The sequence below is a fragment of the Lysobacter korlensis genome, assembly GCF_042434515.1.
On the sequence record NZ_JBHLTG010000006.1, the window covers coordinates 1 to 115,343 of the forward strand.

Genomic DNA, 115,343 nt, shown 5'->3' on the forward strand with positions numbered 1-115,343 from the left:
TCGCCGAACTCGTGCTCGAAGCCGGACTGCTGACCCCCGACGAGGTCGAACGCATCCTCAGACCGGAACGGCTGAGCAACATGGTCCCGTTCACCGGCGCCTTGGAGCTCGCACTCCCGTCCCAGCCCCCGCCACTCGACGAAGACCGCGCATGACGGCGCTCGATTCGTCGTATTCGGTGCATACGGATTCGCTCAGGGACGTCGAGCCGGCCAGAGAGCCGCTCGATCAGAGGAAAGAGTAGGTCATGGCAGAACTTCTCGAGTACGCCACCGCACCGGAGGTCGCCCGGGCGGCCGCGAAAGATGCAATCGATACGCTGAGAGCGGCGATCGCCCGCCACGGCGCAGCGGTCTGGGTGCTGGCCGGCGGGAGTTCGCCCATGGCGGCGTATCGGGTGATCGCGGAAGAGATGAACGACGCGCTCGACTGGGGTCGTGTCACGGTGCTCATCGGCGATGAGCGACTCGTTCCCGTCAGCGACCCGAGCTCGAACTGGGGGTCGATCGCGCCGGTCCTCTTCGCGGGCAGCAGGACGGCGAGGATCCAACAGGTGGCGCCTCCGATAGGGCCGGATCCTGACGAGACGGCAGCCGGCTATGCCCGCGCCGTGTCGGCCCTCCCCTCGGGGGCGCGCGGCGCCCCACGAGTGGATCTGCTTTGGCTCGGGGTCGGTGAAGACGGGCATACGCTCTCGCTGTTCCCGGATCATCCCGGCATGGCGGCCACGGAATCCCTGGTGATCGCCGTGCGGGACTCGCCGAAGCCACCCCCGACCAGGATCACCCTCACCTTGCACGCGCTGCGGGACGTCGGGCGTGCGGTCATCCTGGCAGCCGGGTCGGGCAAGCGGAACGCGGTGAGGATCGCACGGCAGACCGGCACGCTGCCGATCGGAGCGGTCGCCTCGCACATCGAATCCACCGGGGGTGCCGTCGTATGGCTCGTCGATCACGCTGCGTCGTCGTAGCATCGCGGGGATCGGCGAGCGACCGGGCCTCGATCACGATCGTCCGGAAGGCGGCGCGCTGATGGGCGCATCGTCCGAGTTCAGCGTCTTCGCCATCGACGGCATTCCGGAGATCGCCGCGGGTGACGACCTTGCGGCCATCCTCGGCGACGCGGCCGACGGCCGGGTGCGGGCCGGCGACATCGTCGTCGTCACGTCCAAGATCGTCAGCAAGGCGGAAGGCCGGCAGATCGCTGCGTTGGACCGCGAGAAGGCGATCACGGCAGAGACGGTGCGCGTGGTCGCGACCCGGACCCATGCGGGCGGAGTGACACGGATCGTGGAGAACCGGCAGGGGCTGGTGCTCGCCGCCGCCGGTGTCGACTCCAGTAACGCTCCGGACGGGACGGTGCTGCTTCTGCCGAATGATCCGGACGCCTCCGCCCTGGCATTGTGCAGCGCACTGCGGAAGCGGTTCAGCGTGCCGCTCGGAGTCGTGCTCAGCGACACCTTGGGAAGGCCGTGGAGGATCGGGCAGACGGACGTCGCAATCGGAGCCGCCGGCATCCGCGTGGTCGACGACCTCCGCGGATCGCGCGACTCGGGAGGGAAGAGACTTGAGGCTACCGTCGTGGCCGTTGCCGATGAGCTGGCGGCGGCCGCCGAGCTGGTGAAGGGCAAGTCTGATGGTCGACCCGTGGCGGTGATCCGCGGGCTCGACCACTTGGTCGCCCCACTCGAAGGACCGGGTGCCCGAAGCCTTGTTCGTCCCTCGACCGAGGACATGTTCCGGCAGGGCAGCGATGAGGCATGGAAAGCCGGCTTCGAGGCAGGCGTCAGGTCACAGCGCCCCGGCGGCTGAATCGCGCGTCCCGCCAGACGCCCGTCTCGAGGATGTCCTCAAGCACGGCGACCGCGTCCCACACATCCGTGTGCGACACATAGAGCGGAGTGAACCCGAACCGCACCAGGTCGGGTGCGCGGAAGTCGCCGATGACACCTCGTTCGATGAGCGCCTGCATGATGGCGTACCCATCGGCGAGTCGCAGCGAGACCTGGCTCCCCCGCTTCGATGACTCGCGCGGGGTGACGACCTCGACGCCCCAGCGGGCTAGCCGGGTGTCCACCAGCGAGATGAACAGCTCCGTGAGCCGGAGGCTCTTCTCGCGCACCTGCGCCATGTCCACCTCGCTCCAGATCTGCAGGCTCGTCTCGAGCGCCGACATCGAAAGCAGCTGGGGAGTGCCCACGCGGAAGCGGCCGATGCCGGCCGCCGGCGCATAGTCGACTTCGAAGTCGAACGGGCTGGCGTGTCCGTGCCAGCCGGTCAGCGCGGGCCGTGCCGACGACTGGTGCCGCTCGGCCACCCAGATGAACGACGGCGAGCCCGGGCCGCCATTGAGGTACTTGTACGTGCAGCCGACCGCGAAGTCGGCTCCGGCCCCGTTCAGGTCGACGGGGACGGCCCCGACGCTGTGGCACAGGTCCCACACCATGAGGGCCCCGGCCGCATGGACCCGCCGGGTCACGTCTGCCATGTCGTACATCCGGCCCGTGCGGTAGTCGACATGCGTGAGCACGACGACCGCCACATCGTCGTCGAGCACGTCGTCGAGGGTCGGGCCGTCGTCCGCGATCAGCCTGCGCCCGAGGGGTTCCTCCCCGCCGAGCAGGGTCTGAACGCTTTCGAGAACATAGAGGTCGGTCGGGAAGTTGCCCCGCTCCGAGACCACGACGCGTCGCCCGGGGCGCAGCCGGACGGCGGCGACCGCCGCCTGGAAGACGCTTGCAGAGGTCGAGTCGCCGAGGACCACCTCCCCGGGGGCCGCCCCGATGAGCGGAGCGATGCGGTCACCGATGACCCGAGGCTTGTCGAACCACCCGGCGTCGTTCCAGCTCCGGATCAGCCCGGTTCCCCACTCCTCGGTGATCACGCGCTGCATATGCGCGGGCGTGTCCCGCGGGAGTGCGCCGAGTGAGTTGCCGTCGAGGTAGATGACCCCTTCTGGGAGCGTGAACCGGTCCCGGAAACGGCCGAGTGGGTCCGCGTCGTCGACGGCGGTGCACGTCGCGCGGTCGATCGAGAAGAGGCGACCCGGTGCGGTGGTGCTCATGTGGTCAGCGTCCCTTCGCTTGTCAGGAGGACCGACCGGGGCGCTAAGAATCGTTCGGCGTTCCCGGAGCGGATGGCGGACTTCTGCGCGGTGGTGAGGAAATCAGCGCCCTCGAGGACGTTTCCGACGGGTCGTTCGCCCAACGGATAAGGGTAGTCGCTGCCGAGCATCACCTGCTCGGCGCCGAGGGTGTCGACGAGCAGGCGCAGCGCGGCGGGATCGAACACGACCGTGTCGACGCTGAACCGGTCGACGTAGGCGGTGGGCGGCTGGTCACTCACCCCGATGACGTCGGGCCGCTGGTGCCACGCATTCTCGAACCGGCCCAGCCAGAATGCGAAGGACCCGCCGCCGTGGGCGAACGCGATGCGCAGCGACGAGGGGACACGGTCGAAGACGCCGCCGAGGATCATCGCGAGAATCGAGAGGTGCGTCTCGGCGGGCATTCCGGTGAGCCATCGGGCCATCCAGCGGTCGAGCCGTGGCGATCCGGGCATGTCCCACGGGTGCACGAACACCGGGACCTCCCGTGCGGCGCAATGCTGCAGGAACGTGACGATGCCCTCGGAGTCGAGATCGCGGTCGCCCACGTGGTTGCCGATCTCGACACCGACGTGCCCGGCATCGATGGCACGGTCGAGCTCCGCGCACGCGGCGTCGGTGTCCTGCAGCGGCACCTGGGCGAACGGCACGAGCCGGTCCCGGGCCGGCGCGCAGATCTCCAGCGCGAGGTCGTTGAAGATCTGCGCAACCTTGGCGGCCTCCGCGCCGGGCTTCTCATACGAGAAGAACACCGGCGTCGGGGAGACCACCTGGATGTCGACGCCGTCGGCGTCCATGTCTGCCACACGGGCCTCGGCGTCCCAGCAGTTCGCGGAGATGCGGCGGAACTCCTTCGAGCCGACCATGATCATGGCATCGCGCTCGGAGTCCAGACGCAGCGATGGCCACACACCGGGCCCGCCCGCCGTGGACAGGTCTGGCCAGCCCTTCGGCACGAAATGCGTATGGACGTCGATTGCCCGCACGGGGCTTCAGCCCTTGCCGGGGTGGACTGCCCCGCAGCTCGGGCAGGTGCGGCCCTCTTCGCTCTCGTAGAACTCGCGGAACACCGGCGGCAGGTCCTGAACGATGTCGCGGACCTGCAGCTCGACCTCGTGCACCTTCGTGTTGCAGTTCGGACAGAACCACATGAACTTCTCGAGGGTGCCCTCCTCGCGGATGCGCTCGATGACGATGCCAATCGAGCCGGCCTCGGGGCGCTGCGGGGAGTGCGGGATGTCGCGCGGCAGCATCCACATCTCACCCTCACGGATGTCGATGCGCTTCGGGCCGTCCTCGGTCATGAGGTTGACGTGCATGTTTCCGCGGTACTGGTAGAACCACTCCTCGTAGGGGTCCAGGTGGAAGTCGGTGCGCTGGTTGGGGCCGCCGACGACCTGGACGATGAAGTCGCCCATCGGCTCCCAGGCCTGCTTGTTGTTCACCGGCGGCTGCAGAAGGTGCTCATGCTCCTTGATCCATGCGGCGAAGTCGATCACGGGTGGGATGGTGCTCACGGTTCCTCCTTGATTGTGGCGTCGGATATCGGGCTCGAGCGCCTCGCGATCGCCTGGATCTCGATGCGCAGGTGGGGGTGCGGCAGATCGTGCACCGCGACGGTGGTCCGGGCCGGACCCGTCTCGTCGAAGTAGTCCGCCCAGACGGCGTTGTAGCCGCCGAAGTCGTTCATGTCGACGAGGAAGGTGGTCGTCTGCACGAGGTCGTCGAGTGTGCAGCCGCATGCGGCGAGCACCCTCCGGATGTTCTCGAGCACGGCGCGGGTCTGCACCGCGATGTCGAGGTTCGTGGTGCCGAACTCGTCGACTTCGGCGCCCTCGATCGTGTTGTCCGGGCGCCGGCTCGACGTGCCCGACACGAACACCAGGTCGCCGGACACCTTCGCGTGCGGGAACCGGCCGCGCGGGGTGGCGCCTCCCGCGACGGTGACGCCGTCTGAGCCGCTCATCGTGCCTCACCCGCGTCGATCCGCACGGAGACCCGGCCGAGTCCCGTGATGCTCGCTTCGACCACTCCGCGCTGCGGCACGGGCACGGCGACCGTCGCCGCGCCGGCGAGCAGCACCATGCCGGCGCGCAGCGCGAACCCGTAAGTCCTCGCGAGGCGGCTCGCCGCGACGAGCGCGCGCCCCGGATCCCCGAGGATCGCGGCGGTCGATCCGGTCTGCGCCAGCCGGCCGTCGATCTCCAGGTGGACCGCGCGATTCTCCACCCGGCCGGCATCGGCGGGGCGCACCCACGGTCCGATGGCGAACGCCGCGGCGGAGGTGTTGTCGGCGACCACATCGCCGAGGTCGAAACGGAAGTCCCGGTACCGCGAGTCGATGACCTCCAGTGCCGGGGCGATCCCGACGACGGCCGACGGGTCGGGGGAGCTCTCGGCGTCCACGTCCGCGCCCAGCAGGTACGCGACCTCGGGCTCGATCCGCGGATGGATGCAGGATCGCAACTCGAGCCGCCCGCCGTCATCGATCCGCATGCCGTCCGTCACCGTGCCGAGGATGACGTCGTGGACGCCCATCTGCCGAGCCTTCGCCTGGCTGGTGAACCCGAGCTTCAACCCGGCGATCCGGTCACCCCGATCGATGCGGTGCGCGAGGAGCGCGTGCTGCACCGCGTACGCGGCGTCGAGCCCGATCGGCTGCCGCGCGGAAGGCTGCTCGACCGGCGTCGCCGTCAGCCTGGCATCGTCCAGGATCGCCGCCAGCGTCACCGGATCGTTCGCGATGCCGTTCATGCGCTGCCCCCGCTCGCCGGGGCGGCGTCGCGGGCGCCGACGAGATCGAGTGCGACGTCGACGATCATGTCCTCCTGGCCGCCCACCATCTGGCGGCGTCCCAGTTCGATGAGGATGGCGCGGGCATCGACTCCGTGCCGTTCCGCGGCGCGCTCGGCGTGAAGCAGGAAGCTCGAGTACACGCCGGCGTAGCCGAGGGTGAGGGTCTCGCGGTCGACGCGCACCGGACGCCGCTGCAGCGGGCGGATCAGCTCTTCGGCGGCATCCTGCAGTGCGAACAGGTCGCAGCCGTGATGCCAGCCGAGCAGGCTCGCCACCGCGATGAACGCCTCGATCGGCGTGTTCCCAGCGCCGGCGCCCTGCCCGGCGAGCGAGGCGTCGACGCGGTATGCGCCGTGCTCGACGGCGGTGATGCTGTTCGCGACGCTGAGCGAGAGGTTCTCGTGCGCGTGTATGCCGATCTGGGTCTCCGGCGCGAGCGTGTCCCGGTAGGCGTCGACCCGCTCAGCGACGTCGCGCATGGTCAGCCTGCCGCCCGAGTCGGTGACGTAGACGCAGTGCGCACCGTACGACTCCATGAGCTTCGCCTGCTCGGCCAGTCCCCGCGGGTCGTTCATATGGCTCATCATGAGGAAGCCCGAGACGTCCATGCCGTGGTCGCGGGCCCAGCCGATGTGCTGCGCGGCGACGTCGGCCTCGGTGCAGTGAGTCGCCACGCGCACGCTCTGCACACCGAGGTCGCGGGCTTTGGCCAGCTGGTCGATCGTCCCGATTCCGGGGAGGATGAGGGTCGTCAGCTTCGCTCGCTTGAGCACCGAGGCGGCGGCTTCGATCCAGCGCTCGTCGGTGCTGGCGCCGTGTCCGTACGCGACGCTCGACCCGCCGAGTCCGTCGCCGTGCGCGACCTCGATCGCATCGACGCCGGCGGCGTCGAGGGCGGCCGCGATCTCGCGGACCTCGTCCTCCGAATAGCGGTGCGCGACGGCGTGCATCCCGTCGCGGAGCGTGACGTCCTGCACGTACACCCGGGGGCCGGTGGTCGACGTCATGCGCGGGCTCCAAGCCGGTCGGCGACAAGGCGCTCGGCGACGCGCAGCGCGGCGCTCGTCATGATGTCGAGGTTGCCGGCGTACTCCGGCAGGTAATGCCCGGCGCCGGCGACCTCGAGCAGGATGGTGACTCTCGTGCCGCGGAACGGGCGATCCAACGCCGGAACGTAGGCGTGGTCGGCCGTGTCGAACTGCACCTCCTGCTTGAGCCGGAAGCCGCCCACATAGCCCTGCACGTCGGCGACCATCGCGTCCACGGAGGCGCGCACGGCGGCCTCGTCGACCTCGCCCTCGACGAGGCAGTAGATCGTGTCGCGCATGATGAGCGGCGGGTCCGCCGGGTTCAGCACGATGATCGCCTTGCCGCGTTCAGCGCCGCCGATATGCTCGATCGCGCGCGAGGTCGTCTCGGTGAACTCGTCGATGTTCGCCCGGGTGCCCGGACCGGCCGACTTGGACGCGATCGAGGCGACGATCTCGGCATAGGCGACGGGCGCGACGCGCGAGACCGCGGCGACCATCGGCACGGTCGCCTGACCGCCGCACGTGACCATGTTGACGTTCGTCGCCCCGAGGTGCGCTTCGAGGTTGACGACGGGCACGACGTACGGTCCGATCGCCGCGGGCGTGAGGTCCACCATGATGCGCCCATGCGAGCGGATGAGCGCATCGTTGTGGGCGTGCGCACCGGCCGAGGTGGCGTCGAACACGAGCTCGACGTCGTCGAACTCGGGCATGCGGATGAGGCCGTCGACGCCTTCGTGGGTCGTCGCGACCCCGAGCCGCCGGGCGCGGGCCAGTCCGTCGGACCGCTCGTCGATCCCGACCATCGCAGCGACGTGGAGGGTGCTCGAGAGGCGCTTGACCTTGATGAGGAGGTCCGTGCCGATGTTGCCCGAGCCGATGATGGCGACGCCTGTAGTCATGCGGCTGCTCCTTGCGCAGGGGATTCGACGAAGTCGGCGGAGACCTCGCCGAGGCCGTCCAGACGGGCGCGGAACACCCCGGTGGTCGCGGCGATCATCGGCCCGAGGGCTCCGGAGAGGATCACTTCTCCGGCGCGCAGCGGTCGGCCGTGCCGGGCGACCGCCCTGGCAAGCCACGCCACCGCGATGACGGGGCTGCCGAGACACGCGGCGCCCGATCCGGTCGAAACCGGTTCGCCGTCGAAGTCGAGGCTCATGCCGACGGCGGCCAAGTCCAGCCTGTTCAGCGAGCGCGGCGTCGTGCCGAGCACGATGGCACCGCTCGAGGCGTTGTCGGCGATGGTGTCCGTGATGGAAATGTTCCAGCCGGCGATCCTCGAGTCGACCACCTCGATCGCGGGAAGCACGAACTCGGTGGCGCGCAGCACGTCGGCGACGTGCGTGGTGGGGGAGTCGAGATCGCGGCCGAGCACGAAGGCCACCTCCGCCTCGACCCGCGGCTGGAGAAAGCGGGAGAGGTCGAGCGGCTCACGGTCTGCCACGACCATGTCGTCGAGGAGCACACCGTAGTCGGGCGTGTACACCCCGAACTGTGCCTGCACCGACGCCGAAGTGAGACCGATCTTGCGGCCGACCACGCGACGGCCGGCGGCGATGCGCCGGCCGATGCCGAGCGACTGCACGGCGTATGCCTCGTCCTGGTCGGCGCCGAGCAGGTCGCGCACCGGCGCGCAGGCGGTGCCGGTCTCGGACGCGAGCCGGAGTCGTTCGTCCGCTGCCTGCACCCCCGCGCTCACGTCCCCACCCGTGGTGCTTCCCGGCGTCAGGTCGTTCACAGCTGCACGCACACGTTCGTCGCCTCGGTGTAGAACTCGAGCGAGTGGTTGCCGCCCTCGCGCCCGATGCCGGAAAGGCCGACGCCGCCGAACGGGCTGCGCAGGTCGCGCAGGTACCAGCTGTTCACCCACGACATGCCGACGCGCATGCGCTGAGCGACGCGGTGGCCACGCGTGAGGTCGCTCGTCCAGGTCACCGCCGCGAGCCCATAATCGGTGTCGTTGGCCAGAGCGATCGCCTCCTCCTCGGAGTCGAACGGGATCAGCGCCGCGACGGGACCGAAGATCTCCTCGCGGACGGTGCGGTGCAGATTGTCGAGTCCGGTCCAGAGGGTCGGTTCGATCCATGATCCCGTGTCGAGGCCGTCACCCAGCGACGGGATCCCGCCCCCGGCGAGGACTGTGGCGCCGCCCTCACGTGCGAGCTCGAAGTAGGAGAGCACCTTCTCGCGGTGCTTCTGGGAGATGAGCGGTCCGGTGGTCGTCGCGGGGTTCGCCGGCCGGCCGAGACGCAGGCGTGACGCCGCCTCGGCAAGGCCGGCGGCGACGTCGTCGAAGATCGGTCGCTCGACGTAGATCCGCTCGGTGCACAGGCACACCTGACCGGTGTTCAGGTACGTCGAACGGGCGAGCCCCGCGATCGCCGCGTCGAGGTCCGCGTCGGCGAAGACGACGGCGGCGTTCTTGCCCCCGAGCTCGAAGGAGACGGGGCGCACCAGCGGAGACACGGCGCGCATGATCGCCGACCCGGTCGAGGTCTCGCCGGTGAAGGTGACGCCGTCGATGCCGGGGTGCCTCGTGAGGGACTCGCCCGCGGAATCCTGGCCGAAGCCGTGCACCACGTTGACGACGCCCGGTGGCAGGCCCGCCTCGAGAAGGAGCTCGGCGAGCAGGGTCGCCGATGAGGGGGTCTCCTCGGAGGGCTTCACGACGACCGTGTTGCCGGCGGCGAGCGCGGGAGCGAGTTTCCACGTGAGCAGGAGGAGCGGCAGGTTCCAGGGGACGATCACGGCGACCACGCCGAGCGGCTGCCGCACGGCGTAGTTCAGCGCCCGACGACCGTCGGGCAGCTCCGTGAGGTACGAGTCCAGACCCGCGGCCGCGATGACGTCGGCGAACGCGCGGAAGTTCGCGGCGGCGCGGGCGACGTCGAGCTCCCGGGCGAGCGCCTCGGGTTTGCCGGTGTCGCCGACTTCGGCGACGACGAGATCGTCGAAGCGGCGTTCGATGGTGTCGGCGATGCGACGCAGGATCGTCGCGCGCTCGTTGACCGTCATGCGCCCCCACGGCCCGTCGAGGGCTGCGCGCGCCGCGGTGACGGCTCGGTCGACCTCGACCGGGCCGGCTTCGTGGACTTCCGCGATCAGGGAGCCATCGACCGGGTTTGACTTGTCGAAGCCCCGCACCCCGTCCACCTGCTCGCCGCCGATGAAGTTGCGCAGCTGCCGAGGTTTCCCCGCGATCGGATCGGTCACGCGAGCCACGTCTTCTCGGGGGTCATGCAGTCGACGCTAGGAACTGGAGGCGATACCCACAAATGCTCTCTTGTGGCGGTGCCATGTCCGTTCGGCTATAGTTCCCGGCGTGGTCGCAGATCGCCTTCTCGACGGTCGGCTGAAGATCCGGCACTTGGTCCTCGTCACCACCATCGCTGACGAGGGCACGCTGCTGCGCACCGCGGAGTCGCTGCATGTCACCCAGCCGGTCGTGACGCGGGGGCTGCGCGAGGTTGAGGACGTCCTCGGGGTGTCCCTCTTCGAGCGCCTGCCCCGCGGTGTGACGCCGACGGAGTACGGCCGGCCGTTCATCGAGCGCGCCCGTTCCATCCTCGCCGAGCTGCGCACCGCAGGGGAGGAGGTGCGGCTGCTCAAGTCGGGCCAGCTCGGCACGGTCACCGTGGGCACACACCTCGCAGGCTCGAACCTGCTGCTGCCGCGGGCGATCGCCGCCCTCAAGGCCGAACACCCGCAGCTGACCGTGATCGTGCGCGAGGCGACGCCCGACACCCTTCAGCAACTGCTGCTGGCGGGCGACCTCGACCTGACGGTAGGCCGGCTCTCGCCCGCAGTGCCGGTGCGTCTGGAGCAGGAGCGACTCCATCAGGAGCCCATCCGGCTCGTGGCGCGGACCGGGCACCCCGTGCACGGTCGGTCCAAGGTGTCGCTCGCGGACCTCGTCAGCTTCCCCTGGATCTTCCCCGTCGCCCAAACCGCCCTGCGCGCCGAGCTCGAGGCTGTCTTCTTCCAGGAGGGGCTCCCGCTGCCGACCGACCGCGTCGAGTGCACCTCGATGCTGACCCTGCGGCATCTGCTCGTGAACAGCGACGTGGTCGCGGCGCTCCCGATGTTCATCGCCGTCGACGACGGTGCGCTGCGCATCCTCGACACACCGCTGAACTCGATCCGCCGTTCGGTGGGCGTGACGGTGCGCAAGGACCGAACGCTGTCCGGGGGTGCCGCGGCCCTGCTGACCCACCTGCGCGCTGAAGGGTCCCGGCTCTCAGCGCTGGAACGCGAACATGCGCGGACTCAGTAGGGGGCGGCCCGGGTAAGGCGCCCGGCAGGCCGCGCCCAGCGGTCAGCCGAACCAGAGTCCCGGGCGGCCGCCCGCGTGCATTCTCAGTGAGTGCACGATCGCGTCGGGCATCTCTGACCCGGACACCCCGATCAGCGGCTGGTTCTTGGTCACGTGCAGCGTGCCGCCATCCTTCCCGGTCACCGTGAAGTCAAGGGTGGCGAACGACTGCGACGGGTCGCTGACCAGCACCGCACGGGCTTCGTCGAGGCCGACCGTCGCCAGAGCGAACGTGACCATCGCGTTGACGTTGCGGGGGTATCTGGCGGCGACGCCGCGCACCGGGCCGTCGTAGAGGACCGACGAGTTCCGGACGTCCGACGGGGCCGGTTCGAAGGCTTGTGGCGGTTTGACGAAGGTGATGGTCGCGGATCGCCAGGCGGACGGGCGACCTGCGAGCGACTCCAGACCGGTCAGTGCGCCGTACGGGACCACGATGCGCCTGCCGTGCTTCCGGGCCGACGCGACGAGCTGTTCCCTTCGGACGTCGTCGACGAGGCCGCCGGCAGACACGACCATGAGGTCGGCATGCGAAAGGATCTGTTCGCCGTATGTGGCGATGATGTCTGGATGAGCCGCCTCGATCACGAGATCGGTGCCGTCCAGGAGCTCTTCGGTGAGCTCCGACGTGGCGGGCCAGGGCACGTCGGCGACCGGGGTACGGGTGAGGACGAACGAGAGTTCGAGGCCGTCGGTGGACACGATGTGATCGACCAGATAGCTGCCGATGGCCCCATGGCCGATGACACCAACTCGCATCGACGCCTCCCGTTCTCGCTTGTCGTGCGTCCGCGTCGAGAGTACGGCAGAGATTCGCGGGGCCCGCGCGCGGCGGTCTCCGACGGTATGTCCTCCCGGTCATGCCGGCGAGCAGTTTAGATATTGGCCGGCATTGCGCCATGCGGCAACACTGTCAAGGACGGTGCGCCGCTGTGTCGTGGCCGTCAGTACCACTCTTTGTTCCCCCAGCCTGGAGGCGAAATGGCCGGCTCTCCCTACGTGCCCGATGCGAAGAAGTACGACCCGAAGGATTTCGAGCGGGTCGCCGGCGAGCCGCTCGATCCCGATGCGGCCAGCTGGGGCATGCAGCCGGATGGGTCGTTCCTGCCGCCCGCGGAGACGCCATCGGTTCCCCGCGACGTCTTCATCGACTGGCCGGGACAGCTTCCCTACCGCGATCCCGAGACGTACAGCCTGAACGCGACGGCCGAGGCGTTCTACCCGATCGTCGTCAACACGAGCCACTCGTGGCAGGCGATCTACAACTGGGAGGGTCGCCGCTACATGCTTCACTACGGCGGAGGGAACCGCTGGAACGTGTACGACATCACCGACCCCCGCGACCTGGTCGTCGTCGCGGAGGAGACGCTGCCGTGGACCGGCCCGGGGTTCGGCGCGGTCACCATCCAATGGAATGAGAAGCTCGGCAAGCACATCGCCATCCAGGCCAGCGAGACCCCGAGGTACTTCCTCAAGGGCCGTGTCGCCAACAAGTGGACTGACCCGACCGTCGAGGGCCAGCTGCTGGAGTGGGAGGGCCTGCGCGGTTTCCGGGTGTTCGAGGTCAACGGTCCGACGCCGCACGACTGGACACTGCTGACGGAGGTCTCGACCGACCCGAACCATGGCCCAGACGAGGTGCAGGAGGGAAACGGTGTCCTGGACCTTCCCGTGTACTACGGCGACCAGTACCTCTTCGTCGCGACCGCACCGGACAACACCTTCATCAATCAGCCGTACCGCACCACGCTCTGGACCGCCGGCCACGCAGCCTACGACGTGTCCGATCCCGCGAACCCGGTCCACTTGTCGACGTGGTGGGTGCCTGGCTCGCGCAAGGGCGAAGAGGAGGACTCGCCGTATCTTGCGGAGAACGCGCGCTGGAACAACAAGACATCCTGGTTCGGCTCGCGGATGGGCATCTTCATGCCGCGCGCTGTCGAGTCCGGGTGGCGGTACGGCTACGCGGCGCAGGGCGGGCAGGGCTTCTTCGTCCTGGACGTCTCGGATCCCGCGAACATCCACCATGTCGGATGGTGCGATCTTCCGGTGAGTGTCGCCGGCACGGAGGGCGACAACGTCGACACGACCCAGGTCGAGGAGACCGGCTACGTGTACGTGTCGGGCTATCCGATGAACACCGACTGCTATGAGCCGGCAAAGGAGATCTACCAGATCGATGTGAGCGACCCGACCCAGCCCCGGGTGGTGCGCACGATGCCGCGGCCCATGCCGCCGGCCGAGGCGGCGTTCACCGACTGGGCGCAGCGGCGCGGTTCGTTCGGCCCGAAGCGTTCCGGCTACTTCATCAACACCGGCACTCCGCACGGCAAGATCATCCCGTACGCGTTCTACGCCGCGGGGCTGCAGATCTTCGATGTCCGCGACCCGGAAGATCCCAAGGTCGGGGCGTACTTCGTTCCTCCCATGGGGCTCAAAGACGACGACGATCTCGCCGCGCCGGTCCACGGCATCTTCGTGGAGTGGGACCGCAACCTGATCTGGCTGTTTGCCAACCACGGGATCTACGCCGTCTCGACTCCGCTGCTCGGTGAGCCGGTCATCGGACTGGCGGAGGCCGGGGCGTCCGCTACCGGCTGATCCGCATCGAACCCGCCCGGGCCTATGGTCGGCCCGCGCGGGAGGCCGGTTCGCTTGCTCGCGTGCTCCTGCCGTAATATTCCGACCGGAACAATTCCCGACGAAGAAGGGACAGGCGCGACCATGACAGGCCTCAGCCCGCTCGCCATCTCCGCGTTGGCCCTGCTCGCCGAGGCCGAGATGCATCCCTACGAGATGTACCAGCTGATGCTCCGGCGGCGGGAGGACCGGGTGCTGAAAGTGAGTGCCGGCTCGCTCTACCGCGCGGTCGAGCGGCTCGCGGCCGACGGGCTGATCGAATCCTGCGGTGTGGAGCGCTCGGGCCACCGGCCCGAGCGGACGGTCTACGCCATCACGGATGCCGGTCGGCAGGCGCTTCGCCAGTCCCTCGCGGAGATGCTCGGCGAGTACGTCAACGAATACCCCCGTTTCCCCGTCGCCATCCGAGAGGCGCGCAATCTCCCCGCCCCGATCGTCGCGCGCCTGCTTCGCGAGCGGCTCGCGAAGGTCGACGCCGCGATCCGGATGCTCGACACATCGCTCGAGCGCATCGCGGCGAAAGAGCTCGCCCGGCACTTCGTGCTCGACGTGCATTACACCCGGGCGATGCTCGAGGCGGAGTCTTCGTGGATCGGGCAGACGATCGGGCAGCTCGAGGCAGGCGAGCTGACCTGGCCCGCTCCCACCGCCTCGGGCGCTCCGGCCGGGCTGCACTCCGCTGGTGCGGCGTTCCCGGATCCCGACGCCTCACCTCCGCCGACAGACGGCCGCTGACCGCGCACGCGGCCGCGCCGATCACCCCTCCTCGAAGGCATTCCATGAACCAGACCGCCAAGCCGTGGCTCGCCCTGTGGGCGCTGCTCATCGGCTTCTTCATGATCCTCGTCGACACGACGATCGTCGCCATCGCGAATCCGGCGATCCTCAGCGACCTCGACGCGGACCTCACCGGGGTCATGTGGGTGACGAGCGCGTACCTGCTCGCCTACGCGGTGCCGCTGCTCATCACCGGCCGCCTCGGCGACCGCTTCGGTCAGAAGCGCATCTACCTCATCGGCCTGGTGGTCTTCACGCTCGCCTCACTGGCCTGCGGCTTCGCCGGGAACATCGAGATGCTCATCGCGACCCGCGCGGTGCAGGGCTTCGGGGCCGCCCTCATGAGTCCGCAGACGATGGCCGTCATCGCGCGTATCTTCCCGCCTCAGCGGCGCGGTGCCGCGATGGGGCTCTGGGGTGCGGTCGGCGGCGTCGCGACGCTGGTGGGCCCCATCCTCGGGGGCGTGCTCGTCGACTCGCTCGGCTGGGAGTGGATTTTCTTCGTCAACGTGCCCGTCGGCGCCATCGCGTTTGCAGCCGCCTGGCGTTTCGTGCCGAATCTCGACCGGCACGCACACTCGTTCGACTGGCTCGGCGTGCTGCTCTCCGGCGCTGGGATGTTCCTGCTCGTCTTCGGCATCCAGGAAGGCGAGACATACGAGTGGGGCACGATCGCCGGCCCGATCTCCGTGTGGGGCCTCATCACGTGCGGCGTCGTGCTGCTCGCCGCGTTCGTGATCTGGCAGCGCTTCAAGCGCACGGAGCCGCTTCTGCCGCTCAGCCTGTTCCGGGACCGCAACTTCTCGCTGTCGAACGCGACCATCTTCCTCGTGGGCCTCGCGATCACGGCGATGCCCATGCCGCTGGCCTTCTACTTCCAGGTCGCCCGAGGTCTGGAGCCCACGCAGGCGGCCCTCATGCTCACGCCCATGGCGGTCATCTCCACCGCACTCGCTCCCTTGGTCGGCAGGCTCAGCGACCGCGTCGGCCCGAAGTGGATCACGTTCGTCAGCTTTCTGGCCGCCGCACTCGCCCTGGCCTGCTACGGCGCGCTGCTCACCCCGGACATGCCGTTCTGGGTGCTGCTGCTGCCGTCGGCGCTGCTCGGGGTGGGCGTGGCCGGCATCTTCGCCCCGCTCGCCTCGACGGCGACCCGCAACCTGCCGCGGACACATGCCGGGGCCGGCTCGGGCGTCTACAACCTGACCCGTCAGGTCGGATCGGTGCTCGGCTCAGCTGCGATCACGGCGCTGCTCAGCGTCCGCCTGGCGGCCGAGCTCCCCGGGTTCGCCGGGGACGCAGCCGGCGGCGATGGCCGGTTGCCCGTCGAGCACGTCGAGGGGTACACGGCGGCGATGTCCCAGTCCCTCTGGCTCTCAGGAGCGGCATTCGCTCTCTGCGGCATCGTCGTGCTCTTCTTCGCGAAGCCCAGAATCACGGTCGCGTGGGGGGATGAGCCGAAACCTGGTGCGCCCGCCGTCGACCAGCCATCCGCAGCCGCCGCGGACGCATCGTGAACAAGGGACGCAGAGTGGACAAGGAGATCGGAGAAGCGAGGACCGGGCCCGCCCCGCTCGTCCGACGGGCGGTTGCGCGACGCGCCATCCGCCTGATCCGGGTGCCGGTGCCCACTCCGAGAGCCATAGCTTTCTTGACCGGAGCAATGCCGGTTCGATCCGTCTTCACGCGGTCGACCGCATCGGCGCATTCGGCGGTGCTGAGGAAAACCCTGGTGAGACGCGCATTTCCGTCGATCCCCACGGGGTGGGCCGAGTCCATTTCAGGGCTCAGCGCTGCGTTGCCGCCGCGCGGGATCCATGCTTTGCTGTCCGGCAGTCAGAGAACGAACTGGATCCAGAATACATCCCCGTTCAGAGGAGGCCGTCAGTGACGACGTCGCACCAGCCACGCCAGCGGACCGAGTCACGACCGTCGCCGTCTGCCCCGTCACCGAAGGTTGAGGATGCCATGCCGCTGAACACCGGCGGTGGTCGGCTCGTCGTGAACTCGCTGAAGAAGGACTACCAGCTCGACGGGGCGACGGTCCCCGTGGTCGAGGGCGTCACGTTCACCATCGAGCCGGGGATGTTCTATTCGCTGTTGGGTCCCTCCGGCTGCGGCAAGACCACCACGCTGCGTTGCGTCGCCGGGCTGGAGACCAGCAACGGCGGGGAGATCACGCTCGACGGGAGGGTGCTCTCCACCGGGGGCGTGCACGTGTCGCCGGACAAGCGCGACGTCGGCATGGTGTTCCAGAACTATGCGATCTGGCCGCACATGACGGTGTTCGCCAACGCGGTCTTCCCCCTCCAGGTGTCGGCGGGGAAGCTGCCGAAGAAAGAGGCCAAGAAGCGTGCGATGGAGGCTCTGGAGCTCGTGCAGCTCGACGGGTACGCTCATCGGCCGGCCACGGCGCTCTCCGGCGGGCAGCAGCAGCGTCTCGCCCTGGCCCGTGCACTCGCGCACCGCCCGAAGCTGCTGCTGCTCGACGAACCGCTGAGCAACCTCGACGCGAAGCTGCGCGACACGATGCGCAATGAGCTGCGCAGCCTCCAGCAGCGACTGGGAATCACCGCGCTCTACGTCACGCACGACCAGTCCGAGGCGCTGTCGATGTCGGATCGAGTGGCCGTGATGAACAAGGGCCGCATCGTGCAGGAGGCCACGCCTCGGGAGCTGTACTTCCAGCCGGCGGACCGGTTCGTGGCCGACTTCGTCGGCCGCGTGAACATGATCGCCGCCATCGTGCGCGACCGCAGCGAGGACGGCAGCGCCGTCGTCGAGGCGTTCCAGACGCGCATGGTCACGCCCTGCCCGAGCGGGGTCGCGAACGGCGACGAGGTCACCATCACCTTCCGCCCGGAGAGCGTTCGCTGGCACGAGTCCGCACCGGACCGCCCGAACGTGCTGCCTGCCCGCGTGGTGCGGGTGGAGTTCCTGGGCGAGATCGTCGAGTACGAGGTCGAGATCCTGAAGGGTCAGAACGTCGTCGGCAGTGTCGTCGCTCGCGGTGCCCCATCGGGATCACCGTCCGCGGGCAGCACCGTCTACGTCGAGCTCGCCCCGCAGGCCTGCCGCGTGCTCGCGGCATAGCAACACCCCTTCACACCAGCAGATCCGCATCAGAGAGGATACGTCGGATTATGAAAGCACTCAGGACGCGCCGAGCACCCATCGTGCTCGCGGCAGCAGGCACGCTGCTGCTGAGCTCATGCGCCGCTCAGCAGGAGGAAGCACCGGGCGCCGTCGCGCCGACCGGCGACAGCGCGCAGGCTACCTGCGACGCTGTCCAGGTCGGCGAGTTCACGCGGTGCGAGAACTTCTACGAGGACTTCTGGCCGGAGATCGACCGCCAGATGGACGCCCTGTACGAGCAGGCGAAGACGGTCGATGGCGGCCGTCTCGTGATCTGGGACTGGTATGAGCTGGCGCCGGAGGTGATCGCCGAGTTCAACAAGCGCTACCCCGACCTCGAGATCGAGACCCGCGGCCTCACCTACAACCTTCCGTCCGCGGTCATCTCGGCGAAGGCGACGGGCGCGCGCAACACGGACATCCTGTCCGGCTCGCTCGTCTCTGCGGCGGCGATGACCGACGAGGGCTACTGGGCCGACGTCGACTGGACGGAGTTCGGCGTTCCCGAGGAGTTCCTCACGATCGGCGCGCCCGAGATGCTGCCCGACAGCATCAACGGCTCGCTGATGCAATACAACACCGACAAGATCGAGGTGCCTTCGTCGCTCGAGGGGCTCGTAGACCCGACGTACGAGGGGAAGGCCTCCATCGCGAGCTACAACTCGATCGTCTTCGCCGCGTACGGCATGGCGAACGGTGAGGAGGCGATGGTCGACCTCATCGCCGACTTGAAGTCGTCCGGCACGCTGTCGGTGCTCGAAGACCAGAACTCGCCGCTGTCCAGCGGAGACGTGCCGATCGCGCTCGGCCAGACCCTGTTCAACCCGAACCCGAGCCTCGATGTCGAACCGTTCGAGCACTCAGGCGTGTTCGCGCAGTTCTCCGGGGTGAACGAGGCTGCATCGAACAAGCCGGGCGGCATGCTCTGGTCGCTGTGGAACGCGTACGACCCGGACTGGCTCGAGCTGCGGATGACCGATGAGCGGTTCGCAACGACGCAGGTGCCGTACCCGGGTCTGCCGGCTTCGGTGTTCGAGCAGGCCACCGGCCTGATGAAGACCAATGCCGATGCGCTGCTGCAGAGCCTCGAGGACGGGGCGATGATCGAGACCCAGGAAACCCGCGACGAGTGGATCGCCATGATCGGCGCCGCTGACGCAGCGCTGAACGGATAGCACATGTTCGAGGTAGGACGGGCCACGAAGGCCAGGCGCTCCCGGCCGACCACGATGTCGGTCGCGATGATGATCGCCGGGACGGTGATCGTGCTGCTCCTCTCGATCCCGCTCGTCGTGCAGGTCATCACCGCGTTTCGTGGCCCGTTCCTGCCGTTCGGTGTTTCATCTGCACGCTGGTCGACGGAGAACTTCGTCACCCTGTGGGGGCTGCGCGAGGACTTCTGGTCCGTGCTCGGCTCGACTGCCGTGTTCGTCGGCGGGTCCACACTGCTCTCGCTCGCGATGGCGTTCGGACTCGCGTGGCTGACCGTGCGAACGGACATCCCGTTCCGGCGGGTGATCTCCGTGCTCGTCATCGTGCCGTTCATCATCCCGCCCATCGTCAAGGCGCAGGCCTACCTGCTGATGCTCTCGCCGGAGTCGGGGGTGCTCAATCAGCTCCTGCGACTCCTGCCGGGGGAGGCGGTGGTCGACCCGTACGCGTTTTCGACGATGGTGGTGATCCAGTCGCTCACCAATGTGACGTTCCCGTATCTGATGATCGTGCCGATCCTCACGAACATGGACGGCTCGCTGGAGGAGTCGGCGCGGGTGTCTGGCGCGTCGTGGGCGGAGACGCTCCGGCGCGTCACCCTCCCGATGCTGTGGCCGGGCCTGCTCGGCGTTGCCGTGCTGACGTTCATCCTCGGGCTCGGCAGTCTTGAGGTGCCGCTGCTGTTCGGGCAGGAGTCAGGGAAGTCGATCTTCGCGCTCAAGCTCTGGACGCTCATGAGCGCCAACGCGGGAGAGCTGCCCCAGTACGGTCTGGCCGCGGCCTGGGGCTGCGTGTTCCTGGTCATCACGACGGTGGCCTTCATCGTCTACCTGCGGGCGACCCGGGACGCCGAGCGGCGCGCGTCCGTCTCGGGCAAGGGATTCCGGCCGACGATCATGACGCTCGGGCCCTGGCGCATCCCCGTGCTGATCGCGGTCCTCGTCTTCGTCCTGCTCACCGCAGTCCTGCCGCTGCTCGCACTGTTCTGGGCCGCCATCACGCCGTTCCCGATAGCGTTCTCGTTCTCGGCTCTGGCCGAGCAGACGCATTTCACGGCCTTCGGAGTGGTGCTGAGCGACCCGGAGTTCTGGGCCTCGCTCGGCCGAACGCTGATCATCGCGGGCGGAAGCGCCACGATCGCGTCGGTAGCGGCGACGGTGCTCGCATACGGCATCGCGCGGAGCCGGCCCACGATCCGGACGAAGGCGGTCGACCTGTTCGCCTCGTCGTCGGTCGCCATTCCCGCGGTGATCGCCGGCTTCGCGATGTTCCTGACCTTCATGGTGATCAATCCCGTGATCCCGCTGGCCGGCACCCTCGCCGCCCTCGTGCTCGCATACTCGTACCGGGTGTCCATCGCGTACCGCGCGGGGTTCAGCGCGACGCTGCAGATCCGGAAGGAGCTGGAGGAGGCCGCGGTGATCAGCGGCGCCAGCCGGCTCGAGGGGTTCCGCAGGATCGTCGCCCCGCTGCTGATGCCGACGGTCTTCGCCGTCTGGATCCAGATGTTCATCCTCGGCACCAATGAGTTCACGCTACCCGCCTTCCTGGCGACGCCGGAATCGCGGCCGCTGTCGGTCTATATGTACGCGATGATCAGCCCGCGATCGGCACAGATCTACGCCCCCGATCAGGGCGCGGCGATGGCGCTGATCTTCACCCTCCTCGTCTTCGCGATCGGGTACGGCCTGCAGTGGGCGCTGTCGCTCCGGGCGATCGGCCGAGCGAGGCGGCGCCCCGGAGGCATCGGCGTCGCGGCGCTGCCCGTGGCCGCGGTGCCCGAGGAGGAGAGAACGGACACCGTGTCGATCGCGCTGGAGGACCGGCGCACTCCGCGCGGGCGCTGAAGAGCCGGTCCTCCGCGCCGGTGTCCGGGAGATGCAGCCGCCGGAACCCGGATGCCCTCGACCCCGGCCCTTGGTCCGGCGATCGGGGTTTCGGGCGTTCGACCGCCGCGTCAGGAAGAGAGCAAGACCCGCTATGCGTGAAGCGATCATCGACACCGGTGCGATCACAGCGAACGTCCGACGGCTGAAGACGGTCGCGGGTGTTCCGGAGTTCATCGCGGTGGTCAAGGCCGACGGGTACGGGCACGGTGCGCTCCGGTCCGCGCGTGCGGCCATCGACGGCGGCGCAACACGAGTCGCGACGGCCGACCTCGAAGAGGCCATGGCACTGGTCCGGCAGGGGATTCGCGAGGTCCCCGTTCTCGCGTGGTCGCATCGTCCCGGTCCGACCTTGAGTGTCGCCGCAGCGCACGGCATCGAGATCGGTGTCGGCTCGAACGAACAGCTTGAAGCTGCCGCGGCGGCGGCCGGCGCTGGGCGTCCGACGCGGATCCACATCCAACTCGAGACGGGGCCCGGTCGCGGTGGGGCATCGCTGGAGGACTGGCCAACGCTGTTCACCAGGGCGCGACGGCTGCACGAGTCGGGCCGTATTGACGTCGTCGGACTCTTCAGCCACCTCTCCGGGGCCTCGCGTCAGGACGATCTCGGGCAAGTGAGGGCCTTCGACCAGGGTGTCGACATCGCAAATCTCGCCCGCCTCGATCCGCCGCTGCTTCACCTCGCGGCGACGAGCGCCGCCATCTGGTTGCCGGAGGCCAGATTCAACGCGGTCCGCGTCGGGCTCGGAATCTACGGTCTGTCGCCAACGCGTGACGAATCATCCGCTCCGATCGGCCTTCGGCCCGCGATGACGCTGCGCGCGCCGGTTGTGGCAGTGCGCCGAGTCGGGGCTCATCACGGCGTCTCGTACGACCACACCTATCGCACCTCACGGTCGACGACCCTCGCTCTGGTGCCGCTCGGCTACGCCGACGGAATTCCGCGAAGCGCCTCGTACGAGGGGGCCGTGACGCTCCACGGCCGCCGCTATCCGCTCGCCGGCCGTATCGCCATGGACCAGCTCGTCATCGACGTCGGGGATGATGCGGTTCGGGTCGGCGACGTGGTGACCGTCTTCGGCGACCCGGCGCGCGGTGCGGTGTCGGCGGACGAATGGGCGAGGGCGGCCGGCACGATCAACTACGAGATCGTGACCCGGATCGGCGCGCGGGTGACGCGTCGTTCGATCGGTGCTCTCCAAGATCCGGCGCGCGGACGGAACCGCGTGACACGGCCCCTCGCTCCCTCCGGAACACGGCGACGCGGCGGACCAGCCGTCATCTCCGCCTTTCCGGCCCGGCCGCCCGGGTGGTCGTGAAGCGGGCGTGGATTGTGTGTTCGGTCCGCCGCCCGAGGGTCGAGGCTCGGCGGTCGACGTTCCCTTCCGCGCTTGCCGCAGCGGCAAGAAACCGCGATCTTTGCGGTTGTAAACGGGATTTTGGATCCCGACTGCCGCCAGAATCGCAAGAGAGGGTCAACTGAGAAGGGGCGCACGTGACGTCGGAGAGTGATGCTGTGCGAGAGGCCACACCCATCAAGGTCTTCTTCCTCTCGGACAGCACAGGCATCTCTGCCGAGACCATGGGCAACGCCCTGCTGCTGCAGTTCCCCGACCTCCTTTTCGAACGCCGACTGCTTCCGTTCCTGACGACCGTCGACGAGGCAGAGCGCGTCGTCCGCCGCCTGGATGCGGCGGCCGCTTCGGGCCCGGCGATCGCCTTCTCCACCGCAGCGGTGGAGGAGGTGCGGCAGGCGCTCCTTCGCACGAGCTGTCCGTTCGTCGACTTCTTCGGCATCCACATGACGACGCTCGAAGAGGTGTTCGGCCGTCGCGGGGTCCGGGAGGCAGCCCGACTGCACGGTATGGGTGACGTGAAGCGGTACAACGCCCGGATGGCAGCGGTGGAGTACGCACTCGAGCACGACGACGGCCAGAGCCTGCGCGCGCTCGATAAGGCGGACGTCATTCTCCTCGGTCCTTCCCGTTGCGGGAAGACACCTACCGCCATGTACCTCGCGCTGCAGCACGGCGTGTTCGTGGCGAACTATCCCCTGCTCGATGAGGATCTGCGGACGGCCGAGCTGCCGCGGCCGGTGCGTGCTCTGAGCGAGCGCTGTTTCGGCATCACCACCACTGCCGCGCGACTCGCGCAAGTCCGCGAGCAGCGACGCCCTGGATCCAGCTACGCGTCCCTGGAGCGATGCAGAACCGAACTGCGCCAGGCGTCCCGGCTGTACGCCGCCCACGGCGTTCCCACGGTCGATTCCTCGGCACGGTCCGTCGAGGAGATGGCCACGCTGGTCCTTCAGTCCCGAGCCGCCGCCGGCGCCCAATAGAAAGCACCAGATGACCGAGAACATTCTTTGGTTCGACGAGATCGGCATGGCCGACGTCGACCGTGTCGGCGGCAAGAACGCCTCCCTGGGAGAGATGGTGAGCAGTCTCGCCCATCTCGGCGTCTCCGTCCCCTTCGGGTTCGCCACGACAGCCGCCGCGTTCGACTCTTTCCTGACGGACACCGGACTGGCGGATCGGATCGCCGCGATACTGCAGGGACTCGAGGTCGATGACATCGGCGCCCTGAGCTCGGCCGGCACTCGGATCAGGGAAGCGATCATGTCGGAACCGTTTCCGACGGCACTCGAGCGAGACATCCGGTCCGCATACGAGACACTGGCCGACGGCGACGAGCAGCGCTCGTTCGCGGTGCGGTCCTCGGCGACGGCAGAGGATCTGCCGGACGCGTCCTTCGCAGGTCAACAGGAGACCTTCCTCAACATCCGCGGGGCGGACGCCGTGATCCGCGCGACGCACGAAGTGTTCGCTTCTCTCTACAACGACCGTGCCATCGCCTATCGGGTGCACCATGGCTACCAGAACGCCGCCGTCGCCCTGTCCGCGGGCGTACAGCGTATGGTCCGCTCCGACCTCGCCTCGTCCGGTGTGCTCTTCACCATGGACACCGAGTCCGGATTTCAGGACGCCGTCTTCGTCACATCGTCCTACGGTCTCGGCGAGATGGTCGTTCAGGGTGCGGTGAACCCGGACGAGTTCTATGTCTACAAGCCGGCGTTGCGCGCCGGTCGCCCGGCGGTGCTGAAGCGCTCGGTCGGCTCCAAAGCCGTGAAGATGATCTACAGCCCGGACATGGCGGTCGGACGCACCACCTCGATCGTCCCGGTCGGTCCCGCCGAAGCGAACCGGCTCTCCCTCACCGACGGCGAGGTCTCCGAGCTCGCAGGCTTCGCGCTGCTGATCGAGGATCATTACGGCCGGCCCATGGATATCGAGTGGGCGAAGGACGGCATCGACGGCCGCCTGTACATCGTGCAGGCCCGGCCGGAGACGGTTCAGTCGCGTCGCGAGGCGGGCCGACTCACCCGGTATCGGCTTGAAGCCGGCGGGCGTGTGCTCATCGAGGGGCGCGCCATCGGGCAGAAGATCGGCGCTGGACGCGTCCGGGTCCTCGACTCCATCGAGCAGATGGAGGGGTTCATGGCCGGCGAGGTGCTGGTCGCCGACATGACGGATCCGGACTGGGAGCCGATCATGAAGCGTGCCTCCGCCATCGTCACCAACCGGGGCGGGCGCACCTGCCACGCCGCCATCATCGCTCGCGAGCTCGGAATCCCCGCCGTCGTCGGGACCGGTTCGGCGACGGAGCTGCTCGCCACCGGTCAGCCGGTCACGGTCTCGTGCGCGGAAGGCGATTCCGGTTTCGTCTACGAGGGGGTGCTGCCATACGTCGTCGAAGAAAGCGATCTCGGGAACATGCCGGATCTGCCGGTGCAGATCATGATGAACGTCGGCACACCCGACCAGGCGTTCACCTTCGCGCAGTTGCCGAACGCCGGGGTCGGTCTCGCCCGCTTGGAGTTCATCATCAATCGCCAGATCGGGGTTCATCCGAAGGCGCTGCTCGAGTTCGATCGACTCGAGGAGCCGCTCAAGTCCAAGGTCGCGTCCGTCGTGCAGTCGCACGCAAGCCCACGGCGGTTCTTCGTCGACCGGGTGGCGGAGGGCGTGGCAATGATCGCGGCCGCGTTCGCACCCCGGACCGTCATCGTGCGGATGTCCGACTTCAAATCGAATGAGTACGCGAACCTCCTCGGCGGCGAAGCTCACGAGCCGCAGGAGGAGAACCCCATGCTCGGCTGGCGCGGTGCTTCGCGCTACCTCTCCCCAGGCTTCGCAGAGTGCTTCGCGATGGAGTGTGAGGCGATCCGCTACGTCCGCGATGAGATGGGTCTCACCAACGTCAAGCTCATGGTGCCGTTCGTGCGCACCCTGGCCGAGGCGGAGGGAGTCATTGCGCTGCTTGCACGGAACGGCCTGGTCCGCGGCGAGAACGGTCTCGAGATCGTGATGATGTGCGAGCTGCCCTCGAACGCGATCCTGGCGAGCGAGTTCCTCGACCACTTCGACGGCTTCTCGATCGGGTCGAACGACATGACACAGCTGACGCTCGGTCTCGACCGCGATTCCGGGCTGGTCGCCGGTGCATTCGACGAGCGCGACCCCGCCGTGAAGCGTCTGCTCTCCCTTGCGATCCGGGCGGCGAAGGCACGCGGCAAGTACATCGGAATCTGCGGACAGGGACCGAGCGACTACCCGGACTTCGCGGAGTGGTTGCTCGGTGAGGGTATCGACTCGATCTCCCTCAACCCGGACACGGTCGTGGAGACCTGGCATCGGCTGGCGTCCGGCGTGCGACCCGGTGGGGGTGAGCCGGCCCGCTCTGTCCAGCCGGCGTGATTCCACCCGTTCTTGCGTCCCCGCTCTTCCCAACACGAGCAAAACGCGAGAAACTGTATCCAGAATCCAAAACTGACGGGAGAATCGGTGCTACCACTCAAGCTCGGCTACAAGGCGTCCGCAGAACAGTTCGATCCTCGGGAACTCGTGGAGATCGCCGTCGCGGCGGAGGGCCACGGGATGGAGAGCGTCGCGGTCAGCGATCACTTCCAGCCGTGGCGCCACACCGGTGGGCATGCGCCGTTCTCCCTCGCCTGGATGGCGGCCGTCGGCGAGCGCACCTCGACCATCCAGATCGGCACCTCCGTGATGACCCCGACCTTCCGGTACAACCCGGCGGTGATCGCGCAGGCGTTCGCCACGCTGGGCTGCCTGTACCCGGGGCGCATCATGCTCGGGGTCGGCACGGGGGAGGCGCTGAACGAGATCGCGACCGGGTTCCGGGGCGCCGGCCCGCAGGACTGGCCGGAATTCAAGGAGCGGTTCGCCCGCCTTCGTGAGTCCGTTCAGCTGATGCGTGCGCTGTGGGCGGACGACCGGGTCAGCTTCGAAGGTGAGTACTACAGCACACAGGACGCGAGCATCTACGACCGGCCGGAGGGGGGCATCCCCGTGTACATCGCCGCCGGCGGTCCCGTCGTGGCGAAGTATGCCGGCCGCGCCGGCGACGGCTTCATCTGCACTTCCGGCAAGGGGGCCGAGCTCTACGTGGACAAGCTGCTGCCTGCCGTCGCGGAAGGTGCGACCGTGGCAGGGAAGGACCCTGCGTCGGTCGACCGGATGATCGAAATCAAGATCTCGTACGACACCGACGCGGATGTGGCCCTGAACAACACGAGATTCTGGTCCCCGCTCTCGCTGAGCGCCGAGGAGAAGCACTCCATCGACGACCCCGTGGAGATGGAGCGAGCCGCCGACGCGCTGCCGATCGAGAAGATCGCCTCGCGCTGGATCGTCGGAAACGATCCCGAAGAGGTCGTCGCGGCGGTCGCCCGGTACGTCGAGTGGGGCTTCAACCACCTCGTCTTCCACGGGCCCGGCCACGACCAGCGCCGGTTCCTCGAGTTGTTCGAACGAGATCTGGCTCCGAGGCTCCGCGCGCTGGCGTGATCCGGGAAGTGGCGCGCCGGCCGGGGAGCGGCGCGCCACCGACCGGCCCGGCATGCCGGCGATCTGCGGACGGCTCCCGACGCTCAGACGGTCGGAATAGGCGAGCGGGCCGGCCCAGGGAGCCGGGACTGGAATTCGAACAGCGGCCGACCGCTGTCCGGAGAGCGCAGCACCGTGGCTGACACCCCATAGACGCCCTCGATCAGCTGCGCATCGAGCACGTCTTCGACGTCCCCTTCGGCGAGGACGCGTCCGGCGGCGAGAACCACCACGCGGTCGCAGAACGCGGCCACCAGATTGAGATCGTGCAGTGCGGCCAGCACGACGGTTCCGCCCGCGGCACGTGTCCTGAGCACTTCGAGGGCGCGCAGTTGGGCTGCGAGGTCCAGATGATTCGTCGGCTCGTCGAGCACCAGCAGCCGTGGCTCCTGTGCGAGCGCGCGGGCGAAATGCACACGTTGCCGCTCCCCGCCCGACAGTGTGTCGAACGACCGATCGGCGAACTTCTCCATGCCGACGATCTGCAGGCACTCGTCGACGATCGTCGCGTCCCGCGCGGAGCTCGATGTGAAGGCGGCTTCGTGCGGGATGCGGCCGAGGCCGACGACCGCGGCGACCGTCAAGGGGAGCACGGATGCGGCGTCCTGCTCGACGAGTGCCACCCGCCGGGCACGCTCACGACGTCGCATGCGAATCAGTGACGCGCCGTCCAGCTCCATCACGCCGGAGTCCGGACGCGTAGCACCGGTGATGGCCCGGATTGCGCTCGTCTTCCCGGCGCCGTTCGGACCGATCAGGGCGGTGACCTTTCCGGCCGGTGCTGCGAACGTCGCCTGATCGACGAGGGTGCGGCCGTTCACCGACACCGTGAGTCCATCTACGCGGAGGCCGGATGCCGCGGCGGGCGTACTGCTGGAAGCGGCTGTCGGTTGCGTCATGCTGTGCTCCTTCTGGAGAGGACCCATGCGAAGAACGGGGCGCCCAGCAGGGCGGTCACTATTCCCACCGGCAGCTCGCGCGGGTCGAACAGCGAGCGGGCCAGCGTGTCGGACCACACCAGCACGAGGGCCCCGGTGAGCGCCGACAGCGGCAGCACGGCCCGGTGAGATGAGCCGACAAGCAGGCGGACGGCGTGCGGCACGACCAGCCCGACGAACCCGATCGCGCCGCTCACCGACACCATCGCTCCCGTCAGGAGGGCGGAGACGCAGAGAAGTCCCCATCGCGTCGCCCCGACGCCCACGCCGAGGCTTGCTGCGATCGTGTCGCCGAATGCGAACGCGTCGAGCCGTCTGGACATCAGGAGCATCGGCACCCCGACGACCACCACAGCGCCGATCGCCAGGGCTGCGTGCGGCCACCGCGCGCCAGACAGGGAGCCGAGCAGCCAGCCCAATATCTCCCGGTACGAGTCACCGGTCGCTGTCCAGAAGATGACGAACGATGTGCCGGCGGAGCCGATGGCGCTCACAGCCACGCCCGCGAGCACGGTGCGCGACGGCGTCAGCGCACCGGCGATGGAGGCGAGCCCGAGCGTGGCGGCCAGCGCGAGCATCGCCCCGAGGAAGGCGGCGACCGGCAGCAGCATCGTGGCGCCGAGGAGAATGACCGCCACTGCGCCCAGCGAGGCGCCGGATGACAGTCCCAGCAGGTAGGGATCTGCAAGCGCGTTCCGAGTGACCGCCTGCATCACGACACCGCTGAGGCCGAGCCCCGCGCCGACTGCGGCCGATGTCAGCACCCGTGGGAACCGGAGTTCCCACACGATCCCGTCCCGGAGCGGCGAGAGCTCCGTTCCGCCGACGCCCACGTGAGCGAGAATGCTCGCCCAGACCTCATACGCACTGATCCCGGCGGCGCCGAACGTCACGGCGACTGTCACCGAGCCGACGAGCGCGGCCCCCAGCACCGCGCCGATTCCGGGCGCAGCCCCGATTCGCCTGCCGGTCGCACGGGGACGATTCCTCGCAGCGACCGCCGTCATCGGCCGAGAGTCTCGAGCTGTTGGATGAGGTCGGCAGTGGCGTCCACGGTCCGAACTCCGGCCTCGCTTGCGGGGAACGGCACGATCAGGAACCGGTCCTGCTGCACGGCAGGCAGGGCAGCCGTGACGGGGTCTGACTTGAGCATCGCGATCTTCATGTCGGCGGAGTTCCACGCGGCGTCGACCAGAACGATGACGTCGGGATTCGCGTCCACGATGGCTTCCCAGCTGTACGAGGTCCAAGCGCCGTCGGCCCCGGCGGCGATGTTCTCCAAGCCGACGGCGTCGAGCACCATCTGCGGCGCCCCCGAGCCTGCTCCGACGTAGGGGGTGTCCGTCCCGGACGAGTACCAGAGCGCGGTCAATCCGTCGCTCGACGGGACCAGGCTCTCCAGCGTGGTGCGCTGCTCCGCGACGAGCTGCTTCGCGGCGTCAGCCGCGCCGAACACCTCCCCGGCCTGCAGGATCTCGTCGAACAGCAGGTCGAACGTCATCGGGTCGGGCACGTACCCCTCGGTCCTGCACGCGGAGGGCGCTACATATGTGCGAATCCCGAACTCCCGCAGCGTCGCGCGCTCTCCGGCACCATCGGCGGTGAGATTGCTCTCCCAGCCGGCGAAGACGAAGTCCGGCTCCGCCTCGAGCACCGTCTCCTGACTCGGCACCTGCTCCGCCAGCAGGGGCACGTCAGACGCCCGGTCCTCCCACTCCGCCGGCACCGGGCCGTCGAGGAAGGCGCTGCCGACGATCCGGTCGTGGAGCCCCAGCGCCAGGAGCATCTCCAGGCTGGTCGACTTGATCGCGAGAATCCGCTCCGGGGCCTTGCCGAGCTCGACCTCGAAGCCGCAGTTGTCGATGGTCGCGGCGGCTCCACCGCCGGAAGTGGCGGGGGCGGCAGTGCTCGGGCCATCCGCGTGCGCGCCGGCGCATCCGGACAGCAAGAGGACGGCAACAGCGGACGGCAGGAGGGGATTGAGAGAATGCTGCATGGCAGAGCCTCCGAGAATGGTGAGACGGGATGGCCGCGATCGCGGACTCATGTGAACACTGCTCAAATCGGAGGCAGTCGCACCGGTAAGATCAACCGGCGGTTCGACAACAGCATTCTAACCAGACAAACCGTATTTTGGATCCAGAATCTACCGGGCGACGTTCGCTCGGGGGAAGCGGGGCACCGTTGAGCGATACCGACGTCGCGCTGGCCGGCTTGCGCGAGATCGCGCAGCGCGCGAACTCGGGGTACCGGTCGGTGGGAGTGATGGTGTACGAGGTGCTGCGGGATGCCATCCTCACGGGTCGCCTTTCGGGAGGCGCCAAGCTGCGCCAGGAGACGCTGGCGGAGGCGATCGGCGTCTCCCGCGAGCCCGTCCGCTCAGCGCTCATCCAGCTCGAGGCGGACGGCCTGGTGGAGCTCCGGGATCGCCGCGGGGCGGTCGTCAAGACGCTCTCGGTGGAGCGGGTACACGAGATCTATGAGCTCCGAGCACTCCTCGAGGGGCACGCACTCCGTCGGGCGATGAAGTCGATGACCCCTGAGCGTGCAGCGCGGCTTCGAGATCTGGCGATCGTGGCGGATGCGAAAACAGAGGGCACCGACTTCGTCTCGGCTCGCGTGGAGTTCTACCGCGAGCTGTACGGCGGCTCCCAGTCGACCCTCCTCGTCGAGCACATCGAGGATCTCCGGCTCCAGCTCGGGCGGTACATGCTCGGCTGGCGCGTCATCGGCGAGCATGCGCACTCGCACCAGGCGCTGGCAGAAGTCATCGCGGCCGGTGACTCGGCCGCGGCGCAGAAGCTGCTGAAGCAGCATCTCGAGGCCGTCCGTGACGGGGTGCTGCGCGTGCTCGCCGTCGAGTCGGGCCAGCAGTCGGGCGCTGAACCAGAGGCCTGACCTCCTCTGCCGGCCCGCGGAGAGTGTGCGACACCCCGGGGGCTCCGTCGGCACGCCCGGTGCACGTGCACCGCGGCACGTGCAGGACTGCGTCGTGGACCCGCCCCCACGCCGGTGGTCGTATCGCCGGCGTCATCGCTCAGGCGCCGGTCAATATGCGCAGAGGGGTGGCGCGGCGGCGGCAAATCGGTAGACTGCGTTCACGCACTGTATCCAGTATCCAAAAATGCCAGGAGCGCCATCTACATGATCAGCACCGACGTCAGTTTCTTCAGCGAGGGAGACCAGATCGCGGGCATCTGGCGCACCCCAGACGCTGCCGGGCCCTACCGGGCCATCGTCCAGGGACCCGGGTGGCTCGGGCTCAAAGACGCCAAGCTGTACGTGCGCTATCACGAAGCCCTGGTCGCCGCGGGCTTCGCGGTTCTGGTCTTCGACTACCGCGGGTTCGGCGACTCCGCCGGCGACCGAGGAGTGCTTTCGCCCAACCGGCAGCTCCAGGACCTGGTCAACGCGGTCACCTACCTGACGACTCGTGACGACGTGATCGCGGACGCGATCGGCGTGTTCGGCACCGGCGGCACGGGCGGGGGCAACGCGATCCTGCTGGCGGATGCCGATCCCCGGATCAAGGCTGCGGTCAGCCAGGTGCCGGTTTCCGACGGCACGGACTGGCTGCACCGGATGCGCCAGGAGCACGAGTGGCTCGCGTTCCTGAAGGCACTTGATGAGGATCGCAAGCTCAGGGTCACGACCGGCGAGGGGCGCCTGGTCCACCCTCGGGAAGAGATCATGGTGCCGACCCCGGAGCGTCGTGCGACCACCATCAAGGCCGACGTCGACGATCGGATCCCGAGCGCCATCTCGCTTGCCAACGCGGAGGAGATCCTCGCCTACCGTCCGATCGATGCCGCCGGACGTCTCGAGACTCCGCTGATGGTCATCGGTGTGGCGGGCGATGCCACGACCCCCACCGACCACGCCGTCGCCCTCTACGAGGCGGCCCGCGGCCCGAAGACGCTCATCATGCAGAACCACACGACGCACTACGCCGCGTACGACCGGTACTGGGAGCAGACGACGCCCCGGATCGTCGACTGGTTCGACCGCTACGTGCGCCCCGCCAACCTCGTCGTTCGCTCCAGCGGAGCGGCCGACGGCAACACCCTCGAGACCCAGGAGGCTTGAACATGACGTATGACTTGCGAATCGCCGGAGGCGAGGTCGTCACACCGGACGGCCGCAGAACCGCAGACGTGGTCGTGAAGGACGGCGTGATCGCCGGCGTGATCGAGCCCGGCGCCGCGGCGGACGCCATGCGGACCGTGGATGCGACGGGGAAACTCGTGCTGCCAGGGATGGTAGACGTGCACGTGCACACGCGCGAGCCCGGGTTCGAGCACAAGGAGGACATCCTCACGACGACGCGGCAGGCCGCGGTCGGCGGAGTGACGACGATCTTCGGCATGCCCAACCTGAACCCGCCGACCGTCGACACCGAAACCCTCGACGACGTGTTCGAACGGTATGCGCGCAGCTCGCTCGTCGACTGGAACCACAATCCCGCTCCCACCAAGCTCGACCAGGTCCCGCTGATGGCCGACATGGGGATCCGGGCGTACAAGATCTACATGGTCGTCGACACCGGCCGCACCTACCCGCATCCCGCGGGGACGGGGGAGCACGACCACGGCCGCCTGCTCGCGATGATGGACGAGATCGCGAAGACCGGTCTTCGGTTCATCATCCACCCCCACGATCAGGCGCTGATGGACTACATCGAAGGCGAGTACCTGGAGCGCGGGGAGAACACGCCACAGGGGTACGCGAGCGCCTATGCCGCCCGCAACGGCGTCATCTGGGACACCGCCGTCGACGTCGTCATCCGTCTCGCCGAGGCATCCGGATGCAAGATTCACATCGCCCACCTGCAGACCGCCCGGTCGATCGAGGCGGTCCGGCGTGCGAAGGCGCGGGGGATCGACGTGACCGGCGAGGTCAATCACTGGGCTCCCTTCCTCTCGCAGTGGAACGACGTCGAGACACTCGGGCCGTACGCGCTGTCGTACTGGGTTCCGGACGAGGGCCGCGACGCCGTATGGGAGGGCATGCGCGACGGCACGATCGACATGTGCTCGTCGGACCACGCCCCGCACACCCGTGAGGAGAAGGAGATCGGGTGGACGCAGATGTGGAGCTCCCACACCGGAACCCCGGGGATTCAGTACTACTACCCGCTTCTGCTGGACGCCGTCAATCGGGGTCAGCTCACGTTGGAGCGGGTGGTCGAGCTGGTCGCCGGCGCTCCTGCTCGGTCGTTCGGCCTCGAAGGCGTGAAGGGATCGATCGAGGTCGGCGCGGACGCGGATCTCGTCATCGCCGATCCCAACGCTGAGTGGACCATCACGAACGACGGCGTGCTCTCGAAGATCGGCTGGACGCCGTACGACGGGCGGGCGATGACCGCCGACATCGTCCGGACATTCGTCCGCGGTCAGGAAGTATTCGCCGACGGCGCCGTCGTCGGTGAGCCGGGTCACGGCAAGAAGGCGACCCCTCGGGTCCAGGAAGGAACCAAGTCATGAAGTTCGGTCTGCTGCTGCCCCATTTCGGTGAAGAGGCGAGCAAGGACAAGCTGCTCCGCGGCTCGCAGCTCGCCGAAGAGGCGGGTTTCCACTCCGTGTGGGTGCGTGATCATCTCGTATTCGAGCCGCACGGCGAGATGGAGAAGCCGAACCGCACCTTCTACGACGCGCTCACGACGCTGACCGCGATCGGTGCCGTGACCGAGAATCTCGAGTTGGGAACCGGCTCGCTCATCCCGTTCCGCCATCCGCTGGTGACCGCGCTCATGGCGGGTACCATGACCCAGCTGCTCGGGCCGCGCCTGATCCTCGGCTTCGGCGCCGGAACGTTCGACCACGAGTTCGAGGCGATCGGCTGGGGGGACTACGACCGAGTCGAGCTCGTCCGGTCGAACGCGGAGATTCTGAAGCGGGTCTTCGTCGAGAACGAAGTCGACTACGACGACGGCGTCTTCAGCTTCAAGGACGTCTCCATCGAGCCGAAGCCGGTGGGTGGGCGCGTTCCCTTCTGGTACTGCGGCGCCACGCCCCGCTCGGCCCGGCTCGCCGTCGACTTCTGCGACGGCTGGATGCCCGGACGCATCTCGCTGGCGACCCTGGAGAAGCGGATCGACACCATGCGCGCGCTCTCTGCGGAGCAGGAGAAGGCGATGCCGACCGTCGCCGTCATTCCCCCGACGAGCATCGAGCGCACCCGGGACGAGGCGCTGAAGCACGTCAACATCCCAGGCCTGCTTGCCTGGGCGAACAAGGCCAAGTTCGCGGTCAAGCCGCCGTCGGGCCAGTTCGAGACCGTCGAGGATCTCGAAGGGCAGCTCATCGTCGGCAACCCTGACGAGGCGGTGGAGGAGATCAAGAAGTTCGAGGCGCTCGGTGTCGAGCACCTGGTGTTCGACTTCCGCTTCAAGTTCGACCGCTACTTCGACCAGATCGAGCTGTTCGGCAGCGAGATCCTTCCCCGCTTCCGCTGAGGCGCGGGCGCCTGCCGGCGGCCCTCCGCCTCGGATGCGGGCGGAGCCGACGCGACGGTCGCGGTGCAGTACTGGGCGACCGCCCTCGCGGCGGTGCACGAGCGTTCGCCCAGTGACAGGCGGGCTGATCTCGGGACGGTCATGAGGGGTGCGGGGCTGGATGCGCGCCCCCTGCAGCCGCGTGAGAAAGGGCCGGCAGGTGCAGCGTCGCGTGGAGGTCACGGTCGTCGCGGCGAGCGTCGTGGTGCTCACTGGCGTGCAGGGCATATCTCCGGCGTTGCCGGGTCTGCAGGACTCTCTCGGGTTGGACGATGCCGGGGTCTCGCTGATCATGCTCGTGTACGTGGTCGCTGCTGCGGTGGCCTCGTTCCCCTCCGGCGTGCTGGCGAACCGCTTCGGCACCCGGGCGGTGCTGGCCTGGGCGCTGACGCTCTTCGGCACGGGAGGCGTGATGCTGGCGCTCGAGGGAAGCTTCCCCGTGCTGCTCGTCGTCCGCACCGTGCAGGGCGCCGCGTTCGGCGCCGTGCTGGCGCTCACCATCGCGGCGCTTGCGGACGCCAGCGGTAGGGCGGAGTTGGCCCGTACGCAGAGCCGCCGCGTAGTGGCGATGTCGCTGGGGGAGTCGGTGCTGCCGGTCGTGGCGGGCGTCCTCATCGTTCTGGCGGGTGAGTTCTCGGTCTTCTGGCTGCAGGCGCTGGCACTGCCTGCGGCAGTCGCCTGCGCCGCGGCGCTCCCGGCTCGGGGCGCGGTGCCGCGCGCGTCGGGCGCATCGGCGGGGTCTGCGCTCAAGGCCTTGCGAACACCGTTCGCCGGTGCCGTGCAGGCACCGGGCTTCGTGCGCTTTTTCCTGAAGTTCGCGGTCCTGACCTACTTCCCGCTTTTCGCCGGGCGGGATCATGGCATGTCGGCCGCCGCGGTTGGCCTTGTGGTGGGCGCGGCGGGCCTCCTTGCTACGGTCTCGGCGGCGGCGACACCTCGCATTCTCCGAAGGCTCTCCATTCCGGCTTGCACTGTGGTCGCGCTCCTCCTGTCCGGCGCACCGCTCGTCCTGGTGGTCGTGGCGCCCGGAGCCGGCTGGTTGACGGTGCTTCTGCTGCTGTGGGGTGTCGGCGACGGGATCATCGCTGTGCTGAACAACGTGACCGCAAGCCTGGCAGCGCCACCCGATGCGAGATCCGCGTTCATCGGCCTCACCGGCACCATCCGCAACGTCGGCAAGCTGACCGCCCCGGGCGTGGGCGCCCTCGCGTCCGGATTCCTCTCGGTTGGGGGAACGATCGCGATGATCGGCGGCGCGTCGCTTCTCGCGCTGGCGGCCGTGCCATTCATCGCGGCGGGATTGGCGGGCCGGCCAGGAGGCGACTCGGAGTCGCCCCCCGGACGAGAGGGCCGCTGAACGCGCACAGCTGCGGATCCACGGCAGCGGAAGGCTGCCTGGAGGACCATTCCGTTCCGGACTACCGCATCGATCGCGAAGACAAAATGTCGTATCCAGTATCCAAAATGTCTGGATCACGGTTCCGTGATCCGTTAGTGTCGTTGAAGTGGACGCGTCGACGAGGACGTTCCAGGCGAAGGAAGGTGCGGCACACGTGAACACGGCGCTCCAGGAGAAACAGCCGCTCATCCAGGTGTCAGGGCTGACCGTGCGTTATCCGACACGCGGGCGCATCATGACCGCGGTCGAGGACGTCAACCTCACGGTCCGGGAGGGTGAATTCATCACGGTGCTCGGCCCGAGCGGCTGCGGCAAGACCACAGTGATGAACGTCATCGCCGGACTCGTGCCCCCCACCGAAGGATCGGTGCTGATCGACGGGGAGCCGGTGGCGGGCCCGAGCCCCGACCGGGCGGTCGTCTTCCAGGACTACGCCCTCATGCCGTGGCGCACGGTGGAGGACAACGTCCGGTTCGGCTTCGAGATGCAGCGATCGCGGGCGTCCGACACGGCATCGAAGGTCGCCGGGGCGATCGAGATGGTGGGCCTCAGGGGATTCGAGAAGTCATACCCCCGTGAGCTTTCGGGTGGAATGCAGCAACGCGTCGGACTCGCTCGTGCGATCGTGGCGGAACCCAGGATCCTGCTCATGGACGAGCCTCTCGGCGCCGTCGACGCGCTGACCCGGGAGGTGATGCGCGAGGAGATCGAGCGGCTGTTCCTGGCGACCGGCAAGACGGTCGTGTTCATCACCCACTCGATCGAGGAGGCGATCCTCCTCGGCGACAGGATCGTCGTGTTCAAGAGCCGGCCGGGTGCCGTTCTGGAGATCGTGGAGACGAAGATGGAGCGACCGCGCTCGGAGCGCGGTGCTCAAGGGGACCGGCGGTACATCGAGTTGCGCGATCACCTTTGGGACGTGCTGCAGCAGGAGGCCAATGAGGCGGTGAAGTTGCGGTGACCTCCGTTCTCACGCGCGTCAGTGGGCCTCGCGCGACCCGCGGGGTCGGGGCATGGCTGGCGCGCCTCGACACCAAGGGAAAAGCGGCCGTCATCGCCGTCGAGGTTCTCACTGTGCTCATCCTCTGGGAGCTTGCGGTCGGCGTGTTCGGCTGGATCAATCCGGTGTTCCTGCCTTCGCCGCTCGACATAGCAACCGGCTTCGGTGAGCTGCTCCAAGCCGGAGCGCTTGCACCCAACGCCCTCGCCTCTCTGCAGGCGTGGCTCATCGGGTTCGGGCTCGCTATCGCAATCGGGCTGCCGCTCGGACTGCTCATGGGAACGTCGGTGCCGATGGACCGGGTCTTCGGTCCGATCGCCTGGACGATCTACGCGACCCCGGCGGTGGCATACCAGCCATTGAGCAAGGCCTGGTTCGGGTTCGGGGCGGGGCCGGTGATCTTCCTTGTCACGATCTCTGCTGTATTCCCCATCCTGTTGAACGTGGCGGCCGGCATACGGACCACCAACCCGTCGCTGCTGCGTGCTGCCCGTGTGTACGGGGCGTCCCGCCTGCAGCTCTACACCAGGGTCTACCTCCCATCGACGATCCCGTTCCTGTTCGCCGGGCTGCGGCAAGGAGCAGTCATGGCGACCATCGGTCTGATCGTTGCGGAGCTCACCGGGTCGTCGGTCGGGATGGGTGCGGTCATCATCCGTTCGGCGAACACATATCAGACCGATCAGTCATTCGCAGCGATCATCATCGTCGTCGCGTGGAGTGTGGGCATGACGCAGGCGATCACCGGTGTCCAGCGGCTGGTCGCACCTTGGACCCGGGCAGGAGCAGTACGGTGACCCTCGGAACGAAGCTCCCGGCGCCGCGCGCACGCGTGCAGCCAGACCGTCCATCGCTGACCGGGAACGGGCTCAAGTGGAATCTGCTCCTCGCAGCGGTCGTCGCCGCGATCCTGCTCGTCTGGGAGGCAGCCGTCTCCTGGCTGGCGCTGGTGCCATCTGTCTTCCTCCCGCCGCCGAGCGCGATCGGTGCCGCATTCGTGCAGCTCGTCCTCCGGGACGACTTCTGGGGGTCCTTCGCATTCAGCCTCGGGAACGTCCTGATCGGGTTGGTCATCGCGATCGTCGTGGGCCTCATCGTAGGACTGTCGGTCGGCTGGTTCCCCGTGCTGCGGTTCACCGTCGCTCCCTTCCTCTGGATCCTCTACTCGACCCCGAAGGTCGCGCTTGCACCGCTTTTCATTCTGATCCTCGGGTTGGGCAGCGAATCGAAGATCGCACTGGTGATCCTTCTCGCAGTGTTCCCCATCATTCTCAACACCATGGAGGGCGCGGTCACCGTCAGTGCTTCCCTCGTCAACGCCGGACGCGTGTTCGGATTCAACGGGTGGGCTCTGGGCACGAAGGTGATTCTCCCCGCGACGCTCCCGTACAGCCTCTCGGGCATCCAGCGAGGCGCTGCACTGGGCTTCACAGGAGAAGTGCTTGGAGAGTTCCTGGGCGGCTCCGGAGGGCTGGGACACCTGCTCGAACGGGCCGCCTTCGACTTCCGCATGGACGAAGCGATGGCGATGGTCCTCGTCATGGTGATCATCGCCAACGCCACTCTCCTATTGATCGGCGCACTGCGCCGCCGTCTCGCGCCGTGGTATGAACCGGGCGCTGTCGGGGCGGGGTGACGCCGCCAGTGGAGAAGCGAATCATCAACCCTTCCTCGATCTATGCGCCCACCGCCGACTTCAGCCAGGCGATCAAGGTCACCGGCGGCTCCTTGCTCTTTGTGAGCGGGATCGTCGGATACCGGTTGGACGGGACCATGCCGCAACAGGCGGTCGATCAGGCCGACGTGGCATTCCAGAACCTCGAGAAGGTTCTGAACGAGGCCGGCGGGTCGATGGCAGACGTCGTGAAGGTGACGGTGTACCTTCGCGAGGACTTCCGCCTTCACCGTGAGCAGCTGCGCGCGGTGCGAGCGCGCTATTTCAGCAGCGACTTCCCGGTGAGCACGCTCGTCCAGGTGGCAGGTTTCGCGAATCCGGACTACCTCTTCGAGATCGAGGCGATGGCCGTCCTGCCCGACTGACCGCGTCGATCGCTGGTCCGCTGCCAGTCGCTGGAGCGGGCAACCGGTGAGGGGACGACATGCGGCTGTTCGGCCAGTCGGAATTCTTCCCACTTCGGAAAGAACATGCAATCTTTCGGCCCACACTTGGATCCAAAATCCCGGATGGTCGTCACAATGAGAACTGGAATTCACCGAAGGAGTGTGTCGATGACCTGTATCGAAGACGACGCCGCGCCGGCCGACTCGCTGGCAGTCCTTGCCGAACCGTCGGTCGTGAGGTGGGTCGACGAGATCGCGGACCTCACTTCGCCCGACCGCGTCGTCTGGTGCACCGGGTCGGAGAGTGAGCGGAGGCTCCTTCTCGGCCACATGGTCGAGTCCGGCACCCTGGTGCAGCTCGATCCGGATTATCGTCCGAACAGCTTCCTCGCGCGAAGCCATCCGGATGATGTGGCGCGATCGGAGGACAGGACCTTCATCTGCACCCCGCACGAGGAGAACGCCGGCCCGACGAACAACTGGCGCGACCCGGCCGAGATGCGTGCCACGCTCCGGGGCGTGATGCAGGACAGCATGCGCGGCCGCACGATGTACGTCGTGCCATTCTCCATGGGGCCGCTCGGATCACCGCTCGCGAAGCTCGGCGTGCAGATCACCGATTCGCCGTACGTGGTCGTCAGCATCGGGATCATGACGCGGATGGGCGAGGCCGCGCTGCGCCGGATCGGCCCGGACACACAGTGGGTGCGCGCAGTCCACTCGGTGGGATGCCCACTTGAGCCGGGCCAGGTGGACACCGCGTGGCCCTGCAATGAAACCAAGTACATCTCCCACTTTCCCGAGACGAGAGAGATCTGGTCGTACGGCTCCGCATATGGAGGCAACGCGCTGCTGGCGAAGAAGTCATTCGCCCTTCGAATCGCGTCGGTGATGGCGCGCGACGAGTGCTGGCTCGCCGAGCACATGCTCATCGTGAAGCTGACCTCGCCCGCAGGCCGGGTCTTCCACCTGGCTGCCGCGTTCCCGAGCGCCTGTGGCAAGACCAATATGGCCATGATGAAGCCGGCGCTGCCAGGCTGGAAAGTGGAGACGATCGGCGACGACATCGCATGGATGCGCGTCGATGAGTACGGACGGCTCCGGGCCATCAACCCAGAGGCGGGTTTCTTCGGGGTGGCGCCCGGCACGAGTACCGCCACCAACCCGGTTGCGATGGAGACTCTCTGGGGTCACACGATCTTCACGAACGTGGCGCTCCGAGAGGACGGCGACGTCTGGTGGGAAGGAATGACGGAGGTCGCACCCGAGCGCCTCACCGACTGGCAGGGCGAACCGTGGACGCTCGACGCCGACCGTCCCGCCGCGCATCCCAATGCCCGCTTCACCGTCGCTGCCGCACAGTGCCCGAGCATGGCGAGTGGGTGGGATGACCCCGAGGGCGTTGTCATCGACGCGCTGATCTTCGGGGGTCGACGCGCAGACAATGTGCCGCTGGTGATGGAGGCCCGCGATTGGGAACACTCGGTGTTCCTCGGGGCCACGATCTCCTCAGAGCGTACTGCTGCAGCCGACGGCACGGTCGGCGAACTCGCGCGCGACCCGTTCGCCATGTCGCCTTTCTGTGGGTACAACATGGCGGACTACTTCAACCACTGGCTTCAGATGGGCAAGCTGCTCCGGTCCCGCGGCAAGGTGCCCAGAGTCTTCCAGGTCAACTGGTTCCGGAAGGATGCGGAGGGAAACTTCCTCTGGCCAGGCTTCGGCGACAACATCCGGGTGCTTGCGTGGATCTGCAACCGGATCGCCGGCGAGGTCGGCGCACGCGACACCCCACTCGGACTCCTTCCGCATCGCGGGGACGTGGACCTCAACGACACCGGTGTCGAGGCGGACGCCTGGGATGAGCTCAACGCAGTCGACCCCCACAGCTGGTTCGAGGAGGCGGACGAGATCCGCCGATTCTTCGAGCAGTTCGGAGACAGGCTTCCCCAACCCCTCGTCGCACAGCTGGGCCGGCTCGAGAACCGGTTGAGCGAGCTGGTGCCGTCCTCAGGGCGTGGTCAGGAGGCAGTCCGCCGGGTGACGAACAGCGGACCGGACGACACGTCGGTCGCTACGGGGGGCGGCGTGACCGCATCACGCCCCGACCACGTGCGGCACCTCGACGAATGGGCCGCCAAGCAGGCGATCGCGGAGCAGATGGTTCCCCTGATCGGGCTCTTGCATCGCGACCGGAACGTCGTCACGTCGCTGTACGGGCGCACTCTGGTGAACCAGTCCGCAATCGACCTGATCAAAGCCCACCGCTTCGGGCGGCACATCGAGGAAACCGAGTTGCCGGTGGCAGACACCGCAGTTGCGCTCAGAACGCTTGTCGATCTGGACGTTCGGGGAGCATCCATCGACCTGGCTGCACTGCTGGCGGGCTACCGCGCGCAGCGGCATGTGGACCCGGAGCTGTCGCTTCCCGATCACCTGAGACGCGCGCTCGTTTCCGCAGGCGAGGAGTCCGCCGCGCCGGAGCGGGGACCACGGGATGTCGTCCTGTACGGTTTCGGCCGCATCGGCCGCCTTGTCGCACGGATCCTCGTGAGTCATGCCGGGCGCGGGGCGGGGCTGCAGTTGCGGGCGATCGTCGTGCGGCGCAACGGACCGGGCGATCTGCGCAAGCGCGCCGGCCTTCTGCGGCGTGACTCGATTCACGGTCCGTTCGACGGCACCATCACCGTGGACGAGGAGCGGGAGACGATCCTCGCGAACGGCAACCTCATCCAGGTCATCTACAGTGACGATCCGGGCGCAATCGACTACACGCGGTACGGCATCGACGACGCGATCCTCGTTGACAGCACCGGCAGATGGCGCGATGAGGCGGGACTCAGTCAGCACCTCTCGTGCCCCGGGGTCGGCCGGGTGCTGCTGACGGCGCCTGGGAAGGGGGCCCTCAAGAACATCGTGCACGGCGTCAATCACACGGAGATCGCGGACGACGACCGCATTCTCTCGGCGGCATCCTGCACGACGAACGCCGTGACACCGGTGCTGAAAGCCGTTCACGACGAGTTCCAGGTGGTGCGTGGGCACATCGAAACGATCCACTCGTTCACGAATGACCAGAACCTCATCGACAACTATCACAAGGCGGACCGTCGTGGCCGGGCGGCGGGTCTCAACATGGTGCTCACCGAGACGGGCGCGGCGCGGGCCGTCGCGAAGGCACTCCCGCAGCTCGCCGGCCGGCTGACTGGCAACGCCATCCGCGTGCCGACCCCGGACGTATCCATCGCGGTGCTCAACCTGCAGCTGTCCCGCCCGACAACGGTCGACGAGCTCAATGGCATGCTTCGTGCCACTGCGCTGACCTCCCCGTTGCAGCGTCAGGTCGGTTTCGTCGAGTCACCGGACGTGGTGTCCACGGACTTCGTCGGGGCGCGGCAGACCGGCATCGTCGACGGCCTTGCCACGATCGCGGAAGGCGAGAACGTCGTCATCTACGTCTGGTATGACAACGAGTACGGCTACACCCATCAGGTGGTCCGGGTGCTGGAGGAGATGGCGGCTGTGCACCCGCCGGTGTTCCCGAGGTCTGCAGCTGCGACCGTCGCGAGGCAGCGACGCGGCCGCGCCCACCGCCCGAGCGCCAACCCGATCGAAGTGGTGAGCGTGTGACGCCCGACGCAGGAGACCTGTACCTCCATCCGGACCGCAACCTGGCGATGGAGTTGGTCCGCGCGACCGAGGCGGCTGCGATCCGGGCGACGCCGTACATCGGCAAGGGCGACAAGAACGCGGCCGACAAGGCGGCGGTCGACGCGATGCGGAAGTTCCTCGGCACCGTGTCGTTCGACGGAACGGTTGTGATCGGCGAGGGTGAGAAGGACCGGGCGCCGATGCTGTTCAACGGTGAGCGGGTGGGAACGGGAGTCGGGCCGGCGTGCGACATCGCGGTGGATCCGATCGACGGCACGTCGTTGACGGCGGCGGGTCGCCAGAACGCGTTGTCGATGATCGCGGTCGCAGACCGAGGATCGATGCTCGACGCCTCCTCCGTGTTCTACATGGACAAGCTCGTCGGCGGGCCGGAGGCTGTCGGCGTGATCGACATCCGCGAGCCGATCGGGGAGAACATCCGGGCTCTCGCCGCGGCAACAAAGCGGGATGTCGGCGAATTGCGCGTCGCCGTGCTTGACCGACCGCGTCACGCTCAACTGATCGACGACATCCGGGCGGCCGGTGCCGGCACTCGGCTGCTTCTTGACGGGGATGTCGCGGCCGGCATCAACGCCGCCATGTACGGGTCGCGCATCGACCTGTGCGTGGGGATCGGCGGCAGCCCGGAAGGTGTCGCGACCGCGTGCGCGATCAAGGCGCTCGGCGGTTTCATGCAAGGCAGACTGGCGCCGCTGACCGACGACGAGAAGCAACGGGGTCTCGACGCCGGCCTCAGATTCGAGCACGTCTATGAGGCAGACGATCTGGTTCGAAGCGACGACACCTTCTTCGTCGCGACCGGTGTCACCGACGGCGGGCTGGTGGCAGGCGTGAGGCGCAGGGGGCCGATCATTCGCACGGAGAGCATCGTGCTGCGCTCACGCTCCGGCACCGTCCGGCGTGTGAACGCCGAGCACCCCGCCAAGAAGTGGCTCGACGAGTAGGGGACCGTTGTGATCGCTGATCTCGCTCGCCTTCCCCATCTGCGGCTGGACGGTCACGTGCCGGCGCGTACCGCTGGGCGTGTCGCTCCTCGGTGCATGCGCGGGGGATGATCGGGCTATGGAGTTCGGCGAAGTCGTGCGGAAACGACGGATGGTGCGACGCTACTCGTCCGCGCCAGTGGACGGGACGTCAGTGGACCGGTTGCTGCGGAACGCGGTTCGAGCACCGAGCGCCGGTCATACCCAGGGTTGGGCGTTTCTCGTTCTCGAGCAGCGCGCCGATGTGGACCTCTTCTGGGAGGCGGCGACGCCGCCGTCCAGAGCCGCAGAGCCCGATCCCTGGCTCCGTGGCATGCGGAGCGCGCCGGTCGTGATCGTGCCGTTGTCGTCGAAAGGGGCGTACCTGGATCGGTATGCCGAGGCGGATAAGGGATGGACCGATCGAGATGAGACGCGCTGGCCCGTGCCCTACTGGCACGTCGATGCGGGTATGGCGTCGTTGCTGATCCTCCTGACGTCAGTCGATGAGGGACTCGGCGCCTGCTTCTTCGGAATTCCCGAGGGTCGCGTTGCGGCACTGCGCGCCGCGTTCGGTGTCCCCTCCCAGTACACTCCGGTCGGGGCGATCACCGTGGGTCACGCTGACGGGGCCGGGCAAGTGCGAGGATCGGCGGCCACGAGAAAGCGCCGCCTTGCCGATGACGTCATCCACCGCGGCCGGTGGTCGGGGTGACTGCCCGCAAGGCTTGCTCATCGGGGTCACGGCCGCGCCCGCCGGCGGTCCGGTCGGCGGCCGTCACGAACGCCACATCCGGCAGCGCCGATCAGTCGTCAGGCCGCTCACCGTGTTGAAGGGCGGCCCGGAACGCCGGGACGTTGATTCAGGCCCGGAGGGGCCGGAACGCACGTACGCTCGACGGGTGCGCAGCATCGTTGTCCTGGTAGGGGGTGTGGGCGGCTCGCGCTTCACGAGCGGTCTCGTCGCCGAACTGGAGCGGAGATACCCGGACGTCATCACGCGGCCGTCCGTGACCGCTGTCGTCAACACCGGCGACGACGCCTGGATTGCCGGGTTGCGGCTCTGCCCCGATCTCGACTCGATGATGTACACCCTCGCCGGCGTGAACGACACGACCCGCGGCTGGGGTCGCGCGGGCGAGACTGAGCGCGTCGCGGACGAGTTGAACGCCTACGGGGTCGGCTGGCCCTGGTTCACCCTTGGCGACCTCGACCTCGGCACGCTGATCGCGCGGTCCGCCTTGCTTCGCGACGGGCTGACCCTGACCGAGGCGACCGCGCAGCTCTCAGCACGATGGCGAGGCGGTGCCGGGCTGCCCGTGAGCCTGCTGCCCGCCTCCGACGACCCGGTCGAGACGCACGTTCGGGTGACCTTGCCCGGCGCATCCTCGGAATCCCTCATCCACTTCGAGGAGTGGTGGGTCAAGTACCGTGCCGGTCTGCGCGCCTCAGGCTTCGAACAGCTGGGCATCGAGTCCGCGCGGCCCACACCGCACGTGCTCAACGCCATCGCCGGTGCCGACGCCATCATCCTCGCCCCGTCAAACCCGGTGGTCTCCATCGGGACGATCCTCTCGATTCCCGGTTTGCGGGAGGCGGTGCGAGCCGCGACCGCCCCGGTGGTCGGGGTGTCGCCGATCATCGCGGGCGCAGCCGTGCGGGGTATGGCGGATGCCTGCTTGACCGCCATCGGTGTGGAGACGTCTGCACTCGCAGTAGCCGCCCACTATGGCGGTCGCGTGGACGGTGGACTCCTGGACTCGTGGTTGGTCGCCGAAGAGGACGCCGCCATACTCGGACGAATTCGAGCACTCGGCATCCGGGCGCTCGCGGTGCCCCTGTGGATGCGGGACCTCGACACTTCCGCCTGCCTCGCGGGCGCGGCACTGGACGCCGCGGCTGCCGAGTCGCAGAGCCGCATGGCGAAGCTGGGGCGACGGCATGGCCAGTGACACTTCTGGCGCGGAACGAGCGCGGCACCCGGGGTTCCGAAACACCAGTTGGCGCGTTGTCGTTCCCTTCAAAGGCGCCGCGAACGCGAAAAGCAGGCTTGCTGAACGCTACGATCCTTCGACGCGGGCAGCCATCGCGGTGGCAATGCTGCGTGACACACTCAATGCAGTAGCTGGGACGCCCTCCGTCGCTGGACTCGTCGTCGTCTCGAGCGATCCGGACCTGCTCTCCCTGCTCACCTACCCCGGAAGCAGCGAGGGACGGGTCGCGAGCGTGCCCGTCACGGTGCTCCCCGACCCGAAAGCGGGCTTGAACCCTGCGATCAGCGCGGGCATCGACCACGCACGAGCTGCGGATGCCGACACTCATGTCGCCGTCGTCCTCGGTGATCTGCCCGCGCTGCGGTCGGCCGACCTCGCCGCGACGTTGGACATGGCGCGAGCCCATCCCCGCGCATTCCTTCCGGATACGGCATCCACCGGCACCACGATGATCACCGTCTCACCGGGTTACCGGGCTGAGCCGCTGTTCGGCGAGGGCTCCGCCGCTGCACATGCCGCTGCGGGCTTCGTGGCGCTTGAGCTGCCCCGGAACTCGGGCTTGCGCCGTGATGTGGACGCACCGCGAGATCTTGACTCCCTTCTCCATCCGGGGCCGTTCACCCGGGTCGCGCTCGCTCGAATGCCCGTAGTGGATCGGCCCATCGGAGAGCCGGCGGGTTAAGGCGGTCACGCTGAAGTCTGAACGCGCCGGCGGCTCGGCGCCCGCTCGGGCAACGGTCACGCCCGCCGCGGGCGAACCGTGACGGCGTGAGGCGCGCAGCAGTTCGAGATCACCGAGACTCTGGGCAGTCCAAACGCTCACCGATTCGCTGAGCGGCAAACAGGAGGCCGCGCTGCTGGCAGGCCACTCGGTGCGGCTCCCTGCCCGATCGTAGAGCGAGAGTCGGTGGCTGGCCCGAGTGCTCTGAGCATCCCTTGACGCTGCAGGATGCAGAAAGGGTGGCGACCCAGCGGGTCGCCACCCTTCATGCTCCGAAGATCAGCCTCGAAGGCCCTGCAGCGTCACCTCCAGCTCTTCGCTGACGTTGCCCGCCGCGTCCGTGGCGCGGATCGTCACGACGCTCGCGGCGTCCGTCCGGATGGGACCGTCGAGCGTGATCCATCCGTCGGCCGGCTTGTTCTTCTTGTCGACCCGGTACTCGATGAGCGCGACACCGGCGATGTCGTCGGTCGCGTCGACCACGATCCGCTGCTGCTGATCCAGCGAAGCGGTCACCTCGGGCGCCGTGTCGTCGACGATCGTCTCGATTCGCCACTGCTGCGGCGGCCACTTCGCGGCCTGCGTGAGGTTGCCTGCCTGGTGGTCGCCGTCGCGGCGGTAGCTGCCGACGATCTCGGTGCCGACGACGCCGTTGGTGTTCTCGACCTCGAGCGACAGGTTGGAGCCCTTTCCGGTCAGGCGGTGGAACCCGTGGCCGGTGTCGTCGAAGTACCAGAGCTGGCGATCGCTGCCGTCGAGCGGCTCGAGGCCGACCGGCGTCCCGATGGTGCCGGAGAGGTTCTCCATCGTCAGATAGAGATCCCGGTCGCCTGCGAGGCTCCGCCAGCGGTAGAAGCCGTCGCCTTCCCGCTCCAACATCCAGTACTGCCCGATCGCGTCCGCGCAGGCGGCCAGCTGGACGTCGCCGTCGCCGGCCTCCAGGCAGCTGTTGCTGGCGGTGGGGTTCTGCAGGCTTCCAGGGCTGGCGATGCTGCCGCCCTGCATGCGGAGCTGGTAGATGCCGTTGTCGCGGATGTCATAGGGACCGCCGCCCGGCTCATAGAAGAACGGCCAGCCACCGTCCCAGTTGATCGGTCGGATCCCCATCACGGTGCCAGGGCGGTAGGAGTGGTACGACATGTACAGGGTGTCGCCCTCCCAGAAGTAGTCCGGAGCGCCCGGGGCCCTGTGGAGGCCCGACGGTGTCACGCCGGGCTGGGCCTGACGACTGTTGAGAATGATCGTGCCGCCGCCCTCAGCCAGGTCGACGCCGTTCTTGTCGACGTACGGGCCCTGGATGTTCTTCGACCGGCCCGCCACGATCTTGTACGTGTTGTCGTTGCCGTTTCCGCGGCAGCACCAGTCCCAGGCCGTCAGCAGGTAATACCAGTCGCCGTGCTTGAAGACGGACGGACCCTCGATCCGGTTGAAGTTCGGGTTGTCGATCGGGAACGCCTCGCTCTCACGGTCAGCGACCTTGTATCGCTCACCAACGAGCGTGACCATGTCGGAGTCGAGCTGCTGGATGAAGATCCCGTCGAAGTGGGAGCCCCACACCATCCACCAGTTGCCGTCCTCGTCCTGCTCGAGCGCCGGATCGATGGCGTTGAAGGTGGCGTTGTCTTCCGACAGCGTGCCGGACGCGACGATCGGCGCGCCGTGATCGACGTAGCTCGACGGGATGCCCGGCGTCTTCGTCGTCTTCAGCCCGATGGCGGAGTTGTTCGAGCCGAATCCGGAGATCGAGTAGTAGTAGTAGAACGTGTCGCCGATCTTCTGGACGTGCGGTGCCCACACCGAGTACCCGGCGACCGAGGTCCACGGTGCAGCCGTGACGCTCCCGATGTTGGTCCACGGTCCCTCAAGACTCGGTGACGACCAGATTCCACGATGGGTCGCCGCGGCGTAGTACGTGTCGCCGTCCTTGTAGATGGTCGGGTCGTGCAGGTTGAGGTTCCCGGTGAGTGGGAGCTGGCCCGCAGGGTCGATGTCGACCTCCTGCGCTCCCGACGGTGGCGCGGCTGACGCCGGGGTGATCAGCCCCGCGCCCAGCAGCATCGCTGCCGCGACCACGACGGCTCTGGTGATCCGTCTTTCGGTTTTCATGTGTGCCCTTCCTTCTCGAAGCGTGAGAGGAATGCTGCGCAGGCGCACGGAGCCGTGCGGCTCCGCAGCTGCCCAAAGCGGGCGAGACGACGAGTGTTTCCTTCGGTGGAAGAGGACTCCGTCGTCATTCCAATCAAGCCGTTGGGTATTTCCTATAGGATAGTGGAATGCGCTTCGGAGTCAACAGGCCCGCTCGCACCCGCCGGCAGTCGGCGGCTGTGCCACGGATCCCCGCGGGGTCTTTGCCGGCTTCCGCCATCCATCAGCGTTTCACCTCACCTCGATTCGGTATGGTGAGCGCCTTGGTTCTCTGCATCAGCGGCTCGTCTCGGCCGCTGCATGGTTCGACATGCGAGGTCTCTCAATGAATCTCCCGGACATCGGCCCCGCCGGTATCGAGCGCCGCGGGCTTCGCGAGCAGGTCTACGACTCCGTGCTCCGGATGCTTCTCGATGGCCGTATCGCCGCCGGCGAGCGGCTGTCGATCGACACCATGGCGCGGGTGCTCAATGTGTCCCCGACGCCCGTGCGGGAGGCGTTCGTCATGCTGGAGCGGACGGGGCTCGTTTCCCGGGAGGCTCTTCGCGGGTACCGGGTCGCCCCGCCCCTTGACGACGAGCAGCTTGCCGAGCTCTTCGATGCCCGCCTGCTGCTGGAGGTCGAGGCGGCCAGGCTGGCCTACGCGCAACGCGATGCTCTCATTCCGATGCTCCGGGATCTGACCGCCGTGCACGATGAGCGGGTCGCGCGGATCGCAGCTCACGCGCAGCACGAGCCGGTCCCGTTCGAGTTGACGGAAGCGTACTTCCAGAGCGACGCCGACTTCCACAATGCCGTCTTCGAAGTTGCGGGCAACCGGTTCCTTGTCGGCCTGTACGAATCGCTGGGCGCCCTGACGCACCGGATGCGTCAAGCCGTGCACCGCGGGCCGGAGGATGTGCTGGACGCAAGCCGGGAGCACCATCGGATTCTGGAGGCGTTCGAAAGCGCCGACGAGCTCGCCGCGGCGGCCGCCATGCGGGAGCACATCGAGAACGTGCGGGCCCGGTCGCTCGCAGATTCCTCTTCACACTGACCGGTCGCGTCCGCGCGCCACTTGCCATCGTTTCCAATAGGAAATATCCTATTGGAAACGCCCGACGAGATGGACCACCGTGCAGACCACCATTACCGCGGCCGATTGGCCCATTGCGACGTGTCTCCACGGCGTTCCCACCACCACCCCCGACGGAACGGCGCTTCATGACGCCCCGCTCGAAGAATGGGAGGCGGCGCTGGCGCTCGTCCGCTCGGTCGGCTTCGGGCTCATCGAGCTCGCGGACAGTCACGCGCGGATCGGGGACATGGATCCTCTCCGTCGTGACGACCTGAAGGCCGTGTTCGCCGAGAACGGCATCGCGGCTCCTTCCGTTCACATCCAGCGAAAAAGCGTGATCCAGCCGAAGGTCGGGGATGCGAACCTCGCATACGCTCACCGAACCATCGACGCGGCGGCGGAATGGGGCATGGCGGTGGTCTCGACGGGCCTTCACCAGCCGCTCACGGAGCATCAGCGGCGGGCGCTCTGGTTCTGGACACAGCCAGGAAGCAAAGACCCCGACCTGCCGGCGATGTGGACTCTGGCCGTCACACGACTGCGCGAGCTGGGCGCACACGCTGCGGAGCTGGGGCTGCAGCTGTCGCTCGAGATGTACGAGGACACGTACCTCGGAACAGCCGACAGTGCCGTGCGTCTCGTCGAGGAGATCGGGCTGCCGAACGTCGGCCTCAACCCCGACGTCGGGAACCTGGTGCGCCTTCACCGGCCAATCGAAGACTGGCGGGAGATGTACGCGAAGACGCTGCCTTTCGCGAATTACTGGCACCTCAAGAACTACCTGCGTGACGAGCCGCCGAGCGGCGGGTACTTCTCGGCGCCGACCACCCTGGAGCACGGCCTCATCAACTACCGACAGGTCGTCGCCGACGCGGTGGCGGGCGGATACCGAGGGATCCTGCTGATGGAGCATTACGGAGGCGACAGCCTCGGTGTGTGTGCCACCAATCGGGACTACGTCCGGAGTCTCCTCGAGCTGCCTGTCGCTCGCCTCGACGCGCAGGCCGCGCGCCGCGCCAGCACAGCGGCCCTGTGAGGACTGAAGATCAGCGAGAGATGGGACACATGGACACGTACGCCGTCGTAGGTTCGGGCTATATGGGGGGCGGCATCGCTCAGATGCTTGCGCTGTCGGGAGCCCGAGTGAAGATCGCCGATGTCGACGCGGAGACCGCCCGGCGAAGTCACGAGCGGCTGGTGACTGAAGCACGCGACTTCGAGCGGGACGGTCTGTTCCCTGCCGGTGCGGCCGACACCATCGCAGCGAACATCACCCCCGCCGAGTCGATCGAGACGGCGGTCCGCGATGCCTCGTTCATCGAGGAGGCGGTGCCTGAGCGGATCGACATCAAGCACGACATCCTGCGCCGCATCAGCGCCGCGTGCCCGCAAGAGGCCGTCATCGGCTCCAATACATCGACCATTCTCATCGAGAAGCTCGCGACCGCGGTTCACCACCCCGAGCGGTTCGTGGGGGTGCACTTCTCGAACCCGGCGCCGTTCATCCCCGGCGTGGAGGTCATTCCGCACCCGGGGACGGCCGAGTCGGCCATCGTGACCGCTGAGCGGGTCGTGGCGATGACCGGCAAGCAGCCGGCGCGGGTGAAGGACTCCACCGGGTTCGTGCTGAACCGGCTGCAGTATGCGCTGTTCCATGAGGCCAGTCAGATCGTCGAGGAGGGCATCGCCACCGCCGAAGATGTGGACACCATCGTCCGCACCACCTTCGGCATGCGGCTGCCGTTCTTCGGCCCGTTCGCCGTGGCCGACATGGCGGGACTCGATGTCTACGCCCTCTGCTACACGTCGCTGCAGACGCGATGGCCCGAGCGCTTCGCGACGCCGCGCTCGCTGCAGGAGCATGTCGAGGCCGGGCGATTCGGAACCAAGACCGGCGCCGGATATCTCGACATCCCCTCGGAGCGCATCGCCGCGCTCGTGGAGTACCGCAATCGGGCCTATGTGGAGGTCCAGCAGCTCCTCGAGCGGCTCGGACCGCCCCCCATCTCATGACGATCTCCGGGGTGGTGGACAAGGCCGCGGGAATTCCTCTATCCTATAGGAAACACGGCAGCGGCGCCGGCCGCAGAGCGCTCAGTGGCTCAGTCCACGTCGCGCGCAATGACGAAGATGTCCGTGCAGTCGGAAGGAAGAAGCAGCAGATGAGCAGCAAGCGGCTTATAACGGTAGCCACGGCGGCCACGGCAGCCCTGGCGCTCGCCGGATGTGCGGGTGGACAGGCTGGAGCCGGCGGAGGCGGGAACGGGGGAGGCGGCGCGAATGGCGGGGGAGACTCGGCCGCGTGCGCCAACACGGTCGTCCACCCGGACGCCGAACAGGTCACCGTCTGGGCTTGGTACCCGGCATTCGAGGGCGTGGTCGATGTCTTCAACGAGGCGAACGACGACGTGCAGGTGTGCTGGGTGAACGCCGGTGTCGGAAAGGACGTCTACCCGAAGTTCTCGACCGCGCTCGAGGCCGGCAGCGGTGCGCCCGACGTGATCCAGCTCGAGAACGAGGTCATTCCCAGCTTCACCATCCGGAACGGCCTTGTCGACCTCGTTGAGTACGGAATCGGCGACAAGGAGGACCAGTACGCTCCGGGCGCCTGGAAGGACGTCTCGAGCGGTGACGCGGTCTACGCAGTTCCGGTGGACCTCGGGCCGGTGGGCATGCTCTACCGTGCTGACATCCTCGAGGAGTTCGACATCGAGGTGCCGACCACCTGGGACGAGCTCGCCGACGCGGCCAAGGAGTTGAAGGACGCAGGCTCCGAGAGCTTCCTCGCGAACTACCCGACGAACGGTCGCGCATTCAGCCAGGCGCTGTTCGCACAGGCCGGCAACCAGCCGTTCGACTTCTCGACCGAGAACGTCGAGGAGATCGGCATCAACGTGAACGATGCCGCGACCAAGCAGGTGCTCGAATACTGGTTCGAACTCATCGACGCCGGCGTGGTCAGCGCCGATGACCGCTCCACGCCCGACTTCAACACCGCGGTGGTGAACGGACGGCACGCCACCTACCTGGCGGCGGCTTGGGGACCGGGGTACCTGATGGGCCTCGAGGAGGAAGCGGACCCGGATGCACGCTGGGCGGCCGCCCCGCTGCCGCAGTGGGATGCGGACAACCCGGTCTACGTGAACTGGGGTGGCTCTTCGTTCGGTGTGACGAGCCAGGCAGGCAACCCCGAACTGTCCGCTCGTGTGGCCTCGGAGCTGTTCGGCACCGATGAGGCATGGAAGGTCGGCATTGAGGAGGGTGCCCTGTTCCCGACGTACCTGCCGGTCCTGGAGTCGGACTACTTCGTGGAGCTGGAGTACCCCTTCTTCGGCGGTCAGAAGATCCAGAAGGACGTGTTCATCGAGGCCGCCAACGCCTACGAGGGATTCACCTTCAGCCCATTCCAGACCTTCGCCTATGACCAGCTGACCGAAGCGCAAGCGTCGATCCTGAACGGCAACGCGACCATCGACGAGGCGCTGGCGAGCTACCAGCAGAAGCTCGAGGAGTACGCGACCGCACAGGGCTTCACCCTGAAGTAGCCGATTCCACCCGCGACGCGGTCGGTCTTGCGATCAGCCACGCAAGACCGATCGCGTCGCTACCCACAGGAGCTCACCCTCATGACACAGACGTCGATCCCGCCGGTGGCGGCAGCGCAGACGGCGGTTCCGGCTCCAGGGCAGCGGCCCCGACGGCCGCGGCGGGGGACAGCGCGCATGTCGCTCGTCGGATGGTCCTTCGTCGGCCCGTTCGCGGTCGTCTTTGTCGCGTTCCTCGCGGCGCCGCTCGTCTACGCGTTCTGGCTCAGCCTCAATACGAGGACCCTCACCCGCGGCGTGGTGTTCACCGGGTTCGACAACTACGCACGAGCCTTCACCGACCCCGCGTTCCTCGACGGCGTCCTCTGGGTCTTCGGGTTCTCCGCGGTGCTCATCCCGGTGCAGATGCTCGTGTCGCTCGCGGCGGCACTCGTCATCGATGCATTGGCGACGCGGATCGCCGGCTTCTCCCGGCTGATGATCTTCATCCCGTATGCCATCCCGGTGGTCATCGGCGCGCTGATGTGGGGCTTCCTGTACAGCCCCCGATTCGGCCCGATCGCGGAGATCGGGGCGATGTTCGGCGTCGATGCGCCGTACCTCCTCGACTCCGAGTGGCTGTTCTTCGGCCTCATGAACATCGTCACCTGGCAATGGGCCGGCTACTACATGATCATCATCTACGCCGCGCTGCAGGGGATCGATCCGTCGTTGTACGAGGCGGCAAAGCTCGACGGTGCGAACGGCTGGCAGATCGCACTGCGCGTGAAGGTGCCGATGATCTCGTCCGCGATGGTGCTCATCCTGGTGTTCGCGCTGATCGGCACGCTGCAGTTCTTCACCGAGCCGCAAGTCCTGCGTTCGATCGCCCAGGGGTCGATCAACGCGTCGTTCACGCCGAACATGTACGCGTTCTCGCTCGCGTTCTCCTACGACCAGATCAACTATGCGTCCGCGATCTCCTTCGCGCTGGGGCTCTTCGTGGTCGTCGGCTCGTACCTGTTCATGTTCTTCAACCGCAAGAGGAGCGGCCTCGACTCATGACCGCAATCGACGAACGCACGTCGCGACGGCCCGGCCGGACTCGCAGGGGCGGCAAGGTGCTCCCCGGTCACATCTTCCTGCTGGTCCTCGTCGCCTACTTCTTCATGCCGCTGTGGTGGCTGATGGTCGCCAGCACGAAGTCGACCGCCGGGCTGTTCAACGGCAGCGGCGGACCGCTCTGGTTCGACGCGAACTTCAATCTCTGGGAGAACATCGCGGGCCTCGCCAGCTACAACGGCGGCGAGTACCTGCGGTGGATGGCCAATTCCGCGCTGTATGCCCTGGTCGGCGGTGTGGGCGCCACGATCCTCGCGGTGCTCGCGGGCTACGGCCTCGCCAAGTACCGGTTCCGCGGGCGTGACCTGTCCTTCGCGATCCTGCTCGGCTCGGTGATGATCCCGAGCACCGCGCTCGTGATTCCGACGTTCGTGCTGCTCAGTCAGGTCGGCATGGTGAACACGATCTGGGCCGTGATCCTCCCGTCGCTCCTCAACCCGTTCGGGGTCTATCTGATGCGCGTCTACACTCAGTCGGCCGTGCCGGACGAATTGCTCGACGCGGCTCGGGTGGACGGCTCCGGCGAGTACCGGACCTTCTTCCAGGTGTGCCTGCCGCTGCTGCGGCCGGCGATCGTGACGGTGCTCCTGCTCTCCGTCGTGTCGACGTGGAACAACTACTTCCTGCCGCTGGCCATGCTGAACGACTCGCGGCTGTTCCCCATCACGGTCGGGCTCGGTGTCTGGCAGGGCCAGGCCATCCAGAACTCCGGGGGTCAGCAGATCTGGAATCTGATGATCACCGGCGCCTTCCTGTCGATCATCCCGCTCATCATCGCCTTCCTCTCCCTCCAGAAGTACTGGCGCGGCGGGCTGGCAATCGGCAGCCTGAAGTAGAACGGAGATCCCCCGCATGCTCGATGCGCGAATCGTGCTCGATCCGGAACGGACCATCGGAACCGTCGATCGGAGACTCTTCGGCTCCTTCGTCGAGCACCTCGGCAGGGCGGTGTACAACGGGATATACGAGCCGGGGCACCCGACCGCCGACGAACGCGGCTTCCGCGCGGACGTGCTCGCCCTGGTGCGAGAGCTCGGAGTCACCACGGTGCGCTACCCCGGCGGCAACTTCGTATCGAGCTATCGCTGGGAGGACGGAATCGGCCCGCGGTCCGAGCGACCCCGCCGCATCGATCTCGCCTGGCACAGCGTCGAGACGAACGAGGTCGGAACGGACGAGTTCGCCGCGTGGGCGCGCGACGCTGAAGTCGAGCTCATGCTCGCCGTCAATCTCGGCACCCGCGGCATCGAGGCGGCGGTCGACCTCTTGGAGTACACCAATGTCCGGTCGGGGACCCATTTCTCCGACCTGCGCGCGGCGAACGGCAGTCCGGAGCCGTACGACGTCCGAATGTGGTGCCTGGGCAATGAGATGGACGGGCCATGGCAGGTCGGCTACACCGACGCGGATTCGTACGGCCGGCTCGCCGCCCAGACGGCTCGCGCCATGCGCCGTGTCGACGAAGAACTCGAGCTGGTCCTGTGCGGCAGTTCCAAGCCGACCATGCCGACCTTCGGACAGTGGGAGCGCGTGGCGCTGACGCACGCGTACGACGTGGTCGACTACATCTCCTGCCACGCCTACTACGAGGAGCTTGACGGCGACCGTCTCAGCTTCCTCGCATCCGGCGTCAGCATGGACCGCTTCATCGACGCCGTGGCCGCCACCGCCGATCAGGTTCGGGCGGAGTTGAGCTCTGCGAAGGTGATGCAGATCTCGTTCGATGAGTGGAACGTCTGGTACAACCGGCGCTTCCACCGCGAGGACAAGATCACCGATCCGCATGAGTGGCCGTACGCACCACGCCTGCTCGAGGACCAGTACTCAGTGGTCGACGCCGTAGTCGTCGGTGGACTGCTCATCTCGCTCCTGAACCACAGCGACCGCGTCCGCGCCGCAAGTCTCGCCCAGCTGGTGAACGTGATCGCGCCGATCATGACCGAGCCCGGCGGGCCGGCGTGGCGGCAGACCATCTTCTTCCCGTTCGCCGACGCGGCCCGCATGTCGGGGAGTGTGGCCCTGGACCTCCGGATCGATTCGCCGACGCACGGCACGGAGCTCTACGGGGAGGTGAATACCGTCGATGCCGCCGCGACCCTTGACGCAACCGGCGGGATCTCGCTCTTTCTGGTGAACCGGTCGGAGCATCCGGTCACGGTCGCCATCCAGTGCGGGGGGGACGGGATGACCGAGATCCTCGAGGCCACCGGCATCTGGGACGACGACCCCACCGCGTCGAACACCCTCGAAGCGCCCGAGCGGGTCGGGCCGCAGGTCAACCCGACCGTTCGCATCGAGAGCGGAGCGTTGCACGCCGTCCTTCCGCCGATCTCGTGGACGGCGGTTCGAGCCTCGTCTGGTTGAGGCTGTTCGGCTCGACGGCGAGCCGAGCGGTCGCGCCGGCGTGCTGTCGGGCGACATCCGGGCCGTCGCGTGACTGAGTGACCAGACGGGTGAAATCACGCTGCCCGGATTACCACGTTGCAGAATGGCACCGTGGTGCCTCTACTCTGTATGAAGTGACAAAGCGAGCGGGGGCAGCATGGCGGCGACGATGCGGGATGTCGCGCTCCTGGCGGGGGTGTCGACGAGGACCGTGTCCAACGTCGTCAGCGGGTACGAATTCGTTCGCGATTCGACCCGGGACCGAGTGAATGCGGCAATCGAGCAGCTCGGATATCAGCCGAACCTTGCAGCGCGCCACCTCCGCGCCGGACGAACCGGGACGATCGGCCTCGCCGTGCCGGAACTGCGGTTCAGCTACTTCGCAGACCTCGCCGACCTGGTGCTCGAGGCGTCGAAGCAGCGCGGCCTCGAGGTTCTGATCGAGCAGACGACCGGGGACCGGGACAGCGAGATCGCCCTCCTGAAGAGTCCGCGGACGTCGATGATGGACGGACTGTTGTTCAGTCCGCTCGGCATGGCGGATGACGACCGCGATCTGCTCGACGTCTCGTACCCGCTGGTGCTTCTCGGCGAACGCGTGTTCTCACCGCTGCATGACCACGTCACGATTCAGAACGTCGAAGCCGCAAGAGCCGCAACCGAATATCTCATCGATGCCGGCCGGCGCCGCATCGCGGTGGTCGGAGGACACCACGGGGAGACGATCGGCTCGGCGGGACTCCGTCTGGAGGGCTACCGCCAGGCGCTGAGCGGGCGCGGCATCGAGTTCGACGAGGAACTCGTCGTGTACTCGGAAGGGTGGCACCGGCCAGACGGCGCCGAGGCGGCGGATGAGCTCCTGCGCCGGGGCGTGGCCTTCGACGCGCTGTTCGGACTGAACGATGAGCTCGCACTCGGCGCGCTGCGCGTGCTCCGCCGTGCAGACGTGGATGTGCCGGGCGAGGTGATGGTTCACGGGTTCGACAACCTGGATGAGGGCAAGTACTCGCTCCCCAGCCTCTCCACCGTCGACCCGGGGCGCGCGATCATTGCCGAATCCGCGGTCGATGCCCTCGTCGAGCGAATCTCCGACCGCCATGGTCTGCTCGGCGCCGGACGACAGATCGACGCGCCATTCACTCTCGTCGAGCGGGAGTCGACCGGCAGGTAGGCGTCCTGCGATTCGCGGTTGACACGACACGGCGATCGGCATACCGTTGCGTTTGCAACGTCGAAATGCCACGTTGCAAACGCGGTCGGCATCGCAGCCGACGTCCAGAGAGGCGATCAATGAAGAAGTCTTGGGTTGGCGCGGCGGCGATGCTCGCTGCGACCGGAATGCTCGCCGGTTGTGCGAGCCAGTCCGGCTCGGGCACATCGGGGGGCACGGGATCGTCCGGCCCCGTCACCCTCACGTTCTGGCACGGCTACACCGAAGCCGACGGCGATGTCCTGCAAGAGATCATCGAGGAGTTCAACGACTCGCAGGACGAGGTCACGATCGAGACCGAGGTGAAGACCTGGGCTGTGATCGACGAGACGCTGCTCACCTCGCTCTCTGCGGGGAACGGCCCGCAGATCGTCGCCATGCCGGCGGAGCGGCTCCCGGTCTACGCAGACAAGAAGGCGCTCACCCCGCTCGACGAGTTCTACTCGGGGGATGAGAATGCGGCCAGCATTCCTGACGCCGCAGCGGAGATGGAGATCGTTGACGGGGTGCACTACGGAGTTCCTACCGGCTTCGTGCCCCTTTCGGTCTTCTACAACAAGGCACTCTTCGATGAGGCCGGTATCGAGGAGTTCCCGGCGACGTGGGACGAATGGGTCGCCGCAGCGAAGGAGTTGACCATCGACGAGGACGGCGACGGCACCCCGGAGCAGTACGGTCTCGCGCTGGCAGACCACGCGACCGTGGGCAACGGAGTATGGCCGAGCCTGTTCTTCGGCAACGGTGGCGACATCGTGCAGGACGGCACCAGCGTGATCAACTCACCGGAGAACGTCGAGACGCTCGAATACTGGGCGCAGGCTGTACGAGAGGACAAGATCAGCCCGACCGGCCTCTCGGGTATCGACACCGACGAGCTGTACTCGTCCGGCAAGGCGGCGATGACCATCGGCGGTCCGTGGATGTCGTTCATCTCCGCCGACAACAACATCGACTACGGCATCGCCGGAATCCCCGCGGGCCCGGCCGGTGAAGCGTCCGCAGCGATCGGTGTGTCTATGGCGGTGACGGCCCAGGCTGAGGAGAACGAGGCGGCAGCGGCCCAGGAGTTCTTCTCGTACTTCTTCTCGCCCGACGTCGCGGCGAAGTGGTCGCTCGGTTCCGGCTGGCCCCCGCTGTCAGATGAGGTGGCAGCAGAGCAGGTGGCTGAGAATCCGGTGGTCGCGTCGCTCACGGAGATCGCTCCGTCGAGCCGCCCGCTGCTCCCCGGCGTGGTCAACAGCAGCGACGTGCTGGCGGCGATGGACGAGGCGACGCAGAAGGCCCTGGCTGGAGAAGACCCGGGCCAGCTCCTCGAGCAGGCCGATCAGGCCATCTCCTCGGCCCTGCAGAACTGATCCGATCCACGACGGAGGGGCTGCGCCGGCGGCGCAGCCCCTCCCCATGAGGGGCACTCCATGACCACCCTGTCCTCTCGCGGCCGCCGCCCCAGCCGGCCGCCTGCGCAGCTTGGCGGCCGCGGCGGTATGTCGCCACGGCTTGAGCGCGGACTCACGGCTGCCGCGTTCCTGATCCCCGCGCTCACCATCCTGGTCCTCTTCGTCGCCTGGCCGATGATCTCGGCGCTCCGCCTCTCCTTCACGGACGCAAGCGGATTCGGGCAGGAGACACTCGTCGGATTCGACAACTACGTCCGCGTCTTCACGGACCCGCAGATCGTGCAAGCGCTCGGAAACACCGCACTCTACGCAATCCTCTTCACGCCCTCCGCGGTGGCGCTCGCACTTGCACTCGCCCTCGCGCTCAACAACTCGCGTCTCTTTGCGCGCGGGTTCTTCCGCACCGCGCTGTTCCTGCCGTTCGTCGTGTCGCTCGCTGTGGCGGCGTTCGCGTGGGAATACCTGCTCGACCCACAGATCGGACTGCTGAACTACTGGCTCCGCGGTGCAGGCGTCCAGCTCGGCAACGTGCTCCAGGATCCGTTGCTCGCCATGCCGACCGTCGTGCTCGTCGCAGTGTGGAAGAGCTTCGGCTTCTACATGGTGATCTTCCTGGCCGGCCTTCAGGACATCCCCGCCAGCCTCTACGAGGCGGCGAAGATGGACGGTGCAGGCCCCTGGCAGCGATTCACCAATGTCACACTTCCGCAGCTCGGCAACACCACAGTCTTCGTGCTCATCGTCGCCTTGATCGCCGCGCTTCAGGCGTTCGACCAGATCTACGTGCTCACCGGCGGCGGACCGTTCCGGACCACGCAGACGGTGGTGATGGAGATTTACACGTCCGGGTTCAAAGACCTGGAGCTGGGCTTCGCGTCCGCACTCTCCTATGTGCTGCTCCTGATCACTCTGGTGCTCAGCCTGGTGCAGTTCGGTGTCTTCGGACGGCGTGCGGAGGAGCAGAATTGAGCGTCGGCAACCGGCGCCGCTCGGACTTTGCGCTGCGCATCCTCTGGTCTGCAGCATTGGCGATCGGCACCGCCGCGCTGCTGCTGCCGATCCTGATCATCATCTTCACGGCGTTCAAGCCGACGGCCGAGGTCAACGCGTTCCCGCCGACTCTCCTGCCTGACAACTGGACGCTGGCCAACTTCGAGCGCATCTTCGCCGATCTCCCGTTCGCCCGGTTGATCCTCAACAGCTTCGTCTTCGCGGGCGGCGTCACCATCTGCGCGCTGATCTTCGACTCCCTCGCGGCGTACGCGCTGGCGAGGATCGACTTCCGCGGCAAGCGGGTGCTGCTCATCGCGATCATCGCCAGCCTGATGATCCCGTTCCAAGCAACGCTCATCCCGGTGTACCAGCTCGTCGCCGACCTCGGATGGGTGAACACCTTCGCCGGACTCATCGCCCCGAGAGCAGCCGACGCGTTCGGCATCTTCTTCCTGCGCCAGTTCTTCGTGTCCCTGCCACGGGACTTGGACAACGCGGCACGGATCGACGGAGCGTCCGAGTGGCGCGTCTTCACCAGCGTCATCCTGCCGAATGCCGTGCCGGCCCTCCTCACGCTCGCGATCTTCACCTTCGTCAACAACTGGAACGACCTGCTGTGGCCGTTGATCTTCACCAACGAGCAGGAGATGGGAACGATCACGTCTGGGCTGACGCTGCTCACCGGACCGGGCGGCATCATCCCCTACGGCGTCATGATGGCCGGCTCCTTGATCGCGGTGCTGCCCCTGGCCGTGATGTTCCTCCTCATTCAACGACGCTTCATCGAGAGCGTCGCAACGACGGGAATCAAATGACCGAGCCCAGATGGTTCGAAGACGGCAGACTCCGGTTCGGGCTCGGCATCGAGAACACCTTCGTCCCGCAGGCGCGCGACGGCGAGCGCGCGATCGACGAGTACGAGCTCACCGAGCATTACCGCTGGTTCGCCGAGGACTTCAGGAAGGCCGCCGCGGTCGGCTCGGAATTCCTGCGCTGGGGGGTGCCCTGGTACCGGATCGCACCGGCGCCCGGGCGATGGGACTGGGGCTGGGTGGACCAGGCGATGGAGTCGCTGGTCGAAGCGGGTCTCCGTCCGATCATCGACCTGCTGCATTACGGAACGCCGCTCTGGCTCGAAGGCGAGTTCTCCAACCGCGACTATCCCGACCGGGTGGCGGAATACGCTCACCGCTTCGCCGAGCGCTATGGCGAGGTGGCCGTCGACTACACCCCCGTCAATGAACCGATGATCCACGCGCTGTTCTCGGGGGAGTACGGCTACTGGCCGCCCTACGGTCGTGGGGAGCGCGGTGTGGTGGACATCTCCCTCGCGCTGGCGGAAGGCTTCGTGAAGACGCAGCACGCTGTGTCGTCCGTGCTCGGCGACCGTGCGATCTTCGTGCACGTCGACGCCGGCCTCCGCTACACCGGTGACCTCGAGGCGCACGAGCACCGAATCGACGCGAAGAGACTGGTCTCGCAGCGCTTTCTCGTCGAGGATCTCGCCACCGGGCGGGTCGGCGAAGGTCACGAGCTGCTGGACACTCTGCGAGCGAACGGCGCTCCAGACGACCTGCTCGCCTGGTTCCGCGACAACGCTGTGCAGCCCGACATCATGGGTGTCAACTACTACCCGCGGCACTCCACCGAGGTCTTCGAGCTCGGCATCCACCATGGAGGGGGCTTCGCGGATCCCCGTCCTTCCTTCGACGCGGGTGTCGAAGGCCTCAGCGACGTCCTCAATCTCTGGTGGGAACGATACGGCGCGCCCGTCATGCTCACGGAGACCTGCGTCACAGGCACGGTCGAAGAGCGCATCGAGTGGCTGGACGACTCCGTCGCCGAGATCGATCGCCTTCGTGCCGGGGGGATGCCGATCGTCGGCTACACCTGGTGGCCGCTGTTCGACATGTACGAGTGGACCTTCCGGCACAGCAGCGGCCCGAGGGCAGATCACCTTCTCACGATGGGTCTCTTCGACCTGGTGGAGACGGAGTCCGGGCTCGCTCGACGCCGGAACCCCACCGCCGACCGTTTCTCCCACCACGCCACGGCACATCGCCTCCACTCGAATGGAACCCAGGGAACACATGCTGCACGCGCGCCTCGCCCTTGATCCCGCCGCCACAGTCGGTGCGGTCAACCCACGCCTCTTCGGCAGTTTCGTCGAACACCTCGGTCGATCCGTCTATGACGGCATCTACGAACCCGCGCACCCGTCGGCGGACGAGAATGGCTTCCGGCGCGATGTGATCGAACTCGTCCGCGAGCTCGGCGTCACGACGATCAGATACCCCGGCGGAAACTTCGTCTCGGGCTTCCGGTGGGAGGACAGCGTCGGGCCGAAGGAGTCGCGACCGCGGAGGGTCGACCTCGCCTGGCACTCGACCGAGACGAACGAGGTCGGCATCCACGAGTTCTCCCAGTGGCTCGAGAACATCGGCAGCGAACTGATGCTCGCCGTGAACCTCGGTACCAGAGGCACGCTCGAGGCGCTCGATCTGCTCGAGTACGCGAACCTGCCGTCCGGCTCCGCGCTCGCCGACCAGCGTGCCGCGAACGGACGCAGCGCCCCCTTCGACGTGCGGATGTGGTGCCTCGGCAACGAGATGGACGGCCCGTGGCAGCTCGGTCACCGTTCCGCCGACGACTACGGCAAGCTCGCCGCCCAGACGGCTCGGGCGATGCGGTCGTTCGACCCGTCTGTGGAGCTCGTCGTCTGCGGCTCATCCAGCGCATCGATGCCGACGTTCGGCGAATGGGAGCGGACTGTCCTCAGCCACACCTACGACGTCGTGGACTACATCTCCTGTCACGCGTACTACGAGCTCAAGAACGGTGATGTCGGAAGCTTCCTGGCTTCAGGTGTCAACATGGATCACTTCATCGAGTCCGTCGTCGCAACCGCCGATCACGTCAAGGCGGTTCGGGGGAGCGACAAGACGATGGCGATCTCTTTCGACGAGTGGAACGTCTGGTACAACGAGCGCTTCGAGACCTTGGACAAGATCACCGGCGTCGACAATTGGCCGGTCGCTCCTCGTCTGCTCGAGGATGTGTACACGGTCGCGGACGCCGTGGTGTTCGGAAGCCTCCTCATCTCCCTCCTGAAGCACGCCGACCGCGTGACGAGCGCTTCGCTCGCACAGCTGGTGAACGTCATCGCGCCGATCATGACCGAACCGGGCGGCCCAGCGTGGAGGCAGACCACGTTCTTCCCGTTCGCCGCAGCCGCGAGCAACGCCCGGGGGACCGCCCTCCGGATCACCGTCGACACCGATCACTACGAAACCGACGTCTACGGGGCCGTTCCGGTCGTCGACGCGGTCGCCACGATCGACGAGGCGTCGAACGTGGCGCTGTACCTGGTCAACCGGTCTCAGGATGAAAGCGTGGAGGTGACCGCCGAGATCGGGCGCCTGAACGGTACCTACTCCCTTATCGCTCAGTCGCTCCACGACGACGACATCTTCGCCGCCAACACTCTGGCGAATCCGGAGCGCGTGGCGCCGAGGGACAATTCCACCGCTCGGATCGACGGCGAGCATTTCAGCGTCACACTTCCGCCGGTCTCATGGACAGAGGTGCTGTTCTCGCCGGGGGAGTGAGCTGTCATGGACGCCGATCCGTCCCTCACCTCGGCAGCCGCCGAACTGGCAGTTCCCGGGCACGGCCTGCTCACCGGGCGGCAGCGGGGAAGACTCGTCCTTGACCAGTGCGGCGTCGGGTTCCCCGACCAGCGGAAGGATGTCTCATGAAGTACCGGTATCTCGGCAACAGCGGTGTCAAAGTCTCGGCGGTGACGTACGGCAACTGGCTGACGCATGGGTCGCAGGTGGAGAACGATGCGGCGATCGCGTGTGTGCATGCGGCCCTCGATGCGGGAATCAGCACCTTCGACACCGCGGACGTCTACGCGAACACGGTCGCCGAGGAGGTGCTCGGCACCGCGCTGGATGGGCAGCGCCGGGAGTCCCTGGAGATCTGCACGAAGGTCTTCGGTCCCACCGGGCCGAAGGGGCACAACGATGTCGGGCTGTCCCGCAAGCACATCCTGGAATCGATCAACGGTTCCCTGCGGCGGCTGAAGACCGACTACGTCGACCTGTATCAGGCGCACCGCTACGACGTCGAGACGCCGATCGAGGAGACCATGCAGGCCTTCGCCGACATCGTGCGACAGGGGAAGGTCTTGTACATCGGAGTCAGCGAGTGGACCGCAGACCAGATCCGTGAGGGGCACGAGCTCGCCCAGGAGCTGGGCGTGCAACTGATCTCCAACCAGCCGCAGTACTCCCTCCTGTGGCGGGTGATCGACGCGGAGGTCGTGCCGACGTCCGCGGAGCTCGGCATCTCGCAGATCGTGTGGTCCCCGCTCGCCCAAGGTGTGCTGACGGGCAAATACGAGCCGGGCGCCGCACCGCCCGAGGGTAGCCGGGCGACCGACTCGAAGGGCGGAGCCGACATGATCGCCCGCTGGATGAAGGACGACATCCTCGAAGGCGTCCAGCGTCTCCGCCCGATCGCCGACGACCTCGGCATCAGTATGGGACAGCTCGCCCTCGCCTGGGTGCTCAAGAACGACAATGTCGCGTCGGCGATCATCGGCGCGTCGCGGCCGGAGCAGGTCGGCGAGAACGCGGCCGCAGTCGATGTGGAGCTCGACGATGAGGCGATGGGCCGTATCGAGCAGGCGGTTGGCGGCCTCGCAGAGCGAGACGCGGCGCTCACCGCGAAGTCGTCTCCTGCGCAACGGGAGGCCTGACCGCCACGAGGATGAGGGTGCGCCCCGCGATGCGGTGCCTCCCCGGCGGACGCTTCACCGGCCGCAGGCAGGACCCGCACCGGAGAGGCTGCGAGTGCCTCCGGGTCGAGTGCATGCCGCGAGAAGCTCGGCACCTCGCAGCCGACGCACGCCGGCGCACTGCGGGCAGGTTCGGACACGTCAGTCACACCGGGTCAATGCGCGAGGTGCGTGGCGCAGGCCGTCCTGCTGGCGCCATTCGTGGTGTCGAGGAACGGGGTGCCGCAGCGGCGGCAGCGCTTGATCCTTCGCCAGCCATCCACCGTCACCAGGCGCGCCAGCATGACGGCCGCCTGCAGCGCCTCGTCCGGCTCACCCGCGTCGGAGTACGGCGAGAGCCGCCATGCTCCGCCTTCCCGGCGGAGCTGCCAGCTGGCGCGCCCCTGCTGGAGGATGTCGTTGAGTGCGCCGGCGGCGCGGTCCTCGTGCGGGAGGGCGTCCGCCACGACCCTCCACCGCGCGTCCTCCGCGAGAAGGCTGTCGATCAGGCCGAAGACAGGCCGGAGCTCGCGCAGATGACGCGCGTCGTGTCTCGGCACCGGCGATGGTGCGGCTCTCACCCGTCGTTCGCTCAATCGCGCACCGCGACACCCATCGATCGCGCGGTTCCCTCGATCTGGCGCATCGCGGCATCGAGGTCGGCGGTGTTCAGGTCGGGGAGCTTGCGCTCAGCGATCGCCTTCAGCTGCGCCCGCGAGAGGGACCCGGCCGGCTCGTGCCCGGCCTTCGCGGAGCCGGAACGCCCGATCGCCCGCCTGATCAGGAACGAGGTCGGCGGCGTCTTGTAGCTGATCGACCAGGATCGGTCGTCGGCGATGGTCACGACGGCAGGAATCCGTTCGCCGCGATAACGCGCAGTGTCGTCGTCGTAACGCCGCTTCACCTCGTGCGGGGGTACACCGGTCGGGCCGAGCATCTTGCCCAGCTCGACCATTGCTGCATTTCCCGCGTCGAGCTCGATCGTCAGGACGCGGACAATTCGGGGAGCCATCGGTTCGCCTTCTTACTCGTGGAATGAGGACGAACAGCGACGGTAGTTCTTGACGCAACGTAAAGGTCAAGCCCCGTCTTCGAATCAGGTTCCGCAATGAATCAGCGCAGTGATCCGGCGGTGCGATGGATCGATGAGAGTCCGAGCCACATCGCCGAGGGTGTGGCGAACAGGGTCACGACGAGGAGCGCCGGGTTGATCCTGGCATCATTCGCGAGCAGCAGCATCACCGGCCCCTGGACCGCCGCGGTGCAGCACCCGACGAAGCCGAGCATCCATCGCACCCGGGGGCGCGGGCGCTCGCCGGCGGCCAACAGCACTCCACACCCGAGCAGGCTGAGGATCGCCACGACGACCAGCACGACCCGTTGCGCGAGCGACTCCCACCCGGCGAGGCCGGCCGACGTCGGCGCGACCGCCCAGAACAGCATCGCCGCGGAGAACGGAAGGATCCCGCCCGCCGTGACGACGCGTATCCACCGGGAGTGCGGGCGCCGCGGAGCCGCGTCCACCACCCTCGACCAGCGACGCTCGACGTAGTCGGCGAACAGCACGGCAAGCGCGATGCCGAACACGGCGAAGCCGCCGTAGACGAGGGCGAACACCCAGTCGGTCAGGTTGCCCTCGCCGCCGGATCGCACCGTGCCCGCCACGATCGCCTGCAGCACCGCGCCGACCGGCAGGCCGAGGGCGATCGGCGCGAGCGCACCGGTCGCGGCCGCCGCAGGGAGAACGACGGTCCACCATGGCAGGCGCTGCCCCCATCGCTGGCTGAGGGCGAGCGCCACGACGGCCCCGGTCACCGCCGCGACGACGGTGACGACGTTGCCGATCTCCATCCGGGTGTCGTGCATGAGGCCGGGCCCAGACCCGGGAACCATGCCGAATTCAGAGCCGCTCAGCCACAGCACCTTGAGGGCGGTGTACGGCAGGATGGCGATGACCGCGAGCGCGGCGAGCGCCCGACGGATCGGGATCGGCACCAGGCCGCGCGGTGCCGGCGCGGCGGGGCGGACGCCGGGCTCCCGGTGGTCGGTCGTCATTGCCGGTCTTCTCCCTGAGTCGAATCGTGCGCATCTGCGGGGCCGTGCCCAGGTGGGTCGGCGCCCAGGGCGGCCCACCGGAATGCGAGCCGCAGGACGTCCTCGTGTGTCCGGGGAGACAGGTCGTACCGCATCACATGGCTGGCCAGCCACACCCCGGCCGTCAGCGCGGCGCGGCACGGGCGGCCGCCTCGTCGGGGTCACCGGTCGCCTCGAGGAACAGGCGGTACAGGTACTCCATCCGCGCCCTGTCCACCCGGCGGATGCGCTCGGCGGCGCCGTCGTCACGGCGGGCCCAGTCCCGCACCGCGAGTTCGGTCTGCCGCAGGCCGATGCGCGCCTGCACACTGCGGGTCAACGCGTGCAGCCGATCGGCCGCATCCGGTCCACCCGCAGTCTCGGCCTCCTCGATCACCGCGTTCGCCGCCTCGCGCTCCCACGAGTCGAGCACCTCGGCGAGCAGTTGCTCCCGGCCATCGAAATAGCCGTAGAACCCGCCCTTGGTGACTCCGAGCCGGCGTGCGAGCTCCTCCACCCGGACCGCGGCCGGACCGCCGTCGCCGAGTGCCTCCATGCCGGCCTGTATCCACGCTTGGCGGGGCGTCCGCTGACGCGTCATGTGTGGTGCCCCTCGTTCGGACATCTCGCTCTATACGGAACCGTACATAACGGCGCCATTTCAGCTTATACGGAGGCGTACAATCGGCGGCACGGAGCCGGGCAGCCTGCGACGAACGTGCAATGAACCTTCAGGCGAGGAGCTGTTCCGGCCGGCTCAGCCGAGCCAGCGCCGCCACCGCGACGGCTCGGGATCCGGATCCTGCCCCTCGCCCAACGCGCGCGCGGCCTCCGCGATGTCGTCCGCGGTGAGCGTCGTCACGTCGTCAGGGTCGAGCGCATCGAGGCTGCGAGTCTGATCACGCGACAGCCGCAGCGCCTGGCGGTTGAGCGACTGCTCGAACAGCGTGCGGGTGAAGCGCGCATTGCCCGAGTCTTCACGGGCCTCGAGGCCGGCCAGGATGCGGCGCAGCGTCTGCTCGGCGCCGGGCTCCAACGTGTACTGATGCTGGGCCACGATGTTCCCGAAGATCGACTGGAGCTCCTCGACCGAATAGTCCGGGAAGGTGATCTCCCGCGCGAATCGTGAGCGCAGGCCAGGGTTCGAGCGCAGGAACGACTCCATGAGCCGCGGATAGCCGGCGACGATCACCACCAGCCGATGGCGGTGGTCCTCCATCCGCTTGAGCAGGACCTCGATCGCCTCAGGTCCGAAGTCGCCTCGGCCGTCCTCCGGGGCGAGCGCGTACGCCTCGTCGATGAAGAGGACCCCGTCGAGCGCCCGCCGGATCACCCGGTCGGTCTTGAGGGCGGTCGCGCCGACGTATTGCCCCACGAGGCCCGACCGGTCGACCTCGACCAGATGACCCTTCGGGAGCAGGCCGACGGCCCGGTACATCTCGGCGAGGAGCCGCGCCACCGTAGTCTTGCCTGTGCCCGGATTGCCGAGGAACACCAGGTGCTGCGACGTCGCCACCTCGGGGAGCCCGTGGGCCTTGCGGGCGGCCTGGACCTGCAGGAACGCGACGAGGCCACGCACCTGTTCCTTCACCGTCTCGAGCCCGATCAGCCCATCAAGCTCGGCCTGCACCTCCGAGAGCGGTCGGGCGGGCCCGGGCCGCCCGGCGAAGAGGTCGCCAGTCACCCCGTCGGCCCGCTGGAGATTCTGCTGCTTCAGTTGGTCGGCCACGTGCCCGACCGTGTCACGCAGAACCTCGAGCGGGGTGCGGCTGGCGACCATGCCGGGAGCCTAATACCGCAGGCTTCGCGGAAGCGGGGCGAAATGACCGAGTGATCCGGGAACAACGAGATCCTCCACACTCCAAGGACCAAGACATCGAGTCCTGTTGACCCACCGGCGCCCCTGGCACAGGCTCTGAAAGGAAAGAAAGAGGAACGTCATGGCGACAGCAAACTCCGATTATCGGGTCCGGCCCGCCGCTCACGGCGACGCAGAGACCATCGGCAGGCTCCTTCACGACTTCAATATGGAGTTCGAGTCGCCGACGCCGACGGCTCAGATGCTCGGCGATCGATTCCGTCGACTCCTGGCGTCGCCCGACGTCCTCGTGCCCCTCGCCGAGAACGACAGGAGGGAGCCGATCGGATTCGCGTTCCTCACGCTGCGCCCGACTCCGTATTACGACGGGCCGCTCGCGCAGCTGGAGGAGCTGTACGTCCGTCCAGCACTGCGCGATCGAGGGATCGGCACCGAGCTGCTGACCCAGGCGATCGAGCTCGTGCGCGCCCGCGGCGCCGGCGAGATGCACATCAACGTGGACGAGATCGACGCCGACACCAGGCGGTTCTACGAGCGCCACGGCTTCGTCAACATCGAACCCGGCGCCGACTACCGGATGCTCTGCTACATCCGTGAGCTGTGAGCTGACCCACGCAGCGGATACCGGTCCTCTCGCCGGAAAGCAGTGCGTTCGCCCGCCCGCGAATGGCCCGCCCGCGAATAGATTGGTTCCGCGCAGACCGAGCACGCGCAGAGCCGAGTCCTGATGACCGAACCTGAAGCCGGCTACACCCCCGCCCGCGCGCAGGTCATCGAAGCCAAGTGGCAACACCGCTGGCGCGAGAGCCGCATCTTCCACGCCGACAACCCCACCGGGGCCCTCGCTGGACCGAAGGCCGCACGCGAAGCTGAGTTCGTCCTCGACATGTTCCCATACCCGTCGGGGTCCGGTCTCCACGTCGGACATCCCCTCGGGTTCATCGCGACCGACGTCTACGCGCGGTATCAGCGCAGCGAAGGCAAGAACGTCCTGTACACCATGGGATTCGACGCGTTCGGGCTTCCGGCCGAGCAGTTCGCGGTGCAGACAGGCATCCACCCCGGGGTCGCCACTCGCGACAACATCGAGCGCTACCGGCGGCAGCTCGAACGGCTCGGGATGTCCCACGACGAGCGCCGCTCACTCGCGACGACCGAGCCGTCGTATTACAAGTGGACACAGTGGGTATTCCTCCAGCTCTATGGGTCCTGGTTCGACCCGGAGGTGAACCGTGCCCGGGCCATCGCCACGCTGATCCCACGGCTTCGGGCTCGGCTTGCGGAGGCGGGACTGGATTGGGACAACGTCGGCAGGGCGCGGCAAGAGGAACTGCTGGGCGAGTACCGGCTCGCCTACCGGAAGGAATCCGAGGTCAACTAGTGCCCGGGGCTGGGAACCGTGCTCGCGGACGAGGAGGTGACGAACGACAGCAGATCGGAGCGGGGCAACTATCCCGTCTTCCGCAAGACCCTCCGGCAGTGGCACCTTCGGATCACCGCATACGCTGAGCGCCTGGTGGCTGACCTGGAGCCGCTGGACTGGCCGGAGTCGATCAAGCTGCAGCAGCGGAACTGGATCGGCCAATCAGCCGGCGCCGCCATCGAATTCCCCATCGTGGGCGGCTCCGGCGGGCGCGTCACCGTCTACTCCACTCGCCCCGAGACGATTTTCGGCGCGACGTTCCTCGCGCTGAGCCCCAGTCACCCGCTGGCCAAGACGGCACCCGCCGCTCCCGCCGGCCAGGCGACGAGAAGCGAGCACCTGGTCAGCCACCCCGTGACCGGGCAGCAGCTGCCCGTCTACATCGCCGACTACGTGCTGAGCGACTACGGCACCGGAGCCGTCATGGGGGTGCCGGCACATGACGATCGGGACGCCGTGCTCGCCCGAGCCGAGCGCCTCCCGGTGCGGAGCATCTTCGACGGCGACGGCCTCCCTGGGGAGGACGAGCCGACACTCATCGACTCCGCCCATGGAAACCTGAACCTCAACGGGACCACCATCTCGCACGCGCGCGAGCTCGTCACCGAGTGGCTGGAGCGATCCGGCCTGGGCGGGAGGCAGTACCGATATCGTCTGCGCGACTGGCTGTTCAGCCGGCAGCGATACTGGGGCGAGCCGTTCCCAATCGTCTATGACGAGTTCGATGTGCCGCATGCCGTACCCATGTCGCAGCTCCCCGTGGAGCTGCCCGCGCTCGACGACTACAAGCCCTTCGCCTATGACCCGGATGATGCCGATTCGGTTCCCAAGGCTCCCCTCGGCAGGGCGCCGGAGTGGGTCCACGCGGAGCTGGACCTCGGTGACGGCCCGCGACGCTATCGCCGCGAAACGGACACCATGCCGAACTGGGCAGGGTCGTCCTGGTATGAGCTCCGGTATCTCGATCCGGGACTCGAAGCGTCCGCCTGGGATCCCGGCAACGAGCGCTATTGGCTCGGCCCCGACATCGGCAAGCCGAGCGGCGGCGCCGACCTCTACGTCGGCGGAGCAGAACACGCGGTCCTGCATCTGCTCTACGCGCGCTTCTGGCACAAGGTGCTGCACGACCTCGGGCACGTGTCCTCTTCAGAACCGTTCCACCGGCTGTACAACCAGGGGGTGATCCAGGCGTACGTCTACCGCGATCCTCGCGGTATCGCGGTCGAGGCGACGGAAGTCCAAGAACAGGACGGGGAGTTCGTCTGGCGCGGCGAGCGGGTGACCAGGCACCTCGGCAAGATGGGCAAGTCGCTGAAGAACTCCATCACCCCGGACGAGGTCTGTGAGCTGTACGGAGCCGACACCCTTCGGCTCTACGAGATGTCGATGGGACCGCTCGACACCTCCCGGCCATGGGATACGCGGGCGGTGGTCGGTGGACTGCGGTTCCTCCAGCGTGTCTGGCGAAACGTCGTGGCCGACGATGACGGCTCACGAGTCACGGACGACCCACCGTCCGAGTCGTTGACGAGGCAGCTGCACCGAGTGCTCCGCTCCTACCATCAGGACGTCCCGCAACTCCGGCTCAACACCGCCATCTCGAAACTCATCGAACTCAACAACAGCGTGACGCGAGCAGGAACAGCCCCTCGCGAGGTGCTGGTGCCACTCGTCCAGATGCTCGCCCCGTTCGCGCCGCATGTGGCCGAGGAGTTGTGGGAGCGGATGGGGGAGCGCGGCTCAGTGTCGCAGCACCCTGTTCCCAGAGCCGACCATCATCTGCTCGCCGATGAGCTGGTGACCTGCGTGATTCAGGTCAACGGCAAGGTCAGGGCCCGCATCTCGGTTCCGGACGGTATCGATGCGGAGAGCCTCGAGTCGCTGGCGCTGAAGAACGAGCGAGTCCAGCAGACGATCCGCAACGGGGCGTTGGTGCGCGTGATCGTCAAGCCGCCGAACGTGGTCAACGTGGTCGTCAGGATCGACCTGTAGGGCGCCGGCCAACGCCGCGGACGGCCCCGCAGACGTTGGCTGCGGGGCTCGTTCACGTCGGACCGGTCAGGCGCTGCGGCGCCACCGGTCCCCGGGCTCCTTCACGTAGCGCTTCCACACGTAATCCCACGGGGTGACGGCGATGATAATCACGACCCAGAGCACGCTCGAGAAGAGCTTCTCGGTCGGAGCATCCATGTCGTTCGCCAGCAGGTGCGGCACGGCCACGACAGCGAGCCAGAGCAGCTTCCACGCCACCTCGAACACCAGGACCGGCATCATCGCGATCGGGTACCTCAGGCCGAGGAAGGCGAGGAGCGAAAGCGCGACCATCAGGCAGACGACCGCCCCTTCCATCACCGAGAGCGAGGAGGCCTGCAGCAGAGACGGCCACCGGAAGACGACGAGGCCGACACCCATCACCAGATAGCCGAATCGCATGAGATTCAGGCGGTAGGCGGGCAGGCGGTATTCATCGGCAGCACGATGTTCCGTGGCGCTCCCGGCTTGAGTGGTCGGCATGGTGGTCTCCTGGGTTCGTGGGGTGGATGCGTCCGGCAACGCCGGGAAGCGGTGGATTTCGTGGAGGATGAACACGCGTGCGTGAGCATCGGCAGGGTGCTGTGGCCGGCCCGGTCGTGGCCGTCCGGCCCCTCGACGAGTAGAGTCCCACCCATACCGGGAGACGCCCATGACCCCAGGAATCAGATACTTGTCCTCAGGCGCCAATCTGAGCCCGACGCGTGGCTGACCCCACGGTCTCGGCGGGGAACGCCGCGAGTTTGATCGAGCTCGCGGTGAGCGAAGGCGCAAGTCGAGCGGCGCTGCACCGGCGCTCGGGCATCGACCCGGAGCGGCTGCGGGACCAGGACAACCGCGTCACGATGTCCGAGTACCACCGGCTTATGCTGGCGAGCAAAGAGCTGACCGGGGACCCGGCCTTCGGACTCCGATTCGGCAAGAGCGTGCATATGCAAGAGTTCTCGATCCTCGGGCTGATCTTCCATGCCTGCGAGACGGTGCGGGATGCGATCGTGCAGGCGAACCGCTACGGACAGCTGGTGATCGACGTGGATGTCGGGACGGCCGATCGCTTTCAATGGCAGCGCCGGAACGGGCAGCTGTGGCTCGTGGACACACGGCCCGACCCGAACGACTTTCCGGAGCTCACCGAGGTCACGTTCGGCAGGTTCATGCGCCTCACCCGGCCGTTCTGGGACACCCCGCTCGTCAGGGAAGTGAACGTCACGCATCCGGCGCCAGGCTACCAAGCGGAGTATGACCGGTACTTCGAGTCTCCGACGACGTTCTCGAGCGGGTGGAACGCCATGCGGGTGGAGGAGGCACGGCTGACCCAGCAGATCGCCGTTCAGCCGCGCTACGCCTTCGGCATCCTGAGCGAGCATGCCGACCACCTGCTCCAGTCGCTCGAGGGATCGAAGTCCACACGAGGCCGAGTCGAGAGCCTGCTCATGCCGATCCTGCACACAGGCACCGCATCCATGGAACTGATCGCCGACAAGCTGGCCGTGAGCCGCCAGACTCTCTACCGCCAACTCAAGGCGGAAGGGGTCACGTTCGAGACGGTGCTCGACGAGCTGCGTCACAAACTCGCCCTGCACTATCTCGGTGGCCAGAAGACATCCGTGAACGAGACGGCCTATCTCGTCGGGTTCTCGGAGCCGGCAGCATTCTCGCGGGCCTTCAAGCGATGGACCGGCAACAGCCCGCGAGCCGCATATCGGTTGCAGGCCGCCGCGCCTTCACCCGGGTCCGCAACGCCCGCCGGGAGCCGATCGGCATGAAGGCGGTCGTGTACGACCGCTACGGCGGACCGGAGGTGCTGGGGATCGAGGAGATCCCGGAGCCGTCGCCGGGCCACAAGCAGGTGCTCATCCAGATTGCCGCCACCTCCGTCAATCTCTCCGATTGGGAGGGGCTGACCGGCAGCCCAGGATACGCGCGGATCGGCGGACTGCGGGCCCCCCGCCGCCGGGTGCTCGGGTCCGATATCGCCGGCCGTGTCACGGCGATCGGCTCGGGCGTCACCCGCTTCCGTGTGGGCGACGAGGTGTACGGCGACATTCTCGACCTGATGGGCGGCTTCGCCGAGTATGCCGTGGCGGCCGAGTCCTCGCTCGCGCCGAAGCCGACAGAGCTGACCTTCGCCGAGGCCGCGACCCTGCCGCAGGCGGGCGCCATCGCGCTGCAGGGAACCGCAACGGCTCGCCGTGGGCAGCGCGTGCTGATCAACGGCGGAGGCGGCGGCACCGGCTCCTTCGCGATCCAGCTCGCGAAGCTGTCCGGAGCCCATGTCACGGCAGTCGACAACGCGGGGAAGCTCCAGTACATGCGTGAGCTCGGCGCCGACGAGGTCGTCGACTACCGCACGCAGGACTTCACCCGGCTTGGCTCCTTCGACCTCATCCTCGACCTCGTCGCGCAGCGATCCGTGTTCGCGTACCGGCGGGCGCTCGCCCGCGGCGGCCGCTACCTCTGCGTCGGCGGTACGGTGCGGACGCTCCTGCGCGTCGTTACCGTCGGGGCGCTGGCCGCCCGGCTCACCGGACGCCGGCTTGGGCTGCTGATCGTCCGTACGGGGCCGACGCATTTCGAGCCGCTCACGCAGCGCTGCATCGACGGTGAGGTGCGGATTCGGATCGACCGCACCTTCACGCTCGCCGAGGCGCCGCAGGCGCTGGCCCGGGTCGGCGAGGGTCATGCGCTCGGGAAAGTGATCGTCACCCCGTAACGGGCCGGTTTGTTCCGTGCGGCCACTCGGCGTGACGAGCCGCTCAGAGGCGGAGGCGCCGCCGGGTACCGGCGACGCCTCGTCGTCAAGCCGTCCGATTCAGCGTCACCGCACGTGCAGGAACTCCGACTCGCTCACGAAGGTGTCTGCGCCGACAAGACAGAACTGCACCCAGGCCTCGCCCTTGCCGAGCTCGCCGTACCCCTGTTCGATCTGATCCACGGTGAACTTGGTGACGTGGCTCTTGCCGGGGTCGGATCCGACACGTTCGTCGTCCGCTACGGGCCGGCGACGAAGGAGGCCAGCCGCGCCGCGACCTGCTCCGGCTGGTCCTCGACGAGGAAGTGCGCCGCATCGATGGGCTCGCCGCGAACGTTCCGAGCCCAGGCGCGCCAGACCTCGAGCACGTCGGGGTAGACGCGCGGCAGGCTGCCGCGGCCGGCCCACAGCACCAGCACCGGGCAGTCGATGCGCGCGCCGGCGGCGGCATCCGCCTCATCCGCCTCCCGATCAGCGCCGGCGCCCGCCCGGTAGTCCTCGCACATCCCCTCGACGAGGCCGGGATCGTCGAGCGCCTGCCGGTAGCCCAGCATGATCTCCGCCGGGTACCTGCCCTCGGTCGCGCCGAGCCCCATACCCGCCCGCACGTGGAGGTCGAAGAACGCGTCGCGGTCGCCGCCGATGAGGCGCTCGGGAAGGGGGGCGGGCTGTGCGAGGAACGACCAGTGCCAATAGAACCGTCCGAACAGCGTCCCGTTCAGCCGGTACACCTCCGCCGTCGGGACGATGTCGAGCACCGCCAGTCGAGCTACGTGCGCGGGGTGGTCGAGGGCCATCCGGTAGGCGACCCGGCCGCCGCGGTCATGTCCGGCGACGGAGAACCGGTCGAAGCCGAGCGCCTGCATGGTCTCCAGCTGGTCCCCTCCCATCGTCCGCTTGTCGTGGGCGCGGTGATCGGCTGTTGGTGCGGGCCGGAATGAACGGCCGTACCCCGCCAGGTCGGTCGCCACGACGGTGCACCGCTTCGCGAGCAGCGTCGCGGCGTCGCGCCACATCATGCTGGATTGCGGATACCCGTGGAGGAGAAGGACCGGCGGGCCGCTTCCGCCGACCATCGCGTGCACCTCCCCCCGGGAGGTTCGCACGGACCGAGCGTCGAAATCGCCGAAGCCCGGGCGTGCGGCCCGAGCTGGGCCGTCGGGTGAGAGCGTGGCGTGAACCGCCTGCTGAGCCTCCGTCACCGCAGAACTCCTGTGTGATCCGGCTCGACGAGCTAACCCGCCCTCGCCGCCGTCATCGTCTGGCGTTCACCCGGTGCGTCGGCTGACCCCAAGAACTTCACGAGCAGCCGACTGGCTTCATCGGCGTGAGTCCACAGGAAGCCGTGGGGTGCGCCGGGAATCTCGACGTATTCGGCCTCCGGGAACGCGGCGTGGAACGGCCGGCCGGCCGAGTCGATCGGAAGGATCCGGTCGTCGACGCCATGCACGATGAGTGAGGGGACCCCGGAGGCTCGGACCTTCTCCACGTCGCCTCGGAAGTCCTCGATCCATGACGGCACGACGGCGTACGCGGCGACCGGGGCGCTGGCGATCGCCGAAATCCACGACGCTTGCACCAGTTCTTCGCTCGCGAGGGTGCCGAGGTTCTGGTCGAGGTTGTAGAAGTTTTCGTAGAACTTCGTGTACCAGGCGTACCGGTCGGCGCGCGCGGCGGCCATGATGTCATCGAACACGGCCTGCGGCACGCCGGTGGGGTTGCCGTCGGTCAGCAGGAGGAACGGCTCAACGGTCGCGAGGAACACGGCCTTCGACACGCGATCGGCACCGTAGTTCGCCAGATAGCGTCCGACTTCACCGGTTCCCATGGAGAATCCGACGAGCGCGACGTCCCGGAGGTCGAGTACCTCCACCAGGGTGTTGAGGTCGGCCGCGAACGTGTCGTAGTCGTATCCGCCCGCAGGCTGGCTCGACTTGCCGAACCCGCGGCGGTCGTAGGTGATCACGCGGTGACCGGCCTCGAGCAGCGCGATCGTCTGCTTCTCCCAGGAGCGGCCGTCCAACGGGTAGCCGTGGATCAGGAGCACGGCTGGCCCGTCGCCCTGATCCTCGTAATACAGATTGATGTCGGTCGAGTTCTCGGTGCCGACGGTGATGTATGCCATGTCGCGACGCTATTCCGGCGCTGCGACCCGCGCATTCACTGGCCGTGCAACTTGTTGTGCGTCCAGTGCACGACCCACGCGGACCCCGCGGCTCCGAGCGGCCTGGTGGGCGGGATTCCAGCGCTGCGGTCGCGCCATTCGGTCGGCGTGCTGCCGTACTTCGTCTTGAACGCGCGGGAGAACGACGAATGATCGAGGAACCCAGACTGGTGGGCGATCGCTGCGATCGAGACGTGTGCATCGGCCGGGTTCGCGAGCGCGTCCGCCGCTCGCTGCAGCCGCTCATCGCGCACCCACTCGGCCAGGGAGACGTCGAGTCGGCTCAGCAGCAGATAGAGGTAACGCCGGGAGATGCCGAACGTGGCGGCGATCGAGTCGGCCGAGAGCGTCGGGTCGGTGACATTCCCCTGGATATGCAGCATGATGCGCACGCCGAGTGTCCGGTGGAGCGGTTCGCGACTGGAGAATTCATCGCCGGCGGCCGTCGACAGCAGCGCTCGCAGCAGCTCGATGGTCACTCGGGAGAGTGTGGCCATCACGGTCGGGCTCATCTCAGGCAGCCGAAGCGTGTTGTCGAGGTGGTCAGAGAAGAGGCGACCGAGCGGGCTCGCACCAAGGTCGGTCGCCAGGAGGTCGTGGATCAGCAGATGCGGCAGACCGATCGCGTCCAACGGAACCGACACCGCGCGGATCGTCTGAACCTCACCCGCTCGCACCGTCCAGGCGCTCACACTCCACCACGGCACGATGGAGCCGCGGCTGCTCGCCACGTGACGGCCCTCTTGCTCAACCCGGAGCGGCCCGCCCGTGGTGTCCAGCGCGATCACGAGGCGAGGCTCGGATGAGTCTCGAGCCTGAGCGGGCGATCGGTGGCCGACATAATTGCCGAGCGTCGTCTGGTTGATCCCGAGCGGGCCGAGCATCAAGGAGTCATGCGCGTACCGGAGAAGTCGGGAGGGATCCAACCGCTGCGCGCGGAACGGCACGGATGAGCGGCCGGCAACCTCGTCGAGGACGGTGAGCCGATCGCGCGGTGCGACCTCGCGGAGGTCGAATCGCTGGCGCACCACCGCGCCCGTCGACGACGTCATCGTCTTGCACTCACCATTCGGCCACACGACCTCGGTCAAGGCGGGCTTGAAGAGGGCCGATGTCGTCCGGCCGTCCATGCGCCTTGACCTTCAATGATGCGCCGGGTCGGTGCCACGGACAAGTGGTGGGAGAAGAGGTGGCCGTCACACCGTCGGGACCGGCCGGTGCACCCCGGCCACAGCGTAGATCGCGTCGATCACCACCATGTTCGCCACGGGATCGTCGCCCTCGGTCGGCAGCGGAGTACCGTCTTTGAGCGCCTGGACGATCGCGGCGAGCTGGTGGTCGTACGTCTCGTCGCCCCCCACGGTCTGCACTCGCTCCACGCCGGAAATCCGGCTCCGAATGCTGTGCCCGCGCGCGGGGAACACGACCCCCTCGATCTCGACCCGGCCGGTGTCGGACTCGAAACGGATCCAGTTCGCGAACTCGGCGGCCATGCTGGCGCGCACCATCGCGATCGCGCCGGATGGAAACTCCAGCCGGGCCTCGATCGACTCGTCGACGCCCGCCGGGCCGAGCACCGCGGTGGCGCTGACCACGGTCGGCTCCTCGCCGAGCAGGCGGCGCACGCCATGCACCGCGTAGCAGCCGAGATCCATGAGCGCGCCGCCGCCGAGGCTCGGCTCGTGGCGCAGCGCCCCCGGCTCGAAGCGATTGGTCACCAGGAACACGGCCTCGACCGAGCGGATCGGGCCGATCTCGGCCGCGAGCTCAGCGGTCCGGGCCGCGAGCGGATGGTAGTCGTCGTGGAATGCCTCGATGAGACGTCGGCCGGTCTCTCCGGCGGCCTCCGTCATGCGGCGCGCCTCGGTGGCGTTCATGGCGAACGGCTTCTCGCACAGCACGTGCTTGCCGGCGCGCAGTGCGGCGATCGACCACTCGGCGTGGAGCGAGTTGGGCAGCGCGACATAGACCAGATCGATCGCCGGATCGGCTACCAGCTCCTCGTACGACCCGTACGCCCGGGCGATGCCGTGCTGACGCGCGTAGGCGTCGGCGCGCTCGGCGCTGCGGGCCGCCACCGCGGCGACCTCGACGTCGTCGCGACGGCGCGCGGGCCGGAGAACGGCGGCCGGGGCGATCGCTGCCGCGCCGAGGATTCCGATGCGAAGGCTCACCCGCTCACCCTAAGGCTCGATTCGGCGGCGGCTCCCAGCGGCGTTGCCTAGCGTCGCAGGGTGACTGCAGACCAGAACCCAGACTCCCCTCCGAACCCATATCGCATGCTCGGCCGCAGCGGCGCCGTCGTCTTCGCCCAGGCGCTGGGCACGATGACCTTCGGCGCCGAGGCTGACGAGTCGACCTCACACGCGATCCTCGACGCCTACGTCGCCGGTGGCGGCAACTTCCTCGACACGGCGGACGTCTACAGTTCCGGCCGGAGCGAGGAGATTCTCGGCACCTGGCTCGCGGCGAACCCGACGGAGGCGGCGCAGCTGGTGCTGGCCACCAAGGCGCGGTTCCCGATGGGCGCGGGCCCGAACGACCTCGGCACCTCGCGACGCCACCTGCGCACCGCGCTGGAGGATTCGCTGCGTCGCCTCGGGGTCGAGCACATCGACCTCTACCAGATGCACGCGTGGGACGCGCTCACACCGCTCGAAGAGACACTGCGGTTCCTCGACGACGCCGTCCGAGCGGGCAAGATCGGCTACTACGGATTCTCGAACTTCACGGGCTGGCAGCTGACGAAGGCCGTGATGCTCGCCGAGCGCCATGGGTGGGCAATGCCCGTGACCCTCCAGCCGCAGTACAACCTGCTGGTCCGCGGCATCGAGCACGAGATCGTTCCGGCCGCCCTCGATGCCGGGATCGGTCTGCTGCCGTGGTCGCCGCTCGGCGGCGGCTGGCTGAGCGGCAAGTACCAGCGCGACGTGCCGCCGACGGGCACGACGCGGCTGGGGGAGAACCCGGAGCGCGGGCTGGAGGCGTGGAAGCAGCGGAACGCGAGCGAGCGCACCTGGCGGGTGATCGACGCGGTCCGCGAGATCGCCGAGGCGCACGGGGTGTCCCCCTCGCAGGCCGCGCTGGCGTGGCTCGGGGCGCAGCCGGCCGTGACGTCGGTGATCCTCGGCGCCCGCTCCGTCGAGCAGCTGCAGGACAACATGGCTGCCGTCGCGCTGCAGCTGGATGCCGCCGAACTCGAACGGCTGACGGAGGTCAGCGCGCCGCCGGCGGACGACTACCCGTATGGGGCGCCCGGTAGGGAACAGCGGCACCGGAAAATCAGCGGCGGCAGGTGAGCGCCGCCCGGTCACGATTCACCGATGAGCAGCGATCGTTCAACGGAACGGTCGGCTGATCGCGACCACCCCGTGTTTCACGCACACGTGCAAGAGCGCGATGTCCCGCGGCTCCAGGATCCAGAGCTCGATTTCGAGTGCACCGTTGCACTCGCTGCAGCACGGAACGCGCTCAGTGGTGTCCTCTGCGGTGTCCTCGGCGTCCATTGCGGTGTACGGCCTTCGTGAGTCGGATGAGGGTAGGTGGGGGCCGCCCGATCGGCCCCCACCTACATCAGGAGCACCAGCGCGATCGTCGCCAGCACCAGCCCGGTGATCCCGGTGAGCACGATGACGGCCAGGGGATCCGCTGTTCTGGGCGACCGCCCGGTTTTCAGGGTCATCCGAACCTCGTGCCGCGTTCAAGCGTCCAGCAAGATGCGTGTCGCCGGGAGGCCGAGCGCTGAGGACAGGCGCGAACTCGCGGGCGCCTCAGGGTAGGCGGGGTCTGGGTCGACTCCTGAGCATGAATCAGCCATCACGGGGTCCTGGTGGCGGCTGCTGCTCACAGGGTACGCCCGCGAGGCCGCGTGTGCGAGCGGGACCGGACAACTTCAGCGGCGCGGCCGCGCCTCACGCCGTCGGCAGCGGCGCGTTCGGGTCGCGGTCGTCGTGCCGGGTGGTCACGCCGTAGAGCACCCGGTCAGGGTTCCCATGGGTGCCGCCGATGATGCATTCACTCGCGGTGTCGTTCATCATCCATTCGTCGTGGTTGCGGTCGGTCACTTCGATGTAGGTGTAGATGTACCCGTCTTCGCGCGTGACCACCTGGGCTTCGTCGAATGGGGTGAACTCGATGAGCGAGTGGTCGCCCTGGTAGTAGGTCAGCGCCAGCTCGATGCACATGTCGTAGACCTCGAGCGCGGTCAGCGGGCTGTCGGGGCCGGGCGCCGGAGTGGGCGTCTCGGGGACCGCCGTCGCGACGGGTTCAGGGCCTCCAGGCGCCTCGGCGGCGGGGCCGGCCTGCACGGTGATGCAGCCGGTGAGGGAGACAGCGAGAACGGGGATTGCGACGAGGGCGAGAGCTTTCATAGCCGCGACGCTATGTTCGGGTCGCGTCCCGCCGGAAGTGACCCCACGGCACAGTCGACGGGACACACGCACCCCTCCCAGGCGTGGATGTCCCGTCCGGCACAGATCTCCAGAACAAACAGCGTGCACTGCGTGTCGATCCGCACTTCACCCGTTCGACCTATGGGTGAGAGGGTCGAGAGAATCCTCCGGACAACAAGGAGCACAACATGGCCAAGTACATGCTGATCATGCGGTCCACCGACGAGGCACTCGCGAAGCTCGAGAACGTCGACTTCAACGAGATGCTCGAGACGATGGGCCGGTTCAACGACGAGCTGATCCGCGCCGGCGTCCTGCTTGCCGCTGAAGGCCTCGACCCCGCGACGGAGGGTGTGGTCGTGGACTTCAGCGGCGAGACGCCCGTTGTCACCGACGGGCCATACGGGGAGACGAAGGAGCTGTTCAACGGCTTCTACCTCCTGAACGTCGCGTCGAAGGAGGAGGCCGTCGAGTGGACGAAGCGGATGCCCCGCTTCGAGGGCACCAAGGTCGAGATCCGCCGGGTGCCAACCATCGACGAGTTCCCGCAGGACAACGAGTGGATCCAGAAGGAGCGCGCCTGGCGTGAGGCGACAGGGCAGCTGTGAGTGAGGCGCGGCGCGCCGTCGAGGCGGTGTGGCGGATCGAGTCCGCACGCATCGTCGGCGCGCTGGCCCGCTACACCCGCGACTTCGCGCTCGCCGAGGATGTCGCCCAGGAGGCGCTCGCGGAAGCCCTCGTCGGGTGGGAGACCGGTGGGATCCCGGACAATCCGACGACGTGGCTCCTGGCGGTCGGCCGACGGCGGGCGATCGACGCGTTCCGGCGCCGGTCCGCCGGGGATGAGCGCTACGCCGTGCTCGCCCGAGACCTGGACGAGACGACCCCGGGTCCGGACACACTGTTCGACCCGGACGCCATCGACGACGACGTGCTCGCGCTCATGTTCACCGCCTGCCACCCGGTGCTGTCGAAGGAGGCGCGGATCGCGCTGACCCTGCGGGTGGTCGGCGGACTGACCACCGACGAGATCGCGAGGGCCTTCCTCGTGCCGGTCGCGACGGTGCAGGCGCGGATCACGCGGGCGAAGAAGACCCTCGCCGCGGCGCAGGTCGGCTTCTCCGTGCCCGAACCGCACGAGCGGCGCGAACGGCTCGGGTCCGTGCTGAGCGTCGTATACCTGATCTTCACGGAGGGGTCATCGGCATCCAGCGGCGACGCGTGGATCCGGACGGACCTCGCCGAGGAGGCGCTGCGGCTGGTGCGGGTGCTCGCCCGGCTGGTGCCGGAACCGGAAGTGTGGGGGCTTCTCGCGCTGCTCGAGCTGACCGCCGCCCGGTTCCCGGCACGGCTCGACCGGGCCGGTCGTCCGGTGCTGCTGGAGCATCAGGACCGGCGCCGGTGGGACCGTTCGGCCATCCTGCGCGGCCGGGCGGCGCTCGCTCGGGCGGCGGCCGCCGGACGCGGGCTCGGCCCGTACGGCCTGCAGGCGTCGATGGCGGAATGTCACGCGGTTGCGGCATCCGTCTCCGAGACCGACTGGAACCGCATCGTGCTGCTGTACGAGGCGCTCGGACAGGTTGCACCATCGCCGATCGTGAACCTGAACCGGGCGGTCGCCGTGGCGATGGCGTCTGGTCCGGCCGCGGGCCTGCGGCTGGTGGACGAGATCGAGGAACGCGGCGGGCTGCAGGGGCACCATCTTGTGCCGGCCGTGCGGGCGGAGATGCTCGCGCGACTGGGCCGTGGCAGCGAAGCACGCGACGAGTATCTGCGTGCCGCGGAGCTGTGCGAGAACGCCGCCGAACGCGCCGTCCTGCTGGCGAAGGCTGCGCAGCCTTAGACCGCGCGCGAATTCCGGAGCCATCCAGGCAGCCGCGTCAGGCTGGGGTCATGGCAGAGGGAATCCCAGTCGCTGTGATCGGTACGGGCTGGTGGGCGACCACTCATCACCTTCCCGCGCTCGCGGCGGACAGCAGGGTCAGGCTCGTGGCGGTGTGCGACCGGGAGGTGGATCGCGCCCGAGTGGTGGCCGAACGGTTCGGCGTGCCGGCCTGGTATTCGTCGGTCGACGAGCTGCTCGCCGCCGGGGACGTCGCGGCGGCCGTCGTGGCGGTGAGCTCTTCGGCGCACCACGACATCGTGGCGCAACTGCTGGAAGCCGGCGCCCATGTGCTCGTCGAGAAGCCCATCGCGACGACGGCCGCTGACGCATACGAGCTGGTCCGGCTGGCGCAGGAGCACCGGCGCGAGCTCGTCGTGGGGTACACCTCCCAGTTCGCGCCCGCGGCGCTCGCCGTGCGGGACTGGGTGCGGAATGAGCTCGGCGAGCTCGTCACCGTCAGCGTCGAGTTCACCTCCAACATGGTGCGGCTCTTCGACGACACGGGCGACCCCGATGACCCAGGACGACCGCATCCCTCCTCCTACCGCAGCGACACCGGTGGCGGGCAGGCGCTCACCCAGCTGACCCACGCCGTTGGCATGGTCGCGTGGGTGACCGGCCGCCGGTTCGAGCAGACGGCCGCACAGGTGAGCGCTCGCGGACTGGAGGTCGACCTCGTCGACTCGGTGGCGTTCCGTCTCGAAGGCGACGTGCTCGGCGTTGCCATGTCTTCCGGAGCGATCCCGGCCGGGCTGCCGTCGCGGCAGGTGGTTCGATACACGGGAACCGCCGGAATGGTCGAACAGGATCTGAAGGCAGGGACCGCCCGCCTGTTCCTGCCGGATGGCGCGGAGCGTGTCGCGGCCCCGGACAGCGACCAGCCCGGCTATCCGACCCACAGGCCGGCGGAGTATCTGATCGACGTGGTGGACGGCGCGGCGAACGTCTGCGGGGAGCCCATGCCGGCGGCGCACGCGGCGGCGTTCATCGCGGCGGTCTACCGGGCCGCAGAGACGGGGCGGTGGGAATCCGTCCCAGGAGCGGGCGCGGAGTAGCGGGATTCCGCTCAGCGATCCAGCTCGGCGTCGGTCGACGGGTCCGGCTTGGGTGCGGGAGCATCATCCGGAACCGGCTGCGTCTCGCCCACCGCCACATCCGCGGTCGCGTTCTGCCTCCGGCTGAGGTACAGGAAGGGCAGCGCGACCGCGCTGATGGCGCCGCTCACGACGAGCGAGAACGAGTAGCCGCCGAGATCCGCGGTGCGGCCGAGCGCCGGCTGGATGGCCACCCCGCCGACATTGCCCATCAGCGAGTCGAATGACAGGACGGTCGCGCGCTGCTTCGACGGGATCAGATCGTTGATGTACGCCTGGCCGATCGGCTCGCCGATTGCCGAGACCACGCCCCAGAGGGTCAGCAGCAGCAGCGCGATCCAGAAGTGCGAGGTGAGACCGAGGCTGAGCAGCAGGGCGACCCCGGCGGCCGCCGAAAGCAGCATCGTGGTCGTCCGCTTCCGGAACATCCGGCGGACAATCGGCGCGAGGAACCCGCCGGCGATCTGCGACCCCGCGACGATCGCCGCTGCGAGACCCGCGATGGAGTACGCCTCCTCGTCGCCCCACAGTTGCAGCAGATACGGCTGGAGCGCGTAGAAGACGTAGATGCCGACCCCCGCGGTGAACGGCGCCGCGAGCATCAGGTACCGCACGGGCGGGTTGCCGAGCCCGTGCTTGACCGAGGTGCGGAACAGTGTCTTCACCGCTCCGAGCGGCCGCTGCGACTTGTCGGGCGTGAACCCCAGGTCGCGCATCACCATGAACGCGACGACGAACATGGCAAGGAGCACGCCGGCACGCACCAGGAACGGGACGCCCAAATCCGTCGCCTGCGCCAGCACGCCGCCGGCGACGGACCCGAGCAGCATCGCCGCGCCGGACACCATCAGGCCCTTCGCGAACACCGGTTCGAGTTCGCCCTCGTATCCGGAGGCGCGGAGGGCATCGACGAGCCACGCCTCGACCGCGCCGGAGAAGAAGGTGAAGCCGAGGCCCAGCAGCACCGAGACCATCGCCCACGCCCAGAACGGCGCGGACCAGAGCCACATCAGCCAGTACAGGACGGTGCTGGCCGCGAGGGTGACGGTGCCGAGCAGGTAGGACGCGCGCCGGCCGACCGTGTCGGCGACGACACCGGTGGGAACCTCGAAGATCACCATGCCGGCGGTGAAGAACGCGTTCGCAGCGAACGCCTCGAGGTTGGTGAGCCCCGCGTCGAGCAGGAACAGGGTGTTGATGCCCCAGATGAACGAGGCCGCCAGGGTGTTCCCGAGAAGCAGCACAAGGTAGATCCGCTGGATCTTCCGGGCCGCCGCGGGCAACTTCGCCACCGTGCTCCTCGCCGTCCCCGCCATCACGTCTCCAATCCGTCGGATGGGCCCGATGCTAGACCCGGCGGACGACGTGGACCAGCGTCGACTTGGTGCTCCGCCCCGGCGCCGTTAGCCTCCTCGGATGACCGGAGACGAGGACGTGCTCGCCGAGGGCGGCGTGACCCGAGTCGTCCGGCTCGGGGACACCGTGCGGAGGCCGGTGCGACCCTTCACCGCCACCGTGCACGCGTTCCTCCGCCATCTGCATGAGTCCCGGGTCGACTTCGTGCCGGCGCCGCTCGGCTATGACGACGAGGGGCGTGAGGTGCTCTCGTTCGTCCCAGGCGACATCCCGGTGGAACCGCTCCCCGCGTGGGCGACCCGGGAAGCCGTCCTCGTGGGCCTCGCCAGGCTGATCCGCCGGATGCACGATGCGGCGGAAGAGTGGACCGCTCCGCCCGATGCCGTCTGGGGCCGGATTCCCGGCGCTCCGGTCGCGAACGTCGTGCCCCTGTTCGAGACGCCGGAACTGGTCGCGCACTCGGATTACTGCCCAGGGAACGTCGTGTTCCGCGACGGCGTTCCGGCGGCCTTCATCGACTTCGACCTCGCTCGGCCGACGACGCGGGTCGCCGACTGCGTCAATGCGCTGTACTGGTGGGCGCCACTGCTTCATCCGGCCGACCGCGCGGCATCGCTGGCGGACGCCGACGTCGCCCAGCGGGTCCGCGTCTTCGCCGATGCCTATGGGCTCGATGCGGCCCAGCGGGCGCTCGTCGTGCGAACGGCGGTGCAGCGCTCCCGGAACTCCCTGCTGACGATGCGCGCCGCTGCGGACGCGGATCCGCTGTTCGAGCGGTGGTGGGACGAGGGTGTCAAGGACCGCCTGGCACGCGCGGAGCGCTGGCTCGCCGCTGAAGCGCCGCACATCGACGCAACGCTTCGCTGCTGATCAGTTCAGCCACTCCCGCGCGGCGGCCACCAGCGTTCTCACGCCGGTCGACAGCGTCGGCTCGAGCAGGGGCGCGAAGTAGGGCGAGTGGTTCGACGGCACATCCTCCGGCATCCGGCCAGACTCCAGGGAGTCCGCGAACAGCGCCGGGTCGAAGCCGCCGAGGAACCAGTACACGAGCGGGGCGCCTGCCGCGGTCGCCAGCACCCCGACGTCCTCGCTGCCGGAGATCGGCCCCGGATCGAGCACCCGTCCCTGACCGAGCACGTTCCGCAGTGCCTCCACGGTCCGCGCGGTCGCCGCATGATCGTTCACCGTCAGCGGGAAGCGCTCGACGTAGTCGAACTCCGGCGCCCTCGGTGCGCCGGACGCGTCCGCTTCCGCCCGGGTGACCCGCTCGATCGCGGCGACGACCTTGTCGCGCACGGCGTCGTCGAAGGTCCGCACGCTGAGGCCGAGCCGCGCGGACGGCGGAATGATGTTGTTCTTGGTGCCCGCGTGAAGCTGCCCGACGGTGACCACCGCACTGTCCGCCGGGGCGACCTCTCGGGACACGATGCCCTGCAGTCGCGTCACCACGTTCGCGGCGAGATAGACGGGGTCCACCGTGGTCTCCGGGCGGGACCCGTGTCCGCCGGTGCCGTGCAGCGTGATGTCGATCGAGTCGGCGGCCGCCATGGCCGCGCCGGCGCGGACAGCGGCGAAACCGGCGGGGAACGGCGCCACGTGCTGACCGAGCACGATATCGGGTCGCGGCACCCGGTCGTACAGTCCGTCCGCGACCATGCGGTCCGCGCCGCCGCCCCACTCCTCGGCGGGCTGGAAGAGCACGACGAGGATTCCGGACCACTCGTCCGCGACGGCGGCGAGCGTCTCTGCCGCGCCCAGCAGGCAGGTCACGTGCACGTCGTGTCCGCAGGCGTGCATGACGGGAACGTCGGCGCCGTCGGGGTCGGTCCCGCGGGCGGTGCTGGCGTAGTCCAGCCCGGTCTCCTCGAGCACCGGAAGGCCGTCCATGTCGGCGCGGAGCAGCACCGTGGGCCCGGCGCCGTTCTCGAGCACGCCGACGACGCCGGTGCCGCCCACGCCGGTGGTGACCGCGTAGCTCAGCGCGGACAGGTGGTCGGCGACGATGCCGGCCGTGCGGTGCTCCTGGAAGGAGAGCTCCGGGTGTGCGTGCAGATCGCGGTAGACGGCAGCGAGATCGATGGCCATGGCACGAGCGTATTCGCGGGGATGCTCGTCATGCGAGGGAGCGTTCCAGCGCCGGCGCCCGGGAGGGTCGAGAATAGAGGGGTGGGCAACGGATTGCCAGAGCGGGTCGCGATCGTGACGGGGGCCGCGCGGGGGATCGGCGCGGCGATCTCGAAGCGCCTCGCCGCGGACGGCCGCGCCGTCGCCGTGCTCGATCTCGCTGAGAGGACCACTCAGGACACCGTTGAGGCCATCCGTGCGGCCGGCGGCCGGGCGATCGGCGTCGCCGCTGACGTGGCGGATGCGGAGCAGGTGCGGACCGCCGTCGACCGGATCGCCGAAGAGCTCGGCGCGCCGACGATCCTGGTGAACAACGCCGGCATCCTCCGCGACAACCTGCTGTTCAGGATGACCGACGACGACTGGGACTCGGTCGTCGCGGTGCACCTGCGGGGCGCGTTTCTGATGACCCGGGCCGTGCAGGCGCATCAGGTCGCCGCGAAGTGGGGGCGGATCGTGACCCTCTCCTCGATCAGCGCCCTCGGCAACCGCGGGCAGGCGAACTACGCCGCCGTGAAGGCCGGCCTGCAGGGCTTCACGAAGTCGGTCGCCATCGAACTCGGCCCGTTCAATATCACGGCCAACGTGATCGCGCCCGGGTACATCGCCACGGACATGACGCGAGCGACAGCCGAGCGGCTCGGCATGACGTTCGACGACTTCCTCGCCCAGGTCGCGAAGGACATCCCGGTCGGCCGGCCCGGAACGCCGGACGACATCGCGGCGGCCGCAGCGTTCTTCACCTCGGATGAGGCGTCGTTCGTGTCCGGCCAGGTGCTCTACGTCGCAGGGGGGCCGAAGGTATGACCGACCGGCACCGGAGCGGCTCGCTCGAGGAGGAAGCATGACCACAACCGACGCCGCCCCACCCCGCACGCACGAGGGAGTGGGAGTGCGGGAACCGGAATACCGGCTCTCCGAGCCGCTCGATCCGGACATGGCAGGCGTCTTCCGCGGCCTCCCCGCCCAGGCGCTGGAGTACCGCGATCGGGCGCGACGTTTCGTGCAGGAGGAGGTGCTGCCCGTCATCGACGGGTACTGGGACCGCGCCGAGTACCCGCTGCAGCTCGCCCGCCGGCTCGGCGAGCTCGACCTCGTCCGGGACGGCATCGAGGTGCCCGGATTTCCCGACATGGGCCTGCTGGCGGCATGCCTCGTCCAGGCGGAGCTGAGCCGCGGCGACGGATCCGTGGGCACCATGATGGGCGTGCAGGGCGGACTCACCCTGCGATCGGTCTCGCTGCTCGGGTCGCCTGAGCAGAAGGAGCACTGGCTGCCGAAGCTCGCGCGGGTGGATGAGTTCGGCGCGTTCGCGCTCACCGAGCCGACCCACGGCTCCGACTCCGTGAGCCTCGAGACGCGGGCCACCACGGTCGACGGCGGCTACGTGCTGAACGGGGAGAAGAAGTGGATCGGCAACGGCTCCGTCGGCGGAGTCACCGTCGTCTGGGCACGCGGCGACGACGATGCGGTGCACGGCTACCTGGTGCCCCAGTCGACGCCCGGCTACACCGCGACGGTGATCGAGGGGAAGCTCGCGCTGCGCGCGCTGTGGCAGGCGCACATCCGGCTGGAGGCCGTCTTCGTGCCGACCGGCGCCCGCCTGCCCCACGCCCGCAGCTTCAAGGACACCGCCCGCGTGCTCAAGGCCACACGCCTCGGCGTCGCCTGGTCGGCGCTCGGCCACGCCACCGCCTGCTACGAGACAGCCGTGCACTACAGCCGGCAGCGGGTGCAGTTCGGCCGGCCGCTCGCCGCATCGCAGGTGGTGCAGGAGCGGCTGGCGCGGATGCTGAGTGAGCTCACGCAGCTGCAGACGCTGCTCATGTCGCTGACCCGGCTGGAGGGGGAGGAGGGGCTCAGCGGCCCGCAGGCGTCGCTCGCCAAGTACAGCGCCACCCGTTCGGCCCGGTCGATCGCGGCGAACGCCCGCGACCTGCTCGGCGGCAACGGCATCCTGATCGGCAACCGGGTCGCGCGGCACTTCGCCGACATCGAAGCGGTGCACACCTACGAAGGCACCGAGACGGTGCAGGCCCTGATCCTCGGGCGCGACATCACCGGCCTCTCGGCCTTCGCCTGAACGGAAGGGGCTCGCATGAGCAACGACACGATACCGGTGATCCTCGGCGGCGCCCGCACGCCGTTCGCGAAATTCAACGGCGCCTTCGCCTCGCTGCCGGCGACGGTGCTCGGGGCCCACGCGATCCGGGCTGCGCTGCAGCGGGCGAGTGTCCCGGCCGACGCGGTCGACACGGTGATCCTGGGGCAGGTGATCCAGGCCGGCGCGGGGCAGGGGCAGGGCCGGCAGGCGAGCATCGGAGCCGGCATCGGCTGGGACGTGCCCGCCATCACGATCAACAAGCTCTGCCTGTCCGGGTTGACCGCCGTGATCGATGCCGCTCGTCTCATCCGAACCGGCGAGGCCTCGGTGGTCGTCGCCGGCGGCCAGGAGTCGATGACCAACGCCCCGCACCTGCTGCTCAAGTCGCGGGAGCCGTTCGGCCTCGGCGCCAGAGGACTGGAGGATGCGCTGTACTACGACGGTCTGCTCGACCCGTTCGACTCCCTCCTGATGGGGCGTGCGACCGACGAGGGCAATGAGGGCAGGCGCATCCCGAGGGAGCGGCAGGACGAGTACGCGGCGATGTCGCAGCAGCGGGCGGGCGCGGCGCGCGAACGCGGCGAGTTCGACGCGGAGATCGATCCGGTGAAAGTTCCGCAGCCGCGGGCGGAGCCGGCCGAGGTGGCCCACGACGACGGCATTCGCCCCGACACCACGGTGGAATCGCTCGCGCGGCTGAAGCCCGCCTTCCGCGAGGGCGGCACGGTGACCGCCGGCAACGCCTCCCAGATCACAGACGGCGCGGCGGCGCTGGTCGTCGCGAGCAAGGGCTGGGCGCGAGCCAACGGACTGAGCTGGCTGGCGGAGGTCGGCGCGGCCGGGCAGGTCGCGGGCCCTGACCGGTCGCTGCACTCGCAGCCCGCGAACGCGATCCGCCGCGCGCTCGGCCGCGAACACCTCGAGGTCGGCGATCTGCAGGCCGTGGAGATCAACGAGGCGTTCGCCTCCGTCGTCCTTCAGTCGGCCGACGACCTCGGAATCGAGCCCGAGCGGATCAACCGCGCGGGCGGCGCGATCGCGCTCGGGCACCCGGTCGGTGCATCCGGAGCCCGGCTGGCGCTGCACCTCGCGCACGTGCTGCACCGCGACGGCGGTGTCGGCGTCGCCGCGCTCTGCGGCGGGGGCGGTCAGGGCGAGGCGCTCATCCTGCGCTCCACCGGCTAGCCCATCGACTCGGGTGGGACTGCGGTCGCTGAGCTCGTCGAAGCGGCCGCCGGGATGCTGCGGATTTGTGGGCGAATCCAGAACAGTCTGCCGACGAGCAGGAGGAGCAGCGCGCCGACGACGCCCAGCGGGCCGGCGACGACGAGACCGGTCCCCGGCGCGAGGAGGATCAGCATCGGCGCCAGCGCGTTGAAGATGCCGTGTGCGGCGGCGACAGGGAGTACGCTGCCGGTGCGCTCGCGCAGCGCGGTGAGGAAGTACGACATCCCGATGCAGAAGGCCACCATCGCCGGGACGCCGAGCAGCGGGGAACCATAGTTGTAGCCCTGCAGGATCACCGGTGCGTGCCAGAGGCCCCACGCCGTGCCGATTGCGAGATTCGCCCGCCCGCCCCCCAGGTGCTTCAGCTCATCCCACAGGAGTCCGCGCCAGCCGTATTCCTCGCCCATCGCGAACAGTCCGTTGAGTGTCCACCCCGCGACGAGGGCACCCCACATGCCTGCGAGCAACAGCACGAACGCGGGCGGGGGCGGACCGGCCGCAGCGACGGCCTTTTCGCCGAGGAGATCGGCGGCTCCGGCAGCGACCTGCGCCTGCGTGGTGGCGAGTCCGCCGAAGCCCGGGAGGCCGAGCAGGTCGCCACCGACGAAGACGGCGCCCAGGTACAGCAGTGCGAATGCGAACACTCCGGCTGCCGGCGCGAGCAGGAACGCGAGCACTCGGCGGGCCCCGCCGCGGGGAAGTCGGAATCGGTCCCGGCGGATTCCACGCTCGGCGATCACCGCCGCGACGAATGGGGACGGCATGTACAGAGCCGCCAAGACGAGAATGCCTTCGAGCGAGTCGAGGGAGGTGCCGGTGACGAACAGGCCGGCGCCGACGAGGCACGCCCATCCGAGGGAGATGGCGAGAAACGTGAAGACCTTCCGCGACACGCGGCGGCTCCTTTCCTGGGGATTGGGTTGTCGGCGCGGCTTCTACGGGGCGGCCGGAGCCACGGGAATCCGAACGGTGAGGAATGCGGTTCTCGAGGACCGGTGCTGCAGCACGGCCACCACTCCGGCTGTGGCCGCGGTGAGCGCCACGAGGATCCAGAACAGCGACTCCGCACCCCACAACGCGTTCGTCGCGGCCCACCAGGTGTTCATTGCGGCGTGGAACAGCGCGGCGATGAGCACGCTGCCCCCCGTGCGGTCGAAGATCCAGGTCATGATCACGGTGATCGAGATCGCGAGGATCACGAAACCGACGAACGGGTAGCTCTGCCGGCTCCCAGGGAGCAGGAACAGCGGGATGTGCCAGGCCGCCCAGACTGAGCCGAGAACCAGGCTTGCAGTGAGCGGTCCGAATCGTGCACGCAGACGCGGGAGCGCGACGCCGCGCCAGCCCAATTCCTCCGTGAGCAGGTGCAGCAGGACCTGCGTCAGCAGGAGCGGCGCGACGGCGGTGAGCGGCACCAGCGCGTCCAAGTCATGGGTGCCGCCGAGCGCCGCGTGCATGCCGATCGCGGCGAGTGCCGGGATCCCCGGAATGACGAGCGCCGCCAGGTACCACCTGACGTGCACCCGCCACAGCACCATTCGTGCCAGCAGGCTCTTCACCGCCCCTGCGCCGGCGAAACGGCCGGTCACCGCGATCGCCGCGACGGTGATCGCGAGATAGGACAGCGGGTCGCCCGGCAGCTTCCACTGGAGCAGGCCGTGCTGGAATGCAAGGCCCGTGCCCCACACGCCCCAGGAGAGGGCGAACGTCAGGGCGAAGAAGGCGATGAGTGTTCGGCGGTCGGAGCGGGGCATGGGTGCTGAGTCTCGATTCTGTCGTCGCGCGGGGAGGGCGAGCATCGGTCGAGGATGCGGACCGCCCTAGCCGTTCTTACAAATGAGAATGTACAACAGCGCGAGCACCGTTCGCAATAGTGAGAATGGATGTGCATTCCGACCCGGGCCGCCGTGTCGTTTGGGGGGAAGGCGCCGGCGGTGGCGACCTCCGGGCGGGGGTATCCGCCGTCCGCCTCGCGATCGTTCCCGGTGACGGACCCCCGTGGAAGGTCGCCGGAATCCTCACATCCACGCCTCCGGCCTCAGGTCAGCTGGACCTGCGCACCACCGGCTGCGAGCGCTCCGGGAGCCGGATCGGCAGCGGGTCCTCGCCGCCCGCCACCCGTGCCACGTTCTGCGCGAACGCCGTCACGAACTCGTGCACGTCGGCCTCGACGGTCGACAGTGCGGGAATGGCCAGGGTGCCGAACGGGTGGTTGTCGACGCCGATCACCGCGATGCGGTCCGGGACGGCGACGTCCGCATCGCTCGCGGCGGCGAGCACCGCGAAGGCCACCGCGTCGTTGTAGGCGCAGATGCCGTCGACGTCCGGGTGTGCATCAAGCAGTTCGATCAGCGCCGTCGTCGCGGCGGAGCGGTCGTCCGGTGCATCGAATCGCACAGGGGCCTCAAGGTCGAGCCGCCGGGCGGCGTCCTGCACGGCCGCCCAGCGGATCTCGGCCGTCGGCTGCAGCTGGGCCACGCCTGGGAAGGCGAATGCCAGTCTTCTTCGTCCGCGCTCGACGAGGTGCTCGACCTGTGCGGAGGCCGCGCCGCCGATGAAGCCTGGGAGCCCGGGGAACGCCGCCAGCACCGGCACGTCGAACTGCTGCACCAGCTTCGCGAACGTCTCCTCGTCCTCCGTGGCGGACGACAGCACCACGGCCGGTGCGAGGTCGACTGAGGCCCCGTGCAGCTCCGTGTCCCCGAGTTGCCAGACGAGGTGCAAGCCCTTCGTCGCCAGCTCCTCGCCGAGCTGGCTGATGATGCCGGCCGCCACGAAGTCCGCAGCGCGCTGCAGCCCCGGAGTCAGCATGAGCACGACCTTGCTGCGTGCACCGCGCAGGAGCCGGGCCGGACCGTATGGCCGGTACCCGAGGCGGGCTGCAGCCTCCAGCACCCGCTGCCGCGTCGGCTCGGGGATCTGCTGACGCGGATCGCCGTTCAGCACGTAGCTGACCGTGGCGCGCGAAAGGCCGGCTTCGCGCGCCACATCGGTGCTCGTCACGCGTTGGCTCAAACGGCTCACACTCCCGGGAAATCGGTGTCTCGGCGCCACTCTACCGAAATCGTTACTTGCACGTGTCACGGGTCGTTGACACGTGCAAGTAGATCGGTCTACGATCCAACCCATCGGGACAAAGTCCGTCCCGATTCCAAGCCCTGGAGGTCCCATGCGATTCAAGCCCGCCGCCGTCGCAGCCGGCGCAGCTATTGCCCTGACTTTGAGCGCGTGCGCCGGTCAGGGAACGTCACCGGCACCCGCCGGTCCCCTCGAAATCTCCTTCCTGACTGGCTCCGCCGAGGGCACGGGAAGCGCGCTCGTCATGCAAACCCTCGTGGATGAGTACGGCGAGGACGCGTCCCTGGAGATGGACTACCTCGGCGCGGACATGGATCAGAAGATCCAGCTGCTCGCCTCGCAGGATGCCCTGCCCACGTTCTTCCAGGTCGGAACACCGTCGCAGATCATCGAACTCGCCGATGCCGGCAAGATCGTCGACCTGGAGCCGGTGCTCGAGGAACTCGGCGTGCTCGACAAGCTCAGCCCCTTCTCGGTCGACATCATCAAGGGGCTCTACGGAGGCAAGCTCGTGGGTCTGCCGCTCGAGGTGGCGATCGAGGGCTTCTGGTACAACACGGCGCTGTTCGAGGAGCACGGACTCGAGACGCCGGAGACCTGGGCGGACCTGGACGAAGCGGCCGCGACGCTGCAGGAGGCCGGGATCCAGCCGATCGCGACGGCGGGCAAGGCCGGCTGGCCGGTCACCCGGCTCGTCAGCGGCTACATCCACCGCAATGTGGGCCCGGATGCACTGACCGCGGTTCGCGACGGCGACGCTGAGTTCACCGACCCCGAGTACCTTGCCGGGGCCGAGGCCATCGCCGACTTCGCGGATAAGGGGTACTTCGGCGAGGGCGTCGCCGCACTCGACTACGATCCGGCGCTCGACCTGTTCCTCCAGGGCAAGGCCGCGATCTACTACATGGGCACGTGGGCCACTGCGGCGTTCAATGACGCGGAGCGGAACCAGATCGGTGAGGAGAACATCGGCTTCTTCCCGATCCCCGCGGTGGACGGCGGGGCCGGCAACGCGGAGCAGACGCCCGCCAACGTCGGACTGCCGATGGCGGTGACCGCCAAGACGCTGACGCCCGAAGTGGAGCAGTTCTTGAAGTACCTGGTGGAGAACTACGGCGACGTGGCGATGGAGAAGCTGGACCTGATCACCGGCTTCGAAACCGATCTCGAGCCGAAGTCGCGTCTCGTGGCCGAGATCGCCGATCGGCTCGACGGCATCACCGACGCGGTGCCCTGGTTCGAGTCCCACCAGAGCCCCGAGGGCACGTCTGTGTCTCAAGGAGCCGGCGGCGCGCTCGCGGCCGGCGACATCACCGCCCAGCAGTTCATGGAACAGGTGCAGGCCGCGCAGTAATTGCCTGTCGCTCGCACCGAGAACAGCGAGGGGCCCGGAGCGTTCCCACACTCCGGGCCCCTCCTTCCGTAAGGAGATCCATGGAGAAGGTACTCGGCGATCGTCGGGCGATCCTCCTGTTCATCACCCCGGCCCTGCTCCTCTACACGGTCATCATGATCGTGCCGATCGTGTGGTCGACCGGATACACGTTCTTCGAGGGCAACCCGATCTCCGGCTTCGACTCGGTCGGCTTGGGCAACTACACGGAGCTCGCAGCCGACCCGGTCTTCTGGCAGGCGACCTGGTTCAGCCTCAGATACGCGGTCGTCGTGACGGTGCTGCAGGTCGCGGCCGGCTTCGGGCTCTCGCTGCTCTACGTGTTCTTTCTGCGGAAGTCGTCCGCGCTCGTGCGGACGCTGGTCTTCTTCCCGATCGTGCTGCCGACCGCCGCCGTCGCCCAGATGTTCGTGAAGCTGTTCGAGCTGGTGCCGCAGCACGGGCTGGTGAACGCCTTCACCTCCGGCCTCGGGCTCGGCGCGACCGACTGGCTCGGATCGCCCGACAACGCGTTCGTCGTGCTGGTGATCATGGATGTCTGGCGCTCCATGGGGTTTTATGCCGTGCTGCTGTACGCGGGGCTCGTCGCCATCCCCGACGACATGATCGAGGCCGCCCGGCTCGACGGCGCCCATCGCTGGACGCTGGTGCGGCACATGATCCTGCCGTTCCTCACCCCGGTGCTGGTCTCCGCCCTCATCTTCAGCATCAACGGATCCATCAAGGTATTCGATTCGGTGTTCGCGCTGACTGCCGGCGGTCCGAACGGTGCGACCACACCGCTCACCCTGCTGATGTTCCGCACCTCATTCAACTTCGGCCAGTACGGATACGGCAGCACCATCGCCATGGCACTGACGCTGCTGAGCCTCGTGGTGACCGTCGCGATCTTCCGGAGCGCCCGGAAGGACGTGACCGCATGACCGCCACGGTCGCACCCGTGCGCCCCGCCGGACGGGCCGACGAGCCGGCGCCTCCGGCGCGGCCGGCAGCACGACGCCGGATCAGCGTGGGCCGGCTGCTCGGCTGGATCGGCATCGTGCTTCTGCTGGTGATCGAGATCGTGCCGCTGCTCTGGCTGCTGCTGTCGTCGCTGAAGGGGCCGGCGGAGTTCAGCACGAAGCCGATGTGGGCGCTCCCGGACGGGCTGCACTGGCAGAACTATGTCGACGCCTGGGTGCGCGGGAACATGGACACCTACATCCTGAACAGCGCCCTGGCGACGTTCCCGGCCATCGCACTGCTGATTGCGGTCGGGGTCATGGCGGGGTTCGCCCTCGAGGTGCTGAAGTGGCGAGGCCAGAACGGGGTGCTGCTCGGATTCCTCGTCGGTCTCATGGTGCCGACGCAGATGATCTTGCTGCCGCTGTTCACGATGTACTTCCACGCTCAGCTGTTGAACAATCCGCTCGCGCTCATCCTCACGTACACCGCTACGGGACTGCCCCTGACCGTGTTCATGATGGCCGGCTACTACCGCTCGGTGCCGCGGGAGATGATCGAGGCGGCCGTCGTGGACGGGGCGAGCATCTACCGCGTCTTCTGGAGCATCACGCTGCCGGTGCTGCGCAACGCGATCATGACCATCGCAATCGTGCAGTTCTTCTTCTTCTGGAACGACCTGCTGTTCGCGCTGACGTTCATGGGGTCGAACGACTCGAAGACAATCCAGGCGGGTCTGCTGGCGTTCATCGGCCAGTACGGGCAGACGGAGTGGGGACCGACCTTCGCGTCGATCTGCATCTCCATCGTGCCGACGCTGCTGATCTACCTGGTGCTGAACCAGAAGGTCATGAAGGGCCTCACCGACGGAGCCGTGAAGGGCTGACCGCGAACGAAAGGAGGGGCCGGGTGCAACCCCGGCCCCTCCTCCCGTGCGTGCCTCAGTCGAAGTCCTCGACTCGCCACTCCTCGTGCCAGTCGATGTATGCCATCGACCCGTCGAACCGCAGCGGCAGCCACACGTAGGCCGCTTGCGACGTGTCGATCGTGGTCAGCTCCGCCATCGGCTCGACATCGCCGCCCTGCTCCTGCCCGAAGTGCTCCTCGAACGCCTTCAGCGCCGCGCTGCTGTCCGCCGTGTAGTGGGGCAGCCAGCGGTCGCCGAGCGCGATGTACAGGTCCCTCTTTCCCGGATGCTTGAACACCGAGGAGATCTGCGTGTGGAAGGACGTGCGGCTCGGATCGTCCGGATGCGGGTCGCCGAGCACCGTGAACGGCCCGTGGTACGACGGCGCGACCGCCACCTCGGAGGGATTCGGGTAGTAGCCCGTCGTGCCGGACGTGATCAGGTAGTGCAACCCATCCCGAGCGAAGTACGAGGGCGCCTCCCGCACGAACGGCGGCTGCTTCCGTGGAAAGTGAGTCGAGTAGTAGCCGGTCACGTCGGTGTAGTCGTCGGTCAGGTCCGCGCAGATCAACTCCGTGTGGATGCGGCCGAAGTAGTAGTAGCCCTTTCCGTCCGTGGGGTCCACGGCGAGGTCGAAATCGCCGGCGTTCATCCCGAGCGGCCTCAGCCAGGAGCGCACCTCCGTGTAGGGACCGAGGATCGAATCGGCCTCGAGCACCGTCGAGCGCTGTGTGGGCTCACCGGGCGTCATCACCTTGATCCAGCAGACGAACTTCTCCGTCCGCTCGTTGTAGATGATGTGCGGGCGGTCGAGGTACTGCTGCGGGTGTAGCGGGGACGTCGGGTCGTTCACGTCCGGCGGGATGATGAGGCCGCGGTCCTCCCAGTTGTACAGGTCCGTCGATGAATAGCAGCGGACGCCCCAGTGCCAGATCCCGCTGCCGGGCGTCGACTTCTCTTTGTTCTCGCCGTACCAGTAGAAGACCCCGTCGACGGCGAGGATGGAGCCGCCGTGGGCCTGAATCCGGTCGCCCTTCGTGTCGAGCCAGATCTGTCCTGGAGTGATCGAGCTGCGTGCGGTCTGCAGCATCCGGTTCCTTTCGTGCGGTGGATGGTCAATGCGATTCATCGTACTGGCACGTGTAAGCGTTGTCGATGCTGGCGTCCGCGAGTGTCACCTACGCTCCGCATCCGGCGTCACGCGGATCACGATCTTCGCCCGCGCGTGCCGCTCCGCGAAGTGGCGGATCGCCTGGCCGGTCTCAGCGAGCGGGTACGCCCGTTCGATCACCGGTGTCACCTCGCCGGCCTCGACGAGCTCGGTGATCCGGTCGAGGGGGAGGCCACTCGTGAAGGTGCGGAGGGTCTGGCTGACGAACGGTGTCATCAGGAGCGCCTGGAGGATTCTGCCCATCGGCCCGAGCACCCGTCCGCCGGTGCCGCTCGAGAGCACCAGCGTCCCGCGGCGGGTGAGGACGCCGCGCAGGCGGCTGAGCGAATGGTTCCCGATGCTGTCGAAGATCACGTCATACCGCTCGGCTCCAGTCGTGAAGTCCGTCTCGGTGTAGTCGATGACGTGGTCGGCGCCGAGGGAGCGGGCAAGCTCCGCGTTCCGTGCGCTGCACACCGCCGTCACCTCGGCGCCGAGCGACTTGGCGATCTGCACCGCGAACGTTCCCACTCCTCCGGACGCACCGTTGATCAGCACGTGGCTGTCGGGGCGCACGTCATCCGCGATGGTGAGCCCCTGCAGGGCCGTGCGGGCGGAGAGCGGCACGACGGCCGCCTGCTCGAATGTGAGGTTCGCGGGCTTCAATGCCACCGCGCGTTCGGGTGCCGCGGCGTACTCCGCGAAGGTGCCGGTGTCCAGCTCCCCGTACACGGCGTCGCCCGGGCGGAACCGGGTGACGGCCGGGCCGACCGCGTGGATCACGCCGGCGACGTCCCTGCCGCGCACCGGCTGTTTCGGGCGCCGCAAGCCGAATGCCAGCCGGCCGATCAGGGGCTCGCCCGTCGTGGAGACCCAGTCGGCATGATTCACGCCTGCCGCGTGGACGCGGATCAGCACTTCATCGTCAGTGATCGCCGGGATGCTGATCGCCTTCAGTCGGAGCACGGCTGAGTCGCCGTACTCGCGTTGCACGATGGCGCTCATCGTGGTGCTCTCGGGCGGTGCGGAAACGGTTGCCGGGTGGCTCGTCGTGGTCATGAGTGTGCGTTCCTTCGGTTCGGTCGGGATTCGCCGCTGCAGGCGTCCGGCGGGAAGCCGACGCCGGTGAGCGCCTCGGATGCCGCCCAGAGCCGAGCGGCGGTGAGCGCCGGTGAGGTTCGGCATGCGCGCCGCGGTCCAGGCGGTCGCGGCGCTCATGCGCGGGCCGACCGCGTGGCGACGGGCCGGAAGCCCTTGGCGATCAGCCAGATGCCGAAGGCGACCTCGAAGCCGGCGCCGGGGATGGTGGAGACCAGTCCTGCGCCGGTCACGCCGGCGAGCTCAAGGAGGCATCCGGTGGCGAAGGTGGCGTACCCGACGAAGCCCCAGACGGCGAGGATGCGGGGAGCCAGCCCGGAGCGGAACAGCAGCGCGCAGAACGCGAGGCTGCCGATGCCGAGGCCTGCCATGGCGACGTTGTAGGCGACGAAGTTGGTCTCGATGGCGGCGGAGCCGGTCAGCGTCAGCAGGGCAACCGCTCCGGTTCCGAGGCCGATGCCCTCGAAGATACGCGTGCCGAGATACAGCCGGGCGACCGGCCTGCTGAAGCGGCCGAGGATCGGGAACACCAGGGCTCCGATCGCGACGACCATGGCGGAGTTGATCAGCATGGACCCGACGCCCGCGACGAGCAGGGCCGATGCGCCATCGTCGCCGGTGCTGGCCAGCGCGACACTGCTGCCGATGCCGTACGTCAGAAAGGCGCCGAGCATGAGGATCCCGACCGCGCGTGCCGCAGCCCGGAACCGTGCGCGCTGCGGAGCGGACAGTTCGAGCGACGCGTGCGGGACGGACCCGGTGTGGGAGGTGGGGAGCATTTCGGCTCGCGAGGTGGTGGTCATGACTTCCTTCGATCGGCTGCCGCGACTCTTACGGTGTAAGGTCGCCGTACCCGGTCTACCATACGGTGTAAGGTGAAGTCAACGCAACGACGGAAATGGAGGGCACGTGACGGCAACCGGGGCCGGGCGAACGGTTCGAGCGAAGGATGGCGGCAGGACGCCGGTGACCCGCGAACGCGCGCTGCAGACCGCGATGGGGCTCGCCGATGCCGGCGGGATCGGGTCGCTGAGCATGCGGAAGCTCGCCGCCGAGCTGGGGATCGAGGCCATGTCGCTCTATCACCACGTGAGGAGCAAGGAGGACATCCTCGACGGAATGGTCGACATCGTCTTCAGTGAGATGGAGCTTCCGCTCCCGGGAGAGGAGTGGAAGACGGCGATGCGCCGGCGGGCGGAGTCGACGCGAGCAGTGCTGGCGAAGCACCCATGGGCGATCGGCATCCTGGACTCGCGCACCAGCCCCGGGACCGCGACGCTTCGATACCTCGACACCGTGATCGCGTTCCTGCGTGCTGCCGGCTTCTCCATCGCCATGGCCGCGCACGCGCTGTCGGTGCTCGACAGCTACGTGCGGGGATTCGCGATGCAGGAGGCGTCGCTGCCGCTTGACCAGTCGGGCAGCATCGAGGCCGCCACCGAGAGCATTCTGGAGCAGCAGCACATGATGTCCAACGCATTTCCGCACCTTGGCGAGATGGCCGCCGAGCTCATCCTGAAGCCGGGGTACGCCTACGGCAACGAGTTCGAGTTCGGGATCGGGCTGATCCTCGATGGCCTGGACGGCGCGCTCGCAGGAGAGGGCGCCGAGGCCGCCCGGAATGCACCGACCGGGGCTGGCTCGGCGGCGTCACCGACGGTGGGGTAGCCGGCGCTCAGCCGAAGTCGCCGAAGTCGCCGAAGTCGCCCAGGTCCCCGAGCCCATCGAGCAGGCCGCCGATTGCGAGCCCGCCGAGCACGCCGCCGAGGATCTGGCCGCCGCCGATGCTGATGCCGCCGCGCGGGCCGTACCCCTGCGGACCGTAGCCGCCATAGCCACCCGACCCGTAGCCCTGGAGGCGCTGGAGGTCGGCGTGGGCGAATGCCGCGGCGTCGGCTGCGAGGGCAGCGGCGCGACGCGCGCGGGCGAGCGCCAGCGCGGGATCGCGTTCCTCAGGAATGCCGGCGAACTGCAGCTCCGCTTCGGCGAGGCGGGTGCGGGCATCGGGCCCGATCGGAACGCGGTAGTCGGTGATCATCGAGCGCGCCGAGGCGATCTGTCGTTCCGCATCGTCCATCGCGGTGAGCAGCTGCGCCCGCAGGCGATCCTGCTCATGCGCCCGCTGGGTGCGCTCGGCAACCGCTTCGTCCAGCGCGGTGTTGGCCTGGCGCAGCGCCGACAGCGAGCCGATGGGATCGAGACGGGCGCCCGGAGCCGGCAGTGCTGCGAGGGCGCGCTCGAGGCTTGCGATCGCTCCATCGATCCTGCCGCGTCGCTCCGACTCCGGCAGGGCGCGCGCGGCGGACAGCTCCGCGTGCGACTCGGCGACCATGGCGGCGAGGGTCGACTCCGCCTGGAGCGCCTCGACCTCGAAGCTGTCGACGGCGTCGAGCAGTGCGTCAGCCCGGCGCGCCGCCTCCTCCGCGGCCCGCACCGCGGCGTCCGCCTCGGAGTCCCGGGAGGCGGCGAGGCGGGACTCGGCGACCTCGGTGCTCCGCTCCGCGAAGCGCAGCAGCTGCTCCGCCTGATCCGCGTTCGCGGCGACCGGGCTGAGGCTGGCGTCCGCGTACCGCTCCGCCAGCGCGGTCAGCGCCCTCCGTGCCGCTGGGATGGCCTGCCGGGTGCGTTCCACATCGGCGCGCACCCGCTGGATCTGCGATGGCGTGCGGCGGACCGTGTCGCGCCGGGCAGCGAAGGCGGACGCCTGCTCCGCGATCGCCGCCTCCGCCGACTGGCACAGCGAGACGATCCGCTCGTTCCACTCGCGGCGCTGCGCTTCGGTGTCGGGCACGTGGTCGCTCAGCAGCTGGTTGAGGTGGAACGCCTCGCTCAGCCGCTGCCTGGCCCGCTGCAGCGCGGCGCGGAAGTCCGCCACTGCGGTCTCACCGAACTCCGCGACGGCGAACCCGACCTCGTCGTCCGCCAGGCGGATCCGCTCATCCGCGCGCACGAGCGCGACGCCCGCAGCCCGCTCCAGCTCCGACAGCTGGGCGGCCGCCTGCTGCTCCTGCGCCAGCCGTTCCCGAGCGGCGCGGGCGCGGGAACGGCGTACCGCGGCCCCCACGACGATGGCGAGAACGGCCACTGCGGCGATGCCGACAAGCAGGAGCGCCAGATCCATGGCCCGATCCTAGAGCCGCTCGTTGTGCCCCAGCCCGGGAGCCCTCAACGCCGCGATGCGGCGCGGCTCGACCGGAACTGCCTGCGCCTGAAACCGTTCAGGTGAATTGCACGGTCAGCCGGGCAACCCTGCAGCGTGGGCACAGCCAGTACGGGTGCGCCGTCGTCCCGGTGATCTGCAGCGGGCTCGAGCAGTCCGCGCACTCCGGGGCTGCTCCGCTGACGTCCACCCGGGAAGACTAAGTTCCGCCGGGGACGACGCGCCAGTGGAGGGTTGCGCCTACGGCGTGTCCTCAGAAACGTCCACAAAACGGGGGACGATAGCACACCGACGCACGCGAACCTGAAAGGAACCTGAGATATGTACAGGTGTGGAAACCCTGTGGATAACTCTGCTCAGGCGGCGCGTGCGGTGGCCACCCGGGACCCGCGCGGCGCCGCCGGGCGGCCGGCCACGAGGGTGAGGCGCGCGCGAAGCGGGGCGGCCTCGGCGCGGTGGGCGGGGCGGCGGCGCGTCATGCGCGGAAGGAACACGACGATTCCGACGAGCGCGAGCATCACGCTCACGTTGCACACGACGACGAGGGCGATGAAATACGAGAGCGCGTGCTCGGCCATGACGTTCGACTCCTGGATCGGAGGGCGGGGTGCCCTTGCGTGTCCGCCGTATGGGGGACTGACGGTGTGTCCACGTTATGGAGGACACCGAAGCTGAGGTAAGCACCCAGTTCGGGGGACGGGGCGCCGGCATGGACGGGGCTGGCACCGGCGGATAGGCTCGGTCCCGAGGTGGTTTCGATGACGAAAGAGAACCCTCCGGCGATCGATCCCCGGTACGATCCGGTCTTTCAGCGGGGCTTCGCCGGTGCCGCCGCGCACGCCCGCATCCGTGCCGTGGAGACGCCGAAGGAGGCGCGTCCTCTCGCCGGGCAGCGATCCGAGCCGCCGCGAGCCGCCGGGTTCCGTGCGCCTTCCGAGGAGCGCGTCGACCCGTTCGTCGTGCCTCCCGCAACGGCGGCAGCGCATGATGAGATGCTCGCCGAAGAGGCGGCACCGCAGACGCAGACCGAGTTCCCCGTGGCCGGCAGGATGGTGCTGCGCGGCAACCCATGGGTGGCGACGCTCTGGGTCGTCGGCGTGCTGCTGATCACGGCGGGCTTCTTCGGCACCTGGCGTTCCCAGTCGATTTACGTCGGCGCCACACCCGTCGACGACATGAACGAGATCGTGACCATGGAGGTGCTCGACCTCCTGTCGCCTCCGCTCATGCTGGTCGGGCTGCTGGTTCTCGCCGGGGTGCTGTTCCTGCACGCGATCGCCTGGCGGGCGCGGCGAGCCGAAGATGAAGACGAAGACGAAGACGTCTGAGCGTCAGCGCTGGCAGTTCGGACACCAGTAGGTGTCCCGTTCCTGCAGCTCGTCCCGCCCGAGCCGGCCGGCGAGGATCCGGGTGCCGCAGCGCGGGCACGGCTGTCCGGCGCGGCCGTAGACATAGCTGCGCCGGCCGGGCCGCAGGTCGCCCGTCGTCGAACGCTGCGGGCGGTCCTTGTTCGCCTGCAGCATCCGGTGTGCGAGATCGACCGCCGCCACCGTGTCGACTTCCCCCGCCGGCCGGGTCGGCAGGACTCCGCGCAGGAAGCACAGCTCGTTGGCGAAGACGTTCCCGACCCCGGCCAGGTTCCGCTGATCCAGCATCGCGACGAAGATCGGCACCTCCGGCTGCTCCGTGATGCGGCGGATCGCCTCGACGGCATCCCAATCCGGACCCAGCAGGTCCGGGCCGAGGTGCCCGACGATCGAGTCCTCGTCGGCGGTCGGCAGCACTTCCGTGATGCCGAGGGAGAAGCCCACCGCCTGCCAGGGCGCCGTGGTGAGCACCGCCCGGGCCGTGAAGGCCGGCCGCCGCCAGCGCTCACCCGGCCGGTACAGCTGCCACATGCCCTCCATCTTCAGATGCGTGTGCAGTGTCCAGTCGCCGATGCGGTGCAGCAGGTGCTTGCCGCGGCTCACGACCTCGCGCACCGTCTCGCCAGTGAGGTCCACCGTCGCGTAGCGGGGAACCCGGATGTCGCATCCGGTGAGCGTCTGGCCGGCGAGCGCAGCGTGCTGCTGCCGCGCTTCGCGGTAGATGGTGTCGCCCTCCGGCATCGGCTACTCGTCGCGACCTACCGGCCGACGGCGTACCCCTGCATGCCGCGCGGGTTCGCCGCGGCGCGAAGCCTTCCGTCGGCATCCCGCGACACCGCCGACAGGCGACCGAGGGTCCAGTCGCTGCTGAGCGTCACATCATGGCCGCGCACCAGCAGCTCCGCGAGCAGTTCACCGCCGAGGGACTCCTCGGCGACCACGCCGGCCGGGATGCGCTCCCGCGGCCAGAACGACTCCGGCGCATTGGTCGAGTGGAGGCTCGGCGCGTCGATCGCCTGCTGCAGCTCCAGACCGCCCGCCAACACCCGGAGCAGGAACGGCAGCTGCCACTGATCTTGGCTGTCGCCGCCCGGCGTCCCGACCGAGAGCACCGCGACGCCGGCGCGCTCGACCAGGGTGGGACTCAGCGTGGTGCGCGGCCGCCGTCCGGGCGCGAGGCTCGACGGAAGCCCCTCGTCCAGCCACATCATCTGCAGCCGTGACCCGAGCGCGAACCCGAGCTCCGGGATGTACGGCGACGACTGCAGCCAGCCGCCGGACGGGGTGACCGAGATCATGTTGCCGTGCCGATCGACGATGTCGAGATGGCAGGTGTCGCCCTTGGTGACGCCCGTGCGGGCGACGGTGGGCTCGCCGGTGCCCGGTGCGCTCGCCGTGGCCGACCGTGTGGCGGGAAGCCGCAGCTGCAGCCCATCGATCCGGCCAGGCCGGAGATCGCGGCTGGCGCTCTCGCCGATCAGCGCCCGTCGCTGCGCCGCGTACTCCTCGCGCAGCAGCACGTCGGCCGCCGGCGTGGAGTCGCCGTAATACGCCTCGCGGTCGGCCATCGCGAGCTTCATCGCCTCCAGCATCCGGTGGGCGCCGCCGGGCGTTCCCGGGTCGAGCTCGTCGTCGGCGAAGCCGTCGAGGATGCTGAGCGCCTGGAGGAGCGTGGGCCCCTGCGTCCAGAACCCCGGCTTCAGCACGGTATGCCCGCGGAACGACGTTCGCACCGGCGCCTCCCACGACGCGCGCCAGCCGGCGAGGTCGGACGCACGCAGCACGCCGGGGTGGTCCTCGCCGGAGGAGTCGCGCACCGGCGTCCGCGCGAAGCGGTCGATCTCCTGCGCGATGAACCCCTCGGCCCATTCCCGTCGGACCGCATCGATGCGCTCTTCGCGGCTGTCACCCGTCCCCGCGGCGATCAGGCGGGTGAGGGTCTCGGCCCAGGCCGGCGAGGTGCGGAGCGTTCCCGCCTCGGGCGTGGCCCCGTCGGTCAGCCAGTTCTCCGCCGAGGTGGTCCAGGAATCCAGGAACAGGTTCCGCACCGTGCCGATCGTGCGGGCGATCGGAGGCAACACCGGATAACCGGTGTGCGCGTAGTGCAGAGCGAACTCCGCCACGTCGGCGAGTTCCCACGTTCCATGGTCTTTCAGCAGCAGCAGCCACGCGTCGAACGCACCGGGGACGGTCGCGGCGAGGAGTCCCGCGCCCGGCACCAGGTCCAGGCCGAAGCCGCGGTAGGTGTCGATGGTCGCTTCGGCCGGCGCCGTTCCCTGGCCGCAGAGCACCCGCGATGGTCCGCCGGCAGGCGCGACCATTCCGACGAGATCACCGCCGGGCCCGTTCAGGTGCGGTTCCACCACCTGGAGCACGAGCCCGCACGCCACCGCCGCGTCGAACGCGTTGCCGCCCCGCTCGAGCACTGCCATCGCGCTCTGCGAGGCGAGCCAATGGGTCGACGCCGCCATCCCGAACGACCCGTCGAGGGTCGGGCGGGTGGTGAACGCGGATCGGGTGGCGAACGTCACGAACCAAGACTGACAGAGCAACTGTCCCGGCGTGTCACGCGCGCAGGCGCAGACCCTGCGGAATCGCCGTGAACCCGGCGCTCTGCAACGCGGCGCCGAGGGCGGTGCCGATCACGAATTCGCCGTCTGCCTTCTCGACCCGCATGCGTCCACCGCTGGAGCGGACGGTTGCGGCGAGCGAGCGGGCGGCGGGCTCGAGCGCGTCCGCGTCGCCGAATGTGAGCATCGTCTTCCCGCCCTTTTCGACGTACAGCGTGAGCGCCCCGTCGACCAGCACCACGAGGGCGCCGTTCTTCCGCCCGGGCCGGTGCCCTTCGACCTGCGGCCAGGGGAGCGCCGCCCCGAAGGCGTTCGCCGGGTCGGTCGCGGCGAGCGTCACCACGACCGGCTCCGACCGCTCCTCAGCGTCGCGGGTGAAGGTGCGGAGGCGGTCGACGGTCGGTCCGGTGGCGAACTGCGCGGCGCCCAGCCCGTCGACGAAATAGCCGCGGCGGGCTCGTCCGCTCTCCTCGAACCCGCTCAGCACCCGGTAGACGAGCGCGAAGCCACCCGGCAGACCCTCCGCCTGCACCGCACCGCGGGTGACGATGCCGTACCGCTCGAGCAGCAGCTCGGCGGTGGCGGCGGCGCGGACGGTGGCCTGCTGCTCCGGCTCGGGCAGCAGCGACCACCGGCCGGAGACCGCGGGAGGCCCCGCCTGGGCGGGCATCGCGGGGCGCGCACGTCCGCGGTAGGCACGTGCGCGCGGCAGCCGCGGACGCGTCGTGCCGCCGCCGAGCTGCGCACGCAGCGGCGAGAAGGTGTCGTTCGTGAGACGGCCGCTCCAGACCAGCTCCCAGATCGCCGCGACCAGTTCGGCGTCGTCAGTGCTGCCGACCGCGTTCGACAGCTGACGGAAGAAGAACGCGCCGCCGCCGGCCAGCGCCGCCAGGATCCGGCCCTGCAGTTCGCCCGGCTCCGTGTCGTCCGGCACGGGCAGGGTGAGGTGCGCGGTGTCGGCGAGGTGCAGGCTGACCCAGCCGTCGCCGCCCGGGAGGGGACCCGCTCCCGACCACAGCACCTCGCCGGTGGCGGTGAGCTCGTCCAGCCACGACGGGGTGTAGCCGCTCACCCGTGCGGGAAGGATCAGCGTCTCCCATGCGGACGCCGGAAGGGGCAGGCCGCTCAGCTGGTCGATGGCCTGCACCACGCCGTCGATGCCCTTCAGCTTCGACGTCACGTGCTGCCAGGCGGGCAGGAACCGGGCGAGCGTGTCCTGCGACACCGGCTCGACCTCATGGCGCAGGGCGGCGAGCGACCGGCTCCGAAGCCGCCGCAGCACCTCGGCATCCACCCACTCGCTGCCCGTCGCGCCGGGCCGGAACTCGCCCTCCAGCACACGGCGCTCGCCCGCGAGCCGCCGGAGGGTGTCGAGCACCACGGCCGTGCCGAGGCCCAGCCGCTGCGCCGCCGCCTGCACGGGGAAGGGTCCGTGAGTGCGGGCGTAACGGCCGACGAGGTCGCCGACCGGGTCGGCCACCGGCTCGACGAATGCACTCGGCACCCCGATCGGCAGGGGGACACCGAGCGCGTCGCGCAGGCGACTGGCGTCCTCGATGACCGCCCACCGCTCAACCCCGGCGATACCGGCCCGCAGCACACGGTTGTGCCTGGCGAGGTCATCGAGCAGCTCCTGAGCGGGCTGTTCTACGGCTGCGTCCAGGCGTTCCGCCACCTCGTCGGTGCTCAGCGGGCCGAGGATGCGCAGCAGGTCGACGATGCCCTCCGCCCCGCGGGCCTTCCGGTCGTCGGCGAGGCGCTGCAGCTCCCGCTCGGTCTGCTCGATCACCGCGGCGTCCAGCAGCTCCCGCAGCTCGGCGCGGCCGAGCAGCTCGGCGAGGAGCGTGGAGTCGAGGCTGAGGGCGGCGGCGCGGCGCTCGGCGAGCGGGGAGTCGCCCTCGTACATGAACGCGGCGACGTAGCCGAACAGCAGCGAACGCGCGAACGGCGACGCCTGCTCCGTCTCCGCCTCGACGATGCGGATGCGGCGGCTGGCGATCTCCGCGGCGAGCCCGGTGAGCGACGGCAGGTCGTAGACGTCCTGCAGCACCTCCCGCACCGTCTCCAGGACGATGGGGAAGCTGGGGAACTTGCGCGCCACTTCGAGCAGCTGGGAGGCGCGCTGCCGCTGCTGCCACAGCGGCGAGCGGCGGCCCGGGTCCCGGCGGGGGAGCAGCAGCGCCCGGGCTGCGCACTCCCGGAAGCGGGCGGCGAACAGCGCCGAGCCGCCGACCTCGTCGGTGATGATCTGCTCGAGCTCGCCCTCCTCGAACAGGAACAGCTCCGCCCCGGGCGCCGCGGCATCCGTGTCGGGCAGCCGGACGATGATGCCGTCGTCACCCGCGACGGCCGCGCCGTCGTAGCCGAACTCATCCCGCACCCGCGCGGACACCGCGAGCGCCCAAGGCGCATGCACCTGCATCCCGTACGGCGAATGCAGCACCACACGCCAGTCGCCGAGCTCGTCGCGGAACCGCTCGACCAGGAGCGTCCGGTCGGTCGGCACGTGGGTGGTCGCCTGCTTCTGCGCGTCCAGGAACGCGAGCAGGTTGTTGGCGGCGCGGTCGTCGAGGCCGGTCGCGACGGCGCGCGTGCGGGCGGCCTCCTCGGATGCCCCGGACACCTCCCGCGTGAAGGCGCCGATGGCTCGGCCCAGCTCGGCCGGGCGGCCGATGCCGTCGCCCTTCCAGAACGGCACACGGCCGGGCTGGCCGAAGGCGGGGGAGACCAGCACCCGATCGTGGGTGATGTCCTCGATCTTCCAGCTGGTGGCGCCCAGGGCGAACACGTCCCCGACGCGGGATTCGTAGACCATCTCCTCGTCGAGCTCGCCGACCCGGCGGCTGCCGGCGGCGTGCTCGTCACCGCCGACGAGGAACACCCCGAACAGTCCGCGGTCGGGGATCGTGCCGCCGCTCGTCACGGCGAGCCGCTGGGCGCCGGGGCGGCCGGTGATGGTGCCGGCGACGCGGTCCCACACCAGCCTCGGGCGCAGCTCGGCGAACTCGTCGCTCGGGTAGCGGCCGCTCAGCAGGTCGAGCACGGCGTCGAAGGCGGATCGGGGCAGGGCGGCGAACGGGGCGCTGCGGCGCACCGTGTCGAACCACTCCTCGACATCGGCGCTGCCGAGGGCCACATGCGCGACGGTCTGCTGAGCCAGGACGTCGAGCGGGTTCGCCGGGATGGCGAGCGCCTCGATGAGGCCGGCCCGCATCCGCTCGCTTGCGACGGTGGCGTGGATGAGGTCGGCGCGGTGCTTGGGGTAGATCACCCCGCGGGAGACCTCACCCACCTGGTGGCCGGCGCGGCCCACACGCTGCAGCCCGCTCGCGACGGACGGCGGCGACTCCACCTGCACGACCAGGTCGACGGCACCCATGTCGATACCGAGCTCCAGGGAGGACGTCGCCACCACGCAGCGGAGCCGGCCGCTCTTCAGGTCGTCCTCGATGATGGCTCGCTGGTCCTTGCTCACCGAGCCGTGATGCGCTCGCGCGAGCAGCGGCTCGGCCCCGGACGTCGCGCCGGACTGCGCCATGAGCTGCGCGGGCGGCGACACGGTGAGCAAGCCGGAACCCCCGGTCCCCGAGCCTGTCGAAGGGACCGCACGGGTATCCGGGCCGGACCCTTCGACAAGCTCAGGGTCCGTGGGCACCTCCTCCAACGCCAGCCGGTCCGCGTAGACCTCATTGAGCCGCGCCGTCAGGCGCTCCGCGAGCCGCCGGGAATTCGCGAACACGATCGTCGAGCGATGCTCCAGCACCCGGTCGACGATGCTCTCCTCCACGTGCGGCCAGATCGATCCCTGCGGCTGCTCCCCCGGGATGGTCCCCTCGATGATCGTGGTGCCGAGCTCCGTCATGTCGTCCACCGGCACGACGACGCGCAGGTCGAACCGCTTGCTCGCCTTCGGCGCCACGATGGTGACCGGAGCGCTTCCGGCCAGGAACCGGGCCACCTCCTCGTGCGGGCGCACGGTTGCGGAGAGGCCGATCCGCTGCGTCGGGCGGTCGAGCAGCGCGTCGAGCCGCTCCAGAGACAGCGCGAGATGCGCGCCGCGCTTCGTGGCCGCGACGGCGTGGACCTCGTCGACGATGACCGTCTCCACACCGACCAGGGTCTCCCGCGCCGATGAGGTGAGCATCAGGAAGAGGCTCTCGGGTGTCGTGATGAGGATGTCGGGTGGCTCCCGCTGCAGCTGCCGGCGCTCACCCGAGGGCGTGTCGCCGCTGCGCACCCCGACGGTGATGTGCGGGGCCTCGATGCCGAGCCGCCGCGCGGTCTGGGTGACGCCGACGAGCGGAGAGCGGAGGTTCCGCTCCACGTCGACGCCGAGCGCCTTCAGCGGGGAGATGTAGAGAACACGGGTGCGGTGCATCCGCTCTGCCGGCGGTGATCCGGCAGCGAGGCGGTCGATCGCCCAGAGGAACGCGGCGAGCGTCTTGCCGGATCCGGTCGGCGCGACCACCAGCGCGTTGCCGCCGCCGGAGATCGCCTTCCACGCGCCGAGCTGCGCATCTGTGGCCGCCGCGAAGGCGCCCGAGAACCACTCCCGCGTGGCAGGGCTGAACTTCTCGAGCACCGAGCTCATGCGGCCATTGTTCCCCAAGCCGCTGACATCACGGCCCACCCACGGGCTGGCGTCCGGTCAGTACTGCTCGTGCAGGAAGGCGACGACGTCGCGCAGCTCAGCCTCCGACACGGCGTGGGCGAGCCCCTCGTAGATCCGCTCGTCGAGCGAGGAGTGCTCCGGCAGCCAGGACTGGGTGTACGCCACCGCGTCGCGCGGGATGACGGAGTCCAGCGTGCCGCGTCCCCAGAACACCGGGGGCCGCAGCTCACGAAGCTGCCGGTCGCCGGGCCGATCGCCTGGCAGCACGAAGCCCGCGATCGAGACGACGAACTCGACGAGGTCCGGCGCGGATCGCATCAGCTGCAGGCCCATCGCGCCGCCCTGCGAGAAGCCGAGCACGCCGACTGTGGAGGCGCCCGTGGACCGGATCCACTCGATCAGCGCATCCGTCGCCGCATCCACCGAGTCGGACAGCTCATCGAGGGTGACCTGCCCCGACAGCGGGAACCAGGCGAAGCCCGGTCCCTCCGGCAGCGGTGCGCGCACGGAGGCGAGCACGGGGGAGAGCGGCAGGTACGGCGCGAAGCCGAACAGGTCGCCCTCGTGCGACCCGAAGCCGTGCAGCAGGAGCAGCAGCGGCCGCTCCGACCGCTGTCGTTCCGGCGCCGACCACAGCACCGCGGACGGGTCGATCCTCACCATGCCGCCTCCAATCCGGATGCTGAGCCGGGGCTGCCGCCTGGGATCCGGCGTGGGGCACAACCCGACGTTCCCTCACGGTATCCCCTGATTCCGGGGCGCTTGCTGGGGAGCTGCGCCGCCCGCAGTTCTCGTTCCGTGCATGCGCCGGGTAAGAATGGAGCATGAGCTCCGTAGGCACCCCCGACCCGAACTCCGGCTGGCTGTCGGAGGAGGAGCTCGCGGACGCCCGCCGGCGGCTCCCGCTGCTCTACGTGGAGGCGGTGCCGGTGCGGGTGGACGGGCTCGGCATGGTCACCGAGGTCGGTGTCCTGCTGCGGGTGAACTCCGCCGGTTCGATGACCAGGACGCTCGTCTCCGGCCGCGTGATGTACGGCGAGACGCTGCGCGATGCCCTGTTCCGCCACCTGGAGAAGGACCTCGGGCCTATGGCGTTCCCGCAGCTGCCCGCGTCGCCGGTGCCGTTCTCGGTGGCAGAGTACTTCCCGTTCCCCGGCATCACGCGCTACACCGACGACCGGCAGCACTCCGTCGCGCTCGCCTATGTGGTGCCGGTGACCGGAACCTGCGACCCGCGTCAGGACGCCCTCGAGCTCACCTGGATGACGCCGGAGGAGGCGGCCTCCGACGGCGTCTTCGCCGAGATGGAGGGCGGCCGCGGCTCGCTCCTGCGCGCGGCGCTCGCTTCGGTGGGCGTCCTCTGACCCGACAACTCCTCCGTCCTGTTCCGGGAACGGGAACGATCAGCGCTCGAACCGGGTCCATTCCCCTTCGGAGATGACCTCGACGGAATCGTCGACGACCGTGATGGCGGTCTGCTCGTCGATGGCATAGGCGGGGACCCCGATGCCCGCGGCCCACCGCTCGGCGTGCGCCATGGTGTTCGTCGGGAACGCGTTCAGGTGCGGGAAGATCGAGAAGTCGACGACTCCGAGGGTGCGGTCGTCGGGCGCCGACGGCCACTCGACGAAGTACTCGCCGATGCGCGGAGTCATGACCATGCTTCCGGCGCTCACGCCCACCCAGACCAGTTCGGGCAGCGTCGGCAGCAGCTCGGCCAGCCCGGACTCCCGCATCCAATGGCAGAGGTAGGTCGCGTCGCCGCCGTCGACGAGCAGCACGTCCGCCTCCCGGACCCACGGAACCCAACGCTCCGCTCCGATGGTGGGGAGTGCCGTGAGCTCGAGCACGCCGAGCGATGCCCAGCCGAGACCCGAGAAGTGCTGCGCGTCGGGCCCCGCGGCGAGGAAACCGCGCACCGATTCGGGGCCGCACATCGGGTGCCCCCACTGTGCTGTCGGGACGCAGAGGGCGCGGCACTCGGCGATGGGCTTGCCGAGGAGCTCCACGAGCGCGGCGCGGATGCTCCGGTTCGTGACGCCGCCTGAGGTGAGCAGGAGCTTCAAGAGGCCTCCGGTTGCGGCGGATGGTGCGTGTGCGGAACCGACGCTGCGGTGCGGGATTCAGCGTAGTTCAGCGGACCAGGCGGATCTCCTCGAGGTTCTCCCACGATTCGTAGCTCCGCTCCAGGCCGTCCGGGACGAAGCCGTTGCGGCGGTAGAAGGCGTGCGCGCGGGGATTGCGCTTCGCCATCCACAGCGACGCGGGCGCATCGCCGAGCGCAGCGTCGAGCAGCCGCTGGCCGAGACCGAAGCCATGGTGCTCGGCGAGGAGGTAGAGCGACCAGAGCTCCAGCTCCCGCACCGGCGGCTCATCTCGCGACTTGCCCGAGCTGGAGAAGCCGACGATCCGGCCGTCGGCCGTTGCCACGTGCACGGACTGGCCGTCCGGGAGTGTGGCAAGCGCGTGCGTCCAGCGCTCGGCGGCCTGTTCGGGCGTTCGCCGGTCGAAGAACCCGACGGAAAGCAGGTGCGAGTACGCCTCTCGCCAGCACTGCATGTGCACGGCGCCGATCGCACGCGCGTCGTCGGCTGTCGCGCTCCGCACCGTCAACTCCATCACTCCACGCTACGTGCCCACGCTCGAGTGGCGGACGACGAAGGGCCGCCTCCCTGGGGAGACGGCCCTTCGCTCGTGCTGTTGCTGTGGTGCTGCGGAATGTGCCGCGGTCAGCGACCGCGGCGCTGTCCGCCGGTGCTGTTCGAGCGCACGACGTCGCCCACCCGGAGGCCACGGCTCGCACCCTGCTCGGATGACGCGCGACGCGGCCCGCGCTTCGCACGAGGCTCGGCGGCCGGCGCGCTGACCGGTGCCGCGTTCGAGACCGCCGGGCGGCCGGAGCGGTCACGGCGGGGCGCGGCCGATCGCTGTCCGGAGTTCGCGACAGCCCCCTCGCGGACGGCGCGCTTGCGCTGAGCGTTGGCACCCTGCGAGCGTCCGCCGCCGCCCTGCGGGCGGCTCCCGTTGCCGGCAACCGCAGCGCGCGGCGACGGCTTCACGTACTCCGCGACGGTGCCGACGAGCTTCGCCACGGCATCCGAATCCGCGGTGACCCGCTGCGGGGTCACCGTGATGGCGGCCTTCCGCAGCAGCGCCGCGGTGTCCTTCTCCTGCGCAGGCAGCACGATGGTGACGACGTCGCCCTCGCTGCCGGCACGCGCGGTGCGGCCGGAACGGTGGAGGTACGCCTTGTGCTCGGCCGGCGGGTCGACGTGGATGACGAGCTCGACGTTGTCGACGTGCACGCCGCGGGCGGCGACGTCGGTCGCGACGAGCACCTTCGCCTCACCGGCCGCGAAGGCCGCGAGGTTCCGGTCGCGCTGCGGCTGCGACAGGTTGCCGTGCAGGTCGACCGACGGGATGCCCGAATCGGTCAGCTGCTTCGCGAGCTTCTTGGCGTGGTGCTTGGTGCGCATGAAGAGGATGCGGCGGCCGGTGCCCGAGGCGAGCTTGGTCACGAGCGCCTTCTTCGCCTCCACGTCGGAGACGTGCAGCACGTGGTGGGTCATGGCGGCGACGTGGCTGGTGGCCTCGTCGACCGAGTGCAGCACCTCGTTCTTGAGGTACTTCTTCACCAGCTTGTCCACGCCGTTGTCCAGCGTGGCGCTGAACAGCAGACGCTGCCCGCCGGCCGGGGTCTTGTCCATGATGCGGGTGACGACGGGCAGGAAGCCGAGATCGGCCATGTGGTCCGCCTCGTCGAGCACGGTGATCTCCACCGCGTCGAGCGTCACGAAGCGCTGGTTCATGAGGTCCTCGAGGCGGCCGGGGCAGGCCACGACGATGTCGACGCCGGCCTTCAGGTCGGCGACCTGACGGTTCTGGCTGATCCCGCCGAAGATCGTGGTGATCTTCATGCCGTACGCGGCGGCGAGCGGCTCGATCACCGCGGCGATCTGGGTGGC

Annotated in this window: 102 protein-coding genes (1 of these 102 running past the window's edge); 60 read left to right on the top strand and 42 right to left on the bottom strand. The window is 68.5% G+C overall.

The window, feature by feature from the left end:
• The first annotated feature begins 247 nt into the window (after positions 1–247).
• Positions 248–970, top strand: coding sequence for a 6-phosphogluconolactonase (pgl, locus tag ACFFGH_RS22260; protein WP_386672430.1), 723 nt, complete (start codon positions 248–250; stop codon positions 968–970).
• The gene (gene cofE / locus ACFFGH_RS22265) at positions 930–1,811 is read left to right on the top strand and encodes a coenzyme F420-0:L-glutamate ligase (protein WP_386672432.1); all 882 of its coding nucleotides are present in this window, start codon (positions 930–932) and stop codon (positions 1,809–1,811) included. The genes pgl and cofE overlap by 41 nt, the downstream gene beginning before the upstream one ends.
• On the opposite strand, the gene kynU is transcribed toward cofE, so the two are convergent.
• The 9 genes from kynU to ACFFGH_RS22310 are packed head-to-tail and all read right to left on the bottom strand — an operon-like array spanning position 1,786 to position 10,145.
• A complete protein-coding gene (gene kynU, locus ACFFGH_RS22270) occupies positions 1,786–3,063 on the bottom strand; it encodes a kynureninase (RefSeq protein WP_386672434.1) in 1,278 nt (425 codons plus the stop codon). The two genes, cofE and kynU, sit on opposite strands and share 26 nt — an antisense overlap.
• Positions 3,060–4,091: an amidohydrolase family protein gene (locus tag ACFFGH_RS22275; RefSeq protein WP_386672435.1), complete on the bottom strand. Its 1,032-nt coding sequence runs from the start codon at positions 4,089–4,091 to the stop codon at positions 3,060–3,062. Before ACFFGH_RS22275 ends, kynU begins: the two co-directional genes overlap by 4 nt.
• A 6-nt stretch (positions 4,092–4,097) precedes the next feature.
• Complete coding sequence (locus ACFFGH_RS22280; RefSeq protein ID WP_386672437.1) at positions 4,098–4,622, bottom strand: 3-hydroxyanthranilate 3,4-dioxygenase; 525 nt, start codon at positions 4,620–4,622, stop codon at positions 4,098–4,100.
• Positions 4,619–5,071: a RidA family protein gene (locus tag ACFFGH_RS22285; RefSeq protein WP_386672439.1), complete on the bottom strand. Its 453-nt coding sequence runs from the start codon at positions 5,069–5,071 to the stop codon at positions 4,619–4,621. Before ACFFGH_RS22285 ends, ACFFGH_RS22280 begins: the two co-directional genes overlap by 4 nt.
• Positions 5,068–5,859 (bottom strand): 2-keto-4-pentenoate hydratase, encoded by a 792-nt coding sequence (locus tag ACFFGH_RS22290; protein WP_386672441.1) that lies wholly within the window; start codon positions 5,857–5,859, stop codon positions 5,068–5,070. The genes ACFFGH_RS22285 and ACFFGH_RS22290 overlap by 4 nt, the downstream gene beginning before the upstream one ends.
• A complete protein-coding gene (dmpG, locus tag ACFFGH_RS22295) occupies positions 5,856–6,908 on the bottom strand; it encodes a 4-hydroxy-2-oxovalerate aldolase (RefSeq protein WP_386672442.1) in 1,053 nt (350 codons plus the stop codon). The genes ACFFGH_RS22290 and dmpG overlap by 4 nt, the downstream gene beginning before the upstream one ends.
• Positions 6,905–7,834, bottom strand: coding sequence for an acetaldehyde dehydrogenase (acetylating) (locus tag ACFFGH_RS22300; RefSeq protein WP_386672444.1), 930 nt, complete (start codon positions 7,832–7,834; stop codon positions 6,905–6,907). The genes dmpG and ACFFGH_RS22300 overlap by 4 nt, the downstream gene beginning before the upstream one ends.
• A complete protein-coding gene (locus tag ACFFGH_RS22305) occupies positions 7,831–8,682 on the bottom strand; it encodes a 2-keto-4-pentenoate hydratase (protein WP_386672446.1) in 852 nt (283 codons plus the stop codon). The genes ACFFGH_RS22300 and ACFFGH_RS22305 overlap by 4 nt, the downstream gene beginning before the upstream one ends.
• Positions 8,667–10,145, bottom strand: coding sequence for a 2-hydroxymuconic semialdehyde dehydrogenase (locus ACFFGH_RS22310; RefSeq protein WP_386672448.1), 1,479 nt, complete (start codon positions 10,143–10,145; stop codon positions 8,667–8,669). Before ACFFGH_RS22310 ends, ACFFGH_RS22305 begins: the two co-directional genes overlap by 16 nt.
• A 109-nt stretch (positions 10,146–10,254) precedes the next feature.
• On the opposite strand from ACFFGH_RS22310, the gene ACFFGH_RS22315 reads away from it, so the two are divergent.
• Positions 10,255–11,205 carry a LysR substrate-binding domain-containing protein gene (locus ACFFGH_RS22315; protein ID WP_386672450.1) on the top strand — a complete coding sequence of 317 codons (951 nt, stop codon included), beginning with the start codon at positions 10,255–10,257 and terminating at the stop codon, positions 11,203–11,205.
• Positions 11,206–11,247: 42 nt separating this feature from the next.
• Here ACFFGH_RS22315 and ACFFGH_RS22320 read toward each other — a convergent pair whose 3' ends face one another.
• Positions 11,248–12,003 carry an aspartate dehydrogenase domain-containing protein gene (locus tag ACFFGH_RS22320; RefSeq protein ID WP_386672452.1) on the bottom strand — a complete coding sequence of 252 codons (756 nt, stop codon included), beginning with the start codon at positions 12,001–12,003 and terminating at the stop codon, positions 11,248–11,250.
• Positions 12,004–12,225: 222 nt separating this feature from the next.
• Here ACFFGH_RS22320 and ACFFGH_RS22325 point away from each other — a divergent pair, with 222 nt between their 5' ends.
• From ACFFGH_RS22325 to fgd, 10 genes are all read left to right on the top strand, one after another.
• Entirely contained in the window at positions 12,226–13,845 is a 1,620-nt protein-coding gene (locus ACFFGH_RS22325; RefSeq protein WP_386672454.1) for an LVIVD repeat-containing protein, read from the top strand.
• 123 nt (positions 13,846–13,968) lie between these two features.
• Positions 13,969–14,619, top strand: coding sequence for a PadR family transcriptional regulator (locus ACFFGH_RS22330; RefSeq protein ID WP_386672456.1), 651 nt, complete (start codon positions 13,969–13,971; stop codon positions 14,617–14,619).
• Between the two features lie 44 nt (positions 14,620–14,663).
• Positions 14,664–16,178 (top strand): DHA2 family efflux MFS transporter permease subunit, encoded by a 1,515-nt coding sequence (locus ACFFGH_RS22335; RefSeq protein ID WP_386672458.1) that lies wholly within the window; start codon positions 14,664–14,666, stop codon positions 16,176–16,178.
• A gap of 451 nt (positions 16,179–16,629) precedes the next feature.
• Positions 16,630–17,754, top strand: a complete 1,125-nt coding sequence (locus ACFFGH_RS22340; protein ID WP_386672459.1) for an ABC transporter ATP-binding protein — start codon at positions 16,630–16,632, stop codon at positions 17,752–17,754.
• 50 nt (positions 17,755–17,804) lie between these two features.
• Complete coding sequence (locus ACFFGH_RS22345) at positions 17,805–18,971, top strand: hypothetical protein (protein WP_386672460.1); 1,167 nt, start codon at positions 17,805–17,807, stop codon at positions 18,969–18,971.
• A 3-nt stretch (positions 18,972–18,974) separates the two neighbouring features.
• The gene (locus ACFFGH_RS22350) at positions 18,975–20,855 is read left to right on the top strand and encodes an ABC transporter permease (RefSeq protein WP_386672462.1); all 1,881 of its coding nucleotides are present in this window, start codon (positions 18,975–18,977) and stop codon (positions 20,853–20,855) included.
• Between the two features lie 133 nt (positions 20,856–20,988).
• Positions 20,989–22,215 (top strand): alanine racemase, encoded by a 1,227-nt coding sequence (gene alr / locus ACFFGH_RS22355; protein ID WP_386672464.1) that lies wholly within the window; start codon positions 20,989–20,991, stop codon positions 22,213–22,215.
• A 176-nt stretch (positions 22,216–22,391) separates the two neighbouring features.
• A complete protein-coding gene (locus ACFFGH_RS22360) occupies positions 22,392–23,234 on the top strand; it encodes a pyruvate, water dikinase regulatory protein (protein ID WP_386672466.1) in 843 nt (280 codons plus the stop codon).
• Between the two features lie 10 nt (positions 23,235–23,244).
• A complete protein-coding gene (gene ppsA, locus ACFFGH_RS22365) occupies positions 23,245–25,653 on the top strand; it encodes a phosphoenolpyruvate synthase (RefSeq protein WP_386672468.1) in 2,409 nt (802 codons plus the stop codon).
• Between the two features lie 87 nt (positions 25,654–25,740).
• Complete coding sequence (gene fgd / locus ACFFGH_RS22370; protein WP_386672470.1) at positions 25,741–26,763, top strand: glucose-6-phosphate dehydrogenase (coenzyme-F420); 1,023 nt, start codon at positions 25,741–25,743, stop codon at positions 26,761–26,763.
• Positions 26,764–26,846: 83 nt separating this feature from the next.
• Here the strand turns inward: fgd and ACFFGH_RS22375 are convergent, their stop codons facing one another.
• Genes ACFFGH_RS22375 through ACFFGH_RS22385 form a run of 3 tightly spaced genes read right to left on the bottom strand, consistent with a single transcriptional unit; the run spans position 26,847 to position 29,736 of the window.
• Positions 26,847–27,701: an ABC transporter ATP-binding protein gene (locus ACFFGH_RS22375; protein ID WP_386672472.1), complete on the bottom strand. Its 855-nt coding sequence runs from the start codon at positions 27,699–27,701 to the stop codon at positions 26,847–26,849.
• Positions 27,698–28,747, bottom strand: a complete 1,050-nt coding sequence (locus tag ACFFGH_RS22380; protein ID WP_386672474.1) for a putative F420-0 ABC transporter permease subunit — start codon at positions 28,745–28,747, stop codon at positions 27,698–27,700. The genes ACFFGH_RS22375 and ACFFGH_RS22380 overlap by 4 nt, the downstream gene beginning before the upstream one ends.
• Entirely contained in the window at positions 28,744–29,736 is a 993-nt protein-coding gene (locus ACFFGH_RS22385) for a putative F420-0 ABC transporter substrate-binding protein (RefSeq protein ID WP_386672476.1), read from the bottom strand. Before ACFFGH_RS22385 ends, ACFFGH_RS22380 begins: the two co-directional genes overlap by 4 nt.
• Before the next feature lie 188 nt (positions 29,737–29,924).
• Here ACFFGH_RS22385 and ACFFGH_RS22390 point away from each other — a divergent pair, with 188 nt between their 5' ends.
• From ACFFGH_RS22390 to cofC, 14 genes are all read left to right on the top strand, one after another.
• On the top strand, positions 29,925–30,638 hold the full coding sequence (locus ACFFGH_RS22390; protein ID WP_386672478.1) for a GntR family transcriptional regulator: 714 nt from the start codon (positions 29,925–29,927) through the stop codon (positions 30,636–30,638).
• Positions 30,639–30,884: 246 nt separating this feature from the next.
• Entirely contained in the window at positions 30,885–31,826 is a 942-nt protein-coding gene (locus ACFFGH_RS22395) for an alpha/beta hydrolase (RefSeq protein ID WP_386672480.1), read from the top strand.
• Positions 31,827–31,828: 2 nt separating this feature from the next.
• The gene (locus ACFFGH_RS22400; protein ID WP_386672482.1) at positions 31,829–33,223 is read left to right on the top strand and encodes a dihydroorotase; all 1,395 of its coding nucleotides are present in this window, start codon (positions 31,829–31,831) and stop codon (positions 33,221–33,223) included.
• Positions 33,220–34,194, top strand: coding sequence for an LLM class flavin-dependent oxidoreductase (locus ACFFGH_RS22405; RefSeq protein WP_386672484.1), 975 nt, complete (start codon positions 33,220–33,222; stop codon positions 34,192–34,194). The genes ACFFGH_RS22400 and ACFFGH_RS22405 overlap by 4 nt, the downstream gene beginning before the upstream one ends.
• A gap of 181 nt (positions 34,195–34,375) precedes the next feature.
• Positions 34,376–35,590 (top strand): MFS transporter, encoded by a 1,215-nt coding sequence (locus tag ACFFGH_RS22410; RefSeq protein ID WP_386672486.1) that lies wholly within the window; start codon positions 34,376–34,378, stop codon positions 35,588–35,590.
• A 196-nt stretch (positions 35,591–35,786) separates the two neighbouring features.
• Positions 35,787–36,593 carry an ABC transporter ATP-binding protein gene (locus tag ACFFGH_RS22415; protein WP_386672488.1) on the top strand — a complete coding sequence of 269 codons (807 nt, stop codon included), beginning with the start codon at positions 35,787–35,789 and terminating at the stop codon, positions 36,591–36,593.
• On the top strand, positions 36,590–37,429 hold the full coding sequence (locus ACFFGH_RS22420) for an ABC transporter permease (protein WP_386672489.1): 840 nt from the start codon (positions 36,590–36,592) through the stop codon (positions 37,427–37,429). The genes ACFFGH_RS22415 and ACFFGH_RS22420 overlap by 4 nt, the downstream gene beginning before the upstream one ends.
• A complete protein-coding gene (locus ACFFGH_RS22425; protein ID WP_386672490.1) occupies positions 37,426–38,268 on the top strand; it encodes an ABC transporter permease in 843 nt (280 codons plus the stop codon). The genes ACFFGH_RS22420 and ACFFGH_RS22425 overlap by 4 nt, the downstream gene beginning before the upstream one ends.
• Before the next feature lie 8 nt (positions 38,269–38,276).
• Positions 38,277–38,672 carry a RidA family protein gene (locus ACFFGH_RS22430; protein ID WP_386672492.1) on the top strand — a complete coding sequence of 132 codons (396 nt, stop codon included), beginning with the start codon at positions 38,277–38,279 and terminating at the stop codon, positions 38,670–38,672.
• A gap of 189 nt (positions 38,673–38,861) precedes the next feature.
• Positions 38,862–42,323 (top strand): phosphoenolpyruvate carboxykinase (GTP), encoded by a 3,462-nt coding sequence (locus ACFFGH_RS34510; protein WP_446686164.1) that lies wholly within the window; start codon positions 38,862–38,864, stop codon positions 42,321–42,323.
• Positions 42,320–43,309, top strand: coding sequence for a class II fructose-bisphosphatase (glpX, locus tag ACFFGH_RS22445; RefSeq protein ID WP_386672493.1), 990 nt, complete (start codon positions 42,320–42,322; stop codon positions 43,307–43,309). The genes ACFFGH_RS34510 and glpX overlap by 4 nt, the downstream gene beginning before the upstream one ends.
• A gap of 118 nt (positions 43,310–43,427) precedes the next feature.
• Positions 43,428–44,042 carry a nitroreductase family protein gene (locus tag ACFFGH_RS22450; RefSeq protein WP_386672494.1) on the top strand — a complete coding sequence of 205 codons (615 nt, stop codon included), beginning with the start codon at positions 43,428–43,430 and terminating at the stop codon, positions 44,040–44,042.
• 187 nt (positions 44,043–44,229) lie between these two features.
• Positions 44,230–45,279 (top strand): 2-phospho-L-lactate transferase, encoded by a 1,050-nt coding sequence (cofD, locus tag ACFFGH_RS22455; RefSeq protein ID WP_386672496.1) that lies wholly within the window; start codon positions 44,230–44,232, stop codon positions 45,277–45,279.
• Entirely contained in the window at positions 45,269–46,003 is a 735-nt protein-coding gene (gene cofC / locus ACFFGH_RS22460; RefSeq protein ID WP_386672498.1) for a 2-phospho-L-lactate guanylyltransferase, read from the top strand. The genes cofD and cofC overlap by 11 nt, the downstream gene beginning before the upstream one ends.
• Positions 46,004–46,321: 318 nt before the next feature.
• On the opposite strand, the gene ACFFGH_RS22465 is transcribed toward cofC, so the two are convergent.
• Positions 46,322–48,148 (bottom strand): family 43 glycosylhydrolase, encoded by a 1,827-nt coding sequence (locus tag ACFFGH_RS22465; protein WP_386672500.1) that lies wholly within the window; start codon positions 48,146–48,148, stop codon positions 46,322–46,324.
• Positions 48,149–48,512: 364 nt separating this feature from the next.
• Between ACFFGH_RS22465 and ACFFGH_RS22470 the strand changes: the two genes are divergently transcribed.
• From ACFFGH_RS22470 to ACFFGH_RS22535, 14 genes are all read left to right on the top strand, one after another.
• Entirely contained in the window at positions 48,513–49,223 is a 711-nt protein-coding gene (locus ACFFGH_RS22470) for a GntR family transcriptional regulator (RefSeq protein WP_386672502.1), read from the top strand.
• Positions 49,224–49,302: 79 nt separating this feature from the next.
• Positions 49,303–50,280, top strand: coding sequence for a sugar phosphate isomerase/epimerase family protein (locus ACFFGH_RS22475; protein WP_386672504.1), 978 nt, complete (start codon positions 49,303–49,305; stop codon positions 50,278–50,280).
• A gap of 29 nt (positions 50,281–50,309) precedes the next feature.
• Positions 50,310–51,257 carry a 3-hydroxyacyl-CoA dehydrogenase family protein gene (locus ACFFGH_RS22480; protein ID WP_386672506.1) on the top strand — a complete coding sequence of 316 codons (948 nt, stop codon included), beginning with the start codon at positions 50,310–50,312 and terminating at the stop codon, positions 51,255–51,257.
• A 149-nt stretch (positions 51,258–51,406) separates the two neighbouring features.
• Positions 51,407–52,789 carry an ABC transporter substrate-binding protein gene (locus tag ACFFGH_RS22485; RefSeq protein ID WP_386672508.1) on the top strand — a complete coding sequence of 461 codons (1,383 nt, stop codon included), beginning with the start codon at positions 51,407–51,409 and terminating at the stop codon, positions 52,787–52,789.
• A 177-nt stretch (positions 52,790–52,966) separates the two neighbouring features.
• A complete protein-coding gene (locus tag ACFFGH_RS22490; RefSeq protein ID WP_386672510.1) occupies positions 52,967–53,833 on the top strand; it encodes a carbohydrate ABC transporter permease in 867 nt (288 codons plus the stop codon).
• A complete protein-coding gene (locus tag ACFFGH_RS22495; RefSeq protein ID WP_386672512.1) occupies positions 53,830–54,726 on the top strand; it encodes a carbohydrate ABC transporter permease in 897 nt (298 codons plus the stop codon). The genes ACFFGH_RS22490 and ACFFGH_RS22495 overlap by 4 nt, the downstream gene beginning before the upstream one ends.
• Before the next feature lie 16 nt (positions 54,727–54,742).
• Positions 54,743–56,254, top strand: a complete 1,512-nt coding sequence (gene arfA, locus ACFFGH_RS22500) for an arabinosylfuranosidase ArfA (protein WP_386672514.1) — start codon at positions 54,743–54,745, stop codon at positions 56,252–56,254.
• Positions 56,255–56,432: 178 nt separating this feature from the next.
• Entirely contained in the window at positions 56,433–57,446 is a 1,014-nt protein-coding gene (locus tag ACFFGH_RS22505) for a LacI family DNA-binding transcriptional regulator (protein ID WP_386672516.1), read from the top strand.
• A 119-nt stretch (positions 57,447–57,565) separates the two neighbouring features.
• Positions 57,566–58,840 (top strand): ABC transporter substrate-binding protein, encoded by a 1,275-nt coding sequence (locus tag ACFFGH_RS22510; protein ID WP_386672518.1) that lies wholly within the window; start codon positions 57,566–57,568, stop codon positions 58,838–58,840.
• 60 nt (positions 58,841–58,900) lie between these two features.
• Complete coding sequence (locus tag ACFFGH_RS22515; RefSeq protein WP_386672519.1) at positions 58,901–59,851, top strand: carbohydrate ABC transporter permease; 951 nt, start codon at positions 58,901–58,903, stop codon at positions 59,849–59,851.
• Complete coding sequence (locus ACFFGH_RS22520; protein WP_386672520.1) at positions 59,848–60,690, top strand: carbohydrate ABC transporter permease; 843 nt, start codon at positions 59,848–59,850, stop codon at positions 60,688–60,690. The genes ACFFGH_RS22515 and ACFFGH_RS22520 overlap by 4 nt, the downstream gene beginning before the upstream one ends.
• Positions 60,687–61,991, top strand: coding sequence for a family 1 glycosylhydrolase (locus tag ACFFGH_RS22525; protein ID WP_386672522.1), 1,305 nt, complete (start codon positions 60,687–60,689; stop codon positions 61,989–61,991). The genes ACFFGH_RS22520 and ACFFGH_RS22525 overlap by 4 nt, the downstream gene beginning before the upstream one ends.
• Complete coding sequence (arfA, locus tag ACFFGH_RS22530) at positions 61,966–63,483, top strand: arabinosylfuranosidase ArfA (RefSeq protein WP_386672524.1); 1,518 nt, start codon at positions 61,966–61,968, stop codon at positions 63,481–63,483. Before ACFFGH_RS22525 ends, arfA (ACFFGH_RS22530) begins: the two co-directional genes overlap by 26 nt.
• Positions 63,484–63,629: 146 nt before the next feature.
• Positions 63,630–64,640: an aldo/keto reductase family protein gene (locus ACFFGH_RS22535; protein WP_386672526.1), complete on the top strand. Its 1,011-nt coding sequence runs from the start codon at positions 63,630–63,632 to the stop codon at positions 64,638–64,640.
• Positions 64,641–64,834: 194 nt separating this feature from the next.
• Here ACFFGH_RS22535 and ACFFGH_RS22540 read toward each other — a convergent pair whose 3' ends face one another.
• The 5 genes from ACFFGH_RS22540 to ACFFGH_RS22560 form a co-directional block, all read right to left on the bottom strand.
• Positions 64,835–65,218 (bottom strand): hypothetical protein, encoded by a 384-nt coding sequence (locus tag ACFFGH_RS22540; protein ID WP_386672528.1) that lies wholly within the window; start codon positions 65,216–65,218, stop codon positions 64,835–64,837.
• A gap of 32 nt (positions 65,219–65,250) precedes the next feature.
• The gene (locus tag ACFFGH_RS22545) at positions 65,251–65,670 is read right to left on the bottom strand and encodes an uL11 family ribosomal protein (protein WP_386672530.1); all 420 of its coding nucleotides are present in this window, start codon (positions 65,668–65,670) and stop codon (positions 65,251–65,253) included.
• A 101-nt stretch (positions 65,671–65,771) separates the two neighbouring features.
• Positions 65,772–66,713 carry a hypothetical protein gene (locus ACFFGH_RS22550; protein WP_386672532.1) on the bottom strand — a complete coding sequence of 314 codons (942 nt, stop codon included), beginning with the start codon at positions 66,711–66,713 and terminating at the stop codon, positions 65,772–65,774.
• Between the two features lie 163 nt (positions 66,714–66,876).
• Complete coding sequence (locus tag ACFFGH_RS22555; protein ID WP_386672534.1) at positions 66,877–67,332, bottom strand: TetR/AcrR family transcriptional regulator; 456 nt, start codon at positions 67,330–67,332, stop codon at positions 66,877–66,879.
• A 156-nt stretch (positions 67,333–67,488) separates the two neighbouring features.
• Positions 67,489–68,511 (bottom strand): AAA family ATPase, encoded by a 1,023-nt coding sequence (locus tag ACFFGH_RS22560; protein WP_386672536.1) that lies wholly within the window; start codon positions 68,509–68,511, stop codon positions 67,489–67,491.
• Positions 68,512–68,671: 160 nt separating this feature from the next.
• Between ACFFGH_RS22560 and ACFFGH_RS22565 the strand changes: the two genes are divergently transcribed.
• The 3 genes from ACFFGH_RS22565 to ACFFGH_RS22575 all read left to right on the top strand — a co-directional run bounded on the left by ACFFGH_RS22565 (position 68,672) and on the right by ACFFGH_RS22575 (position 71,965).
• A complete protein-coding gene (locus ACFFGH_RS22565; RefSeq protein WP_386672538.1) occupies positions 68,672–69,154 on the top strand; it encodes a GNAT family N-acetyltransferase in 483 nt (160 codons plus the stop codon).
• Between the two features lie 123 nt (positions 69,155–69,277).
• On the top strand, positions 69,278–69,931 hold the full coding sequence (locus tag ACFFGH_RS22570; protein WP_386672540.1) for a class I tRNA ligase family protein: 654 nt from the start codon (positions 69,278–69,280) through the stop codon (positions 69,929–69,931).
• Between the two features lie 36 nt (positions 69,932–69,967).
• Positions 69,968–71,965: a class I tRNA ligase family protein gene (locus ACFFGH_RS22575; RefSeq protein ID WP_386672542.1), complete on the top strand. Its 1,998-nt coding sequence runs from the start codon at positions 69,968–69,970 to the stop codon at positions 71,963–71,965.
• A 66-nt stretch (positions 71,966–72,031) separates the two neighbouring features.
• Here the strand turns inward: ACFFGH_RS22575 and ACFFGH_RS22580 are convergent, their stop codons facing one another.
• Positions 72,032–72,487 (bottom strand): hypothetical protein, encoded by a 456-nt coding sequence (locus tag ACFFGH_RS22580; RefSeq protein WP_386672544.1) that lies wholly within the window; start codon positions 72,485–72,487, stop codon positions 72,032–72,034.
• 221 nt (positions 72,488–72,708) lie between these two features.
• Between ACFFGH_RS22580 and ACFFGH_RS22585 the strand changes: the two genes are divergently transcribed.
• Both ACFFGH_RS22585 and ACFFGH_RS22590 read left to right on the top strand, forming a co-directional pair.
• Positions 72,709–73,770 (top strand): AraC family transcriptional regulator, encoded by a 1,062-nt coding sequence (locus ACFFGH_RS22585; RefSeq protein ID WP_386672546.1) that lies wholly within the window; start codon positions 72,709–72,711, stop codon positions 73,768–73,770.
• Positions 73,767–74,717, top strand: coding sequence for an NAD(P)-dependent alcohol dehydrogenase (locus ACFFGH_RS22590; protein ID WP_386672548.1), 951 nt, complete (start codon positions 73,767–73,769; stop codon positions 74,715–74,717). The genes ACFFGH_RS22585 and ACFFGH_RS22590 overlap by 4 nt, the downstream gene beginning before the upstream one ends.
• 278 nt (positions 74,718–74,995) lie before the next feature.
• Here the strand turns inward: ACFFGH_RS22590 and ACFFGH_RS22595 are convergent, their stop codons facing one another.
• The 4 genes from ACFFGH_RS22595 to ACFFGH_RS22610 all read right to left on the bottom strand — a co-directional run bounded on the left by ACFFGH_RS22595 (position 74,996) and on the right by ACFFGH_RS22610 (position 79,094).
• Positions 74,996–75,862 (bottom strand): alpha/beta fold hydrolase, encoded by an 867-nt coding sequence (locus ACFFGH_RS22595; protein ID WP_386672550.1) that lies wholly within the window; start codon positions 75,860–75,862, stop codon positions 74,996–74,998.
• 128 nt (positions 75,863–75,990) lie between these two features.
• Positions 75,991–76,881, bottom strand: a complete 891-nt coding sequence (locus ACFFGH_RS22600) for an alpha/beta fold hydrolase (protein WP_386672552.1) — start codon at positions 76,879–76,881, stop codon at positions 75,991–75,993.
• A gap of 35 nt (positions 76,882–76,916) precedes the next feature.
• On the bottom strand, positions 76,917–78,050 hold the full coding sequence (locus tag ACFFGH_RS22605; RefSeq protein ID WP_386672554.1) for a helix-turn-helix domain-containing protein: 1,134 nt from the start codon (positions 78,048–78,050) through the stop codon (positions 76,917–76,919).
• A 66-nt stretch (positions 78,051–78,116) separates the two neighbouring features.
• A complete protein-coding gene (locus tag ACFFGH_RS22610; RefSeq protein WP_386672556.1) occupies positions 78,117–79,094 on the bottom strand; it encodes a Gfo/Idh/MocA family protein in 978 nt (325 codons plus the stop codon).
• Positions 79,095–79,154: 60 nt separating this feature from the next.
• Between ACFFGH_RS22610 and ACFFGH_RS22615 the strand changes: the two genes are divergently transcribed.
• Positions 79,155–80,219 carry an aldo/keto reductase gene (locus ACFFGH_RS22615; RefSeq protein WP_386672558.1) on the top strand — a complete coding sequence of 355 codons (1,065 nt, stop codon included), beginning with the start codon at positions 79,155–79,157 and terminating at the stop codon, positions 80,217–80,219.
• A 612-nt stretch (positions 80,220–80,831) separates the two neighbouring features.
• On the opposite strand, the gene ACFFGH_RS22620 is transcribed toward ACFFGH_RS22615, so the two are convergent.
• A complete protein-coding gene (locus tag ACFFGH_RS22620; RefSeq protein ID WP_386672560.1) occupies positions 80,832–81,290 on the bottom strand; it encodes a hypothetical protein in 459 nt (152 codons plus the stop codon).
• A gap of 209 nt (positions 81,291–81,499) precedes the next feature.
• On the opposite strand from ACFFGH_RS22620, the gene ACFFGH_RS22625 reads away from it, so the two are divergent.
• Genes ACFFGH_RS22625 through ACFFGH_RS22635 form a run of 3 tightly spaced genes read left to right on the top strand, consistent with a single transcriptional unit; the run spans position 81,500 to position 84,251 of the window.
• Positions 81,500–81,919 (top strand): YciI family protein, encoded by a 420-nt coding sequence (locus ACFFGH_RS22625; protein ID WP_386672562.1) that lies wholly within the window; start codon positions 81,500–81,502, stop codon positions 81,917–81,919.
• On the top strand, positions 81,916–83,154 hold the full coding sequence (locus ACFFGH_RS22630) for an RNA polymerase sigma factor (protein ID WP_386672564.1): 1,239 nt from the start codon (positions 81,916–81,918) through the stop codon (positions 83,152–83,154). The genes ACFFGH_RS22625 and ACFFGH_RS22630 overlap by 4 nt, the downstream gene beginning before the upstream one ends.
• Positions 83,155–83,204: 50 nt before the next feature.
• Positions 83,205–84,251 carry a Gfo/Idh/MocA family protein gene (locus ACFFGH_RS22635; protein ID WP_386672566.1) on the top strand — a complete coding sequence of 349 codons (1,047 nt, stop codon included), beginning with the start codon at positions 83,205–83,207 and terminating at the stop codon, positions 84,249–84,251.
• An 11-nt stretch (positions 84,252–84,262) separates the two neighbouring features.
• On the opposite strand, the gene ACFFGH_RS22640 is transcribed toward ACFFGH_RS22635, so the two are convergent.
• Entirely contained in the window at positions 84,263–85,582 is a 1,320-nt protein-coding gene (locus ACFFGH_RS22640) for an MFS transporter (protein WP_386672568.1), read from the bottom strand.
• Positions 85,583–85,706: 124 nt separating this feature from the next.
• Between ACFFGH_RS22640 and ACFFGH_RS22645 the strand changes: the two genes are divergently transcribed.
• Positions 85,707–86,516, top strand: a complete 810-nt coding sequence (locus tag ACFFGH_RS22645; RefSeq protein ID WP_386672570.1) for a phosphotransferase enzyme family protein — start codon at positions 85,707–85,709, stop codon at positions 86,514–86,516.
• Here the strand turns inward: ACFFGH_RS22645 and ACFFGH_RS22650 are convergent, their stop codons facing one another.
• Positions 86,517–87,731 carry an amidohydrolase gene (locus ACFFGH_RS22650; RefSeq protein WP_386672571.1) on the bottom strand — a complete coding sequence of 405 codons (1,215 nt, stop codon included), beginning with the start codon at positions 87,729–87,731 and terminating at the stop codon, positions 86,517–86,519.
• Between the two features lie 81 nt (positions 87,732–87,812).
• Between ACFFGH_RS22650 and fabG the strand changes: the two genes are divergently transcribed.
• From fabG to ACFFGH_RS22665, 3 genes are read left to right on the top strand one after another with little or no spacing between them, the layout of a single operon-like run.
• Positions 87,813–88,577 (top strand): 3-oxoacyl-ACP reductase FabG, encoded by a 765-nt coding sequence (gene fabG / locus ACFFGH_RS22655; protein ID WP_386672573.1) that lies wholly within the window; start codon positions 87,813–87,815, stop codon positions 88,575–88,577.
• 37 nt (positions 88,578–88,614) lie between these two features.
• Entirely contained in the window at positions 88,615–89,853 is a 1,239-nt protein-coding gene (locus tag ACFFGH_RS22660; RefSeq protein WP_386672575.1) for an acyl-CoA dehydrogenase family protein, read from the top strand.
• 15 nt (positions 89,854–89,868) lie between these two features.
• On the top strand, positions 89,869–91,059 hold the full coding sequence (locus ACFFGH_RS22665; RefSeq protein ID WP_386672577.1) for an acetyl-CoA C-acetyltransferase: 1,191 nt from the start codon (positions 89,869–89,871) through the stop codon (positions 91,057–91,059).
• On the opposite strand, the gene ACFFGH_RS22670 is transcribed toward ACFFGH_RS22665, so the two are convergent.
• The 3 genes from ACFFGH_RS22670 to ACFFGH_RS22680 all read right to left on the bottom strand — a co-directional run bounded on the left by ACFFGH_RS22670 (position 91,056) and on the right by ACFFGH_RS22680 (position 94,104).
• A complete protein-coding gene (locus ACFFGH_RS22670) occupies positions 91,056–91,994 on the bottom strand; it encodes a CPBP family intramembrane glutamic endopeptidase (protein WP_386672579.1) in 939 nt (312 codons plus the stop codon). The two genes, ACFFGH_RS22665 and ACFFGH_RS22670, sit on opposite strands and share 4 nt — an antisense overlap.
• A 42-nt stretch (positions 91,995–92,036) precedes the next feature.
• A complete protein-coding gene (locus ACFFGH_RS22675; protein WP_386672581.1) occupies positions 92,037–92,855 on the bottom strand; it encodes a CPBP family intramembrane glutamic endopeptidase in 819 nt (272 codons plus the stop codon).
• 289 nt (positions 92,856–93,144) lie between these two features.
• Positions 93,145–94,104, bottom strand: coding sequence for a LacI family DNA-binding transcriptional regulator (locus ACFFGH_RS22680; protein WP_386672583.1), 960 nt, complete (start codon positions 94,102–94,104; stop codon positions 93,145–93,147).
• A gap of 319 nt (positions 94,105–94,423) precedes the next feature.
• Between ACFFGH_RS22680 and ACFFGH_RS22685 the strand changes: the two genes are divergently transcribed.
• From ACFFGH_RS22685 to ACFFGH_RS22695, 3 genes are all read left to right on the top strand, one after another.
• Complete coding sequence (locus ACFFGH_RS22685) at positions 94,424–95,533, top strand: ABC transporter substrate-binding protein (protein WP_386672585.1); 1,110 nt, start codon at positions 94,424–94,426, stop codon at positions 95,531–95,533.
• 80 nt (positions 95,534–95,613) lie between these two features.
• Positions 95,614–96,495: a carbohydrate ABC transporter permease gene (locus tag ACFFGH_RS22690; RefSeq protein ID WP_386672587.1), complete on the top strand. Its 882-nt coding sequence runs from the start codon at positions 95,614–95,616 to the stop codon at positions 96,493–96,495.
• On the top strand, positions 96,492–97,400 hold the full coding sequence (locus tag ACFFGH_RS22695) for a carbohydrate ABC transporter permease (RefSeq protein ID WP_386672589.1): 909 nt from the start codon (positions 96,492–96,494) through the stop codon (positions 97,398–97,400). The genes ACFFGH_RS22690 and ACFFGH_RS22695 overlap by 4 nt, the downstream gene beginning before the upstream one ends.
• Positions 97,401–97,455: 55 nt before the next feature.
• On the opposite strand, the gene ACFFGH_RS22700 is transcribed toward ACFFGH_RS22695, so the two are convergent.
• From ACFFGH_RS22700 to ACFFGH_RS22710, 3 genes are all read right to left on the bottom strand, one after another.
• On the bottom strand, positions 97,456–98,511 hold the full coding sequence (locus tag ACFFGH_RS22700; RefSeq protein ID WP_386672591.1) for a family 43 glycosylhydrolase: 1,056 nt from the start codon (positions 98,509–98,511) through the stop codon (positions 97,456–97,458).
• Between the two features lie 84 nt (positions 98,512–98,595).
• Positions 98,596–99,630: an NAD(P)-dependent alcohol dehydrogenase gene (locus ACFFGH_RS22705; protein WP_386672593.1), complete on the bottom strand. Its 1,035-nt coding sequence runs from the start codon at positions 99,628–99,630 to the stop codon at positions 98,596–98,598.
• A gap of 155 nt (positions 99,631–99,785) precedes the next feature.
• A complete protein-coding gene (locus ACFFGH_RS22710; protein ID WP_386672595.1) occupies positions 99,786–100,472 on the bottom strand; it encodes a DUF4386 domain-containing protein in 687 nt (228 codons plus the stop codon).
• 163 nt (positions 100,473–100,635) lie between these two features.
• On the opposite strand from ACFFGH_RS22710, the gene ACFFGH_RS22715 reads away from it, so the two are divergent.
• Positions 100,636–101,337 carry a TetR/AcrR family transcriptional regulator gene (locus ACFFGH_RS22715; protein WP_386672597.1) on the top strand — a complete coding sequence of 234 codons (702 nt, stop codon included), beginning with the start codon at positions 100,636–100,638 and terminating at the stop codon, positions 101,335–101,337.
• 7 nt (positions 101,338–101,344) lie between these two features.
• Here ACFFGH_RS22715 and ACFFGH_RS22720 read toward each other — a convergent pair whose 3' ends face one another.
• Positions 101,345–102,790, bottom strand: coding sequence for a hypothetical protein (locus tag ACFFGH_RS22720; RefSeq protein ID WP_386672599.1), 1,446 nt, complete (start codon positions 102,788–102,790; stop codon positions 101,345–101,347).
• A 395-nt stretch (positions 102,791–103,185) separates the two neighbouring features.
• Positions 103,186–103,407: a hypothetical protein gene (locus tag ACFFGH_RS22725; RefSeq protein WP_386672600.1), complete on the bottom strand. Its 222-nt coding sequence runs from the start codon at positions 103,405–103,407 to the stop codon at positions 103,186–103,188.
• Between the two features lie 180 nt (positions 103,408–103,587).
• On the opposite strand from ACFFGH_RS22725, the gene ACFFGH_RS22730 reads away from it, so the two are divergent.
• On the top strand, positions 103,588–104,157 hold the full coding sequence (locus tag ACFFGH_RS22730) for a hypothetical protein (protein ID WP_386672601.1): 570 nt from the start codon (positions 103,588–103,590) through the stop codon (positions 104,155–104,157).
• 3 nt (positions 104,158–104,160) lie between these two features.
• Here ACFFGH_RS22730 and ACFFGH_RS22735 read toward each other — a convergent pair whose 3' ends face one another.
• The 4 genes from ACFFGH_RS22735 to ACFFGH_RS22750 are packed head-to-tail and all read right to left on the bottom strand — an operon-like array spanning position 104,161 to position 112,041.
• Positions 104,161–104,937, bottom strand: coding sequence for a DNA-formamidopyrimidine glycosylase family protein (locus tag ACFFGH_RS22735; RefSeq protein WP_386672603.1), 777 nt, complete (start codon positions 104,935–104,937; stop codon positions 104,161–104,163).
• A 17-nt stretch (positions 104,938–104,954) separates the two neighbouring features.
• Positions 104,955–106,727, bottom strand: coding sequence for a gamma-glutamyltransferase family protein (locus ACFFGH_RS22740; protein ID WP_386672605.1), 1,773 nt, complete (start codon positions 106,725–106,727; stop codon positions 104,955–104,957).
• A 34-nt stretch (positions 106,728–106,761) separates the two neighbouring features.
• A complete protein-coding gene (locus ACFFGH_RS22745; protein ID WP_386672607.1) occupies positions 106,762–111,357 on the bottom strand; it encodes an ATP-dependent helicase in 4,596 nt (1,531 codons plus the stop codon).
• Between the two features lie 57 nt (positions 111,358–111,414).
• A complete protein-coding gene (locus tag ACFFGH_RS22750; protein ID WP_386672609.1) occupies positions 111,415–112,041 on the bottom strand; it encodes an alpha/beta hydrolase in 627 nt (208 codons plus the stop codon).
• A 161-nt stretch (positions 112,042–112,202) separates the two neighbouring features.
• On the opposite strand from ACFFGH_RS22750, the gene ACFFGH_RS22755 reads away from it, so the two are divergent.
• Positions 112,203–112,742, top strand: coding sequence for an NUDIX hydrolase family protein (locus tag ACFFGH_RS22755; RefSeq protein ID WP_386672611.1), 540 nt, complete (start codon positions 112,203–112,205; stop codon positions 112,740–112,742).
• A gap of 39 nt (positions 112,743–112,781) precedes the next feature.
• Here ACFFGH_RS22755 and ACFFGH_RS22760 read toward each other — a convergent pair whose 3' ends face one another.
• The 3 genes from ACFFGH_RS22760 to ACFFGH_RS22770 form a co-directional block, all read right to left on the bottom strand.
• The gene (locus ACFFGH_RS22760) at positions 112,782–113,444 is read right to left on the bottom strand and encodes a Type 1 glutamine amidotransferase-like domain-containing protein (RefSeq protein WP_386672613.1); all 663 of its coding nucleotides are present in this window, start codon (positions 113,442–113,444) and stop codon (positions 112,782–112,784) included.
• Positions 113,445–113,511: 67 nt separating this feature from the next.
• The gene (locus tag ACFFGH_RS22765; RefSeq protein WP_386672615.1) at positions 113,512–113,997 is read right to left on the bottom strand and encodes a GNAT family N-acetyltransferase; all 486 of its coding nucleotides are present in this window, start codon (positions 113,995–113,997) and stop codon (positions 113,512–113,514) included.
• A 110-nt stretch (positions 113,998–114,107) separates the two neighbouring features.
• Positions 114,108–115,343 carry the 3' portion of a DEAD/DEAH box helicase gene (locus ACFFGH_RS22770; protein ID WP_386672617.1) on the bottom strand. It continues 273 nt past the right edge of the window, so only the last 1,236 of its 1,509 coding nucleotides appear in the window; its start codon lies off the right edge, out of view; its stop codon occupies positions 114,108–114,110.

Excerpts from the sequence above, each read along its gene's own strand:
- pgl (WP_386672430.1), top strand. The coding sequence starts at position 248 with ATGGCAGAACTTCTCGAGTACGCCACCGCACCGGAGGTCGCCCGGGCG.
- kynU (WP_386672434.1), bottom strand. The coding sequence starts at position 3,063 with ATGAGCACCACCGCACCGGGTCGCCTCTTCTCGATCGACCGCGCGACG.
- ACFFGH_RS22285 (WP_386672439.1), bottom strand. The coding sequence starts at position 5,071 with ATGAGCGGCTCAGACGGCGTCACCGTCGCGGGAGGCGCCACCCCGCGC.
- ACFFGH_RS22290 (WP_386672441.1), bottom strand. The coding sequence starts at position 5,859 with ATGAACGGCATCGCGAACGATCCGGTGACGCTGGCGGCGATCCTGGAC.
- dmpG (WP_386672442.1), bottom strand. The coding sequence starts at position 6,908 with ATGACGTCGACCACCGGCCCCCGGGTGTACGTGCAGGACGTCACGCTC.
- ACFFGH_RS22300 (WP_386672444.1), bottom strand. The coding sequence starts at position 7,834 with ATGACTACAGGCGTCGCCATCATCGGCTCGGGCAACATCGGCACGGAC.
- ACFFGH_RS22320 (WP_386672452.1), bottom strand. The coding sequence starts at position 12,003 with ATGCGAGTTGGTGTCATCGGCCATGGGGCCATCGGCAGCTATCTGGTC.
- ACFFGH_RS22325 (WP_386672454.1), top strand. The coding sequence starts at position 12,226 with ATGGCCGGCTCTCCCTACGTGCCCGATGCGAAGAAGTACGACCCGAAG.
- ACFFGH_RS22330 (WP_386672456.1), top strand. The coding sequence starts at position 13,969 with ATGACAGGCCTCAGCCCGCTCGCCATCTCCGCGTTGGCCCTGCTCGCC.
- ACFFGH_RS22335 (WP_386672458.1), top strand. The coding sequence starts at position 14,664 with ATGAACCAGACCGCCAAGCCGTGGCTCGCCCTGTGGGCGCTGCTCATC.
- ACFFGH_RS22340 (WP_386672459.1), top strand. The coding sequence starts at position 16,630 with ATGCCGCTGAACACCGGCGGTGGTCGGCTCGTCGTGAACTCGCTGAAG.
- ACFFGH_RS22345 (WP_386672460.1), top strand. The coding sequence starts at position 17,805 with ATGAAAGCACTCAGGACGCGCCGAGCACCCATCGTGCTCGCGGCAGCA.
- ACFFGH_RS22350 (WP_386672462.1), top strand. The coding sequence starts at position 18,975 with ATGTTCGAGGTAGGACGGGCCACGAAGGCCAGGCGCTCCCGGCCGACC.
- alr (WP_386672464.1), top strand. The coding sequence starts at position 20,989 with ATGCGTGAAGCGATCATCGACACCGGTGCGATCACAGCGAACGTCCGA.
- ppsA (WP_386672468.1), top strand. The coding sequence starts at position 23,245 with ATGACCGAGAACATTCTTTGGTTCGACGAGATCGGCATGGCCGACGTC.
- ACFFGH_RS22375 (WP_386672472.1), bottom strand. The coding sequence starts at position 27,701 with ATGACGCAACCGACAGCCGCTTCCAGCAGTACGCCCGCCGCGGCATCC.
- ACFFGH_RS22380 (WP_386672474.1), bottom strand. The coding sequence starts at position 28,747 with ATGACGGCGGTCGCTGCGAGGAATCGTCCCCGTGCGACCGGCAGGCGA.
- ACFFGH_RS22385 (WP_386672476.1), bottom strand. The coding sequence starts at position 29,736 with ATGCAGCATTCTCTCAATCCCCTCCTGCCGTCCGCTGTTGCCGTCCTC.
- ACFFGH_RS22395 (WP_386672480.1), top strand. The coding sequence starts at position 30,885 with ATGATCAGCACCGACGTCAGTTTCTTCAGCGAGGGAGACCAGATCGCG.
- ACFFGH_RS22400 (WP_386672482.1), top strand. The coding sequence starts at position 31,829 with ATGACGTATGACTTGCGAATCGCCGGAGGCGAGGTCGTCACACCGGAC.
- ACFFGH_RS22405 (WP_386672484.1), top strand. The coding sequence starts at position 33,220 with ATGAAGTTCGGTCTGCTGCTGCCCCATTTCGGTGAAGAGGCGAGCAAG.
- ACFFGH_RS34510 (WP_446686164.1), top strand. The coding sequence starts at position 38,862 with ATGACCTGTATCGAAGACGACGCCGCGCCGGCCGACTCGCTGGCAGTC.
- ACFFGH_RS22450 (WP_386672494.1), top strand. The coding sequence starts at position 43,428 with ATGGAGTTCGGCGAAGTCGTGCGGAAACGACGGATGGTGCGACGCTAC.
- cofC (WP_386672498.1), top strand. The coding sequence starts at position 45,269 with ATGGCCAGTGACACTTCTGGCGCGGAACGAGCGCGGCACCCGGGGTTC.
- ACFFGH_RS22465 (WP_386672500.1), bottom strand. The coding sequence starts at position 48,148 with ATGAAAACCGAAAGACGGATCACCAGAGCCGTCGTGGTCGCGGCAGCG.
- ACFFGH_RS22470 (WP_386672502.1), top strand. The coding sequence starts at position 48,513 with ATGAATCTCCCGGACATCGGCCCCGCCGGTATCGAGCGCCGCGGGCTT.
- ACFFGH_RS22480 (WP_386672506.1), top strand. The coding sequence starts at position 50,310 with ATGGACACGTACGCCGTCGTAGGTTCGGGCTATATGGGGGGCGGCATC.
- ACFFGH_RS22485 (WP_386672508.1), top strand. The coding sequence starts at position 51,407 with ATGAGCAGCAAGCGGCTTATAACGGTAGCCACGGCGGCCACGGCAGCC.
- ACFFGH_RS22490 (WP_386672510.1), top strand. The coding sequence starts at position 52,967 with ATGTCGCTCGTCGGATGGTCCTTCGTCGGCCCGTTCGCGGTCGTCTTT.
- ACFFGH_RS22495 (WP_386672512.1), top strand. The coding sequence starts at position 53,830 with ATGACCGCAATCGACGAACGCACGTCGCGACGGCCCGGCCGGACTCGC.
- arfA (WP_386672514.1), top strand. The coding sequence starts at position 54,743 with ATGCTCGATGCGCGAATCGTGCTCGATCCGGAACGGACCATCGGAACC.
- ACFFGH_RS22505 (WP_386672516.1), top strand. The coding sequence starts at position 56,433 with ATGGCGGCGACGATGCGGGATGTCGCGCTCCTGGCGGGGGTGTCGACG.
- ACFFGH_RS22510 (WP_386672518.1), top strand. The coding sequence starts at position 57,566 with ATGAAGAAGTCTTGGGTTGGCGCGGCGGCGATGCTCGCTGCGACCGGA.
- ACFFGH_RS22515 (WP_386672519.1), top strand. The coding sequence starts at position 58,901 with ATGACCACCCTGTCCTCTCGCGGCCGCCGCCCCAGCCGGCCGCCTGCG.
- ACFFGH_RS22525 (WP_386672522.1), top strand. The coding sequence starts at position 60,687 with ATGACCGAGCCCAGATGGTTCGAAGACGGCAGACTCCGGTTCGGGCTC.
- arfA (WP_386672524.1), top strand. The coding sequence starts at position 61,966 with ATGCTGCACGCGCGCCTCGCCCTTGATCCCGCCGCCACAGTCGGTGCG.
- ACFFGH_RS22535 (WP_386672526.1), top strand. The coding sequence starts at position 63,630 with ATGAAGTACCGGTATCTCGGCAACAGCGGTGTCAAAGTCTCGGCGGTG.
- ACFFGH_RS22545 (WP_386672530.1), bottom strand. The coding sequence starts at position 65,670 with ATGGCTCCCCGAATTGTCCGCGTCCTGACGATCGAGCTCGACGCGGGA.
- ACFFGH_RS22550 (WP_386672532.1), bottom strand. The coding sequence starts at position 66,713 with ATGACGACCGACCACCGGGAGCCCGGCGTCCGCCCCGCCGCGCCGGCA.
- ACFFGH_RS22555 (WP_386672534.1), bottom strand. The coding sequence starts at position 67,332 with ATGACGCGTCAGCGGACGCCCCGCCAAGCGTGGATACAGGCCGGCATG.
- ACFFGH_RS22560 (WP_386672536.1), bottom strand. The coding sequence starts at position 68,511 with ATGGTCGCCAGCCGCACCCCGCTCGAGGTTCTGCGTGACACGGTCGGG.
- ACFFGH_RS22565 (WP_386672538.1), top strand. The coding sequence starts at position 68,672 with ATGGCGACAGCAAACTCCGATTATCGGGTCCGGCCCGCCGCTCACGGC.
- ACFFGH_RS22570 (WP_386672540.1), top strand. The coding sequence starts at position 69,278 with ATGACCGAACCTGAAGCCGGCTACACCCCCGCCCGCGCGCAGGTCATC.
- ACFFGH_RS22580 (WP_386672544.1), bottom strand. The coding sequence starts at position 72,487 with ATGCCGACCACTCAAGCCGGGAGCGCCACGGAACATCGTGCTGCCGAT.
- ACFFGH_RS22590 (WP_386672548.1), top strand. The coding sequence starts at position 73,767 with ATGAAGGCGGTCGTGTACGACCGCTACGGCGGACCGGAGGTGCTGGGG.
- ACFFGH_RS22600 (WP_386672552.1), bottom strand. The coding sequence starts at position 76,881 with ATGGCATACATCACCGTCGGCACCGAGAACTCGACCGACATCAATCTG.
- ACFFGH_RS22605 (WP_386672554.1), bottom strand. The coding sequence starts at position 78,050 with ATGGACGGCCGGACGACATCGGCCCTCTTCAAGCCCGCCTTGACCGAG.
- ACFFGH_RS22620 (WP_386672560.1), bottom strand. The coding sequence starts at position 81,290 with ATGAAAGCTCTCGCCCTCGTCGCAATCCCCGTTCTCGCTGTCTCCCTC.
- ACFFGH_RS22625 (WP_386672562.1), top strand. The coding sequence starts at position 81,500 with ATGGCCAAGTACATGCTGATCATGCGGTCCACCGACGAGGCACTCGCG.
- ACFFGH_RS22635 (WP_386672566.1), top strand. The coding sequence starts at position 83,205 with ATGGCAGAGGGAATCCCAGTCGCTGTGATCGGTACGGGCTGGTGGGCG.
- ACFFGH_RS22645 (WP_386672570.1), top strand. The coding sequence starts at position 85,707 with ATGACCGGAGACGAGGACGTGCTCGCCGAGGGCGGCGTGACCCGAGTC.
- ACFFGH_RS22650 (WP_386672571.1), bottom strand. The coding sequence starts at position 87,731 with ATGGCCATCGATCTCGCTGCCGTCTACCGCGATCTGCACGCACACCCG.
- ACFFGH_RS22660 (WP_386672575.1), top strand. The coding sequence starts at position 88,615 with ATGACCACAACCGACGCCGCCCCACCCCGCACGCACGAGGGAGTGGGA.
- ACFFGH_RS22665 (WP_386672577.1), top strand. The coding sequence starts at position 89,869 with ATGAGCAACGACACGATACCGGTGATCCTCGGCGGCGCCCGCACGCCG.
- ACFFGH_RS22675 (WP_386672581.1), bottom strand. The coding sequence starts at position 92,855 with ATGCCCCGCTCCGACCGCCGAACACTCATCGCCTTCTTCGCCCTGACG.
- ACFFGH_RS22685 (WP_386672585.1), top strand. The coding sequence starts at position 94,424 with ATGCAAACCCTCGTGGATGAGTACGGCGAGGACGCGTCCCTGGAGATG.
- ACFFGH_RS22690 (WP_386672587.1), top strand. The coding sequence starts at position 95,614 with ATGGAGAAGGTACTCGGCGATCGTCGGGCGATCCTCCTGTTCATCACC.
- ACFFGH_RS22695 (WP_386672589.1), top strand. The coding sequence starts at position 96,492 with ATGACCGCCACGGTCGCACCCGTGCGCCCCGCCGGACGGGCCGACGAG.
- ACFFGH_RS22700 (WP_386672591.1), bottom strand. The coding sequence starts at position 98,511 with ATGCTGCAGACCGCACGCAGCTCGATCACTCCAGGACAGATCTGGCTC.
- ACFFGH_RS22705 (WP_386672593.1), bottom strand. The coding sequence starts at position 99,630 with ATGACCACGACGAGCCACCCGGCAACCGTTTCCGCACCGCCCGAGAGC.
- ACFFGH_RS22710 (WP_386672595.1), bottom strand. The coding sequence starts at position 100,472 with ATGACCACCACCTCGCGAGCCGAAATGCTCCCCACCTCCCACACCGGG.
- ACFFGH_RS22720 (WP_386672599.1), bottom strand. The coding sequence starts at position 102,790 with ATGGATCTGGCGCTCCTGCTTGTCGGCATCGCCGCAGTGGCCGTTCTC.
- ACFFGH_RS22725 (WP_386672600.1), bottom strand. The coding sequence starts at position 103,407 with ATGGCCGAGCACGCGCTCTCGTATTTCATCGCCCTCGTCGTCGTGTGC.
- ACFFGH_RS22730 (WP_386672601.1), top strand. The coding sequence starts at position 103,588 with ATGACGAAAGAGAACCCTCCGGCGATCGATCCCCGGTACGATCCGGTC.
- ACFFGH_RS22735 (WP_386672603.1), bottom strand. The coding sequence starts at position 104,937 with ATGCCGGAGGGCGACACCATCTACCGCGAAGCGCGGCAGCAGCACGCT.
- ACFFGH_RS22745 (WP_386672607.1), bottom strand. The coding sequence starts at position 111,357 with ATGAGCTCGGTGCTCGAGAAGTTCAGCCCTGCCACGCGGGAGTGGTTC.
- ACFFGH_RS22750 (WP_386672609.1), bottom strand. The coding sequence starts at position 112,041 with ATGGTGAGGATCGACCCGTCCGCGGTGCTGTGGTCGGCGCCGGAACGA.
- ACFFGH_RS22755 (WP_386672611.1), top strand. The coding sequence starts at position 112,203 with ATGAGCTCCGTAGGCACCCCCGACCCGAACTCCGGCTGGCTGTCGGAG.
- ACFFGH_RS22765 (WP_386672615.1), bottom strand. The coding sequence starts at position 113,997 with ATGGAGTTGACGGTGCGGAGCGCGACAGCCGACGACGCGCGTGCGATC.